General features: G+C 57.3%; 88 protein-coding genes, 1 tRNA gene, 3 rRNA genes and 1 pseudogene (2 of these 93 cut by a window edge). 12 read left to right on the top strand and 81 right to left on the bottom strand.

Going from position 1 to position 115,343, the window contains the following annotated elements; all coding sequences use genetic code 11:
* From recN to uvrA, 27 genes are all read right to left on the bottom strand, one after another.
* Positions 1-944, bottom strand: partial view of a DNA repair protein RecN gene (gene recN, locus IY73_RS07870; RefSeq protein ID WP_053962592.1) — the 5' portion only. It extends 859 nt beyond the left edge of the window; 944 of the gene's 1,803 nt are visible here — the first part of the coding sequence; its start codon is at positions 942-944; its stop codon lies beyond the left edge, outside the window.
* Positions 945-953: 9 nt separating this feature from the next.
* Positions 954-1,916 (bottom strand): NAD kinase, encoded by a 963-nt coding sequence (locus IY73_RS07865; RefSeq protein ID WP_053962591.1) that lies wholly within the window; start codon positions 1,914-1,916, stop codon positions 954-956.
* Positions 1,916-2,809, bottom strand: coding sequence for a TlyA family RNA methyltransferase (locus IY73_RS07860; RefSeq protein WP_053962590.1), 894 nt, complete (start codon positions 2,807-2,809; stop codon positions 1,916-1,918). Before IY73_RS07860 ends, IY73_RS07865 begins: the two co-directional genes overlap by 1 nt.
* Before the next feature lie 30 nt (positions 2,810-2,839).
* Positions 2,840-3,058 (bottom strand): hypothetical protein, encoded by a 219-nt coding sequence (locus IY73_RS07855; protein ID WP_053962589.1) that lies wholly within the window; start codon positions 3,056-3,058, stop codon positions 2,840-2,842.
* Positions 3,043-4,059, bottom strand: coding sequence for an HAD-IIA family hydrolase (locus tag IY73_RS07850; protein WP_053962588.1), 1,017 nt, complete (start codon positions 4,057-4,059; stop codon positions 3,043-3,045). The genes IY73_RS07855 and IY73_RS07850 overlap by 16 nt, the downstream gene beginning before the upstream one ends.
* Positions 4,060-4,071: 12 nt before the next feature.
* Positions 4,072-5,118 (bottom strand): hypothetical protein, encoded by a 1,047-nt coding sequence (locus IY73_RS08235; protein ID WP_053962587.1) that lies wholly within the window; start codon positions 5,116-5,118, stop codon positions 4,072-4,074.
* 99 nt (positions 5,119-5,217) lie between these two features.
* Positions 5,218-5,334, bottom strand: a 5S ribosomal RNA gene (rrf, locus tag IY73_RS07840).
* 85 nt (positions 5,335-5,419) lie between these two features.
* Positions 5,420-8,498, bottom strand: a 23S ribosomal RNA gene (locus IY73_RS07835).
* 284 nt (positions 8,499-8,782) lie between these two features.
* Positions 8,783-10,304 (bottom strand): 16S ribosomal RNA (locus IY73_RS07830).
* The 16S, 23S and 5S rRNA genes sit together here, the layout of an rRNA operon.
* Before the next feature lie 733 nt (positions 10,305-11,037).
* Positions 11,038-12,306 (bottom strand): tyrosine--tRNA ligase, encoded by a 1,269-nt coding sequence (tyrS, locus tag IY73_RS07825; RefSeq protein ID WP_053979167.1) that lies wholly within the window; start codon positions 12,304-12,306, stop codon positions 11,038-11,040.
* A 58-nt stretch (positions 12,307-12,364) separates the two neighbouring features.
* The gene (locus IY73_RS07820) at positions 12,365-12,586 is read right to left on the bottom strand and encodes a Trm112 family protein (RefSeq protein WP_053962585.1); all 222 of its coding nucleotides are present in this window, start codon (positions 12,584-12,586) and stop codon (positions 12,365-12,367) included.
* 38 nt (positions 12,587-12,624) lie between these two features.
* Complete coding sequence (argH, locus tag IY73_RS07815; RefSeq protein WP_053962584.1) at positions 12,625-14,073, bottom strand: argininosuccinate lyase; 1,449 nt, start codon at positions 14,071-14,073, stop codon at positions 12,625-12,627.
* 39 nt (positions 14,074-14,112) lie between these two features.
* Positions 14,113-15,318, bottom strand: a complete 1,206-nt coding sequence (locus IY73_RS07810; RefSeq protein WP_053962583.1) for an argininosuccinate synthase — start codon at positions 15,316-15,318, stop codon at positions 14,113-14,115.
* Between the two features lie 95 nt (positions 15,319-15,413).
* Complete coding sequence (locus IY73_RS07805) at positions 15,414-15,938, bottom strand: arginine repressor (protein ID WP_053962582.1); 525 nt, start codon at positions 15,936-15,938, stop codon at positions 15,414-15,416.
* A complete protein-coding gene (gene argF / locus IY73_RS07800) occupies positions 15,931-16,860 on the bottom strand; it encodes an ornithine carbamoyltransferase (protein WP_053962581.1) in 930 nt (309 codons plus the stop codon). Before argF ends, IY73_RS07805 begins: the two co-directional genes overlap by 8 nt.
* 56 nt (positions 16,861-16,916) lie before the next feature.
* The gene (locus IY73_RS07795; RefSeq protein WP_053962580.1) at positions 16,917-18,128 is read right to left on the bottom strand and encodes an acetylornithine transaminase; all 1,212 of its coding nucleotides are present in this window, start codon (positions 18,126-18,128) and stop codon (positions 16,917-16,919) included.
* A complete protein-coding gene (gene argB, locus IY73_RS07790; RefSeq protein WP_082345544.1) occupies positions 18,125-19,102 on the bottom strand; it encodes an acetylglutamate kinase in 978 nt (325 codons plus the stop codon). Before argB ends, IY73_RS07795 begins: the two co-directional genes overlap by 4 nt.
* A gap of 62 nt (positions 19,103-19,164) precedes the next feature.
* Entirely contained in the window at positions 19,165-20,358 is a 1,194-nt protein-coding gene (argJ, locus tag IY73_RS07785; protein WP_053962579.1) for a bifunctional glutamate N-acetyltransferase/amino-acid acetyltransferase ArgJ, read from the bottom strand.
* A gap of 27 nt (positions 20,359-20,385) precedes the next feature.
* Positions 20,386-21,447, bottom strand: a complete 1,062-nt coding sequence (gene argC / locus IY73_RS07780; RefSeq protein WP_053979166.1) for an N-acetyl-gamma-glutamyl-phosphate reductase — start codon at positions 21,445-21,447, stop codon at positions 20,386-20,388.
* A gap of 116 nt (positions 21,448-21,563) precedes the next feature.
* Positions 21,564-22,409 (bottom strand): bifunctional hydroxymethylpyrimidine kinase/phosphomethylpyrimidine kinase, encoded by an 846-nt coding sequence (gene thiD, locus IY73_RS07775; RefSeq protein WP_053962577.1) that lies wholly within the window; start codon positions 22,407-22,409, stop codon positions 21,564-21,566.
* Between the two features lie 62 nt (positions 22,410-22,471).
* On the bottom strand, positions 22,472-24,964 hold the full coding sequence (pheT, locus tag IY73_RS07770; RefSeq protein ID WP_053962576.1) for a phenylalanine--tRNA ligase subunit beta: 2,493 nt from the start codon (positions 24,962-24,964) through the stop codon (positions 22,472-22,474).
* Between the two features lie 60 nt (positions 24,965-25,024).
* On the bottom strand, positions 25,025-26,074 hold the full coding sequence (pheS, locus tag IY73_RS07765) for a phenylalanine--tRNA ligase subunit alpha (RefSeq protein ID WP_053962575.1): 1,050 nt from the start codon (positions 26,072-26,074) through the stop codon (positions 25,025-25,027).
* A 60-nt stretch (positions 26,075-26,134) separates the two neighbouring features.
* Positions 26,135-26,935, bottom strand: coding sequence for a TrmH family RNA methyltransferase (locus tag IY73_RS07760; protein ID WP_053962574.1), 801 nt, complete (start codon positions 26,933-26,935; stop codon positions 26,135-26,137).
* A 44-nt stretch (positions 26,936-26,979) separates the two neighbouring features.
* On the bottom strand, positions 26,980-27,363 hold the full coding sequence (gene rplT, locus IY73_RS07755; protein WP_053962573.1) for a 50S ribosomal protein L20: 384 nt from the start codon (positions 27,361-27,363) through the stop codon (positions 26,980-26,982).
* Between the two features lie 56 nt (positions 27,364-27,419).
* Entirely contained in the window at positions 27,420-27,611 is a 192-nt protein-coding gene (gene rpmI, locus IY73_RS07750) for a 50S ribosomal protein L35 (RefSeq protein WP_053962572.1), read from the bottom strand.
* Between the two features lie 67 nt (positions 27,612-27,678).
* Positions 27,679-28,224, bottom strand: a complete 546-nt coding sequence (infC, locus tag IY73_RS07745; RefSeq protein WP_082345543.1) for a translation initiation factor IF-3 — start codon at positions 28,222-28,224, stop codon at positions 27,679-27,681.
* 309 nt (positions 28,225-28,533) lie between these two features.
* Entirely contained in the window at positions 28,534-31,395 is a 2,862-nt protein-coding gene (gene uvrA / locus IY73_RS07740; protein WP_053979165.1) for an excinuclease ABC subunit UvrA, read from the bottom strand.
* Between the two features lie 223 nt (positions 31,396-31,618).
* On the opposite strand from uvrA, the gene IY73_RS07735 reads away from it, so the two are divergent.
* Positions 31,619-33,970 carry a HelD family protein gene (locus IY73_RS07735; RefSeq protein ID WP_082346618.1) on the top strand — a complete coding sequence of 784 codons (2,352 nt, stop codon included), beginning with the start codon at positions 31,619-31,621 and terminating at the stop codon, positions 33,968-33,970.
* A gap of 54 nt (positions 33,971-34,024) precedes the next feature.
* Here the strand turns inward: IY73_RS07735 and uvrB are convergent, their stop codons facing one another.
* From uvrB to IY73_RS07720, 3 genes are all read right to left on the bottom strand, one after another.
* Positions 34,025-36,223 carry an excinuclease ABC subunit UvrB gene (uvrB, locus tag IY73_RS07730; protein WP_053962568.1) on the bottom strand — a complete coding sequence of 733 codons (2,199 nt, stop codon included), beginning with the start codon at positions 36,221-36,223 and terminating at the stop codon, positions 34,025-34,027.
* A gap of 54 nt (positions 36,224-36,277) precedes the next feature.
* The gene (locus tag IY73_RS07725; RefSeq protein WP_053979163.1) at positions 36,278-38,092 is read right to left on the bottom strand and encodes an AMP-dependent synthetase/ligase; all 1,815 of its coding nucleotides are present in this window, start codon (positions 38,090-38,092) and stop codon (positions 36,278-36,280) included.
* An 81-nt stretch (positions 38,093-38,173) separates the two neighbouring features.
* Complete coding sequence (locus IY73_RS07720; protein WP_053962566.1) at positions 38,174-39,631, bottom strand: hypothetical protein; 1,458 nt, start codon at positions 39,629-39,631, stop codon at positions 38,174-38,176.
* A 460-nt stretch (positions 39,632-40,091) separates the two neighbouring features.
* Between IY73_RS07720 and malQ the strand changes: the two genes are divergently transcribed.
* From malQ to IY73_RS07700, 3 genes are all read left to right on the top strand, one after another.
* Complete coding sequence (malQ, locus tag IY73_RS07710) at positions 40,092-42,167, top strand: 4-alpha-glucanotransferase (protein WP_053962564.1); 2,076 nt, start codon at positions 40,092-40,094, stop codon at positions 42,165-42,167.
* Between the two features lie 165 nt (positions 42,168-42,332).
* Entirely contained in the window at positions 42,333-43,361 is a 1,029-nt protein-coding gene (locus tag IY73_RS07705) for a LacI family DNA-binding transcriptional regulator (protein ID WP_053962563.1), read from the top strand.
* A gap of 88 nt (positions 43,362-43,449) precedes the next feature.
* Positions 43,450-43,980, top strand: coding sequence for a low molecular weight protein-tyrosine-phosphatase (locus IY73_RS07700; protein ID WP_053979162.1), 531 nt, complete (start codon positions 43,450-43,452; stop codon positions 43,978-43,980).
* Here the strand turns inward: IY73_RS07700 and coaE are convergent.
* From coaE to polA, 3 genes are all read right to left on the bottom strand, one after another.
* Positions 43,953-44,546, bottom strand: coding sequence for a dephospho-CoA kinase (coaE, locus tag IY73_RS07695; protein ID WP_053962561.1), 594 nt, complete (start codon positions 44,544-44,546; stop codon positions 43,953-43,955). The genes IY73_RS07700 and coaE overlap by 28 nt on opposite strands.
* A 150-nt stretch (positions 44,547-44,696) precedes the next feature.
* The gene (gene rpsA / locus IY73_RS07690) at positions 44,697-46,139 is read right to left on the bottom strand and encodes a 30S ribosomal protein S1 (RefSeq protein WP_053962560.1); all 1,443 of its coding nucleotides are present in this window, start codon (positions 46,137-46,139) and stop codon (positions 44,697-44,699) included.
* A gap of 174 nt (positions 46,140-46,313) precedes the next feature.
* On the bottom strand, positions 46,314-49,019 hold the full coding sequence (gene polA / locus IY73_RS07685) for a DNA polymerase I (protein ID WP_053962559.1): 2,706 nt from the start codon (positions 49,017-49,019) through the stop codon (positions 46,314-46,316).
* 191 nt (positions 49,020-49,210) lie between these two features.
* Between polA and IY73_RS07680 the strand changes: the two genes are divergently transcribed.
* Positions 49,211-49,284 (top strand) — tRNA-Leu (locus tag IY73_RS07680).
* Positions 49,285-49,789: 505 nt separating this feature from the next.
* Here the strand turns inward: IY73_RS07680 and IY73_RS07675 are convergent.
* From IY73_RS07675 to nadA, 18 genes are all read right to left on the bottom strand, one after another.
* The gene (locus IY73_RS07675; RefSeq protein WP_148565071.1) at positions 49,790-50,173 is read right to left on the bottom strand and encodes a hypothetical protein; all 384 of its coding nucleotides are present in this window, start codon (positions 50,171-50,173) and stop codon (positions 49,790-49,792) included.
* Between the two features lie 13 nt (positions 50,174-50,186).
* The gene (locus IY73_RS07670) at positions 50,187-51,311 is read right to left on the bottom strand and encodes a VG15 protein (RefSeq protein WP_148565070.1); all 1,125 of its coding nucleotides are present in this window, start codon (positions 51,309-51,311) and stop codon (positions 50,187-50,189) included.
* 88 nt (positions 51,312-51,399) lie between these two features.
* On the bottom strand, positions 51,400-51,693 hold the full coding sequence (locus IY73_RS07665; protein WP_148417830.1) for a hypothetical protein: 294 nt from the start codon (positions 51,691-51,693) through the stop codon (positions 51,400-51,402).
* 362 nt (positions 51,694-52,055) lie between these two features.
* Positions 52,056-53,378, bottom strand: coding sequence for an ROK family protein (locus tag IY73_RS07660; protein ID WP_053979159.1), 1,323 nt, complete (start codon positions 53,376-53,378; stop codon positions 52,056-52,058).
* Between the two features lie 522 nt (positions 53,379-53,900).
* On the bottom strand, positions 53,901-56,498 hold the full coding sequence (gene glgP / locus IY73_RS07655; protein WP_053979226.1) for an alpha-glucan family phosphorylase: 2,598 nt from the start codon (positions 56,496-56,498) through the stop codon (positions 53,901-53,903).
* Between the two features lie 138 nt (positions 56,499-56,636).
* A complete protein-coding gene (gene pyk / locus IY73_RS07650) occupies positions 56,637-58,055 on the bottom strand; it encodes a pyruvate kinase (RefSeq protein WP_053962554.1) in 1,419 nt (472 codons plus the stop codon).
* A 103-nt stretch (positions 58,056-58,158) separates the two neighbouring features.
* Positions 58,159-59,061 carry a prolipoprotein diacylglyceryl transferase gene (lgt, locus tag IY73_RS07645; RefSeq protein ID WP_053962553.1) on the bottom strand — a complete coding sequence of 301 codons (903 nt, stop codon included), beginning with the start codon at positions 59,059-59,061 and terminating at the stop codon, positions 58,159-58,161.
* A gap of 36 nt (positions 59,062-59,097) precedes the next feature.
* Entirely contained in the window at positions 59,098-59,907 is an 810-nt protein-coding gene (trpC, locus tag IY73_RS07640; protein WP_053962552.1) for an indole-3-glycerol phosphate synthase TrpC, read from the bottom strand.
* Positions 59,908-60,057: 150 nt separating this feature from the next.
* Positions 60,058-60,462 (bottom strand): phosphoribosyl-AMP cyclohydrolase, encoded by a 405-nt coding sequence (hisI, locus tag IY73_RS07635; RefSeq protein ID WP_053962551.1) that lies wholly within the window; start codon positions 60,460-60,462, stop codon positions 60,058-60,060.
* A complete protein-coding gene (hisF, locus tag IY73_RS07630; protein ID WP_172621890.1) occupies positions 60,459-61,247 on the bottom strand; it encodes an imidazole glycerol phosphate synthase subunit HisF in 789 nt (262 codons plus the stop codon). Before hisF ends, hisI begins: the two co-directional genes overlap by 4 nt.
* A 46-nt stretch (positions 61,248-61,293) precedes the next feature.
* Positions 61,294-62,034, bottom strand: coding sequence for a bifunctional 1-(5-phosphoribosyl)-5-((5-phosphoribosylamino)methylideneamino)imidazole-4-carboxamide isomerase/phosphoribosylanthranilate isomerase PriA (priA, locus tag IY73_RS07625; RefSeq protein WP_053962550.1), 741 nt, complete (start codon positions 62,032-62,034; stop codon positions 61,294-61,296).
* 84 nt (positions 62,035-62,118) lie between these two features.
* Positions 62,119-62,796: an imidazole glycerol phosphate synthase subunit HisH gene (hisH, locus tag IY73_RS07620; RefSeq protein ID WP_053962549.1), complete on the bottom strand. Its 678-nt coding sequence runs from the start codon at positions 62,794-62,796 to the stop codon at positions 62,119-62,121.
* Positions 62,797-62,857: 61 nt separating this feature from the next.
* A complete protein-coding gene (gene hisB, locus IY73_RS07615) occupies positions 62,858-63,472 on the bottom strand; it encodes an imidazoleglycerol-phosphate dehydratase HisB (protein WP_053962548.1) in 615 nt (204 codons plus the stop codon).
* A 73-nt stretch (positions 63,473-63,545) separates the two neighbouring features.
* Positions 63,546-64,652 (bottom strand): histidinol-phosphate transaminase, encoded by a 1,107-nt coding sequence (locus tag IY73_RS07610; protein ID WP_053962547.1) that lies wholly within the window; start codon positions 64,650-64,652, stop codon positions 63,546-63,548.
* A gap of 61 nt (positions 64,653-64,713) precedes the next feature.
* Entirely contained in the window at positions 64,714-66,054 is a 1,341-nt protein-coding gene (hisD, locus tag IY73_RS07605; protein WP_053962546.1) for a histidinol dehydrogenase, read from the bottom strand.
* 124 nt (positions 66,055-66,178) lie between these two features.
* The gene (gene nadC / locus IY73_RS07600; RefSeq protein WP_053962765.1) at positions 66,179-67,006 is read right to left on the bottom strand and encodes a carboxylating nicotinate-nucleotide diphosphorylase; all 828 of its coding nucleotides are present in this window, start codon (positions 67,004-67,006) and stop codon (positions 66,179-66,181) included.
* Positions 67,007-67,153: 147 nt separating this feature from the next.
* The gene (nadB, locus tag IY73_RS07595) at positions 67,154-68,809 is read right to left on the bottom strand and encodes an L-aspartate oxidase (RefSeq protein ID WP_053962545.1); all 1,656 of its coding nucleotides are present in this window, start codon (positions 68,807-68,809) and stop codon (positions 67,154-67,156) included.
* A 24-nt stretch (positions 68,810-68,833) separates the two neighbouring features.
* Entirely contained in the window at positions 68,834-69,895 is a 1,062-nt protein-coding gene (nadA, locus tag IY73_RS07590) for a quinolinate synthase NadA (protein WP_053962544.1), read from the bottom strand.
* Positions 69,896-69,955: 60 nt separating this feature from the next.
* Between nadA and IY73_RS07585 the strand changes: the two genes are divergently transcribed.
* Positions 69,956-70,699: an NUDIX hydrolase gene (locus tag IY73_RS07585; RefSeq protein ID WP_053962543.1), complete on the top strand. Its 744-nt coding sequence runs from the start codon at positions 69,956-69,958 to the stop codon at positions 70,697-70,699.
* A gap of 33 nt (positions 70,700-70,732) precedes the next feature.
* Here IY73_RS07585 and bsaP read toward each other — a convergent pair whose 3' ends face one another.
* Positions 70,733-70,984, bottom strand: coding sequence for a biotin synthase auxiliary protein BsaP (gene bsaP / locus IY73_RS08230; protein WP_082345538.1), 252 nt, complete (start codon positions 70,982-70,984; stop codon positions 70,733-70,735).
* The gene (gene bioB / locus IY73_RS07580; RefSeq protein ID WP_082345537.1) at positions 70,984-72,078 is read right to left on the bottom strand and encodes a biotin synthase BioB; all 1,095 of its coding nucleotides are present in this window, start codon (positions 72,076-72,078) and stop codon (positions 70,984-70,986) included. Before bioB ends, bsaP begins: the two co-directional genes overlap by 1 nt.
* Positions 72,079-72,134: 56 nt before the next feature.
* Between bioB and IY73_RS07575 the strand changes: the two genes are divergently transcribed.
* Positions 72,135-72,704, top strand: a complete 570-nt coding sequence (locus tag IY73_RS07575) for a TetR/AcrR family transcriptional regulator (protein WP_053962541.1) — start codon at positions 72,135-72,137, stop codon at positions 72,702-72,704.
* On the opposite strand, the gene bioD is transcribed toward IY73_RS07575, so the two are convergent.
* The gene (bioD, locus tag IY73_RS07570; RefSeq protein WP_053962540.1) at positions 72,694-73,500 is read right to left on the bottom strand and encodes an ATP-dependent dethiobiotin synthetase BioD; all 807 of its coding nucleotides are present in this window, start codon (positions 73,498-73,500) and stop codon (positions 72,694-72,696) included. The genes IY73_RS07575 and bioD overlap by 11 nt on opposite strands.
* A gap of 53 nt (positions 73,501-73,553) precedes the next feature.
* On the bottom strand, positions 73,554-74,918 hold the full coding sequence (locus IY73_RS07565) for an adenosylmethionine--8-amino-7-oxononanoate transaminase (protein WP_053962539.1): 1,365 nt from the start codon (positions 74,916-74,918) through the stop codon (positions 73,554-73,556).
* A gap of 210 nt (positions 74,919-75,128) precedes the next feature.
* Here IY73_RS07565 and IY73_RS07560 point away from each other — a divergent pair, with 210 nt between their 5' ends.
* The 3 genes from IY73_RS07560 (at position 75,129) to IY73_RS07550 (ending at position 81,347) form a co-directional block, all read left to right on the top strand.
* Positions 75,129-77,498: an acyltransferase family protein gene (locus tag IY73_RS07560; protein WP_053962538.1), complete on the top strand. Its 2,370-nt coding sequence runs from the start codon at positions 75,129-75,131 to the stop codon at positions 77,496-77,498.
* 56 nt (positions 77,499-77,554) lie between these two features.
* On the top strand, positions 77,555-79,960 hold the full coding sequence (glgX, locus tag IY73_RS07555; protein ID WP_082346616.1) for a glycogen debranching protein GlgX: 2,406 nt from the start codon (positions 77,555-77,557) through the stop codon (positions 79,958-79,960).
* A gap of 301 nt (positions 79,961-80,261) precedes the next feature.
* Entirely contained in the window at positions 80,262-81,347 is a 1,086-nt protein-coding gene (locus IY73_RS07550; protein ID WP_053979158.1) for an esterase/lipase family protein, read from the top strand.
* Positions 81,348-81,428: 81 nt separating this feature from the next.
* Here the strand turns inward: IY73_RS07550 and IY73_RS07545 are convergent, their stop codons facing one another.
* The 6 genes from IY73_RS07545 to IY73_RS07520 form a co-directional block, all read right to left on the bottom strand.
* Complete coding sequence (locus IY73_RS07545; protein ID WP_082346615.1) at positions 81,429-82,142, bottom strand: YigZ family protein; 714 nt, start codon at positions 82,140-82,142, stop codon at positions 81,429-81,431.
* A gap of 19 nt (positions 82,143-82,161) precedes the next feature.
* Entirely contained in the window at positions 82,162-83,448 is a 1,287-nt protein-coding gene (ilvA, locus tag IY73_RS07540) for a threonine ammonia-lyase IlvA (RefSeq protein ID WP_053962536.1), read from the bottom strand.
* A 15-nt stretch (positions 83,449-83,463) separates the two neighbouring features.
* On the bottom strand, positions 83,464-87,012 hold the full coding sequence (dnaE, locus tag IY73_RS07535) for a DNA polymerase III subunit alpha (protein WP_053962535.1): 3,549 nt from the start codon (positions 87,010-87,012) through the stop codon (positions 83,464-83,466).
* Between the two features lie 184 nt (positions 87,013-87,196).
* Positions 87,197-88,123, bottom strand: coding sequence for an RluA family pseudouridine synthase (locus tag IY73_RS07530; RefSeq protein WP_053962534.1), 927 nt, complete (start codon positions 88,121-88,123; stop codon positions 87,197-87,199).
* Positions 88,116-88,703: a signal peptidase II gene (gene lspA / locus IY73_RS07525; protein ID WP_053962533.1), complete on the bottom strand. Its 588-nt coding sequence runs from the start codon at positions 88,701-88,703 to the stop codon at positions 88,116-88,118. The genes IY73_RS07530 and lspA overlap by 8 nt, the downstream gene beginning before the upstream one ends.
* Before the next feature lie 47 nt (positions 88,704-88,750).
* Complete coding sequence (locus IY73_RS07520) at positions 88,751-89,248, bottom strand: hypothetical protein (RefSeq protein WP_053962532.1); 498 nt, start codon at positions 89,246-89,248, stop codon at positions 88,751-88,753.
* A gap of 137 nt (positions 89,249-89,385) precedes the next feature.
* Here IY73_RS07520 and IY73_RS07515 point away from each other — a divergent pair, with 137 nt between their 5' ends.
* Positions 89,386-90,450, top strand: a complete 1,065-nt coding sequence (locus IY73_RS07515; RefSeq protein WP_082345532.1) for an asparaginase — start codon at positions 89,386-89,388, stop codon at positions 90,448-90,450.
* Here IY73_RS07515 and IY73_RS07510 read toward each other — a convergent pair.
* Positions 90,429-91,811 (bottom strand): annotated as a pseudogene (locus IY73_RS07510) (DNA polymerase IV). The gene IY73_RS07515 and the pseudogene IY73_RS07510 sit on opposite strands and share 22 nt — an antisense overlap.
* Positions 91,812-92,032: 221 nt before the next feature.
* Between IY73_RS07510 and IY73_RS07505 the strand changes: the two are divergent.
* Entirely contained in the window at positions 92,033-92,608 is a 576-nt protein-coding gene (locus IY73_RS07505) for an HdeD family acid-resistance protein (RefSeq protein WP_053962530.1), read from the top strand.
* A 109-nt stretch (positions 92,609-92,717) separates the two neighbouring features.
* Here IY73_RS07505 and ileS read toward each other — a convergent pair whose 3' ends face one another.
* From ileS to rsmH, 19 genes are all read right to left on the bottom strand, one after another.
* Positions 92,718-95,936, bottom strand: coding sequence for an isoleucine--tRNA ligase (gene ileS / locus IY73_RS07500; protein ID WP_053962529.1), 3,219 nt, complete (start codon positions 95,934-95,936; stop codon positions 92,718-92,720).
* A gap of 353 nt (positions 95,937-96,289) precedes the next feature.
* On the bottom strand, positions 96,290-96,556 hold the full coding sequence (locus IY73_RS07495) for a hypothetical protein (RefSeq protein ID WP_053962528.1): 267 nt from the start codon (positions 96,554-96,556) through the stop codon (positions 96,290-96,292).
* 215 nt (positions 96,557-96,771) lie between these two features.
* A complete protein-coding gene (locus IY73_RS07490; RefSeq protein ID WP_053962527.1) occupies positions 96,772-97,497 on the bottom strand; it encodes a DivIVA domain-containing protein in 726 nt (241 codons plus the stop codon).
* A gap of 181 nt (positions 97,498-97,678) precedes the next feature.
* The gene (locus IY73_RS07485) at positions 97,679-97,999 is read right to left on the bottom strand and encodes a YggT family protein (protein WP_053962526.1); all 321 of its coding nucleotides are present in this window, start codon (positions 97,997-97,999) and stop codon (positions 97,679-97,681) included.
* Between the two features lie 104 nt (positions 98,000-98,103).
* Positions 98,104-98,592 carry a cell division protein SepF gene (locus IY73_RS07480; RefSeq protein WP_418000766.1) on the bottom strand — a complete coding sequence of 163 codons (489 nt, stop codon included), beginning with the start codon at positions 98,590-98,592 and terminating at the stop codon, positions 98,104-98,106.
* Between the two features lie 102 nt (positions 98,593-98,694).
* Positions 98,695-99,432, bottom strand: a complete 738-nt coding sequence (locus IY73_RS07475) for a YggS family pyridoxal phosphate-dependent enzyme (RefSeq protein WP_053962524.1) — start codon at positions 99,430-99,432, stop codon at positions 98,695-98,697.
* The gene (locus IY73_RS07470) at positions 99,425-100,207 is read right to left on the bottom strand and encodes a polyphenol oxidase family protein (protein WP_053962523.1); all 783 of its coding nucleotides are present in this window, start codon (positions 100,205-100,207) and stop codon (positions 99,425-99,427) included. The genes IY73_RS07475 and IY73_RS07470 overlap by 8 nt, the downstream gene beginning before the upstream one ends.
* 31 nt (positions 100,208-100,238) lie before the next feature.
* A complete protein-coding gene (gene ftsZ / locus IY73_RS07465) occupies positions 100,239-101,336 on the bottom strand; it encodes a cell division protein FtsZ (protein ID WP_053962522.1) in 1,098 nt (365 codons plus the stop codon).
* Positions 101,337-101,479: 143 nt separating this feature from the next.
* A complete protein-coding gene (locus IY73_RS07460; protein ID WP_053979157.1) occupies positions 101,480-102,175 on the bottom strand; it encodes a cell division protein FtsQ/DivIB in 696 nt (231 codons plus the stop codon).
* A gap of 2 nt (positions 102,176-102,177) precedes the next feature.
* Positions 102,178-103,635 carry a UDP-N-acetylmuramate--L-alanine ligase gene (murC, locus tag IY73_RS07455; protein ID WP_053962520.1) on the bottom strand — a complete coding sequence of 486 codons (1,458 nt, stop codon included), beginning with the start codon at positions 103,633-103,635 and terminating at the stop codon, positions 102,178-102,180.
* A gap of 14 nt (positions 103,636-103,649) precedes the next feature.
* A complete protein-coding gene (locus IY73_RS07450; protein ID WP_053962519.1) occupies positions 103,650-104,837 on the bottom strand; it encodes a UDP-N-acetylglucosamine--N-acetylmuramyl-(pentapeptide) pyrophosphoryl-undecaprenol N-acetylglucosamine transferase in 1,188 nt (395 codons plus the stop codon).
* A gap of 39 nt (positions 104,838-104,876) precedes the next feature.
* Positions 104,877-106,670, bottom strand: coding sequence for an FtsW/RodA/SpoVE family cell cycle protein (locus IY73_RS07445; RefSeq protein ID WP_053962518.1), 1,794 nt, complete (start codon positions 106,668-106,670; stop codon positions 104,877-104,879).
* Positions 106,671-106,711: 41 nt separating this feature from the next.
* Complete coding sequence (gene murD, locus IY73_RS07440) at positions 106,712-108,136, bottom strand: UDP-N-acetylmuramoyl-L-alanine--D-glutamate ligase (RefSeq protein WP_096334775.1); 1,425 nt, start codon at positions 108,134-108,136, stop codon at positions 106,712-106,714.
* Positions 108,137-109,228, bottom strand: a complete 1,092-nt coding sequence (gene mraY / locus IY73_RS07435) for a phospho-N-acetylmuramoyl-pentapeptide-transferase (RefSeq protein ID WP_053962517.1) — start codon at positions 109,226-109,228, stop codon at positions 108,137-108,139.
* A 12-nt stretch (positions 109,229-109,240) separates the two neighbouring features.
* A complete protein-coding gene (locus IY73_RS07430) occupies positions 109,241-110,731 on the bottom strand; it encodes a UDP-N-acetylmuramoyl-tripeptide--D-alanyl-D-alanine ligase (protein WP_053962516.1) in 1,491 nt (496 codons plus the stop codon).
* Positions 110,728-112,308 carry a UDP-N-acetylmuramoyl-L-alanyl-D-glutamate--2,6-diaminopimelate ligase gene (locus IY73_RS07425; protein ID WP_063665792.1) on the bottom strand — a complete coding sequence of 527 codons (1,581 nt, stop codon included), beginning with the start codon at positions 112,306-112,308 and terminating at the stop codon, positions 110,728-110,730. The genes IY73_RS07430 and IY73_RS07425 overlap by 4 nt, the downstream gene beginning before the upstream one ends.
* A 57-nt stretch (positions 112,309-112,365) precedes the next feature.
* Complete coding sequence (locus IY73_RS07420) at positions 112,366-114,312, bottom strand: peptidoglycan D,D-transpeptidase FtsI family protein (protein WP_082345529.1); 1,947 nt, start codon at positions 114,310-114,312, stop codon at positions 112,366-112,368.
* A 74-nt stretch (positions 114,313-114,386) separates the two neighbouring features.
* The gene (locus IY73_RS07415; RefSeq protein WP_053962515.1) at positions 114,387-115,085 is read right to left on the bottom strand and encodes a hypothetical protein; all 699 of its coding nucleotides are present in this window, start codon (positions 115,083-115,085) and stop codon (positions 114,387-114,389) included.
* On the bottom strand, positions 115,082-115,343 hold the 3' portion of the coding sequence (gene rsmH / locus IY73_RS07410; protein ID WP_053962514.1) for a 16S rRNA (cytosine(1402)-N(4))-methyltransferase RsmH. The gene runs 725 nt beyond the window's last position; only the last 262 of its 987 coding nucleotides appear in the window; the start codon falls outside the window, past its right edge — the gene reads right to left on this strand; the stop codon is at positions 115,082-115,084. Before rsmH ends, IY73_RS07415 begins: the two co-directional genes overlap by 4 nt.

Below are 115,343 nucleotides of genomic sequence, written 5' to 3'. Positions count from 1 at the left end.
AAGTAAGCATGAAGATCTGAGGAAACATCCTCAATAATAGAAAGTGCTTCATCAAGTCGTTCAGACCAGTCATGCAGTGTCGAATCACTACTATTGTGCAGTGCATCGCGCGTCTGACCTACTGCGTCAATCGCTGCCGGTGGGTTCTCTACGCCACACCCTGGCTGCTGGTCAGCCACCGCCAGAAATGCGGCATCTCCACTGAGAAGATAATTCGCACGGCTCGCTGTTTCTCGCAGCTCGTCTGCGTCCATCAGCCGTCGAATATCTTCTTGTAATTGGTAGTCTTCGCCTGCACAGAGTGCTGCCTTCTCAATCTCATCAACAGCCTGTGTCAGCTGTGCGAACTCACGCGCACGCTGTTGACCTTGCGTTTGCCGTTCGTGTAACTCGCGGCTACGTTCACGCCAGTGATGCCACACGGTACGATACGACGACAGCAGGTCACGAACCTCGTCTCCCCCAAAACGGTCGAGAGCCTCCCGCTGTTGGCGTGAATTTAGCAGCCGAAGCTGGTCATGTTGACCATGAATGGCAAGGAGGGGCTGCGCAAAACTCGCTAATGTACCGGCAGGTACACTACGTCCTCCGAGGTGCGCGCGGGACCGTCCATCAGATCGCACGGTGCGCAGTACAATAACAGATCCATCATCATCCGCTTGTGCCCCGCATTCCGTGACCACACTACGCGTCTGGTCAGCTACCCCGGAGGGAAGAGCAGCGGCCTCGAAACGGCCCTCCACGCGTGCCTCGCTGGTCTCCCCGGGGGCTGTATGCCGCACCTTTGAAGAATCAGCACGCTGCCCAGTGAGAAGCTGGAGGGAGGAGACTAGCATTGTCTTGCCTGCGCCAGTTTCGCCAGTGATAACAGTGAGACCATTATGTAGTTCGACGTCTGTCTCCGCGATGACGCCAAGGTTGGTGATCCGTAGTTCGCTTAACACAACGCTAGGTTAACCGATGGGATCATTTTTGTGGGGGGCTGTATGGCGTAAAACATCGCGCCATCCCTTTACCGGAAGATGAAACTTCCGCACAAGTTTGTCCGCAAATGGGCTGGTGTCGAGGCGAATCATACGAACTGGGCGGGATCCTTTGCGGGCGAGAATCCGTTCCCCATGTTCCACTCGTATTCCGCGGTAACCGTCGAGATAAGCCATCGCTAGACCGCGGCCACAGTTTACATCAATGGTCACCAGAGAGTCGGGAGAAACAACGAGGGGACGGGTGAAGAGACCATGTGCGTTATTCGGCATAACAAGCATTGCATCCATCTGAGGCCACACTACTGGGGCCCCTGCGGAGAAGGCGTAGGCGGTCGAGCCAGTTGGGGTGGATACGAACATTCCATCACAGGCATAGCTCGATACCGGCCGATTATCTATAGCCAAGGTTGCCTCGAGAATGCCTCGGTGGCTCGCCTTTTCCAAACTGAGTTCGTTAATAGCCCAGCTTCCTGTACGCACTCGATCACCGGAAATAACATCCACGTCTATGGTCATCCGGTCTTCGATGGTGAAGTTCCCTTCGACAAGTCTGTCAAGAGCATCCCAAATATGATCGGCTTCCAACTCTGCTAAGAAGCCAACGTGCCCCATATTGATACCGATCAGCGGGATGTCCGCTCCATGCGCCAAATCGGTACCGCGCAAGAAACTTCCGTCGCCTCCTAACACAATAATGAGATCACTTGAGGCGGCAATAGTGCGTGCACCATCGATAATGGATGCTGAGTAAGCACCCGGCGGCTCATTCCAGGGGTCTTTGTCGAGAATGCTGCTGCTAATACCTTTGCTGCGCAAATAGTCAGCGACCTCAGTGGCGATCTGGGGGGCATCATAGGAGTATCCGACGATGAGCACACGGTTGGGAACAAAACCTGTATGGCTGCGCGTAGGGGGCTGTGACTCCGACATTACTGGGGTCCCTTTTCTACTGCACTAGCTGCAAGGGCAGCTAACTCGGATAGTGCTTTCTCATTCGTACCCAGGATACACAATGGCATCTTACCCTGCTGCTGATCAGGCTCTTTACCAGGCCCGATCGAGGTGGTTGGAGAAGGGTGCGCGTCAATCCACAGGAAGTACTCGACATTCCCAGATGGTCCTGGAAGTGGAGACGCGGCAATGTCCCGAATACCCATTCCAAGTTCGAGAGCTCGCTGTGCAACCTGGCATATCGCAGCGTGGCGCTGTGCGGGATCGCGCACTACTCCCCCCGCTCCAACGTTGTGTTTTCCAACTTCAAACTGCGGTTTCACCATCAGCATCATCTGGGTACCCTGCGTACAGCAGGCCAATAAAGCCTCAAGGACCAATGTTAAGGAGATAAAGGAAAGGTCCGACACTACGAGGTCTACCGGCCCCCCAAGGACATCAGCGTTAATAGAGCGGACATTGGTACGATCGAGCACTGTGACCCGTGGATCGCTTTGTAGCCTCCACACCATTTGTCCGTACCCAACATCAACTCCGATAACATGTGCGGCATCATGTGCAAGCAGCACATCGGTGAATCCCCCTGTTGAGGCACCCGCGTCAAGGCAGCGTTTCCCCGCTACAGTTAAGCCTTGCGGCCCGAATGCGTCCAGCGCACCAAGCAGTTTATGTGCGCCACGACTAGCCCATTTGTATTCTTCCAACTCTTCGACGAGGAGGGCCGCATTAGGGTCGACGATACTGGCAGGTTTTTTCACCGGGAGACCGTTGCACGTCACTCGACCCGTCTTGATCAGCTCTGCGGCGTGCTCGCGGGAGCGGGCAAGTTTGCGGCGCACTAATTCTGCGTCGGCGCGGAGACGAGGCGCCATATACTTTCCTTCTTCCTTGAGTACGCGAGACTAGTCCAGTTCGTCTTCGACGGCATCGAGAGCATTCGTCAACACATCGTGCGCAGCTCCGAAAATCTCTACAACACTTGCGATGTCGTCAGCATTCTCAACAGTTGCGGACAAATAGTCCGCCACTTCCTGGCGTACCGTATCCGGGGTCATTCCAGAGAAACCATGTACATGAGCTGCCACTGTTGCTGGGGTCGGTGGAGTCACAGATTCTTCCATGTGCGGATCTCCTTCATATCGTCCGCGGTTGCCCCGACGATGGTGTACACATAGTGGTTATTGTGCCATGCCTGGTGGATGAGAGCGGCAAGCTTGTCTCGCGATGTCGCCGCATGGTCGGGAAAGTGCACGATGGCTTTCCCCTGCGTGTCGATCTCCAATTCAACAAGAGAGGAGGAATATGAGGTAGGCATAGTGTCGAGACGCAGCCGAGTATCCACTGTCAGAATTTCTGCAATGAAGCTGAGATTGGGTAGTACAAATGTGGGGCGCTGCGACAGCGCTGCGTTACAGATATCGGGGACGGTGATGACTCCGGTCAGGACGCAAAGCGTGTCATATCCTGCGTTGACCCCGCCCTCAATATCGGTATCCAGCCGATCGCCAATGACTAGAGCGTGCTGTCCACCGACGAGATGAGCAGCCTGTTGCATACTTCTGGGGGACGGCTTCCCTGCAGTCGTGGCTCGTACACCGGTGGAAATCTCGACGGCGCCCACCATTGCGCCATTACCAACGTTCAAACCACGCTCACTGGGAAGACTCGTATCGCGGTTTGTCGCAAAATAACGTGCGCCTTGTCGAATAGCACGGGCTGCCGAGGAGAGCTCCCGCCATCCAGTGTCGTCACAATGTCCTTGTACGACGGCTCCAGTGACTGGAGTTTCGTCTCGCACTGTCACGAATCCGGATTGACGAATAAGTTCTTCGAGGTAGGGAGCTCCCAGAACAAGAACTTCCGTGCCGGGGGCGAGCTCTTCGCGAAGCAATTGACATGCTAATTGTGCACTCGTGAGGATGTGCCGAGGGTCGGTACGGTATCCGATGCGAGTAAGACGTTGTGCCACTGTTTCGGGGGAACGGGAGGCATTGTTGGTCACAAAGACGACACGATCCCCTAGCGCATTAAGTGCTGTGACGGCATGCGGGATGGGAAGGTCGCCAACGTTCGCAGTGCCGTCCAGGTCAACGAGATAGCAGTCGTAGTTGGACGTTATCACTAAGGATCGGTCCTAGCTCTCAAGTTCCTCGAGGCGCTCCATCGCATCGGTTACTGCTTCCTCATCAATTGAGGCCGCATTCCGGAACCACGGGATAGCTTCATCACGGCGCCCCGCGGCCAAAAGCGCGTCAGCATAGGCGTAGAAGTAACGTGCGGCGGTTTCGCCCGTCTGCGTGGGATCAAGATTACCTTGTTCTAACACAACAATGGCGGCATCATGCTGCCCCAGATCAGCCCGAGCACCGGCTACGACGATAAGAAGCTCAGCGCGCCCATCTGCGTCAAGGTAGGCGGTGTATTCGCTGTTGAGTATGTCAATTGCGCGTTCGGGACGCCCAAGCCCACGCTCGCAATCTGCCATAATGCTGAGAAGGCCCGGGCCTCCTCCAATGCGACGGGCAGTGCGCAGCTCTCCAAGAGCCTCCTGCCAATGTCCGGTGAGGTAGGCGATGATGCCAGCATGCTCCCGTACGACGGCGATACGACCAGCATGGTCGCGGGCAGCATAGGCGTGAGCAAGGGCGGCATCAGGATCGTCGTCGATGAGCCCATAGGAGGCAATCATATGGGACGCAACCCGATCGGCATTCTCCTTGGACAGCATGTGTAACTCACGACGAATATCGCCGGGAAGTGCACTTGGGTCAACCCATTCGGGAATCTGAGGCCCTTTAACTGGCCGGTTACGGGGACTGCCGTGGGCGTGGCGGTCACGGTCCTTTCCTCCCCGAGGTGCGTGCGAGCTGCGCGTATTGTACTGACGGGTATCGCGCAGACCGCGATTTCCGCCACGACGATCCTGGTGACGTTTGTCGTCAAAACGACTATTATTGCGTTTCTCGTTATGCCCAGTGCGATTACTGTCCCAGCTTTCGTCGTGCGAGGTACGGTATCGATCGTTAGAGCGACGAGAGCGTTCGTTAGAGGGACGCCCCGACCAGTCCGAGCGATTGTTGCTGTAACGGTTGGCGGACCGCCCCTTATATGAGCGCCCAGAGGAGTTTGTTCCGGAGCGATTCTCGCGGCGCCGTCCCTGGTGATTGTTGTTCTCTGCCATTGCTCATCCTTGGTGAAGATACCGTGTGTAGCTTTATTTTAAGCCCATATAACAAAAACTACGGGGAGTCTCGCAGAGACTCCCCGTAGTCGAAGTTAAGTTCGGCGGCGACCTACTCTCCCACACCCTCCCGAGTGCAGTACCATCGGCGCGTATGAGCTTAGCTTCCGGGTTCGGAATGGGACCGGGCGTCTCCTCATAGCTATGACCACCGAAACACTATTCAGACGGCAAACCCCCAAAACAGGGAATCAGCGTGCCATCTCAGACACCATACAGTGAACGCGAAACACAAACTTAAAATGTTAAGCCCTCGGCCCATTAGTACCGGTCACCTCCACACATTACTGTGCTTCCAGATCCGGCCTATCAACCCAATCGTCTATTGGGGGCCTTACCCACGCAAAGGTGGTGAGAAACCTCATCTTGGAACAGACTTCCCGCTTAGATGCTTTCAGCGGTTATTCCTTCCGAACGTAGCCAACCAGCCATGCTCCTGGCGGAACAACTGGCACACCAGAGGTTCGTCCACCCCGGTCCTCTCGTACTAGGGGCAGCCTTCCACAAGTTTCTTACGCGCACGGCGGATAGAGACCGAACTGTCTCACGACGTTCTGAACCCAGCTCGCGTGCCGCTTTAATGGGCGAACAGCCCAACCCTTGGGACCGACTCCAGCCCCAGGATGCGACGAGCCGACATCGAGGTGCCAAACCATCCCGTCGATATGGACTCTTGGGGAAGATCAGCCTGTTATCCCCGGGGTACCTTTTATCCGTTGAGCGACACCGCTTCCACAAGCCGGTGCCGGATCACTAGTCCCGACTTTCGTCCCTGCTCGACCTGTCAGTCTCACAGTCAAGCTCCCTTGTGCACTTACACTCAACACCTGATTGCCAACCAGGCTGAGGGAACCTTTGGGCGCCTCCGTTACTCTTTGGGAGGCAACCGCCCCAGTTAAACTACCCACCAGGCACTGTCCCTAAACCAGATCATGGTCCGAGGTTAGAGGTCCAATTTCATCAGAGTGGTATTTCAACAACGACTCCGCCCAAACTGGCGTCTGAGCTTCACAGTCTCCCACCTATCCTACACAAACAAAACCGAACACCAATGCCAAGCTATAGTGAAGGTCCCGGGGTCTTTTCGTCCTGCCGCGCGTAACGAGCATCTTTACTCGTAATGCAATTTCGCCGAGTCTGTGGTTGAGACAGTAGAGAAGTCGTTACGCCATTCGTGCAGGTCGGAACTTACCCGACAAGGAATTTCGCTACCTTAGGATGGTTATAGTTACCACCGCCGTTTACTGGGGCTTAAATTCTCAGCTTCGCAGCCACAAAGGCCACTAACCAGTCCTCTTAACCTTCCAGCACCGGGCAGGCGTCAGTCCGTATACATCGACTTACGTCTTCGCACGGACCTGTGTTTTTGGTAAACAGTCGCTTCTCTCTGGTCTCTGCGACCGACATCAGCTCACACCGAAAAAGTGATCACCAACACCGGTCCCCCTTCTTCCAAAGTTACGGGGGCATTTTGCCGAATTCCTTAACCACAGTTCTCTCGAACTCCTTAGTATTCTCTACCTGACCACCTGTGTCGGTTTGGGGTACGGGCCGTATAAGAACTCACTAGAGGCTTTTCTCGGCAGCATAGGATCACTGACTTCACCACAATGGCTACGCATCACGTCTCAGGTACACAACAGGCGGATTTGCCAACCTGTCACCCTACACGCTTACACCAGGCAATCCACTACCTGGCACAGCTACCTTCCTGCGTCACCCCATCGCTTGGCTACTACCAGATCAGGTCCCGTGCATCCACCACCACCACCCCAAAAAGAGGAAGCAGCAGCTTCTGGACAGTTAGTATCACTGATTCACCATGGGCGCGCTTATACGGGTACGGGAATATCAACCCGTTATCCATCGACTACGCCTGTCGGCCTCGCCTTAGGACCCGACTCACCCTGGGAGGATTAGCCTAGCCCAGGAACCCTTGGTCATCCGGAGGACATGTTTCTCACATGTCATTCGCTACTCATGCCTGCATTCTCACTCGCATACCCTCCACCACTAGATCACTCTGCAGCTTCAACGGATACACGACGCTCCCCTACCCATCCCAAAAACTGGAATGCCGCGGCTTCGGCGGTGTACTTGAGCCCCACTACATTGTCGGCGCAGGACCACTTGACCAGTGAGCTATTACGCACTCTTTCAAGGGTGGCTGCTTCTGAGCCAACCTCCTGGTTGTCTAAGCGATCCCACATCCTTTTCCACTTAGTACACGCTTAGGGGCCTTAGCCGGCGATCTGGGCTGTTTCCCTCTCGACTATGAAGCTTATCCCCCACAGTCTCACTGCCGTGCTCTCACATCCTGGCATTTGGAGTTTGGCTGATGTCGGTAAGCGGATAAGCCCCCTCGACCATCCAGTAGCTCTACCTCCAAGATGAAACACACGACGCTGCACCTAAATGCATTTCGGGGAGAACCAGCTATCACGGAGTTTGATTGGCCTTTCACCCCTACCCACAGCTCATCCCCTCAGTTTTCAACCTAAGTGGGTTCGCGCCTCCACGACGTCTTACCGTCGCTTCACACTGGCCATGGGTAGATCACCCCGCTTCGGGTCTAGAGCATGCCACTCAACGCCCTCTTCGGACTCGCTTTCGCTCCGGCTACCCCACACGGGTTAACCTCGCGACATACCACTAACTCGCAGGCTCATTCTTCAAAAGGCACGCCATCAGCCCGAAAGCCTCTGACGGATTGTAAGCACACGGTTTCAGGTACTATTTCACTCCCCTCCCGGGGTACTTTTCACCTTTCCCTCACGGTACTGGTCCGCTATCGGTCATCAAGAAGTATTTAGGCTTATCGGGTGGTCCCGACAGATTCACACCAGATTTCACGGGCCCGGTGCTACTCGGGAAACAAGAACCATCAATAATTGCCACTTTCACGTACGGGACTCTCACCCACTACGGTGCGCCGTTCCAAACGACTTCCGCTAACGACAACATCAACAGCGTGCGACGGCAGCCACACACACTTGCTCCCACAACACCACACACGCAACGCCTGCCGGCTTGACACGCATATGGTTTAGCCTCATCCGCTTTCGCTCGCCACTACTCACGGAATCACGGTTGTTTTCTCTTCCTACGGGTACTGAGATGTTTCACTTCCCCGCGTTCCCTCCACACGCCCTATATATTCAGGCGCAGGTAACCACACATCACTGTGGCTAGGTTTCCCCATTCGGACATCCTAGGATCACCGCTCGGTTGACAACTCCCCTAGGCTTAACGCAGTCTCCCACGTCCTTCATCGGCTCTTGATGCCAAGGCATCCACCGTGTGCTCTTACACACTTAACAAAAAAGCATGAATTCGAAAATGTTCACAAAGAACAAAGAATAAGATGCTCGCGTCCACTGTATAGTTCTCAAACAACACGCCCCAGCAGCACCAACACCCACAAACAGGCATCGACACCACCAGCGCCAAAGAGGACACATTGCCTCAGACACCCAACAATGTACCAACCATCACCCCCACCCCGGGGAATGATCACACCAAACAAACGGTGCGCTATCGAATGATCCACCCAAAAGACACCCACACACACTCGGCGTGAGGCCTTCAAAAAACAAATCCTTAGAAAGGAGGTGATCCAGCCGCACCTTCCGGTACGGCTACCTTGTTACGACTTCGTCCCAATCGCCAATCCCACCTTCGACGGCTCCCTCCAAAAAGGTTAGGCCACCGGCTTCGGGTGTTACCGACTTTCATGACGTGACGGGCGGTGTGTACAAGGCCCGGGAACGTATTCACCGCAGCATTGCTGATCTGCGATTACTAGCGACTCCGACTTCATGGGGTCGAGTTGCAGACCCCAATCCGAACTGAGACCGGCTTTAAGAGATTCGCTCCGCTTTACAGCATCGCAGCCCTCTGTACCGGCCATTGTAGCATGTGTGAAGCCCTGGACATAAGGGGCATGATGATTTGACGTCATCCCCACCTTCCTCCGAGTTGACCCCGGCAGTCTCTCACGAGTCCCCACCATAACGTGCTGGCAACATAAGACAAGGGTTGCGCTCGTTGCGGGACTTAACCCAACATCTCACGACACGAGCTGACGACAACCATGCACCACCTGTATAGAAGCCACAAGGGAAACCACATCTCTGCAGCGATCCTCTATATGTCAAGCCCAGGTAAGGTTCTTCGCGTTGCATCGAATTAATCCACATGCTCCGCCGCTTGTGCGGGCCCCCGTCAATTTCTTTGAGTTTTAGCCTTGCGGCCGTACTCCCCAGGCGGGGCGCTTAATGCGTTAGCTACGGCACGGAGTCCGTGGAATGAACCCCACACCTAGCGCCCACCGTTTACGGCATGGACTACCAGGGTATCTAATCCTGTTCGCTACCCATGCTTTCGCTCCTCAGCGTCAGTTACTACCCAGAGACCTGCCTTCGCCATCGGTGTTCTTCCTGATATCTGTGCATTCCACCGCTACACCAGAAATTCCAGTCTCCCCTGTAGTACTCAAGTCAGCCCGTATCGCCTGCACGTCCAGGGTTAAGCCCTAGGATTTCACAGACGACGTGACAAACCGCCTACGAGCTCTTTACGCCCAGTAATTCCGGACAACGCTCGCACCCTACGTATTACCGCGGCTGCTGGCACGTAGTTAGCCGGTGCTTCTTCTGCAGGTACCGTCACTTACGCTTCGTCCCTACTGAAAGAGGTTTACAACCCGAAGGCCGTCATCCCTCACGCGGCGTCGCTGCATCAGGCTTCCGCCCATTGTGCAATATTCCCCACTGCTGCCTCCCGTAGGAGTCTGGGCCGTATCTCAGTCCCAATGTGGCCGATCACCCTCTCAGGCCGGCTACCCGTCGTCGCCTTGGTAGGCCATTACCCCACCAACAAGCTGATAGGCCGCGGGCTCATCCTGCACCGAAAAACTTTCCACCAAACCCCATGAGGAGAAAGGTCCTATCCAGTATTAGACCCAGTTTCCCAGGCTTATCCCAGAGTGCAGGGCAGATTGCCCACGTGTTACTCACCCGTTCGCCACTCGAGTACTCCAGCAAGCTGGAGCCTTTCCGTTCGACTTGCATGTGTTAAGCACGCCGCCAGCGTTCGTCCTGAGCCAGAATCAAACTCTCCATAAAAGATCACAATCACAACCACAAAGGCCGCAATCAGAACAAAAAAGAAAGATCCAAGCAAAAAACTCGAAAACAAACATCCACACCCAACGGGGGTTGAGCGCAGACAAAAAATTGGCATTCAATAAAATCAGTACACTGTTGAGTTCTCAAACAACATATCCACTCACCGCATACAGGCGTTAGCCCCCTTGCGGAAAGCGCTTCTCTAAGTTACCCCTCAGCGGAATCAGTGTCAAATCCTGATCCGCAATTTTCGTATCTCACCGTGGAGGTGATTCGTACGAGACGGAAAGGTAATCCGTAAGAATCAGCTTCGCGTCCAGCCTCGTTCACCATTCCGATTACCTCGGCGGGTCGGTGTCCGCGTCTCGCTGACCTGTTAAAGATTACGCACCGTTCCAGGGTTTAGCAAATCGGCTGTTCAAACCTGGTTTCCGAACAATGTGATGGTTTTATACGGATTCTCAACAGATTCACTGCTTCGTAATACATATTCCCGATATACGTTTTCTATAACTACCGAATATGTTAATAATTCCTATTTTAAATAATCTACCATCATAATTTAGAGAGTTCCTCCAAAATTAATAGATGAAGATTGTTATTAACTGACATTTTCACTAGCCAAACCTGGTTAATAGTTATTCAGATACAAAGGCCCCACCCGATGTAGTCGGATGGGGCCTTTGTCCATTCATAGACACTAGCTCAGCAGCACTTCATATCGCTGCAGCTACCTGATGTGAACACCGCGCACATTCTTCTTGCCGCGCCGTACCAAGAGCCAATTCCCCGGCAGTAAGTCTGCCCCTGCAGGAATCCATGACTCGTCATTGATCCGTTCATTGTTCACAGAGCACCCACCCTCTTTAAGGGTGCGGCGAGCCTCTCCCTTTGAGGAGCACAAGCCTGTCTCGATCAGTAGATCAACAATTGTGACACCCATATCCTTATCGATGTCGATTGCTCCCGCTTCTTGCAGGGCAGCTCCCAGCGTTGCACCATCCAGTGCACGCAGGTCTCCCTTTCCGAAGAGCGCCGCACTCGCTGCTTTCACGGCCTCAGTCGCAACTTTCCCATGGACCAACGTCGTCATCTCGTCAGCCAGACACCGCTGTGCCTTGCGCGCACCGGGATTCGCCTCAACTTCGGTAGCTAACTCGTCTAGCTCCTCCTTCGTCAGGAAGGTAAACCAGCGCAAGTACTTGATGACGTCCGCATCATTGGTGTTGAGGAAGTACTGGTACCACTTGTAGGGACTCGTCATCTCTGGATCAAGCCAGAGTGAGCCGCCACCAGTGGACTTACCAAACTTCTTACCGTCCGAGCTCGTCACCAATGGCACCGTAATACCGTGCACTTTGGCATTATTGACACGACGGTTAAGGTCAATACCGGCGACAATATTGCCCCACTGATCCGAGCCACCCACCTGCAGCACACACCCGTAGCGACGGTTAAGCTCAACAAAGTCATTCGCCTGCAAGATCATGTAAGAGAATTCGGTGTAGGAAATGCCATCAGTCTCGAGACGCCGCTTGACGGTTTCGCGCGACAGCATCGTGTTCAGCGAAAAGCTCTTTCCCAAACCACGCAGGAAGTCAATAGCCGACATCTCCCCCACCCAATGCATATTATTTTCAACAATCGCACCGGTTTCGGAATCATCGAACGTGACAAAACGCTCAAGCTGGTTCTTGATACGCTCTGCCCAGTCGGCAACCGTATCCTCTGAATTCATAACGCGCTCGCCCACGTCACGCGGATCACCAATAAGACCAGTAGCCCCACCCGCCATCACAATCGGCCGATGTCCTGCCTTCTGGAAGCGGCGCAGAAGAAGCAGCGGGATCAGGTGACCAGCATGCAAGCTAGGACCCGTGGGGTCGAAACCACAATATAGGGTAATCGGTCCATCGTTGATAGCATCGCGCAACTCGTCGATATCGGTGGACTGTTGAATCAGCCCGCGCCACGTCAGTTCATCAATGATATTATCCATGACCAGTAACTCCTAGTAGTGGTGGACGTACGTAAAACTTCTTGTGCTGATGGGTCATTTAGGCCCTTGGATCAATGGCGACACCCATAAGCCGCTCATGCTCGGCATCAGAAACCTGGCGGGCCTCGTTCATCAGCATGACGGGAATACCATCACGGATGGGATAAGCCTTGTGGAGACGCGGGTTGTAGATACACTCGCCCGCAACATACAGCACGCTCCCCTTGTCCTCTGGGCACGCCAAAATCTTGAGTAATGCAGGATCAATCTCAGTAGACATGACACTTCCTTCTCTTCTGCAGAGCTTTCTAGAGAACGCTATTCGGCAGGAACGGTGGGTGATTCAACGAAAGCAACATCAGCAGCAATAGCCGCTCGCACACGCTCGAGCTGCTCGCGCACACGCGGCTCAGCGGTTCCGCCACGGGTCTTACGAGACGCCACCGAACCTTCAATGGTAAGAACGGAGCGAACCTCGGGCGTAAGAGCGGGGTCAACGGAGGCAAACTCTGCATCCGTCAGGTCTGCCAGTTCTACCCCTCGCTGTTCTGCCACCTGGACACATCCGCCCGCGGCCTCATGCGCCTGACGGAACGGGACACCCTGCTTCACCATCCACTCCGCGATGTCAGTAGCCAGAGTGAATCCGCGGGGGGCAAGCTCACGCATCCGATCCTCATGGAAGACCAGCGTGCGCACCAAACCGGCCATCGCTGGAAGAGTCATTTCCAGTTGTGCGACAGAGTCAAACACCGGCTCTTTGTCTTCCTGCAAATCGCGATCATAGGCAAGCGGCAATGCTTTAAAGGTTGCCAGCAAGCCGGAAAGGTTACCGATCAAGCGTCCGGCCTTGCCACGAGCAAGTTCCGCAACATCGGGGTTCTTCTTCTGCGGCATGATGGAGCTTCCCGTGGACCACGCATCTGCCAGTGTCACGTAGCTGAATTCGGGTGTCGACCAGGCAATAATCTCTTCCGCTAGACGGGACACGTCCACAGCGATCTGCGCCAGCACATACGCAAATTCAGAAACGAAATCTCGAGATGCCGTTCCATCTAAGGAGTTGTCCGAGGCATCCGCGAAGCCCAGCTCTGCGGCAATGGCTTCAGGGTCGAGATCGAGAGTGGAACCGGCCAGCGCACCGCCGCCGTACGGGGAGACGGCGGTGCGGCGGTCAAGATCCTTGAGTCGGTCGATATCACGCAGCAAGGGGTGCACGTGTGCGAGCAGCTGGTGGGAAAGGAGCACCGGCTGCGCCGCCTGGAAGTGGGTCTTTCCTGGCATGATGACACCCATATGGGCATCAGCCTGGGCGACAAGCGCATCAGCCAAACCCAAAACCTCTACTCCGACGCGTCGGAGCGCATCTCGCACCCACATGCGGAAAAGCGTGGCGACCTGGTCGTTACGGGAGCGTCCCGCACGGAGCCGCCCACCGACTTGCAGCCCTACTCGCTCGATAAGGCCACGCTCTAGCGCACCATGCACATCCTCGTCATCATCAGCTGGCTGGAATGTTCCCGAAGCTACATCCGCAGCGAGCTGATCAAGCCCTGCCAGCATAGTGGCAAGATCCTCGTCCGAGAGCAGCTGAGCCCGGTTGAGCACACGCGCATGTGCTTTCGACGCGCGGATGTCATAGGGTGCCAGTACCCAGTCGAACTGGGTGGACTTGGAGAGGAGAGCCATCGCCTGTGCAGGTTCATCGGCGAAGCGTCCTCCCCACAGTGATCCCTTATTAGTCTCGTGACGAGGGGAAGAACTCATGGGGGTCCTTATCGAATGAAAGTGAGTAGAGTGACGTGCTTAGTTAGCCAGACGCTGATCACGCTGCGCGTTGATCTTGCTGGACAGGCCGTGCAGCTGTACGAAGCCCTTGGCGAGGGTCTGATCGAAGGAGTCACCCTCGTCGTAGGTAGCCAGGTTGAAGTCGTAGAGAGACTCGTCCGAACGACGACCGTTCACATTGATGTTGCCTCCGTGCATCACCAGGCGGATATCGCCGGTGACGTGCTTCTGAGACTCGCCGATGAAAGCATCGAGGGAATCCTTCAGAGGGCTGTACCAGAGGCCGTCGTAGACCAGCTCAGTCCAGCGGTCTTCGATGCGGTTCTTGAAACGGGTAAGTTCGCGCTCCATGCAAACGTTTTCCATCTCGCGGTGAGCCCGGATGAGGGTAACGGCGCCGGGAGCTTCGTAGATCTCGCGGGACTTAATACCAACGAGACGGTCCTCCACCATGTCGATGCGACCAATACCCTGGGCGCCAGCGCGACGGTTGAGTTCTTGAATGATTTCGAGAAGGCTCATCTGGCGGCCATCGAGAGCGACCGGCTTGCCTTCCTTGAAGGAGATGATGACCTCATCGGGAGCAGCCCAGTTCACGCTGGGATCCTCGGTGTAGCAGTAGACGTCCTTGGTCGGGGCGTTCCACAGGTCTTCCAAGTAGCCGGTCTCCACGGCACGACCGAAAACGTTCTGGTCGATGGAGAACGGGGACTTCTTGGTGACATTAATGGGGAGGTCGTGCTCCTCTGCAAAAGCAATAGCTTTCTCACGGGTCCAGGCGTAGTCACGCACCGGGGCAATAACTTCAGCGTTGGGAACGAGGGCGTTGAAGCCCACCTCGAAACGCACCTGGTCGTTACCCTTACCAGTACAGCCGTGAGCAATAGCGTCTGCACCGAATTCCTTGGCCGCAGCCGCGAGGTGTTTCACGATGAGAGGACGGGACAGCGCAGATACCAGCGGGTACTGGTTCTGGTACATGGCGTTGGCCTTGATAGCCGGCAGGCAGAAGTCATCAGCGAATTCATCGCGAGCGTCGACGACCACCGCTTCCACCGCGCCACAGCCGAGGGCACGCTGGCGGATGGACTCCATGTCCTCGCCCCCCTGACCGAGGTCAATAGAGACCGCGACCACGTCGGCACCAGTTTCGTGGCCGATCCAGCTGATAGCAACGGAGGTGTCCAGGCCACCGGAGTAGGCCAGTACAACACGCTTTGGCATGAATGTTTCCTTTCCTTGGAGAGCGTCGGACGCGCTCGCTTTCCATTATCGACTAAAACGTCGATGATCTGTAGTTGTGACGGGAGGGAGACACCCTACTGTGGGTGTTTTCCGATGAGCTTCGCAAAGTTAGCCGCTACTTCGGCCCCTTTATACGGCTCTCTAGTCTGGACAAAGATGGTGTCATCACCGGCGATGCATCCGGCAACTGCCGGAAGATTCGCCCGATCAAGGGCAGATGCGAGGTAATGTGCCGCCCCTGGTGGAGTCCGCAACACCACCAGGGCCTGGCATGCTTCCGCAGATACCAACAGTTCGCTGAGCAGTTTCGCGAGACGAGCAGTACCACCCTCGACCCCCTTAACCGGACTGCCATCTTCCGGAATCACGTAGGTGCCTTGGCCGCCATCAACTGCACGGAGCTTCACTGCACCGAGCTCGTCCAGATCCCGCGAGAGAGTCGCCTGGGTAACGGCAATACCTTCTGCAGCGAGCAGCTCCAACAGTTGTGGCTGGCTATGCACCCGATGCTCAATAAGTAAGCCGATAATTCGGGCCTGCCGTCCTGCTCGAGTGCTCGCCATAGTGTTCTTGACGGGAACGCCTACCGTCTTAGGCATTGAACTTCTCCAGCAGCCATACCATGATGGCCTTCTGCGCGTGAAGACGATTCTCTGCTTCATCGAACACACGGGACTGGGGCCCTTCGATGACAGAGTTGGTGACTTCCTTATCCCGATAAGCCGGCAAGCAGTGGAGGAAGATAGCGTCCTTAGCAGCATGCGCCATCAGATCATCATTAACCTGGAACGGGCGGAAGGGGCCTTCTCGGTCAAGGCCATCGCTTTCCTGCCCCATCGACACCCAGGTATCGGTGTAGACAACATTGGTTCCCTGTACCGCTTCGACTGGGTCGTGAGTGATGAGGAATTCTGTCCCCGTTAGCTCTGCCCGCTGTCGAGCCGCCTCCAGGATGTCGGCCCGCGGGGTAAACCCGTCCGGGGCACCGATACGAACGTTCATACCTGCAGTAAGACCACCCACCAGGAGCGAATTCGCCATGTTGTTGGCACCGTCACCCAAGTAGGTGAGGGTGAGGCCTTCCGTCTTACCAAAGTTCTCCCGGATCGTTTGGAGATCCGCCAGAATCTGACAGGGATGCCAGTCATCAGTGAGTGCGTTGATGACAGGAACAGTAGCCGCCGCAGCCATATCCTCAACGCGATCCTGCCCATAGGTTCGCCAAATAATGATAGAGACAAAACGGGAGAAGACACGGGCGGTGTCTTCAATAGTTTCGCCCTTGCCGATCTGGGTCACTCCGGATTCCACCACGATGGGGTTACCTCCCAGCTGTGCCACGCCGGTATCAAAAGAAAAGCGTGTGCGGGTGGAGGTCTTGTCGAAGAGAATGGCAGCAGACTGCGGCCCTTCCAAAGATCGGCTCGAGTAGGGAGCCTTCTTTAACGCATCAGCAAGCTCGAGAACTTCGAGTTGCTCGGCGGGGGTCAGATCGTCGTCACGGAGGAAGTGGCGCAACATACGGGGATTCTCCTTGGCTAGTCGGTCAAAGGTGAGGGGTTAGAACAACTGGTCGTTTAGGACTGTGCAGCCGCGGCATGGAATGCGGCATCGAGAATGCCGGGGAAGGCAGCGACTGCTTGATCAATCTGTTCACCGCTGATGATGAGCGGTGGTGCAATACGGAGCACGTTAGGCCGGGCGGCATTGATAATGAACCCTGCATCGCGGGCTGCTTGTTCGACGAAGGGGCCGATAGCTTCCGCTAATTCAACGCCGATTAATAGGCCACGTCCACGAATCTCCGCCACCAGGGGAAGGTGCAGAGCCGCAAGGGATGACATAAACCGCTCCCCCATCTCACGCACATGGTCACTCAGCTTCTCCGCTTCAATCGTGTCCAGCACCGCATTACCGGCAGCACACGAATAGGGATTACCGCCGAAGGTCGTGCCGTGAGAACCCGGCTGGAAGAAGCCTGCTGCGGGACCGGTAGCAAGGACTGCTCCGATGGGGAAACCACCCGCCAGGCCTTTTGCAAGCGTCACGACATCGGGGACAACACCCTGTGCCCGTGAACAGAACATGTCTCCGGTACGGTAGACACCCGTCTGCACTTCGTCGCAAATCATGAGGATGCCGTAATGGCTGGTGAGATCACGAATCTTCTGGAGATAGTCGTCATCGGGAACCATGACGCCCGCTTCACCCATAATGGGCTCAATGATGACGGCAGCAGTATTCTCCGGGTCCTTTTCCACCAGCGCCTGCAAAGCAGCAAAATCGTTGAAGGGGAAGTATTCAACTCCAGCTGGCATGGGCTCGAAGGGGGCACGTTTCTTCTCTTGGCCAGTGAGGGCAAGCGACCCCATAGTGCGCCCATGGAACCCATCAAGGTGCGTGAAGATACGGCGGCGGCCTGTCAGCCGAGAAAGCTTAAAAGCGATTTCATTAGCTTCCGCCCCGGAATTACAGAAGAAGACGCGGGTGGGTTGGTCGCTTCCGAATGCCGTGACTAGACGCTCTGCCAGATGCGCCTCTGGCGGATGCACAAAAAAGTTTGAGGTGTGCCCAAGAGTATGCAGCTGATCGGTGACCGCCTCAATAATGGCAGGATGCTGATGGCCGAGACAGTTGACGGCAATCCCCGAGAGGAGGTCTAGGTATTCTTTACCGCTTTCGTCCTCAACAATGCAGCCTTTGCCGCGCACCAGCCCGAGGGCAGGCGTACCGTAGGCATTCATCATGGTGTTCGTCCAGCTCTGCTGGAGGGGAGAGGCAGATGTCATGAGAGATTGTCCTCACGAGGATGAGTGGAGTGATTATGGGTGGTAGGGCTAGAAGTTGGGGGCACCACCATGGTACCGATACCGCCTTCCGTGAAAAGTTCAAGTAAGACTGAATGCCCGACGCGACCGTCAATCACATGGGCTGCAGGTACTCCCCCCTCAACGGCGCGCAGACATGCTTCCATCTTGGGAACCATGCCAGCTTCCAGGGAAGGTAGCAGACCTCGCAAAGTATCGGTATCGATACGGGTAACAAGGCTTTCTCTATTCGGCCAGTCTGTGTAGAAGCCGTCCACATCTGTCAGCATAACGAGCTTCTCTGCTCCCAAAGCAACTGCCAAAGCAGCTGAAGCGGTGTCCGCGTTGACGTTGAAGACTTGCCCATCCGGGTCAGGGGCAATCGTCGTTACGACGGGGATACGGCCTGCGTTGATAAGGTCATGCACCGCATCGGGATTCACTTCCGTGATATCGCCGACCAAGCCAATATCAGTGGGTACACCCTCCACGAGAACGGTACGTTTCCGAGCGGTGAGCAGTTGCGCATCCTCTCCGGAAATACCCACGGCATAGGCTCCGAAGTTGTTGATGAGGCCCACGAGTTCACGGCCAACCTTGCCGAAGAGCACCATGCGGACAACGTCCAATACCTCATCTGTGGTGACACGGAATCCACCCCGGAACTCACCTTCAATGCCCAAACGGGACAGCATGGAGTTAATCTGCGGCCCCCCACCATGGACGACAACCGGGTGAGCTCCGCACGCGCGTAGCATCACCATGTCCTTGGCGAAAGCTGCTTTAAGCCGGTCATCCACCATGGCGTTTCCGCCATATTTGACGACGATGATCTTGCCGGCGAATTGTTGAATCCACGGCAAGGCCTCGGTATAGACAGCGGCACGCTGTTGGGGGGCGAGTTCGGGAATATGGAGCGATTGTTCAATCGCGTCCTGGTCGGTCTCACTATTCATGATGACCTCAGAACCTCTTTATCGTGTAATGGTGTGATAGGTGAATAGGGGTAGTACCCACATTAGGTGGTGTATGCCGAGTTGATCTCAACATAGGCATGCGAAAGATCAGTAGTGCGAATACTGGCGGATTCCTCGCCTACCCCAAGATTGATCTCGACATGGATACGATCGCCCGTCATATCGATGGAGCGAGCATCAGGTAGCCCGCCACCATTGGCGAACACTTCCTTGCCATTGAACGCTACCGTCACCTTGAGAACGTCCATCGTTACCGGAGCAACACCCAAAGTGGCGAGCACACGACCCCAGTTCGGGTCTTGTCCAAAGAGTGCAGTCTTCACCAGGTTGTCGCGCGCAACCACGCGAGCAGCGGTGAGCGCATCAGCTTCGGTCTCTGCTCCCATGACGGTAATGATGCAGCACTTCGTCACTCCCTCTGCATCACTCATCATCTGGTCAGCGAGGTCATCGCAGACTGCAAAAATAGCTTCAGTGAGTTCTGCCTGGTTCGCGACAACTCCGCTCGCCCCGTTTGCCATCACCAGCACAGTGTCATTCGTGGAGGTAGAGCCATCAACATCGAGACGATCAAAGCTATAGGTAGCGGAGAAACGGAGAGCAGCTTCGAGATCCGCCTGGTTGGCGATAGCGTCAGTGGTGATGACGCAGAGCATGGTGGCTAGGCTAGGCGCGATCATGCCAGCTCCCTTGACCATGCCTCCCACTTTCCATCCCGCAGCAGAGGTGTATTCACTCTGCTTGGCGACGGTGTCAGTGGTCATAATGGCGGTTGCGGCTTCCAGCCCTTTCTCTGGGGTATTTCCTAAGAGGCCCGGAAGAGCCTCGATTCCTCCCAAAATAGCTGGCATGGGGAGTCGATCGCCGATGACACCGGTCGAGCAGATCGCAACCTGTCCAGCGTTAGTGGGGATGCCTGCATCCGTCAGCTGCAGTGCGAGATGAATTGCTTCTTCTTTAGCGTCTTCCAGCCCTACTGCACCAGTACACGCATTGGCTCCGCCCGAGTTCAGGACGACAGCACGCAGTTCTCCATCAGTAAGGATTTCTCGCGACCAGAGGACAGGAGCGGCTTGGAAACGATTGGAGGTGAACACGCCGGCTGCAGTGAGCTGCGGCCCCTCGTTAACAACGAGGGCCATATCTAGGCCACCGTGTTTTTTCACGCCGGCAGCGACCCCCGCTGCACGAAAACCTTGTGCAGCGGTCACACCAGCGGTGCGGGTGATAGTCATGATGGTTTTCCTCTTCTTTGGAAGACGTTAGGGAGCCAAACCTACGGTGTAGAGACCGGTGGTTTCCGGCCATCCCAGCATAAGGTTCATGCACTGCACTGCAGCGCCGGCGGTACCCTTCACAAGATTATCGATGACTGCGGTAATGACGAGTCGGTGTGCAGCAGTATCGACGTCGACAGCAATTTGTACGTTGTTGGATCCCACGACAGACTTCGACTGTGGTTGCTGCCCATAGGGAAGCAACTGGATGAAAGGCTCATCACGATAGGCCTCTTCGTAGAGACGCTGCACCTCTTCTAGGGTGGCGTGGGTTGTCGCAAAAGCGGTGGTAAGGATACCGCGTGTCATGGGGGCAAGTACTGGGGTAAAACTCACCGTAAGTTCTTGTTCGGTGAGCTCTTGCATGTTCTGCAAGATCTCCGGAGTATGACGGTGCCGACCGGCGACGTTATAGGCTTTCGCCGAACCACTCACCTCGGCATGGAGGTTGGCGACCTTGGCTCCCTTTCCAGCGCCAGAGGTACCGGAAAAAGAGACCACGGAAAGATTCCCATCGGTAATGCCTGCCTGGACCGCGGGGTACAGAGCGAGGGAAGCACCGGTGGGGAAACAGCCGGGTACTGCAACGGTGCGCGCAGCACGCACTGCGTCACGATGCCCGGGGAGTTCCGGTAGGCCGTAGGCCCAGGATCCTTGGTACTCGCACTGGTACCACTTCTCCCAGGCCTGTGCATCACGAAGACGAAAGTCTGCTGCACAGTCGATAACGAGCGGGGCGTCGTGTCCGGAAGCGGCGGCCACAGTAGTCAGGGAGTGGGCGAGTGCGCCAGAGTGGCCATGCGGCAGCGCCATAAAGACGACGTCGTGTCCCTGCAGCGTCTCGAGAGAGGTTTCGACAAAGGTTCGATCGGCGAGCGGAGCCAAATGAGGATGAAACTCGCCTACCTTTTGGCCGGCGTTGCTATTGGCGCACAGGGCGCCAAGAGTGAGCTCGCCATTCTGATAGGCGGGATGGGTAAGCAGGAGACGAAGAATCTCGGATCCTGCGTATCCGGTGGCTCCAGCAACTGCGACTGATATACTCATTCTTTGATTATTCACCATTTTGCAATATTATTCAAAACCTTTGGGGTGTCTCTACCACCCGTTCTCCACCCGACATATGGCTTGAAAAAGAGGCATTACCAGCCAACACAGGATAACTACTGACAGCTGGGATCCGTCTCCCAGCCATGGAATACCGGCCCATGCCCTTTACCAACCTCTAAAAGATCGGAATGGAAAATGGCACCATACAACCAATCAGTCGTCAACTGAGTCGCCCGCACCACGTCGCCCGATTGTGCAATGCGAGTCGCCAAACCAGACGACAACGAACAACCCGTCCCATGCGTATTGGATGTTGCCACATGGGGATGTGTAAACGTGGCAGCATCAGCGTCCCGCTGGAGCAACGTATCAGTCATTGTTTCCGACTCCAGATGACCACCCTTAACAAGGACAGCGGCCTGCGTCGTCGCCAGCACACGTTCACCTTGCACTAACGCCTCCCCCAAACTCTCGGCACGATCCTGCCCCACCAACACCGCAAGTTCTGGAACATTAGGTGTCACAACAGCAAGGTCAGCAACGTCACCAACAGTCGCGACCAAGCCACGCATTGCCTCCTCAGCCTCGGCAGTCAAAAGCCGATCCCCACTAGTGGCCACCATAACCGGGTCGAGAACAACCACCGGCGGCTTAACTTGCTGCAACCATTCGCCAATTAACTGGGTAATGGCCGTATCTCCCAGCATGCCAATCTTCACCGCATCGATAACAACATCATCAGTGACGGCATCAAGCTGCTCCTGCAAAAAGCTCAAAGGAGGAGTGTGGACGGAACGAACGCCGCAAGTATTCTGAGCCACCAACGCCGTCACCACAGCCATACCGTAGCCGCCTGCTGCCGCAATAGACTTCAGGTCTGCCTGTAGACCCGCACCGCCAGTGGGGTCAGTGCCAGCAATAGACAAGACGCGTGGAACTTCTCGTGAAATAAAGGTCATGCACACATCATTCCACTAAAATTCGTTGTCGTCGCCTTGTTCCCCAGCCGTGCCGAAAGTCTTTATATAGCCCGCAGCTCCGCGCCGAAACGTTCGGCAGCAACCGTCACGGCCGCATCACGGGCCGCGGAAGCATCTTCTTCCGTCAACGTCCGCTCTGTAGACCGGAAGCTCAACGCAAAGGCCAAGGACCGCTTGTCCGCTCCCAGCTGCTCCGACTCATAAATATCGAATAGCTTGACGCTTTCCAGAAGTTCTCCCCCACCCTCGTAGAGGGCGGCCGCGATATCCGCCTGCGGTACATCCTTCTCCACCACCAATGCAACGTCCTGGTAGACCGGCGGGTAGGGGGAGACGACTGGAGACTGTCCATGATATGCCTCAGGAAGAGCCGACACATTGAGCTCCATAGCGCACATACGAGCGGGCAATCCACACTTTTCAAGCACCTGCGGGTGGACTTCACCGGCGTAGCCCACTAGCTCATCGCCGAGATAAACAGCAGCACAGCGGCCGGGATGCCACGGCAGCAGATCGGCCTTCTCGAAGTGGAATTCGGCACCTACAGCCCGACCGACCTGACGTGCGGCTTCAATAATGTCCCACACATCGGCAGCACGTCCCTCACCCCACGGACCGGCTTGATCACGCAGACCGGTAAGCACCGCAGCCACATGCAGAGGCTGCTGCGGGAGAGCGGCCATCAAAGCGGTAATCTCATCATCAGAGGGGCGCTTATTGGTAGGCAGCATGGGCATGGGGCGAGTGGACTCATCCGGAAGACATACTTCTTCCACACCATAGAGACCAAGATCGCGCTGGCCTCGGGAGACGTTCCGCTTCACCACATCAAACATCGAGGGGAGCAAGGTCGTCGCCAAGCATGCGTAGTCCGAATCGAGAGGATTGAGCACAGTGGTGACAGTCCGCCGCGGATCATCCTCTGCCAATCCCCACTCGTCAAACACCTTGTTCGACATGAAGGGGGTGGGGAGAATCTCCACGTAACCGGCATATGCCAATGCCTTGTTCACAATCCGGCGACGGCGCTGCTCCGGGGTCAGACCACGACCAGACGGTGCGTGCGGGAGCCTTACTGGAATCTGTTCCAGCCCTTCCAAACGCAGCACTTCTTCCACCAGATCGGCGCGCATCTGCAGATCAGGGCGCCACGTCGGCGGAGTGACAGTCAGCATGCCGGGCTCCCCGGGAGTGTCCTCGACCGTGCAACCCACCTCTTCCAGACGACGCCGAGTGGTACCAGCAGGATAATCCACACCAGCCACAACGCTAGGCCGATTGTCGGGGAAGACAATCGGCGCCGCCAGGGAAATATCGCCGACATCGGTCAGCAGCGGCTCTACGGTGCCGCCGGCGATCTCCATCAAGAGGGTAGCAGCACGGTCAGCAGCAGCACGACACACGACTGGGTCGACCTTGCGCTCGAAACGACGAGAGGATTCCGAGCTGAGCTTATGGCGGCGTCCAGTGCGGAAAACATGAAGAGAATCGAAGTGTGCGGCTTCGAAGAGAATGTCCGTGGTGTCCTCACCTACCTCGGTGGAAGCACCGCCCATCACACCAGCCAAACCGATGGCACCAGAATCATCGGCGATAATGACATCTTCCACAGACAGCTCTCGTTCCACATCATCGAGAGTGACGAGCTTCTCGCCAGCCTGAGCGCACCGCACGGTTATACCGCCCTGCAATTTCGACACATCGTAAGCGTGCATCGGCTGCCCGAGCTCCAGCATGACATAGTTCGTCACGTCCACCGCCGGGCTGATGGGACGTACTCCGGAGAGCAGCAAACGCCGCTGCATCCACCAGGGAGTGACGGCCTGCGGATCAATACCTGTGACGCGACGCGCAATAAAACGATCTGCACCAGTCTCCGGATCAATAGTAACGGGCCACGCCTCTCCTTCATTTCCAAGCTCTTGTGCAACCGCAATATCGTCGTAGGTGAGGCCAAAGGAAGTCGCAATCTCGCGGGCCAACCCACGTACCGACAGTGCATAACCGCGGTCCGGGGTGATGTTCACTTCAAAGACAGCATCATCAAGCTGGAGCAGTTCGTAGGCGTCGCTACCCGGGTCGGCAGTTCCCGGCCGGAGGGTAATAATGCCGGAGTGGTCCTGCCCAATACCCAGCTCGGTAGCTGAGCACATCATGCCGCGGGACATGTGGCCATACGTTTTGCGTTCGCTGATCTCAAAACCGCCAGGGAGGACAGTCCCGGGAAGTGCAACGATGACCAGGTCGTGGAGCTTGAAGTTGCGCGCACCGCAGATAATCTCCTGTAGCTCCCCATTATCGTTTCCGACCTCCACATGGCAGAAACGGATAGGCTTCTTGAAGCCTTCTAGTTCTTCAATCTCCATCACCTGGCCCACCACCAGTGGTCCGGTAATAGTAGGGAGAGGCTGCGGAACACCCTCGATTTCGAAACCAACCTTCACGAAGCCAGCGTCGAGGTCTGCGGTACTGACAGACCAGCCCGGGTTGCACTTGTCGAGGGTCTCAGTGAGCCAACTTTGGGGAACGAACACGGTACATCCTTGTAAGCGGGAAAGCGAGTGGAATAGATGTCTGAGGGATATGTGCTGGGTTTAGGAGCGTATACCGAAGGGGAGAGTGAAACGAATGTCGCCTTCCACCATGTCGCGCATATCGGAGATGCCATTACGGAACTGCAAAGTGCGCTCCAAGCCCATGCCGAAGGCGAAGCCGGAGTACTCTTCGGGATCAATACCAGCGGAGAGCAGAACATTGGGGTTCACCATGCCACAGCCGCCCCATTCAACCCAACCAGCTCCGCCCTTCTTATCGGGGAACCAGACATCGACTTCTGCGCTGGGTTCCGTAAAGGGGAAATAGTTAGCGCGCATACGCGTCTTCGTCTCCGGACCAAAAAGCGCTTTGGCGAGGTGGTCAAGCACGCCGCGCAGATCTGCCATGGTGAGGCCTTTGTCGACAGCCAAACCTTCGATCTGGTGGAACACCGGGGTGTGGGTGGCATCCAGTTCGTCGGTGCGGAACGTACGACCAGGACAGCCGATGTAGATAGGCAGTTCCCGGGAAAGTAGAGTGCGTACTTGCACGGGTGAGGTGTGGGTGCGGAGAACAACGCGGGAATCTTCTGGCGCAATATGGAAGGTGTCCTGCATCGTGCGAGCGGGGTGGTCCGGCAGGAAGTTCAACATGTCAAAATTGAACTGTTCGGTCTCCACCTCAGGGCCGTCAGCAATTTCCCATCCCATACCGATGAGAATGTCGGAGATCTGGTCGGCAATCATCGTGATCGGATGCTGTGCCCCCACAGGTTGACGGGTGGAGGGTTGCGATACATCGATCGACTCAGCGATCAGCAGGTTCGCCGCATGTTCTTGTTCCAGGGCAGCCTTCCGCTCGCCGAATGCGCGTTCAGCAACGCCACGCGCCACGTTCACAGCACGGCCAGCGTCCTTTCGGGCTTCTTTTGCGATGGAGCCAAGGGTGCGACGTGCTAGCGCAAGCGGGGATTTATCACCGAGGTGGTGGGTACGTGCGGCCGCAAGCTCCTCGAGATTGGTGGCGGCGGTAAACGCAGCCGCAGCGGCTTCAGCGTGACTGTTAAGTGTCTCTTCACTTAGGTCTGCGGGCTGGTTTTCCTGCGTCATGATTCTCCTTGGAATAAACGTCTTTCAAGCCTCTAGCCTAGTGCATGACCCGGCCGGGCTTCACGCCTGCTGTGCTGTTGCGGAAGTGTAGAGGCAGATCGAGGCGGCGGTGGCGAGGTTCAGACTCTCCGCCCGACCTCGGATAGGGATAGTGACAGTGTGGTCAGCTTGAGCGGCAACAGCCGGGTCGAGACCGTGTGCTTCACTGCCCATCAGCCACGCGGTGGGACGGCTCAGCAGCTGCTCTGCCTGGTCCAGACGCACTTCTCCGTCCATTGTTGTCGCCAGCAGTTGGATGCCGCAGCTCTGCAACGCGGTGAGGGCGGCTTCTGTATCGCTCTCCCGGCATACTGGCAGGTGGTAGATGCTGCCCGCGGATGAGCGCACACACTTTGTGTTCTCGGGATCGACTGAATGACCAGCAAAAACCACGAGATCCGCACCAAAGGCGTCGGCGAGTCGGACCATTGTCCCCGCATTGCCAGGATCATTAGTGTCAACGCCTACCAGCACCAGCTGTGGGTGAGGCTGTTGGTCGAGAGCTGTCGCCAGATCAGTCACTGTCGACTGGCAGACAGCGTAAATGCCAGGCGGCGTGACAGTGTCGGTGAGGAGCTTGTCTGCTTTCGGGCTGATGTAGTGAACATGCAAGCGACGATCGCGGGCGCTCACCACCGTACTGGCAAAGCGTGCAGCGGCGTCCTCAGTGACGTAGACATCAATGACATCACCGTAACGAATGGCCTCGGAGACGGCATTCCACCCTTCTGCGAGAAACTGCCCAGTTTTACGTCGCTGCGCTGGGCGGTGAAGTTTAGCCGCGGAAACGACCCGCGGAGTTCGTTCGGTGAAGATCTCCACGGGTCGTTCAGAAGTATGGTGTACCACAGGCGTGCGCTTTACTGCTACTCAGCAGCGGGGGCGTTGACGTCCTCCGGCAGTGCCTTGCGAGCGGCATCCACCAGCGCAGTGAAGGCAGCGGCGTCAGAGACAGCGATTTCCGCGAGAACCTTACGATCCAGATCGATGCCGGCAAGACGCAGACCCTGCATGAAGCGGTTGTAGGTCATGTCGTTCTGGCGAGCGGCAGCGTTAATCCGTGCGATCCACAGTTTGCGGAAGTCTCCCTTACGGGCACGGCGGTCCCGGTAGGAGTAAGTCATTGAGTGGAGGGTCTGCTCCTTAGCCTTGCGGTAGAGGCGGGAACGCTGACCGCGGTAGCCGGAGGCACCTTCCAGTATGGTGCGACGCTTCTTCTGGGCATTCACTGCCCGCTTTACTCGTGCCACGATGTCATCCTGTCGATTGTTAGGGGATAAAAAAGTCTTGGTGTGCTGGCTAAGTGTTAGCCGAGGAGGCGCTTAATGCGCTTCACGTCAGCGGTGGCAACGTCAGTGGTGCCGGAAATGCGACGGGTGCGACGGGAGGACTTGTGCTCCAGGAGGTGGCGCTTGTTGGCCATCTCGCGGGAGAGTTTGCCGCTACCGGTCTTCTTGAAGCGCTTAGCGGTTCCCTTGTGGGTCTTCTGCTTAGGCATTATTCCTCAGTTCTTCTCGTGATCAGGGGCTGATCGGGGGATCCATGGGGCGGAGAGCCAACCGAAGTTAGTCTTCTCCAGCCTGCTGACGAGTCTTCTTCCCGCGGTGGGGAGCAATAACCATCGTCATATTGCGGCCATCTTGTTTCGGGCGAGCCTCGACAAAGCCGTACTCTTCGACGTCATTGGCAAGACGTTCGAGAAGGCGGTAGCCCAGTTCAGGACGAGATTGCTCACGTCCGCGGAACATGATGGTCACCTTGACCTTGGAGCCTTTATTGAGGAAACGAACAACGTTTCCCTTCTTGGTCTCGTAGTCGTGGTCGTCGATCTTGGGACGAAGCTTCTGCTCCTTGATCACGGTCTGCTGCTGGTTCTTGCGGGCTTCGCGAGCTTTCTGCGCAGCCTCGTACTTGAACTTGCCGTAGTCCATAATCTTGCACACGGGCGGGTGAGCATTGGGAGCAACCTCGACCAGGTCGAGGTCAGCCTCGTACGCCAGCTTGAGAGCCTGCTCCACACCTACAATGCCCACCTGTTCCCCGTTGGGACCTACCAGGCGGACTTCGGGAACACGGATTCGCTCATTAATGCGGGCGTCTTGATTGCTGATGGGGACTCCTCAATAGTTCGGATTCTGGTGACCGAAGTGTATCCCATAGCATCCACGAAAAAAGCCCTGCGGCAGTCTTGCTACCGGCAGGGCCCATCGACCGTTACTATCCTCACCACCCGACGCATACGGGGAAGGGACCTAACGGACCAGGAAACAATCGGAGCTACGCTCCTGACGTCGACTGGTGGGATGGGACTCCACTTGCTTCTGAAGCATACTTCAGACGGTCTTAGTGACTAGTTTACCGAAAAAGCCCGGGAATACCAATTCGGCGCTACTCGCCGTAGCACGCGAATAGTCTCTCTTCTACGACGAGGTAAACATCTCTGCCAAAAACTGCCCAGTGAAGGACTCCGGAACCTGCGCGATTTCTTCGGGCGTTCCCGCTGCCACAATGCGACCGCCGCCGGATCCGCCTTCGGGCCCGAGATCAATGACCCAATCTGCAGACTTAATGACGTCAAGATTATGCTCAATGACAATAACCGTATTGCCCTTATCAACCAGACCGTTGATGACGTCGAGCAACTTACGGATGTCTTCAAAGTGCAGACCGGTAGTCGGTTCGTCAAGAATATATACCGTGCTCCCAGTTGAGCGCTTTTGCAGTTCAGCAGCCAACTTCACACGTTGCGCTTCACCCCCAGACAGTGAGGTGGCAGGCTGCCCTAACCGCACATATCCCAAGCCCACATCCACCAGTGTGCTGAGATAACGGTGGATACTCGTGATGGGCTTAAAGAACTCAGCAGCCTCAACAATGGGCATATCCAACACCTCAGAGATGTTCTTGCCCTTGTAGCACACCTCCAGCGTCTCCCGGTTATAGCGATGACCATGGCAGACTTCACACGGAACGTAGACATCCGGGAGGAAGTTCATCTCGATTTTGATCGTGCCATCACCATGACAGGCTTCACACCGTCCTCCCTTCACATTGAAGGAGAAGCGACCGGGTTTGTAGCCCCGCATTTTGGCATCAGGAGTAGCGGCAAAAAGCCCACGTATCTTGTCAAAGACTCCGGTATAGGTTGCCGGGTTGGACCGTGGAGTACGCCCAATAGGCGACTGATCGACCTGTACCAATTTGTCCAGGTGCTCCAGACCTTCAATCCGCTTATGAGAGCCCGGCACCTGCCGGGCATGGTTAAGCTCATTCGCTAAGGCGGTGGCAAGAATGTCGTTCACCAAGGTCGACTTACCAGAGCCAGAGACACCGGTGACGCAGGTCAGCACGCCCAGCGGGAACTGCACATCAATATGCTGCAAGTTATTCTCACGCGCATCCACAACAGTAAGCATCCGATCTGTATCTATTGGACGCCGAACAGCAGGTACTGGAATAGTGCGCCGTCCCGACAAATAGGCACCAGTCAGCGAATTCTCTGCCTTCAGAAGATCCTCATAGGACCCTGAATGGACAATCTCTCCGCCAAATTCGCCTGCTCCTGGGCCAATGTCAACAACCCAATCGGCTTCCTGCATAGTCTCCTCGTCGTGCTCCACGACAATGAGGGTGTTTCCGAGATCGCGGAGGCGTTTAAGAGTAGCAATAAGCTTGCGATTATCCCGTTGATGCAGCCCAATTGACGGCTCATCGAGTACATACAGAACGCCCGCCAGCCCTGATCCAATCTGGGTGGCAAGCCGGATACGCTGCGCTTCCCCTCCAGACAGACTGGCTGCGGCACGGGACAGTGTCAGGTAGTTAAGCCCCACATCCAGCAGGAACTGGAGGCGAGCACGAACTTCCTTGATAATACTGTGTGCAATCGCAGCTTCCCGACTCCCGAGCTGAAGATGATTGATGACCTCCAGACACTCGTCAATCGAAAGATCAGTCATATCCGCAATATTGAGTTCACGACCATCATCCGTAGCAAGAATAACCGCCAAAATCTCGGGACGCAGGCGCTTCCCCTGGCAAGACTCACACGGCACCGGCCGCATAAATGACTGGTAGCGATCTTTCAGACTTTCCGAATCGGTGTACTCGAGCTTACGGTTGATATAAGGAATGACACCCTCGAAGGGGGCGTTATAACTGCGGCGCCGACCGAACCGATTCTTATAACTCACATGCACTTCGTGAGACGATCCGTACAACACTGCCTTGCGTTGTGCAGCGGTGAGCTCATCCCAGGGAGTGTCCATAGAAAAGCCCATGGCCTCCGCAAGGCCACCCAACAGCTTTTGGAAGTAGCTTTGGTTAGCACCATACGCCCACGGCAAAACCGCCCCCTCTGACAGGCTCTTGTCCCCATCCTGCACAATGAGTGCAGGATCGAGCTTCATGTGCGATCCCAACCCATCACAGTCTGGACAGGCGCCATACGGGGAGTTAAAGGAAAACGAGCGGGGCTCCAGTTCGTCAAGGTCGAGACGGTGACCATTCGGACACGCCATTCGCTCCGAGAAACGCATCATGCGGTCCGGATCATCCTCAGCTTTGTCAACGCATTCGATGACGACAATGCCGTTCGCCAGATTTAACGCTGTTTCAATGGAATCAGTCAGACGCTGCTTTGCTGATGCCTTCACCATCATGCGGTCAACAACGACGTCGATATCGTGCTTCTCTTGCTTTTTTAAAACAGGAGGCTCACTCAGTGAATAGATGCGCCCATCTACTCGAACCCGCGCGAAACCTTCGCTTTGAAGACGGCTAAAGAGATCGTGAAACTCACCTTTTCGGGTACGCGCCACCGGAGCTAGAATCTGGAATTTCTCCCGTTCTGGTAGTTCCAGCACTTGGTCGACAATCTGCTGGGGAGTCTGCCGGGAAATAACTGCACCACACTCTGGGCAGTGTGCAGTACCGGCACGCGCATAGAGCAGTCGTAGATAATCGTAGATTTCGGTGATGGTGCCCACTGTCGAGCGGGGATTACGATTGGTCGCCTTTTGATCGATAGATACTGCCGGGGACAACCCCTCGATGATCTCAACGTCAGGCTTGTCCATCTGCCCTAGGAACTGCCGCGCATAGGCAGAAAGGGACTCCACGTAACGGCGTTGTCCCTCCGCAAAGATGGTGTCGAAAGCGAGGGAGGACTTGCCGGAACCCGAAAGACCGGTGAAGCAGATGAACGCATCGCGGGGCAGGTCGAGGTCAACACCTTTCAAGTTATGTTCGCGCGCACCCCTCACGACCAGGCGTTCCGCCATCTGTCCTCCTTCTGTGAGCTTCTCCCTTTCATGGTAACGACCTCGTCAAACAACCTCTCAGCATGTTCGCTAGTAGCCAGCAGTCCGGTGTCAGAAACGTACACTGTGGGTGTAGTAGTGATCCGCCGGTAGGGATCTGGAATAATGGATTGTCTTGTTGTGTGGCGTTACCCGCTGCTCTGCAGATGACGTGACTACAGCTATTTGTGTAAGGAGTGTGTTCGTGCCGACTCCCCTCCCTCTGCCCGACTCTTGGGATGCCGAAGAGCAGTATTTGGCGGCCATCTACCAGTTAGCAGAGGAAGAACGTGCAGCTACTGTGGCCAAACTGCAGGCTGTGCTAGCCCAATCTGGGGGTACTCCGCAAGCACGCAGTGAACGAGAATCGTACAACGCGCTCTATACGTCCCAGATTCGTGCCATTGACGAGTCGCAGGCCGGGCTCTGCTTCGGGCGAGTTGACATCGTTCCTGACGCAATTGACGACTCTCATATAGAGGCAGAGGCGACTCGCTATATCGGCCGCATGGGTCTGCTGGACAATGACCAAGACTGTCGCCCCATGTTAGTAGATTGGCGGGCCCCCTTAGCACGCCCCTACTATCTGGCAACTACCGCGCGCCCTGAGGGGGTGTGGCGCCGGCGCACTATCCATTCGTTGGGTCGTAAACTCACGTCCCTTTCGGACGAGTTTTTGATGCATGGCGATACCCCCACTGGTTATCCCAATCCACAGGACATGGCGGACGGTGTCGCTTCTGAGTCCGCACTATTAAAGGCGCTTAACGCGCCCCGTACCGGCCATATGACAGATATTGTGGCGACGATCCAGCGGGAACAGGACGAAATTATTCGCTGCGAGCATCGCGGCGTTGTCGTGGTGGAGGGTGGCCCAGGTACCGGTAAAACTGCTGTTGCGCTGCATCGTGCCGCATATTTGCTGTACACCTTCCGCTCTGTCCTAGAGCGCTCTGGTGTACTCATCATCGGACCTAACGACACCTTCCTGCGCTACATCAACCATGTGCTCCCCTCACTGGGCGAGACAGGCGTAGTGCTTATGACCCTGGGAGATATGTTCCCTGGCGTGACTGCACGAGCTGAAGATAGCCTAGCTACGCAAGAAGTCAAGGGGTCGTTGCTCATGGTCGATGTCCTCAAGCAGGCCATTCGAGCGTGGCAGACAGTGCTAGAAGAACCCATCACCATCCATGTTGATGGCACACCATTCTCTGTTACCCCCCGCATGACTCGGCGGGCACGCGGGCGGGCACGCTCCAGTCGGCGGCCCCATAATCGAGCACGGCAGTTGTTCCATGACACGCTGGTTGAGGAGATCGTGGAGGCTTATGCGGCGGAGATTGGCACCGACCCCGAACGTCCGGACCACCCCGGTATGCTGCTGTCCCGCTCCGATATTGCGGATTTAACGGAGGACCTGCTGCACTCCCCCGAAGTACAATCTCTGGTCACTGAACACTGGCCCATCTTGACTGCCAAGCACGTGGTGGAGCGGCTGCTCACGGAAAGAGAACATGCAGAAGAAGCCTGCACGGGTATTCTCCCCACTGGCGATGTTGACTTTCTGTTACGGCCAACGGGAAACCCGTTCACTGTAGCAGACGTACCGCTCCTCGATGAGGCGGCAGAACAGTTGGGATGCCCACCGCGTGCCCGGGCAACTGCTGCCTCTGGTGATAATTGGCGGCAGATGGTGGAGGATGCACAGGATGCCCTCGACATTCTCAAGGCGTCTGCATCTCTCGAATTCGAGGATGAATCCGATAGCGAAATTCTCGCTGCCTATGACATTATCGACGCTCGCCGGCTGGCTGATCGCCACACGCATCACTCCTTTCTCACTACTGCAGAGCGTGCCGCCCAGGACCGCGAATGGGCCTTTGGGCATGTCATTATCGATGAGGCACAGGAACTCTCTCCGCTCGCATGGCGCATGGTGATGCGTCGTTCACCAAACCGGTGGATGACGATTGTTGGCGATACGGCACAGACGTCCAACCCAGCTGGAGTGGAACACTGGGAAGACGCGCTCTCCCCCTATGTGAAAAACCGCTGGTGTTCGTTCACACTGTCGGTCAATTACCGAACGACCCGGCAGATTATGGAAGCGAGTCAGGGCGTATTGGCGGAAATCAATCCAACGGCACGCCTACCTCGTTCCATCCGCAGCTCGCAGCATGAGGTGGAGCTCGTTGATCGTGGTGACGAGCGCTGGAGTACGGTGCTGCAGCGCACCGTACAGGAACTCGCACACCTCTTCGCAGAAGAGCGCCGTAGCTGCGGCATACTGGTATCCCCTACTGTGATGAGTGCGCTGATGGAGGAATCTTCAGGGCAAGCGCTTGAAACACTTGTGGGAGCACCAGTATCCCTAGTGCAGGAAGCGAAGGGACTAGAGTACGACTACGTTATTGTCACTGATCCAGTCGGAATAGTGGAGGCGTCTCCACAAGGTCTCAACGATCTTTTTGTGGCGATGACGCGTGCTACCCAAGCGCTTGCCGTGGTCCATGAGGGGGAACTCCCCTACTGCCTGTCTGCGCTGGTGGAGTAGTTCACTGCCGCAGTGCAGTGAGAGACCGGCGGTATGCTGAACTAGCAGCGGCGGTTACTCGATTCCGGCTTCTTCCATGTGGTGCACTTCCCGTTTGAGATCCGCAATCTCGTCCCGGAGGCGGGCAGCGATCTCAAACTGGAGATCACGCGCTGCTGTCGCCATCTGGTCTGTAAGTTCAGCGATAAGAGCTTCCATGCGCTTTCGCGGCATATGTGCAGTGTCCAGGTTTTCCAGTCCCGGCACCGCACTATCCCCACCAGTACCGCGCTTCCCCGCGGAATCGAGTTTGCCGCGCTGCGCATGTTGTTGGGTGCGAGCCGCTAACCGAGAGCCCTTTTTCATCTCATGAGCAGAAGTTTCAGTGGAGTCATCGAGGTCGTCATAGAGCTCATCGAGGATATCCGTAATCTGTTTGCGAAGCGGCTGCGGATCGATCCCGTGCTCCTCGTTATACGCAATCTGTTTGGCCCGACGCCGCTCTGTCTCGTCAATAGCGTCCCGCATCGAGTCGGTGATGGAGTCCGCATACATGTGCACTTCACCACTGACGTTTCGGGCGGCACGACCAATTGTCTGGATCAGGGAGGTGCGGGATCGGAGGAATCCTTCCTTATCGGCGTCGAGAATCGCCACGAGAGAAACTTCCGGAAGGTCGAGACCTTCCCTGAGCAAGTTAATACCGACCAGTACGTCATAGGAACCAAGTCGTAACTGGCGGAGCAGTTCGACGCGCCGCAGTGTATCGATGTCAGAATGGAGATAGCGTACACGTATTCCCCTCTCCAGGAGATAGTCGGTGAGGTCTTCCGCCATCTTTTTCGTCAGTGTGGTGACGAGAATACGCTCGTCTCGGGCGGTTCGTTCCCGGATTTCTCCGAGGAGGTCATCGATCTGTCCCTTGGTGGGTTTCACGACTACTTTGGGGTCGACGAGTCCGGTGGGGCGAATAACCTGTTCGACTACCTCCCCATGGGATGCCTCAAGTTCGAAGGGGCCGGGGGTCGCGGACATGTAGACGGTCTGTCCAACGCGTGCTTCGAATTCGTCGAAGGTGAGCGGTCGGTTGTCGAGTGCAGAGGGCAGCCGGAACCCGTACTCGACCAGGTTGCGTTTGCGGCTCATGTCGCCTTCGAACATGCCACCGATTTGGGGAACGGTAACGTGTGACTCGTCAATGATGGTGAGGAAGTCGTCCGGGAAATAGTCGAGCAATGTGGCAGGCGGGGTTCCAGGGCCACGTCCGTCGATATGCCGAGAGTAGTTTTCGATACCAGAGCAGAAGCCCATCTGCTCCATCATTTCGATGTCGTAGGTGGTGCGCATGCGGAGGCGTTGTGCTTCCAGCAGTTTGCCGGTGGACTCCAACTGTTGCAGGCGACTATCGAGTTCTTGCTGAATTCCCTCGATGGCTTCTTTCATCCGTTCCGGACCGGCCACGTAGTGGGTGGCCGGGAAAATGTGGAGGTCGTCCACCGGGCGGACGATGTCACCGGTGAGTGGGTTGAGATAGTAGAGGCCGTCAATCTCGTCTCCGAAAAACTCAATGCGTACGGCGAGCTCTTCATAGGCAGGGATGATGTCGATAGTGTCGCCTTTGACTCGGAAAACGCCACGGCTAAAAGCGATGTCGTTACGGTCGTACTGGATCTCCACGAGTAGTTTGATGAATTCATCACGGTCGAGTTCGTCGCCGACACGCAGCAGAATAGACCGGTCAAGGTAGGACTGGGGAGTGCCTAAGCCGTAAATGCAGGAGACGGATGCGACAACGACGACGTCTCGACGAGATAGCAAACTCATGGTGGCCGAGTGACGGAGCCGTTCCACATCTTCGTTGATGGAGGAGTCTTTTTCGATATACGTGTCAGTTTGCGCGATATACGCTTCGGGTTGGTAGTAGTCGTAGTAGGAGACGAAGTACTCAACTGCGTTATTCGGCAGGAGGGTGCGTAGTTCGTTGGCGAGCTGTGCTGCCAGCGTCTTATTTGGGGCCATGACCAAGGTGGGGCGCTGAACCTGTTCGATGAGCCAGGCCGCGGTGGCCGATTTTCCGGTACCCGTGGCGCCCATCAGCACAGTGTCCCTGTCTCCACGGTTGATTCGGTAGGCGAGCTCTGCGATTGCGGTCGGTTGGTCGCCGGCGGGTTGGAAGGGGCTTTTGACGTGGAAGGGCTGGGAGGTACGGAGGATCTCGCCGACCGGCCGGTAACCGGATTCGGGGAGGTCAGGGTGTTCGGTCGCGAAGGCCACGCCGTATCCTTCCATGCCTAGGGATGGGGTCTCCTCCATGCTACCGCGCGCTATCTAGCGTCGCTTACCCCGGTAAATCTGCTCAATTTCATCTTGGAAATGCAGGTTGATGGCGTGGCGCTTGAGCTTCAGGGTGGCTGTCAGTTCGCCATCTTCTTCGGTGAGGTCACGTGGCAGAATCCTGAACCGCTTGATGGACTCCGCTCTCGACACTTGTTGGTTAGCTCGATCGATGGCATCTTGGAGAATGCGACGCACGTCGGGGTCGCGCTGTAGTTTGTCGATGGGAAGGTCGGGGTCGCGGCCGTTACTCTGCAGCCATTCTCGCACTGCTTCTCTATCGAGGGCGATGAGACAGCTGATGTATTTCCGTCGATCACCGATGACGACTGCATAGCTAACGAGGGGGCAGCGGTCGATCACCGTCTCCAGCCTGGTTGGGGACACATTTTTCCCCCCGGCAGTGACGATAATTTCTTTCTTCCGCCCGGTGATATAGACGTAACCTTCGCGATCGAGTGATCCGAGGTCTCCACTGTGCAACCAGCCGTTATCGAAGGCGGCGGTGGTGGCATCGTCATTATGCCAGTAGCCACTCGTGACCATACCGCCTTTGAGGAGAACCTCCCCGTCGTCGGCAATACGTACGGAGCAGCCGGGAAGAGGACGGCCGATGGAGCCGATCTGCCACTCCCCTGGACTATTGACAGTAATTGCGGCCGATGTTTCGGTAAGCCCATAACCTTCATAGACGTTCACTCCCGCCCCGTGTAGGAAGTGCGCGAGCTCACTGCTGAGGGAGCCACCACCGGATACAACCCACTGCAGTTCGCCACCCAGAGTATCGCGAAGTGAGCGGTAAATGAGACGATCATAAAACTGGTGGCGTACTCGCATGGATATCGAAATCCGCGTTTTGCTAGCGATCCGCGAGTAGTTGATGGCACTGTGGTAGGAGTGGTTGAAGAGCCATTCACCCAGCGGGCCGGCGATCCGTGACTTGCGGCGCATCGCCTCCGCGATTTTCTCGTAAACCCGTGGTACACCCACGAACAGGTGTGGTTTGAACCGCATGAACTGTTCGAGCACTGTGCTGAAGTCAGACCAGTAGGTTTGGGTGACGCCGCGATCGATGCACATGAGTGAAATTGCCAACTGGAAGACGTGGGCGAGCGGGAGAAAATTGAGAACCCGTTTTCCCGGTTGCAAAGGATCCTGTGCAACCGGCCGGCCGCCTAATGCCCGGATCTCGTGGAGGAGATTTCCGTGGGAGATCTGTACCCCCTTGGGGTTACCAGTTGTCCCGGAGGTGAAGATGATGCAGGCAAGAGTTTCCACATTGAGGGAGCGGATACGCCGGTCAAGTTCGAAATTGCATCCCACTGCGCCACGCCCGGCTGCGATGATGAGATCGGTGGCGGACTTATCGATGACGTAGATATCCCGCAGCGTTGCGGGCTTGTCCTTGTGCAGGACAGTTCCCAAGTGCTGGGGGTTTTCTACGACAAGGAATTGTGCTCCAGAGTCCTCTAAAATGTGATGGACCTGTTCTGCGGAGGATGAGGGGTAGATAGGGACAAGAACTGCTCCGCAGCTCCATACAGAGTAGGCGAAGAGCATCCACTCGTAGCGGGTCTGTGACAGTAAAGCGATGCGGTCACCCGGCCTGATTCCAAGGCTAATCCAGCCTCGGGAGAGCGCACGAACTTCTGCTGCGAAGTGGCGAGCGGAAACGTCAACCCAGTCGGAGAGGACAGGCCGCTGGAAGAGCACACGATCAGGTGCTTCTTCGGACTGCCGGTAGAGCGAATCGACGATCGACTCGTCGGGCTCCACACGGTAGACCAGTGGCGCGGTGTATTCTCGCAATCCGCATACTCCTCCCGGCAATCCCCTGTATCGGAGGATTTCCCTTCAGTTTAAGAAGAGGAGCGAACCAACGCCACTGTGCTAGCTGTGTGTTCCCCGACCGAGTACTCCAATTTCCTGTTCGATGACGGAACGGGCGACAGCCATAACCCTGCCCGACTCGGCAATATCCTGGCGCACAGAGTGGTCCATCTGGTTGGAGGTGGTGCGGAATCCGGAGCGTGCGACGAGGTTATCGATACGGTCATCCAAGTCATCCACGGAGCGGTAGTCACTCCAGCGCACCAACTCGGTATCGACAATGTCGACCGCATCAGCCAAGGCGACAAGTGCAACCACACGGTCAACAAGTTCGGTCCAGACTTCTCCGAGTTCCCGGAGGCGATTGCGGTGGGTAACGCCGTGCTGGAGACCACGCTTCCGCAGTGCCGCAGAAACGTCTCGCAGCTCCACAATATCACTGGCTACTTCCATCACTTCGGCGGTGATGTCAATGCTCGAGGCTTGGGTAGCGAGTGCGTCACCGTGCCACGCAGGTGATCGATCGAGGCGGTCCATCACGATACCCAGAATGTAGAGGGCAGCATCGTAGGAGTCGGCGAAGGAGAAGGTGGCAGCCTGTACTCGGAGGAGCTGTTCGCGGCTGGAGGTCCAGGACTCGTCTTCCACGGGACGCCCGGCGATGACACGGGAAATGCCGGAGACTGCATCGTTGACAATCTTGCGCATTGAACTGATATCACCCCGCAGGGCATCAGGCACACGATCAAGAACTGTGTCCAATGCGCTCGCTGAGCGAGTCGGTGCAGCTCCAGAACTCTGCATGCCATGCCCATCAGCACTAGTGACGGCTCTGCGGGATGCGGACGGGGAGCTACTTTGCGTCGGGTCCTCTGGGTTCTCCACTAACGCTTGTTGCTCAGCGTTAAATGCCCAGAGGGGAAGGTCCGTGCGGTTAAAGGTCCGGAGTCGGTAGCGGTCCGTGGAGGGGCCCACTTTCTCGGCGTAGTCCACCTTGCTCGGAACGGCGCAGCGGCAGAGCGCATCAAAGATGGTGTTGCGTTGGTTCGTACTGAGGAAAATGCCGTTGCGTTTTTCTTCCCGCAGTCCCATCCACGACTTGGCGAATGCTGGATCAGAGACAAAGGCGCGACGATAGCCACCCAGCGACCCCATGTATTTACGGTACCGTCGATGTGCCAGTGCCGACCGCACATCATTCGCCATGAGTTTGCCGTCGTCCGTGATGAACTTGTCATTGCGGAGTGCAGTGGTGGGGTCACCGTTGGCGACATCGTGCCATTCGTGGGCAGTAGCGGCGATGCGGCTTAGCTCTTCCACGCCTCCGGTCCTCGGAGTCGTGGACCCTTTCTGTAAGCGCGCGTGCAGAATCCCCCGCATATTCTGGTCCAAATAGCCGGCACTCAATGCCAGAGCAGCTTTATCTGAGAGACGATAGGCAGCGCTCGTGACGGGAATGGCAGCGTCGCGCAGCCATTCTTCAACAGCTACTTTGACCTGTTTTCCTTGGTTGGGCATTATCAGTATTCACCTCATCGGGGCAGTCACTTTGACTGTACTGGTTGAAGAGTCTGCTGTGCGGGAGTCCACCGAAACTTTCTGTTTCTGCCAAAGTTCCCCAGGGAATGCCATCTGTTCTGCACTTGGCAAAGCAGTGAGAATCCCAGGATAGGTCGCCAAAATGGCGCGTGCTGCGCGCACAGCGGAATTGAAGCGCTTTCCGGCGAGCTCCCCTTCCAATACTTCACAGCGCTCGGTACGTGGATCGATGGCGACGGACAGAGTTTCCGGCCCTAAAAATGTGTATTTTCCCCACCCGGGCAATGGGTTAGCCACCCTTCCACCACTTCCTTTCCTACGTAACGAGGGAATTCATCTCTCTGGACGGAATCCTTTACTCCACTCTAAAACGGATAACCAGGCTTGTCAGTTCCCATCGCAGGAGTCATTTTCTCCTCCGGTCGGTAGCATCAAAGACATGACGCACCAGCACGCCGCCTCCCAGAAGTGGGGCCTCACCGCCGGCTACCGCGGGGCTGACCACACATGGCACCCCTACTCTGCGGTTTCGCTCAAGGCAGTGGAGACTGCGCTCGGGACCCATCTTCCTGCGTCATCTCAACAACGATTTGCGGGCCTCCCCGCCACCGCTGTGGTGGAAGAGGAGAAACTGCACTACCTGACCCTCGCGGCAGCACAGACGGAGTGGGATCTGCTGCAATTGGCCGACTGGGAAGTACATTTGGAGGACAGTTCGCGGATCCCGCTGCGCCTCGTCACTATTGAACTTCCAGAGAAGATCGATCCGGTGTTGGCTGTCGAACTGCCAGCTGCTCTCCCCCAGGGTTACCACCGGCTGGTGGTAACTTCAGCTGATGTCACCTATCGGGCCACCCACATTATCGTGACCCCTGCTCATCTCCACGTTCTTCCGGATCAGCAGAACGTATGGGGGTTGACAGCCCAAATTTACGCGCTTCGCGGTGACCAGTCCTGGTCCATGGGAGATAGCCACGACCTCAAAGAGCTGTGCCAATGGGCCGCCCAGCAAGGTGCCGACTTTGTCAGCATCAACCCCATCCACGCGGGTTCCCCAGTCACCCCCGTAGAAAACTCTCCCTATTTACCCCGATCCCGCCGCTACCTGTCTGTTCTTATGCTGTCGATCGAGGATCTGCCGGAATACCACTCGGCATCGGCAGAGTGTCGTGCTGCCATTGATACGCTCGCAGCGCCCCTGAAAGCTCGCAACCACTCCCCGGAACTACTTGATCGCAGTGCCGTCCACACTGCGAAGATAGCCGCACTAGAACTCTTGTTCGGTGACAGCATGTACACTCTCCGCCTCGATCTTTTCGAGGAGTTCTGCCAGCGGGAGGGAAGCCAGCTGCGGGACTACGCGTTGTGGTGTGCGCTGGTCGAAGAGTATGGGGAGGACCATCCGATTCTCTGGGAGGGCGACCATGGGCCCTCTTCTGCATGGGCAGTAGAGAAATCTGTGGAGCATGCCAAACGGCTGAAATTCCACCAGTGGGTACAGTTCCTTCTTACGGAACAGCTACGGGATGTGCAACGGGCAGCTAAGGCTGCGGGGATGAGTATCGGCATCGTACACGATCTGGCCGTCGGAGTGGGGCTCCACTCTGCCGACGTCTGGTCCCTCTCCTCCCTGATGGTGCCGGAGGTAACCGTTGGTGCTCCACCAGACGCCTACAATCAGTTGGGGCAGAACTGGAATCAGCCACCATGGCATCCGCAGTCGCTGCAGGAAGCGGGATATGCTCCCTTTGTTCAGATGATTCGCAAACTCTGCGAAACGGGTGGTGGGGTACGAATTGACCACATTTTGGGTCTTTTCCGTTTGTGGTGGATTCCCCGCGGAATGCCTCCCACTGCTGGTGTTTATGTTCCCTTCCCTTATGATGACCTGCTGCGCATCGTCATCCTCGAAGCGAATCGGCACGGCTGTGTCATTATCGGCGAGGATCTCGGAACTGTTGAAGATTATGTGCGAGAAGCACTATCCCACTACGGCATTTGGGGAACATCTGTACTCTGGTACGAGTACGACGACAACGGCCAACTACGTGTTCCCGATACCATCCGTCGCGACTGCATGATGACGGTGAGTACGCATGACATGCCGCCTGTCTCCGCTTACCTTGCGGGAAAGCAGGTAGACCTGCGGGACAGCTTGGGTATCTTGGGACAATCCCGAGAGGCTGAGTGGCAGGATTATCTCCGTAACCGTGCTGACATTGTAGAAATGGGGACTCGCATGGGAGTATGGCCCAGCGACACATTCCCTGGCAGCGACGCAGAAGTTCTGGCGATTCATCAGCTGATGTGGCTCGCCCCTGCCACTGCTAAAGCTATTGCCCTCGTCGACATCGTGGCGGATCAGCGTTCTGAAAACGTGCCGGGTACCGATACGGAATACCCCAACTGGTTGGTTCCCCTCTGTGATCGCGACGGCCATGCCGTTAGTCTGCAGCAGGTACAGGAGTCGCCATTGTGGACCGCTTTGAAGCGTGATGTTATGGACAATATCTAAATACTCCTTGACTTTTGTGCCGATTTTTGCAGTCAAAAATGATTACTCTTTTGGCGCGAAAGTGAGGCCAAAATCTCGAAAAATACTTTTCATCTTTTGAAGAACCGCAGGTGAAAGGCTAAGACCAGTTTGGCAAGCTACGGCAACTAAACTACACTTATCCGCGTGAGCAGTAAGAGTAAGTCTTCCAGTGATGCCAAGCGCGTCACCATCTATGACGTAGCCCGTGAAGCCGGAGTGGCACCCTCCACAGTGTCCCGCACCTTCTCCCGCCCCGGACGTGTCAATGCCGAAACCGCAGCCCGAGTTCGCAAAGTTGCGGAGAAAATAGGCTACCGGGCGGCAACTGTCAGCTTCACTTCTGCACAGTCCACTCAACTCATTGCCGTTGCGGTTCCCGATATTGCCAACCCGACATACGCAGAAACTATTAAAGGCATCCGCCGTGAGGCACTTGCTGCTGGATACTCGACCATTCTGCTTGATGCTACCGAGATCGACGACCAGAACAGCGAAACCCTCGAACGTTCCATGGGACTCGCCGAAGGTCTCATCCTGGTCTCCCCGCGTCTCCCCGATGCCGCCATCCAGGCAATGGCCAAGCAGCGCCCAGTCGTCACTCTGAACCGTGAGGTTCCCGGCGTCCCCGCCGTCATTAGCGATGCCCGCCAAGGCGTCCAAGAAATGGTCGCCCATCTGTACGATCTCGGCCACCGCTCCCTCACCTTCCTCCCGGGCCCCGTCCATTCCTACGATGACGCCCAGCGGTGGCAGGCACTCCTCGAACAGTGCTCCCGCCGCAAGATGGCCATCCGTCGTACACCCCCGCGCCGCCCCACCGTCGCCGGTGGCGCCGCTGCCGCCCGCGAATGGATGCAACGCCGTACCTCCGCTGTCATTGCCCACAACGACCTCATGGCCATGGGCTTCATGATTGCCGTAAAGTCTGTGGGCATTGACGTCCCCCGCGATGTATCCGTGGTGGGCACCGATAATATCTTCATGAGCGCACTGGTAACCCCCGCTCTCACCACCGTTACCGCATCTCGGCGTACTCAAGGCTCACTGGCCTTCAGCCAGCTGCTAGAACAGCTCCGGCACCAGCATCGCGATATCGGCCACCTCACCACTACCGTACAAATGAAGCTGGTCGAGCGCGAATCTACCGACCGCGTTCATAGCCTGCGTCGTTAACGACACTCCCCACGAGCCGCCGCATTTTCTTCCTCCTCCCGAGAGAAAGAGATGCGGCGTTCGTTTATCGCCCAAAGGAGACTGCACCATGCCCACTCCCTACCGAATTCTCATGATCTGCACCGGTAATATCTGCCGGTCGATCATGGCTGAGATTATCGTTCGAGAAGAAGCTGCAGCACGTGGTCTCGACCCCTCCACTATTGAGATCCGCTCAGCGGGAGTAAGCAAAGAAGAAACCGGCAACGGTATCGACTATCGTGCACAAGGAGAGTTGGCACGTGCGGGCTATCCGACCCCAGTACACCGGGCGCACCAGGCCACTCGTGCAGAGCTCTCGCAGGCTGACCTCATCCTGGCAATGACGACCGGCCATGTATGGGGTCTGGAGCGACTCTGTCAGCGTTTCGGGCTCCATAATCTCCCAGTCTTGCTCTTCCGCACCTTTGACGACGTCTGTAACCCCCAGCGCATCATCACTACAGAGGTTGCGGACCAGATTCTCGATGTAGAAGACCCTTGGTATGGAGGTCCACAAGATTTTGTGACAACACGGGAAACACTAGAGCGGTGTGCTCCCGCAATTGTCGACTACGTGGAACAGCAGCTTTCTAGGTAACGCCACACACTGCTGGCTCGTTCTCTCAATTCGTCCACTGTGCCATCATTGTCGATAATGATGTCGGCGATTTCCCGTCGTTGGGCATCAGTGGCCTGTTGTGCCATGCGTGCTCGAGCATCGTCAGTAGCCAAACCACGCTGGTGGACGAGTCTCTCTAGACGCTGCTCCGCTGGCGATAACACCATGACAATATGCTCGAACATGCCAGCCATGTCATGTTCGACGAGAAGCGGGACATCATAAACAGCCAGCTGTGGACAAGGAGCCACAGCAAGAAGTTCTGCTGAGCGTGCAGCGATAGCAGGCTGAAGAATGCTGTTGAGCCGCTCGGTGTGCACGGAATCCACAAATGCACGCTGCGCCAAGAGCGCCCGGTTTAGTGTTCCGTCTGGCTGAATTAGGTCGTCTCCAAACTCTGCGGCTAAGGCTGCTAGCCCTGGTGTTCCTGGCGCAACGACTTCCCGCGCCACGTGATCGGCATCGACTACAGTGGCGCCCAGTTCTCGCCATACTGCGGCCACCGTAGATTTTCCCGATCCAATTCCTCCAGACAGGCCAATCACATGCGTTCCTCTCCTTGTAGTGAGCCGTCTGACTTTGCCGAACCCAGTCTAGTAAATGAAGATAAAAACTGCGGAGGAAGCAAGATGCTTCCTCCGCAGTTTTAACGTGTAGTGAGACAGTACCGGGGTACGTGTCCGCGCTAGTAACGACTAGTTGCCGGCAAGCTTCTCACGCAGGGCGTTGAGCTGCTCGTCAGAGGCAAGGGAGCCGTGGGCTTCGTCAGCAGCCGGAGCCTGTGCGGTGTAGTCGCCCTCGGGGGCAGCTTCGCCAGCTTCAGCGGCAGCGATACGGTTAGCTTCCACCTGCTTGGTGTGGAGCTGGTGGCGACGCTCGGCTTCTGCGTAGCGGTCCTCCCACTCTTCACGCTGCTTCTCGTAGCCTTCGATCCATTCGTTAGTTTCAGGGTCGAAGCCTTCGGGGAAGATGTAGTTGCCCTGCTCGTCGTAGGAGTCGGACATACCATACTTGGCGGGATCGAACTCTTCGGTGTAGTCGATGTCAGCTTGTTTGAGGGACAGGGAGATACGACGACGCTCGAGGTCGATGTCGATAACCTTAACCATGACCTCCTGGCCGACGGTGACGACCTGATCCGGAACATCCACGTGGCGCTCGGCCAGTTCGGAGATGTGGACGAGACCCTCGATACCCTCTTCGACACGCACAAAGGCACCGAACGGAACGAGCTTGGTGACCTTGCCGGGCACAATCTGGCCGATAGCGTGGGTGCGGGCGAACTGGCGCCAGGGATCTTCCTGGGTAGCCTTGAGGGACAGGGAAACACGCTCGCGGTCCATGTCGACATCGAGAACCTCGACAGTGACTTCCTGACCGACCTCGACAACCTCGGACGGGTGATCGATGTGCTTCCAGGACAGCTCGGAGACGTGGACGAGTCCGTCTACGCCGCCCAGATCCACGAAGGCACCAAAGTTGACGATAGAGGACACGACACCCTTGCGGATCTGGCCCTTCTGCAGCTGGTTGAGGAACTCAGAGCGAACCTCAGACTGGGTCTGCTCGAGGAATGCGCGACGGGACAGCACAACGTTGTTGCGGTTCTTGTCGAGCTCGATGATCTTGGCTTCAAGTTCCTTGCCAACATAAGGCTGCAAATCGCGGACGCGACGCATTTCCACGAGGGAGGCAGGCAGGAAGCCGCGCAGTCCGATATCCATGATGAGGCCGCCCTTGACGACCTCGATAACGGTGCCCTTGACTGGCTCGTCCTTTTCTTTGAGTTCTTCGATGGCACCCCAAGCACGCTCGTACTGAGCACGCTTCTTGGACAGCATCAGACGGCCTTCTTTGTCCTCTTTAGTGAGAACAAGGGCTTCAATGGTGTCGCCAACTTCGACGATTTCGCTGGGGTCGACATCGTGCTTGATGGAAAGCTCACGAGAAAGGATGACGCCTTCGGTCTTGTAGCCGATATCGAGGAGAACCTCGTCGTGGTCGATCTTGACGACAGTGCCTTCGACAATGTCACCGTCGTTGAAGTACTTGATGGTGGCGTCGACAGCGGCGAGGAAGTCCTCAGCAGTGCCGATATCGTTGACGGCTACCTGCTGAGTATTGTTAGTAGTGGTCATAGGGTTGGTAACTCCGGACTACGGAATGTATCAGGTGTTCATGGAACGGTCATTGCCTGCGTCCGCACCCCGGAAAGGAACACAGCAGCCCGGACGGAACACACGCAGTTACCAATACTACCGCTCACTACAGCGTGAGACAAGCTACATTAACGCTGGTAATCCACTGTTCACTTAATGCGCGGCAGCATTCCATGTAGCCCCAAAACCAACCGAAACTTCCAGCGGGACTGCCAACTCGACAGCAGAGTCCATACACTCCGACACCAAAGCTTGCAACGCCTCCCGCTCGCCTGGCGCAACCTCACACACCAGCTCGTCATGTACCTGCAGAAGAACACGAGAGCGCAGGTCAGAGTCGTGTAGGGCGGAATCCACCCGCAGCATCGCCAATTTGATGATGTCTGCGGCGGTGCCTTGAATAGGCGCGTTAAGAGCAGCTCGCTCGGCGTTTTCCCGCACAACCCGATTGCTGGAGGTCAGTTCGGGAAGATACCGGCGCCGGCCGAACATAGTTTCCGTGTATCCAGTCTTCCGAGCTTCTTCCACCACATTGTGCAGATAGTCGCGTACCCCTCCGAAGCGTTCGAAGTAGTTCTCCATGAAGCTCTTAGCTTCGGCGACGGGAATATCAAGCTGTCGTGCCAGCCCGTAGGGCGATAGTCCGTAGGCGAGGCCATAGCTCATCGCTTTGGTCCGCCGGCGCAGTTCTGGAGTAACTCCATCTAGCGGTACATCAAACGCCACAGAGCCGACGTAGGAGTGTAAATCCTCACCCCGCTGGAACGCCTCAATGAGCCCTTCGTCCTTCGACAGGTGGGCCATGACGCGCATCTCGATTTGCGAGTAGTCGGCGGTGAGAAGTCCTTCGTAGCCTTCTCCAGCGACGAAGATCTCGCGTATGCGTTTACCTTCATCCGTCCGGACCGGAATGTTTTGGAGATTCGGGTCTGTTGAAGAGAGACGGCCGGTGGTGGTGATTGTCTGATTAAACGTGGTGTGGATGCGCTCGTCGTCACTCACCGAGTTGATGAGGCCGGTCACTGTGGTTTTAAGCTTGGTGGCTGCACGGTGCCCCAGCAGCGCAGCGAGGAAGGGGTGGCCCGTCTTCGCATACAGCATTTCGAGGGATTCTGCGTTAGTCGAATAGCCGGTTTTTGTTTTCTTGGTCTTTGGCATTCCCAATTGATCAAACAGTACCGCTTGCAGCTGCTTCGGCGATCCAAGGTTGACAGTGTCATCACCAATAGCTACATAGGCCTCTCGCTCGAGCAGTGCGGCCTGGGCAGAGAAGTCATCTTCGAGCTCGTGGAGGGCTCGGCTAGAGACAGCGATACCATCATGCTCCATCCGCTGGAGCACCATCACGAGGGGCATCTCCATCTCGTGGAAGAGGCGGGTTTCCCCATATCCATCCAATTCCTCAGTCAGTTGTGCGACGAGAGCCAGCAGGTGGGCTGCCCGCACTGCAAGATTCTCACGGAACTGGTCGTTGTCGTCAGCCATCTCGAGGAGACTAAGTTGCCCATCCTCCGGGGGTACCAATTCTGCTCCAGTATGGCGTCGTACAACATCGTCAAAACTAGTAGCGCGTTGGCCGGGCCGGACCAAGTAGGATGCCACCAACGTGTCGAAGTACACACCGTTGAGGCGCCACCCGCGACCGGCAAGGCAATGTATACACCGCTTCGCGTCGTGGAAAGCCTTCTTCACAGCAGGATCGGCCATCCACTCCCCTAGTGCGGCCTCATCGGCTGGACTCAGGGATGCTGCCGTGCATACCAACTGCTGACCGGTGGGGCTAGCGATAGCGAGGGCATCAACATCCCCCGCCACAATGCTGGCGGGACCCGTCACCACCACCCCATAGACTCCCTCGCCTTGTCCATGTTCAGCCAGCCAGTCTGCCACCCCGTCGAGCTCAGCAAAGGTGACTGCGAGAGAAACCTCAGTGCTCGGTACTTCGTCGGCGTCAGGAGAAAGACTGAACGCTGCGAATACGCGTTCGCGGAGGCGGGAGCCGAACTCTAGTTTGTCGAAAACCTCGTTGATGGGCACCTCGTCGACTGGGGTGCGGGCTGCATCTGCAAGATCGAGCTCCATATCAACATCCCTCACCATTGCGGTGAGGTAGGAGTTCCGCTTCACATCCTCAAGGTGAGCGCGAAGATTCTCCCCTACCTTGCCTTTGATCTCATCGGCGTGAGCAATGATCTCCTCCAGAGATCCGTAGAGATTGAGCCACTTCGCTGCGGTCTTCTCCCCAACCTTGGGAACACCCGGGAGGTTATCTGAGGGATCCCCCCGCAAGGCCGCCATATCAGGGTATTGCTGCGGGGTGACGTCATAACGCTCTTTCACCTGTGCTGGCGTATAGCGCACCAGCGTCGACACCCCCTTCGTGGGGTAGAGGACCGTTGTATAGTCGTCAATGAGCTGGAACGAGTCTCGGTCACCGGTGCAGATCAGGGATTGTTTCCCGGATTCCTCGGCGACGCGCGATAACGTGGCGATAAGGTCATCCGCCTCATATTCGGCACTAGAAACAGTGGGGATGCCGAGTGCCTGCAGTACTTCCCGGATAAGCTCTACCTGCCCAATGAACTCGGCAGGGGTCTCAGATCGTTGCGCCTTGTACTCGGGATAGGCACGGTTGCGGAAGGTAGCACGCCCCTCATCGAACGCAGCCACAATGTAGTCTGGCTGCTCCTCAGAGACGAGATTAGTGAGCATAGACAGGAACCCATAAACTGCATTGGTATGCTGTCCTGCGCTCGTACTGAAGCCTTCCGGAGGTAACGCGAAAAACGCACGGAAAGCAATGGAATGCCCATCGAGGAGCAAAACGACAGGACGCGTGGGGGTTGTTTCTGCAGTCACCCCTTCAGCTTAGACAATCTCCCCACTCTCCGGGAGACACTCTCCCCACTGCACGGAGGTCCTATGAGGCCGCATGGATTACATTTCAGCGCAAAGAACCAACAGGGTCTGCATCGAGTTCGGCGGAGAGTTTTTCTCTCGTCGGGGTTCTCTATTAGACTTAGCCGCAGGCACTGAGCGCCTCGCGCTTTGCCCTCGTAGCCCAATTGGCAGAGGCAACGGATTCAAAACCCGTCCAGTGTGGGTTCGAGTCCCACCGAGGGCACTTTTCAAAGCCCCTGGTAGATCGGTAGAAATGCTGGTTCACCAGGGGTTTCACTATATTTACGGTAGGCGCTTAAGGGGGCACGAAAGGGCACAAAAAGGCTCTAAAATGCACCAGATGTAGCCAAAATGTAGCCACAAAAACGCACGAAAAAAGCGAGGAAGCCCAGCAACAACATAAAACCACCTCACTCTCCCTGCGAGGCAGACGGGGTAAATTCTCCCCCTCCGACCACTCCTCTTGCATATTGTCTGGGGTCTGCTCACCAGCAGCCATCTGAGCCACATCATTCGGTGTCACATAATCCGGCATGATTTCTTCTCCTCAAACATGAACCCCACATCACACGCACCGTGGGTCAACTGCCCAACCACAACAACCCCCGGCTGAAAAGGGTGCTCAATACACCACACCGCCCGGCGCGGTCACGCGTCTACGGGCGGTGGGTAAAGGAAAACCCCGCCACCCTTTGCAGGTGCGGGGTTCTATTCAAATAACGAAAACGCTACGCTTTTAGCTCTTCATAGGAGTAGACACCATTAACACGCTCACGGAGAAACATAGGGTCTAATGAGTTCTGCACCATGTAAACATCGTTGGGGAGAGCATCGGTGAGGCACTCGAAGATCTGGTTAGCCCACCAATGGAAATCCCCAAGGGAAAACACCGTGCAGACGTCCACTCCGCGCTCTCCATATGCTGTCCCGTAGGTAATAAAAGACTCCATATAGTTGCCGTCATCACCGTGGAGAGTCAGCTCCCACTCACTATCTTCATAGCCCGGCTCAATCTCCACCTCGGCATTAAACCGCTTCACGAGGGCATCGCAAACTTCCTCCATCGTTGCCCCATAAACGAAGCAATCGAAGCTGCTACTGTTGTAATTCATACTCTCCACCTCCCTACGGCCATACTAACTCGTACTCTCTGCCATCATATTGCCCCAGTATGACAAATTCCGACGGCACCTTGTCTTCTTGCATTCTATCTTCTAGGAGCCGCGCTAACTCTTCTTTTTCTACAGGGTATTCCCTAGCATCAATAATAGCTACAGACGCTTGGTACCTAGACTGTTCTAGATCTTTAAGTATTTTTTCGTCTATAGTTTTCCCTCGTAGCCTTTTTAGTGTTTTAAGGTCTGCGGTGGCGTCTCCGATGATGTAGTCCGGTGTGCGCTGTTTCCCGCCGGTGATCTCTAGCACGTGTTTCTTGCGGTCATCGTCTCGCATTTGCCCGATGATCTCTACTGCCTGCACCTTGGCCGTATTTCGCGTTTGTAGCCTTCCTACGAGTGCGCGTTCTTCTTTGAGCCAACTTCCTCCATCGTTGACGACCCCTGCTTTGCGAAGAGTCTCCGCACTAATCGCTTTCCGATGAAGCACAGTAGTGGACTTCTTACCCCTCTTATAAAGATGCATCTGCCCGGGCGCCTGCAACACACTGGGGGTAGGGCGCACAGTCATAACGTTTTTCATGGTGTGTCCGGCGCGGACTTGGTAGGGGCGGGAGGAGTGCAGGTAGTGTGTCCAGGCGCGTTGTTGGTCTTTTTCGCCGGTGGTGACGTGTCCGGCGGTGTTGTTCCACTCTTGTTCTAGTTCGTGGATGGAGGAGGGGACGTCGTCTTGGGTGAGGCATTCTATGGCCACACAGTGGCAGCTGTCGTGGAACCTGCCACCGTTGGTTTTCGAAGTAGCGGATTTCTCTGTGAGGTAGACGGCGCCCCGGGAGGCCAGCATCAGACAAAACGGGCAGGCATAAGGCCCAGGGATACGGGCATAGCGGGTACCGGAGCGTTGGGTGTTGTGGAAGACAGTTTTCCTGGCCTGCTGGAGAATGTTTCGCTCGAAACTCCCCGACGCTCCCAGGAACTGGGCAAGAGCCAGCGCATCCCACCCGTTAATCTTCCGCACTCCCCAGGTGACAGTGCGCTCCAGCTGCTCTAGCGGTGTCTCCTGCCAGGCGCTCTCTGGTCGTGGGAGTGTCTCCATAACCCCTGCGGAGATACGGGAAAGCTCGAAGGCTCGCACAGCGCAAATATGCAGACACAGGCGGCGGGTAAAGGAAAACCCCGCACCCAATAGGGGGTGACGGGGTTCTATTCGGGTAATGAAAGCGTTAGGAGGTCTTTGTTAGCTCTTCATAGGAGTAGATGCCATTAATACGCTTACGCAGGAACATAGGGTCCATCGAGTCCTGCTCCATGTAGAGATTCATGGGGATGGCACCTGAGAGGCACTCAAAGAGTTGATCAGCCCACCAGCGGAAATCATCGATGATAAACAATGATCTGACGTCTGCCCCAGGAGTTCCACTCGTTGCCTTATAAGCGATAGCTGCCTCCATGTAGTTGTCGTCATCGCCGGGGAGGGTCAGCTCCCGTTCGTCCTCATGTCCTGGCTTAATATCCACCTCGGCAGTGAATTGTGCCAGTGCATCCCGAACTTCTTTCAAAGCTCGCCCCATTGACGAAGCAATTGAAACTACTCTTGTTGTAGCCCATTCTTTCCACCTCCTCTTACTGCTATACAGGGAAAGGGTGACGTCTAAAGAGGCGCAACCGAGCTAACTGGATTCGCTACCCAAAATGCTCATTCAGGGAACGAGATAGACGGTCTCCTGCAAGATCTGAGGCGAAGAGAGTAAGGGGGCTAGAAGGTCTGTGGCAAAGGCTTGAGGTTCACCCTCCCCCGTTTCGTTATCCTTCTTGGTGATTTCCCCATCCTTGGGGGTGATCATGAGGCCTGACGCAACGAACGTAGATGTTGTTCCTGCTACTTCTGCTTCTTGTTTATGACCTGCAAAGGATCATTGGCCACTGCCGTAATGGCGACTGCCGCCGCCGCCTGCTGTTGGACCCTGCCGCGAGCTGCCGTGACACGAATGTCAAGCCCTTTGGCGTTCTGCCGCGCGATGGAAGCAACGAGGCTTAGAGTTTCGGGGGAGTCTGTGAACGCTTGTCCACCAAGCACCACACGGGTGGGGTTGAGAAGGCTCACCAAGGACGAGATAGCTTCGCCGAGGACAACGGCACGCTCTCGTAGGATTGTCTTCGCATCGCTATTGCCGTCTTCTGCTAGCGCGACCAACTCAGCAACAGTCTCGACAGGTAGGCCAGCGGCTTGGGCTGCCGCTACGACTGCGGAGTCTTTCACTGCACTGCCAACCGTGCCTTCACCCTGCGGGTCGAGCAAGGTGGTGGGGCCGGCAACCAGGTGGCCGAAGGTACCCGAGCTGGCCACACTATGGTGTACCTGGCCGTTATAGACCTGGCCGATACCGAGGGTTTCGCGGGCATACACGTAGAGGGTAGATGCAGCCACATCATGGGAGGACGTGTTCCACAGTTCGGCTGCGCTCATTGCTTCGACGTGGGGAGCAAGTGAGACGGGGAGACCAAGACCAGTGGCAAAGTACTGCCCAACGGCCACATCGTTCCAGCCCGCTGCGCTATCGGTGACGATGCCCTCTGCGGTGACGGATGCCTCAACGGCTACGCCAGTCCACAGCACTGTGCGCTGGTTACGGTAGCCCAGGACGTAAAGTGCAGCCTCTTCCAGTGCGGTAAGGAGCGCCCCGGGGGCGGTACCCGTCACCAAACCCTGCCGCAAATGCTTACCGCCGAGGATTCTGCCGCGCAGGTCATGAAGTGTGACGGAGGCGGTCCAGCGGCCAATGTAGATACCGAGGACAGCGTACTTGTCAGTGCGAACAGTAACAGGCAATGCAGGGCGGCCGATGGCACCCAGTTCAGTCAAATCTTCGCGTTCTTCCAACAGCTCGGCTTCCAGCAGCGAGATGACGTTGCGGTTGACGGTTGCGCGGCTTACTCCCGTGAGTTCTGCTGCACGATCTCGCTGCAGCGGTTCCTCAGTATGGGCGAGGTGGAAAATGCGGGCGGCGGCACCCTCTCCAAGGTGAAGCTGTGGGGCCACCACATAGCCGGCACCTGTGCTCACCCACGGCTGCGGAATGATGGAGGCGCTGCGTCGTCGCACTGCACGGCTAACCGGAGTGGGAGATGCCGGAGCGGAAGCTGTGGAAGCATGGATAGCGGAGGAATTGGTGTTGGGAGTGGTGATAGTGGCGTAAGACATTGTGTAAGGCTTTCGTGTGTGAGTCTGCAGCGGAGCAGTTCTATAGGGGGCAAGCGTTTGTGAAGGAAACGCGGAGGAAAATGGCTACCGGTGTGTGCGGATGCTAAGGAGCAGGGCTCAGAAACTTAGCGGCAACACATTCGAGACTGGCAGCCAGCCATACACATACACATGCAGATGCCACGGAGCGCCTTGACGGCGGTGCGTGCGGGGGTGGCATCTGCGGTGATCATGCGTTCAGCCTAACAAATGCATGTGGTGTGTGCCACGCACCCTATCTACATGCGTGGGGAAAAACTGCCTTCTAAGCACCGCAAAGAAAACTCTCACCTGTGCGTTCTCTGACAGCGAGAAACACTCTCACCCCGTGCTCAACTCTTCCCCACTGCCAATAAAGCGCTGATGCGGTGAGACACGCCGCTTCTCCCCCCCCCCATGACAAATGAAGTGCTGCCGCCTCGCCGGTAATAACGAGACGACAGCACCACACAGCTTTGCAGGCGTTCCGCGCTTAAGTAATTGCTAGGCCCAAGTGCACAAGCCCATCTCTGCCGGGCTCACAAGCAGCGGATGCTTGGGTACAACTCGCACCGTCACACCCACGTTGCCAGGATTCACCATCGGGATTTCCGCGTGGAAATCCCCATTGGCGGCCGGCTTCATGGTCACCATCCGGACATCATGTAGTTCGTCGTTTGTATCAACAGCACCGCAGACAGCCTGCACACACACATGGTCGGGGGAAAGTTTGCCCAGTTTCACTGAACACGTCATCGAGAGGGTGTTTCCAGCTGCCACAGACTGGCACTGCGCAATGTCCTTCTCTGCTGCTAGCGCATCCTGATCATTGCAGGACAGCGCAGTCACTGCTACCTTATCCCATTCAGCACGCAGCTTCTGCTGCCACTGTACGAAGTGCGCAGAGGCCTGCGGGTCGTCCACCATCTGCAGATACGTACCCTGGGCCGGACGGTAGTATTCCGTCACGTAGTCTCGCACCATGCGGGTTGCGGACACCTTCGGTGCCAACACGGAGAGGGATTTACGCATCCGCTCCACCCAGCCGCCAGGCACACCATCGTCATTGCGCTCATAGAACAACGGGGCCGCCTGGCGTTCTAGCAGGTCGTAGAGAGCGAGAGACTCAAGACGGTCCCGGGTGGAAGCGTCAGCGTTCTCGACGGAGGGGATAGTCCATCCCAGCTCATCGTCAGCCATCTCGTCCCACCAACCGTCGGAAACGGAGAGGGTGAGGCAACCGTTCATAACAGCCTTCATGCCGGAGGTGCCAGAGGCTTCCTGCGGCCGGATCGGGTTATTGAGCCAGATGTCGCAGCCTGCCACCATCATCTGGGCCAGACCGATGTCATAGTCGGGCAGGAAGACAATTCGATCGCGCACACCTGCCTGGTCAGCAAACTGCACCAGTTGCTGGAGTAGGTACTTGCCGCCGCCATCCGCAGGGTGAGCCTTACCAGCGATAATGAACTGAACCGGGCGTTCCTCGTTGGTGAGAATCTCGCGCAGGCGGTCGGCATCCTGCAGCATCAGCGTGAGACGCTTATAAGTGGAGACGCGGCGGGCAAAACCAACAGTGAGGACGTTGGGGTTAAGGATGTCATCGGTCCACCCCAGTTCAGCCTCAGAAGCACCGCGGTCGAGCCACGACTGGCGGACGGCCTTACGCGCCGCCTGCACCAGGCAGGCACGCTGGACATTCCGGCTCTTCCACAGTTCCTCATCCGAAATCCGGTCAATATGATCCCAGGAATCCGCAGTGGCGAGGTTTCCTTCACCCACAATGCGCTTCACAATAGGACGCATCGTTTGGGAGATCCAGGTGGGCATATGCACACCGTTGGTGACGGAGCCAATGGGAGACTCCTCATCCGGAAAACCCGGGTAGAGAGACGAGAACATCGAGCGGGAGACCACGCCGTGAAGTTTGGCCACGCCATTGGACCGCTGCGCTAGGCGCAACCCCATATGTGCCATGTTGAAGCGACCGGGATCACCTTCCGCACCGAGTGCTAGAACTCGTTCCACCGGCACACCTGGCACCAGCTTTGAGGCACCATCGTCGTCGGGGTTCAAGTAGCGCCGCACCATGGACATGTCGAAACGGTCGATGCCGGCGGGGACGGGGGTATGGGTAGTGAAGATACTGCTCGAGCGTACCTCTGCGAGCGCCTCATCGAAGTTGAGACCATTGTCCATGCGCCCGCGGATACGTTCGATCCCTAGGAATCCCGCATGGCCCTCGTTCAAGTGGGCAACCTGCGGGCGCGGCAGACCGGCGTTATCGCAGTAGGCGCACACGGCGCGGACACCGCCAATACCCAGGACAATCTCCTGGCGGATGCGGTGTTCTTCGTCGCCACCGTACAGACGGTCCGTGAGCTCGCGGAGGTCCTTAGCGTTTTCGGGAAGGTTTGTATCCAGCAGCAGGAGGGTGACTCGTCCCACCTGTGCGGTCCACATGGCGATGCTGAGGAAGCGTTTGCCCGGGAAACGTACAGACACTTCAAGTTGCTTGCCCGCTGCGTCGAGCACCGGCTTGATGGGAAGGTTGGCGGCGTCGTGATCCGAGTAGTTTTCGACCTGCAGCCCCTCGCGGGAGAGAGTCTGGGTGAAGTAGCCATTGTGGTAGAGCAGGCCTACACCAATCAGCGGAACGCCAAGGTCAGAGGCAGACTTTAGATGGTCACCGGCGAGTACCCCCAGGCCACCAGAGTAGATGGGCAGGCAGGGAGTGATACCGAATTCCATGGAGAAGTAGGCAGTGAGGGGATCGCGGCTGGCGCGCCCAGTCGCGTCCGGGTCATGAGTCTCTTGGAACCATGAATCGGCAGCCATGTAGGCTTCCAAGTTGCGGCATTCGCGCTCATAGTCATCGAGGAAACGATCATTAGCGAGGAGCTCTTCCCAACGGGTGGAGGAGGTTTCGCGAATCACCTGCAGAGGATCGCCACAGGCATCCCACTTAGCGGGGTCGATGATACGGAAGAGTTGGCGGGTTTCACTGCGCCATACCCAACGAAGGTTATAAGCAAGGTCATAAAGACATTGCAGTTCGTCGGGCAGGACTGGGGTTACTTTGACAATTCCAGATGCTCTCACCAGGTAAAGGGTATGGGTATAAGCCCCAATTGTCCATTCAGCACGGTCGATAAAAAAGTGAATCTTGTCCAAACAGTTGAGGCGCACAATAAAGGGCCCCTGCAGGGGCCCTTTACGACACGTGAAGGAGCGCTAGTGTTAGCGGTCTTCTTCGCCTAAACGGTGCACATGCACCATGTTGGTGGAGCCAGAGCGTCCCGGAGGAGCACCGGCCACAATAACTACCTGATCGCCGTACTCGTAGCCTGGCATGTCCAGCAGCTTACGGTCAGCAACACGCACCATGCTATCGGTATCGGAGAGGGTCTCCACGCGGAAGGAATCCGCGCCCCAGGCGAGCGCCAGTTGATTCTTCACCGCCTCGGAGTTGGTGAAGGCAATCAGTGGAATAGTCGGGTGGAGGCGTGCCACACGACGTACCGTGTCACCGGACGAAGTGAAGGAGACGATGGCCTTAACGTTAAGACGCTCGGCAATATCGACGGCTGCTTGGCAGATGACGCCACGGCGAGTACGAGGACGATGCTTCAACAGCGGAACCGCTTCCGGGTCCCGTTCTACAGCGCGCACAATGCGGCTCATCGTCTTCACCGTCTCGAAGGGGTAGGCACCCACTGAGGTTTCCCCGGACAGCATGACGGCATCGGTGCCATCGAGCACGGCGTTCGCCACGTCGGAGGCTTCTGCTCGGGTGGGGCGAGAGTTCTCGATCATCGAATCGAGCATCTGGGTTGCGACGATCACCGGGCGGGCGTTCTCGCGGGCAATCTGGATGGCGCGCTTCTGCATCATCGGTACATCTTCCAACGGAAGCTCCACACCCAGGTCGCCACGGGCAACCATGATGGCGTCGAAGGCAAGAACGACGGCTTCAAGATTGTCAATGGCTTCCGGCTTCTCCAGCTTGGCGATGACGGGGACACGCCTGCCCACCTCATCCATCACCTCGTGAACAAGCTCGACATCAGAGGGGGAACGGACGAAGGACAGGGCAATGAAGTCGACACCGAGTTCCAGGGCAAACCGAAGGTCGCTGATGTCCTTTTCCGACAATGCCGGGACAGACACATCCATACCGGGCAAAGAGACGCCCTTGTTATTGGAGACCGGGCCACCTTCCGTCACCAGGCAGACCACATCAGGCCCATCCACATGGTCAACGACCAGGCCAACTTTGCCGTCATCCACAAGGAGACGGTCGCCAGGCTTGGCATCGGAGGAGAGCTCCTTGTAGGTGGTGGAGACACGGTCGTGGGTGCCTTCGCAGTCTTCCACTGTGATGGTGACGGTTTCGCCGGTGGCCCAGACGGTGCGGTTGTCCTTGAACCGGCCCAGACGAATTTTGGGGCCTTGCAGGTCCGCAAGCACGCCTACGGCTTTGCCGCTAGCCTCGGAGGCTTCCCGCACCCACTGGTAGTTCTGGGCGTGGCCGGCATGATCGCCGTGGGACATGTTCATGCGGGCGACATTCATACCGGCATCTACAAGTTTGCGGATAGCTTCGGCAGAGGCGACAGCAGGACCTAGAGTACAAACGATTTTAGTTCGACGCTTCACAGTTTCAATCCTAGCTGGTTCCGTGGCAGAAACTCTATTACTCTCCTCTCCACACGGGAATTCACAGGCTTAATTGCGATTCCTATTCGCCCTGTTCATCTGTTCAATGGGTGGATGACGACGAGTCTCTGCCCTGCTCATCACCCATCTGACGTGCCGACAATGCGGCTATCTCGGCAACGCTACGCCGACCCCGTTTCGCTATGAGCACATAAACCAGCCCGGCACAGAAGAGAACCCCCGACACCCAGGTATTTACCCGCAGGCCGAGAATATGGGAAGCAGGATCGTTACGCATGAGCTCTACCCAGAAACGTCCCAGGCAGTAGAGCGTCACATAGCTGGCGAAGAGCCTCCCATAACCTATGACAAACTTCTTATCCACCACCAGCAGGAGGATCACGACAAGGAAGTCCCACAGCATTTCGTAGAGGAAGGTGGGATGGTAGGTACCGATGAGCTGTCCGGTGGAGACCCCGTGTGAACGCTCGTAGATCTCCAGTGCCCATGGCACAGTCGTGGGGCGTCCATAAAGCTCTTGGTTGAACCAGTTTCCGAGGCGACCAATGCCTTGCGCGAGGATAAGCCCGGGGGCCGCAGCATCCGCCAAAGCAGTCAGCGGCAGATGGTGTCTATGACAGTAGATGCCCGCCCCCAGCGCTCCGAATAGTACACCGCCCCAAATACCCAGGCCTCCTTCCCAAATCTTCAGGGAGTCGATGGGTTCATGTAGGGCTGTGGCCCCAAAGTAGAGATGCCAGTCCGTGATGACGTGGTAAAGACGTGCCCCAATAATCCCCAACGGAATAGCCCATAGGAGGGCATCGTAGACGTCGTTACGGTCACCCCCGCGGGCCTCCCAGCGACGTGCCGCAAGGATCGAACCAGTTACTGCTCCGACGATAATGCAGAGGGCATAGAAGTGAATATCAAGGGGTCCAAGTGAGAAATAACCACGCGGCGGGCTAGGAATGAACGCCAGCAGCTGGCTGGAATGTTGAGGCATGGCTCTCCTTGGACGTCGGGCTCTACCCCAGCGTACCTATTCGCGGCCAGGACAAGCCGGATGTGCACCGGTAATCACCAAATCACTAATGATGGAAGCTGGGTCGTCCGCCGTTACGACACTGCCCCCAACCAGCACTGCATCAATACCTGCCCCGGCGTAAGAGAGAAGATCGCGAGGCCCCCGCACGCCTGCTTCACCAATACGGAGAACCTCCGCCGGCAGTCCAGTTGCAATCTCGCCGAAAAGGGTCCGATCAATATAGTTCGTGCCTAGGTGACGGGCATTGATGGCGATGACTTTAGCACCGGCTTCCAGCGCGCGACTTGCCTCTGCGGGGCAATGCACTTCCAACACTGCATGCATCCCCAAGGATTCGACGCGATCGAGAAGCGCTTCCAGCTGGTCTTGTTGAAGGAGCTCAACGTTGAGCTGGACGAGATCGGCGCCGTGCGACCGCAACTCGTGAATCTGATATGGGGCGACGACGAAATCTTTGACCAGAATGGGAACATCGACTGCCCGCCGAACAAGGTCGAGATCAAGCAGCGAGCCTCGGTAGTAATGGCGCTCAGTCTGAACCGAGACAATTCGCGCCCCTGCTTTCACGAAGAGCTGGGCTAGCCCTGCCGGATCAGGAATATCTGCCAGGGGGCCACGTGCGGGACATGCCCGGATGATCTCGGCGATCACAGAAACCCCCGGCTGGTGCAGCGCACCTAACCCATCGCGGGGTGCCGGAGCCTCCGCCGCCATTCTCTTGATGGTGGCGTAGTCGAGGCATTCTTCTCGCTGTGCCAGGTCCTCTTTCACAAGGTCTATCAGATCGGAGGGGTAACCCGGCATCGTCCCTCCCTTTACTGCTGTGAATCTGACAGAATCAGCGTAGCGATGCACCTTTGCAAACTGAAAACCGGATTTCCACGTTCCCCCAGCGCCTCATCACTCAGCACTCCATCAACCTGGGACAATAGCACCACAAGCGGTGTTTCGCCGCTAGCGTTCCTTTGTGCCGTACAGCAGATCCTGCCGTAATGGGTAGTTCTCTTCAGCTGCGAGTAAAGGACGAGCAGTAAAGCACGTCTTGGTATTGGTATGGCAGGCCGCACCAGTCTGTTCCACCACATAGAGCACTGTGTCAGCGTCACAATCGTGGAATACCGCAACAACATGCTGAACATGCCCTGACGTGAGTCCCTTGGTCCACACTTCAGAGCGGGAACGAGACCAGTAGGTCGCCTGACGGGTATCCAGAGTGTACTGCAGCGCGGCTTCGTTGGCCCACGCCATCATCAGCACTTCACCCGTCTCATTATCCTGCACCACGACAGGAAGAAGCCCCTGATCATTCCATCGGAGATCAGCCAAACTCGTGACGATAGGGTCGGGACCACTGCTCATCGGACGGTAATTCCTTCAGCCCGCATAGCGTCCTTCACCTCAGCAATAGTCACTTCACCGAAGTGGAAGATACTGGCAGCCAGTACCGCATCTGCACCGGCCTGTACAGCAGGGGCAAAGTCGCTGGCTTTACCCGCTCCCCCCGAGGCAATGACGGGGATGGAGACCGCTGCCCGCACGGCCTTAATCATCTCCAGATCGAAACCATCTTTAGTGCCGTCCGCATCCATGGAGTTCAGGAGAATCTCCCCTGCCCCGAGTTCCTCGCCACGACGTGCCCACTCAACGGCATCGATACCGGTACCACGGGAGCCTCCATGGGTGGTGACCTCCCAACCTGACGAAGTGGGTGTCTCCCCTGCCGGGACAGTGCGAGCATCTACCGACAGCACGATGCACTGGGCCCCAAAAGTGCGAGCCCCATCAGTGAGCAGCTGCGGATTAGCGATAGCTGCTGTGTTGATGGAGACTTTGTCGGCACCGGCACGGAGCATCCGGTCAATATCCTCCACAGCTCGGATTCCCCCACCCACAGTAAGTGGAATAAACACTTCCTCAGCGGTCGCGCGCACTACATCAACCATGGTGGCACGTCCTGCAGAGGATGCTGTGACATCGAGGAAAGTAAGCTCGTCGGCGCCGGAGGCATTGTAGGCACGGGCTAGCTCCACCGGGTCTCCCGCATCCCGGAGGTTGAGGAAGTTGACGCCTTTCACCACTCGTCCGTTGTCAACGTCGAGGCACGGGATCACGCGGGTTGCGAGGGTCACAGTCTTTCCTTCCATTTCGGTGTCGACGACTGCCGTCACCGTACCGGGCTCTATATGAATGTTAAGCGAGGGCGCCCACTGCAGCGAGTGCCTCAGGAAGTGTGAATTTTCCTGCGTAAAGGGCTTTTCCAGTGATAGCTGAGTCTACTCCGCGAGCTTCCAATCCGGCAATAGCTACCAAATCCGCCACGCTGGAGACTCCGCCAGAGGCAACAATCTTTGCGTCAGTGGCATCGGCAACGGCACCGAGCATCTCGAGGTTCGGACCGGACAGCATTCCATCCTTGGAGACGTCGGTGACGACATAGCGCGTACAACCGTCCTTGTTGAGGCGCTCCAGCACCTCCCACAGATTGCCCCCATCGGACACCCAGCCACGACCCCGGAGCCGCGGTTCACCGTCAATAACGCGAACATCGAGACCAATAGCGACACGGTCTCCGTTGTCCGCCAACACGCGGGCACACCAGGCAGGATTTTCCAATGCCGCAGTGCCAATATTGACGCGCCGGCAGCCTGTTGAGAGGGCTCGCTGCAGGGACTCATCATCCCGAATACCACCAGACAGCTCCACGTTGACGTCGAGTTCTCCGACTACCTCACGCAGCATGTCGTAGTTAGAACCACGGCCAAAAGCCGCATCGAGGTCAACAAGGTGAATCCACTCGGCCCCATCTTCCTGCCACTTTAGTGCGGCTTCACGGGGTGCGCCATAAACGGTCTCGGAACCGGCCTCACCTTGCACGAGGCGGACTGCTTTGCCGTCAGCAACGTCAACGGCGGGGAGGAGAGTAAAACTCACGATTGTCTTCCTTATTCGGCTCTACAGTTACGGATTTCCGGCTGCCTCAGGGTGATTTATACACGCCCTGGGGGCGAAGGAAAGTTAGGAAAGGCAACTCAACCAGTTCTTAAGAAGCTCAGAACCAGCATCACCGGACTTTTCTGGGTGGAACTGTGTGGCCGATAATGGCCCATTCTCCACCGCTGCAATGAAACGGCACTGCTCATGTTGGGACCAGCTCACCCGCGCGGGGGTGAGAAGGCCCGTTGGATCTTGCTCCATCTCCCAGTCCAATGCGGCGTAGGAGTGTACGAAGTAGAACCGGGTGTCGGGATCGATACCCCGGAACAACAGCGACCCTTGTGCCGCCTCAATGGTGTTCCACCCCATATGCGGGAGCACATGCGCATCGAGTTTCTTCACGACACCGGGCCACTCCCCCATACCGTCAGTGCGGTGCAGTCCATCGGCCTCATTGTCCTCTGACGTGAAGGGGAATTCTTCACCGGCCTCGAACATAAGCTGCATACCAATGCAGATACCCAGCACCGGGCGGGAGCCGGCGAGCCGCTGTCCCACTACCCGATCACCTTTGACGCGCTGCAAACCTTGCCAGCAGGAACCGAAGGCACCGACGCCCGGGACAACCAGACCATCAGCGTTGAGGGCGATGGTGGGGTCGCTGGTGACACAAGTATCAGCACCCACATAGGCGAGAGCTTTTTCAGCAGAGCGGAGGTTTCCGGACCCGATGTCCAGGACAGCGACGCGTGGTTTCATAGGCTTTAGTGTACTTGGTCAGTCGGCTGAGCCGAATCGTGGGAGCTGTCGGGAAACCCTGCTAGAGGGCACCCTTGGTAGAGGGAATGCCGGTGATCCGTGGATCCCGTTCGGTGGCTTCCCGCAGTGCGCGGGCCAACGCTTTAAACTCCGCCTCCGTAATATGGTGGGGGTCCCGCCCATCCAGGACGCGAATGTGCAGGCAGATTCCTGCGTTCATGGCGAAACTATCGAACACGTGGCGGTTCATCACCGTGTCATAGCTCGCCCCACCGTGGGAGGAGATCAAGGTGTGGCGCATAATGGCCGGCTCACCACGGTGCACACAGTAGGCACGGCCGGAAACATCAACCACTACTCGGGCAAGGCTCTCGTCCAGTGGAATGCAGGCTTCTCCGAATCGCCGAATACCGGCTTTATCGCCAAGCGCTTGGCGGAGCGCTTGGCCGAGGCAGATGGCGGTATCTTCCACCGTATGGTGGGCATCCACGTCAACATCGCCCTGTGCATGGACAGTGAGGTCAAAAGCACCGTGCTTGCCGAGTGCCGTCAGCATATGGTCGTAAAACGGCACACCCGTGGTGATATCGGTCTTCCCGGTACCGTCCAGGTTGATCTCAACAGTGATGGTGGATTCGCTGGTGACGCGCTCCACCCGTCCAATACGTGCAGTCATATCTCTACTTTGTCATGTTTGTACTGGAAGTGGAACTCATTTGTGGGGAACAAAGGCAGCTCCCCCAGTGCCTTTAAGCGCCTAATACAGCCTCGGTTGCGCGCAAGAAGTGATCATTCTCTTCCTGCAACCCGATGGTGACACGCAGATAGCGAGGGATGCCGACGTCACGGATGAGCACCCCCTGGTCCAAGTACTGCTGCCAGATACCTGCCGCATCCTTAAACTCGCCAAAGAGAAGGAAGTTCGAGGCGCTGGGGATCACCGTCAGTCCGTGGGCGGTAAGCTCAGCGGCAACCCGCTCACGTTCTGCCACCAATTCGGCGACGGAAGCCAACGTCTCATCCGCGTGGCGCAACGCGGCCAGAGCAGCAGCTTGGCTGAGGGTGGAGAGATGGTACGGGAGGCGCACCAGCATGACCGCCCCAATGAACGCAGGTGCTGCCACAAAGTATCCCAGGCGGCCGCCAGCAAAGGCGAAGGCCTTACTCATCGTGCGAGACACCACCAGCTTCTCGGGATAGTCAGCGAGAAGCTCACAGGCGCTAGGGGCAGCAGAGAACTCGCCGTAGGCTTCATCCAGAATGATGAGGCTGTTGGTAGCGTCGAGAATGCGGCGGAGGTCCTCGTTGGGAAGATTCTGACCGGTGGGGTTATTGGGGCTCGTCAGAAAGACAATATCCGGGTTTTCCGCCTGGATTGCGGCAATTGCAGCATCCACATCAAGCGAGAAATCTGCGCGGCGGGGTTGTGGCAGCCATTCTGTGGTGGTGCCGGTGACCAGAATGGGATGCATCGAGTAGGAGGGCACAAATCCCATCGCCCGTCGACCGGGTCCACCGAACGCCTGCAACAACTGCTGAAGAATTTCGTTGGAACCGTTCGCCACCCAGAGATTGTCCACGCCAACCTCAACTCCTGTTTGACGGGTGACATAGGCGGCAAGCTCGGTTCGCAGCTCGACCGCATCACGGTCGGGGTAGCGATTGAGCGTGCGGGCAGCTTCTGCCACTGCTGCCGTCACATCAGCAACGAGGGTACCACTGGGAGGATGCGGGTTCTCGTTGGTGTTGAGCTGGGAGGGAACAGTGAGCTGCGGGGCTCCATAGGGGGATTTGTCCCGGAGGGCATCCCGCAGGGGAAGGTCGGACAACTGAACGTTGGCGCCAATAGAGCTCATCGAGATTGGTCTTTCCAGTAGGTGGGCAGAAGTGTGGAATTGTGCTGGCGGCACCGAAGCTCTATGGCTGCTGCCGTGCTGCCGCGGCTTGCTTGCGGACTTCCAGGCTTGTTCCGTGTGCGGGGAGGACTTCTTCGCTAGCCAGGGTTTGGATGGCATCCGCGATTCCCAGCAGGGCCTCTTCGTTGTAATCGATGAGGTGGACAGGCTTAAGGAAGGTGTAGGTCGAGAGACCCGCGTTGTACCGAGCAGATCCACAGGTAGGCAGCACATGGTTGGAACCCGCGGCGTAGTCGCCTAGCGGAACGGGGCTATAGGATCCGACGAAAATGGCACCTGCGGACTGTACCCGGTCGGCCAGGGTTGCTGCATCAGCGGTGTGGATTTCGAGGTGTTCAGCGGCATAAGCATTGACCACCTGCAGTCCCTGCTCCATGTCGTCAACCAGGATGATGCCGGATTGGGGACCTGCTAGCGCCGTATTGATACGTTCTGCAGTGACATCTTTACCGGCTTCTGTGTCGATATACATGTCAACGGCGTCAGCCAGTTCTTCGCTATCGGTGATAAGGACAGAAGCGGCCAGCGGATCATGTTCTGCTTGGCTCACCATATCGGCAGCGACGAAAGTGGGGTTAGCGGTCTGGTCTGCCAACACTGCAATTTCCGACGGACCGGCCTCTGCGTCAATACCGACAACACCACGTACAAGGCGTTTTGCGGCGGTGACGAAGACGTTACCGGGACCAGTGACCAAATCGACAGGTTCGAGCACCGTTGCGTCATCCGTGTCGACGCCTCCGTAGGCCAGCAGGGCAACGGCTTGCGCCCCTCCCACAGCCCATACCTCCTCCACACCTAACAGTGCGCAGGCGGCCAGGATCGTGGGATGCGGCCAACCATCATTGTCTGTTTGGGGCGGCGAGGCAACGACCAGGCTCTGGACGCCTGCTTCCTGTGCAGGAACCACGTTCATGACGACAGAGGACGGGTAAACCGCCTTACCGCCGGGCACATAAAGGCCTACGCGTCCCACCGGAATCCACTTTTCGGTGACCGTACCGCCCGGTACCACTGTCACGGTGTGACGGTCGGGACGCTGTGCGGCGTGCACCATGCGAATACGGCGAATAGCCTCGTTCAGAGCGTCTTTCACCGCGTCGTCGGTGGAGTCGAGGGCAGCGTCAATAACTGCTGCGGGGACGCGAACCGAGGTGGGGCGAATACCATCGAACTTCTCGCCGTAGGAGAGTGCTGCGGAGGCTCCATGCTTATGGATGTCCTGGACAAGTGCAGCTACCTTATCCATTACCGCGCTCGGGTCGGAGCCACCACGTGGCATTGCAGCTCGTAGTTGAGCAGTGGTAAGGGTGCGTCCGCGCAGGTCAGTGCGTACCAGCATGAGCGTCCTTCCAAAGGGGGTGATTCACCATAATTGGGTCGCTACCAGTATAGACCGCACCTGACACGAGAACGAATATATATTAGGGTAGCCTAATATGAATGATGAGCGCATAGCTTCCGCGTTACATATCGAGACCGAGATCGAGAACCTTCACTGAGTGCGTTAGCCCTCCCACCGCCACGTAGTCAACGCCTGTCAGCGCATAGAGATTTGCATCTGACAACGTAAGGCCACCCGACGATTCCAATTTGGTGCGGGGGGCACCCATATTACGGCGCTGCACCGCCATACTAGTGGTAGGAAGATCCATATTATCCAGTAGGACCAGGTCAACGCCTTCCTTCAGGACAGCATCCAACTGTTCGAGTGAGTCTACTTCCACCTCTGTGGGGATGGTGGGGTACTGCTCCTTAATGGCGCGCAGAGCCTCCACAACTCCCCCTGCCGCTACTACGTGGTTGTCTTTGATCAGCGCCGCATCGCCAAGCGCCATACGGTGGTTCACGCCTCCGCCCACGCGCACGGCATACTTTTCCAGGTCACGCAATCCGGGCAGTGTCTTACGAGTATCACGCACCTGACAACGGGTACCGATCATTGCATCCACCCAACGACGGGTAATAGTGGAAATTCCAGATAGGTGCGTGACGATGTTGAGTAGAGTGCGCTCCGCCGTCAATAGTTCACGAGTGGGTGCAGTAATGGTGAGCACAGTATCTCCGGGCTCGATGATGTCACCATCACAGAAAAACGCTTCCATAGTGTAGTTGCCCTCACCCACGACTTTGTCGAGAACGACCTTCACTACCGGAATACCGCAGATAACACCTTGCTCGCGGGTCTGCACATGGGCCACTGCCCGTGAGTCCACCGGCACTGTGGCCAGTGTCGTGACATCTGGTCCAAGCCGCAGATCCTCTTCCAAAGCGATATCCACAACCCGCTCCATATCCGCTGGATTGGGGGGAGCTACCGGGCCACGCGACACGGGAAAAGCTGTCTGCGGAGTAAAGGGGAAGACGGGGTATTCAGCATCAAAGCTCATAGTCATGAAAAGTCCTTACATTCGGTTCGAGAAGGCGTGCAGAGGTTAGCACTATGGACGCGGATTGATGCACGTCTCGTGTTCAATATGTCCATCCGGGCTAAGCCGGAAGACACGACTGGCGCACTGTGCTGAATCCTGCGTCGGGTAGTCCAAACGAGTATGGCCACCGCGCGTTTCGGTGCGCAGTAGTGCCGCCTCAGTAATAATGCGGCAGAGCTGAACGGTGTCATGCATGCGCCGCGACAGGGTGGCATACATAGAATCAAGCTGGTCTGCGGCTTGTGTGAGCAATACGGCATCCCGAGTTACACCCACATATGCGCTCATGAGCTGCTGCAAAGCGCGGCGCTCTCGCCGGCGTTGAACAGGCGTGTCTCCCAGTGGGAAGTCATGCTGATGTACCTCGGTATCGGCACGCCAGGCTTTTTCAATAGTGTGGGAGCTGATGGCGCCTCGCTCGGCACAGCGTGCTGCCGCTAAAACGGGGACACGTCCACCTACCACAAGGCCTTCCAACAAACTGTTGGAGGCAAGCCGGTTGGCACCGTGCAGGCCGGTACGGGCACACTCCCCGGCAGCATAGAGCCCAGGTACATCGGTACGTCCTGCAGCGTCGGTGACAATGCCGCCGCTTTGATAGTGAGCCGCAGGAGCGATAGGAATGCGCTGAATCTGCGGGTCAATGTTGGCTTTTTGGCAGCCCGCGGTGACTGTGGGGAAGCGTTCATGGAAGTGGTCAATATGGGTGGCATCCAACCACGCGCACTCCTCCCCCGTTTCTCGCATATGCAAGGCGATAGAACGCGCAACAATATCGCGGGGTGCCAGCTCCAGGCGTGGGTCAATGCCTACCATGAAGCGAGTTCCAGCCGCGTCATAGAGCAATGCGCCTTCCCCACGAACAGCTTCGGAGATGAGTGGGCGCCGACCGGTCCGTTGCGAATCGAAGAGCACAGTGGGATGGAATTGGGTGAATTCCATATCTGCCACGCGTGCGCCGGCTCGTAGAGCGAGGGACAATCCTTCCCCACGGACGCCTTCTGGGCTAGTCGTGACGTTAAACAGTTGTCCATTGCCACCGGTTGCGAGCAGCACACATGGGGCAGCAATATAGCCTGCTCCACGCGGGTCGCGTACACCGACACCCACAACTCCGTCAGCGTCGGTAAAAATACTGGTAACACGGGCGTTCTGGAGGCACGGTGTACCGGCGGAGGCAACTTCAAGGGACCGCTGCACTTCCGCCCCAGTTGCATCTCCGCCTGCGTGAATGATGCGACGGACAGAGTGGCCGCCTTCCCGAGTCCGCTTCAGTGGCCCCTCTGCGGTGGCATCAAAGTGTCCCCCCAGATCGATGAGTTTCTGTACTGCCGCGGCCCCGCCTTCGATGATGGAGGTCACGGCTTCCTCATCGCAGAGCCCGGCACCCGCATCGAGTGTGTCTGCCACGTGGAGTGCGAGCGCATCGTCAAGATTGGTATCCAGCTCGGTATCGTGGAGACCGGTGACGGCCACGCCGCCTTGTGCAATCTTGGTGGCTGCGTTGGGGTAGCGTGGGATCGTTCGGGCACCCTCATGCCATTGGCCTTTGTCGACGATAACAGCATGTAACCCCTGCTCGTGGGCGGCAACAGCAGCGGAGAGACCCGCTACCCCCGCACCAACGATGACGAGGTCACACTGCATAGTCCATGGTGTATCCATAGGAGGAATGTCTTTCCGTGAGTGCTAACGGGCGGCCGGGCTGTTTCCGATAGAGATCATCCGGTCGACGGGACGGTAGGCTGCGGCAATGGTATCTGGGTCGAGATCGATCTCGTCTTTTCCGAGGGCCAAGCACCGGAGTAGTGCGGCAGGGGTGATCATCTTCATGAATGGACAGGCTGCATGGGGGTTAATGGGGGTAAAGGTGACATTGGGGGCGACAGCTTTCAGCTGGTGCAGCATTCCCACTTCGGTAGCGACAAGCACCTCTCCATGGTCACCGCATGCACCTGCTTCTTCTGCTTCTTCCAGCATGCCGCCCGTAGATAGGATCTTCACCTGTTCCTGCGGCACTACTCCTTCTTGTGCTAGGTAGAGAGCTGAGGTCGTGCATCCACACTCGGGGTGGATGTAGAGGTCTGAGTCGGGGTGCTGGCAGGCTGTTTCGGCGAGGACGTCACCGTTGATGTCTGCATGAATGTGGCACTCCCCCATCCAAATGTGAATGTTGTTGCGTCCGGTTTTCCGCTTGACGTGAGCTCCTAGGAACTGGTCGGGGCAGAACAGTACTTCTTGGTCCGCGGGGATGGATTGCACGACATCCACAGCGTTGCTAGAGGTACAGCAGATATCTGTCATGGCTTTTACCTCAGCGGTGGTATTGACATAGCTCACTACCGTCGCGTCGGGGTATTCAGCTTTCCAGGCGGCGAGTTCTGCGGCGGTAATGGAGCTTGCAAGAGAACATCCGGCACGCGCATCGGGAATAAGGACGCGCTTTTCTGGGGAGAGAATCTTCGCGGTTTCCGCCATGAAGTGTACCCCGCAGAAGACGATGGTGGAGTGTGGATCGTTGGCAGCGACTCGCGACAAAGCTAGTGAGTCACCTGTGTAATCCGCGATGTCTTGAATTTCCGGGAGCTCGTAGTTATGGGCAAGGAGGACGGCGTCGCGGGCGTCAGCCAGTCGTCGTACTTCTGCTGCCCAGGTGGCGTCTCCGACGATTCCGGTATAAGTGCCAGCTGCGTTGGTGGTGATCTGAGACAAGAGAGGCGAGTCTAGATGGTCGAGTGTGTGGGCAGTCATGGTGCGCTCCCAGGTTGAAGAGAGTGTTCTCGAGGGGTTTTCGACTTATAATCGAAAACTATGTGGAATGTTACCAGCAGAATGGAAGTACGAGTAGCTATCTTCCAGGTGAGGCGCCGCAGTGTCGATGACGCCTGGGAGCTCTGCGTCCTCCTCTGGCAACAGGCACGTGCACTCGTAGACCCCCACTCCCCCAACGGTCATGTCCCAGTCTGGTCGCTCCCTGGTGGCTGGCTCCGTGATGACGAAACCATTACCGAATCCATGAGCCGGCAACTCTCGGAGAAAGTCGACGTCCACACCCTTTCTCACCTTGAGCAGCTGAGCGTCTTTTCCGATCCGGGACGGCGGCGGGACGGCCGCGTCATTGCCGCCACTTTCCTGGGGCTCATCCCCACCACTGCTTGTCCACAACTACCCGCTGACACAGCATGGATCCCGGTCTCCCAACTGCCGCACACCACCGCCGACCATGCGGACATCATCGCTGCCGCGCAACATCGACTTGTCAGCAAATTGGGCTACACCAATCTGGGGTTCGCACTATCCCCACCAGAGTTCACGATCTCCGAACTCCGTGCCATTTATGAAGCTGCTCTACACTACCGGGTTGATGCCACTAACCTGCAACGCACCCTCCAGCGTCGACATGTTATTGAACCCACGGGGGACACAACAACACCCGGCGCCGAAGGAGGCCGTCCGGCGCGCCTCTACCGGTTTGCCCATACACACTGTGAAGTGACGGATGCAAGTGCCATACTGCGTCCACCTGCCACCAAGCCAGAAGACCCCTCACAGTAAAGATCAACAGAGCTGTTGTAGGAAATCGCTCTACTAGTGTTCAAACAGGTAGGACGATATCTCGCCGTGGCGTGAACACCGCGCTGTCCAACCGTTGGGAAGAACTTGAGTCACCATTCGACGGCCACACAGTGGGCAGTAGCGGAAGGGTTCAAGGCCCAGTTTCGCGGCTTTAAAGGGTCGTGGCACCCCTTGAGCAAGATCAGTTCCGCGGTAGGGATCAAACGCATAGGGTTTGCCGCGCAGCAGGTGGTCCCGCAATTCGGTGCTGGTTACTGCGCGCATTAGGGCACATCTTTCTTTTCCCGAATGGGAATGTGAAGTTCGGAGAGCATGTCGAGGTCACTTTCCGCACTGCAGCCGAGCGTGGTGAGGTAGTTCCCGGCAATAAAGCCATTAATACCGCCCGTTAGACCATCACGCATACCTTCCTCCCCCAAGGTAATTTCACGTCCGCCGGCGAACCGGATAGTGGCCTTCGGGAGTGCGAATCGGAAGGCTGTAATAGTGCGAAGAGCATCTTCCATGCTGACGAGGGGATGGTTTTCGAAAGGTGTTCCAGGACGGGGGTTGAGGAAGTTAATGGGAACTTCGGTGGGGCCGAGCTCGGCAAGCTGGGTGGCGAATTCAGCACGCTGTTCGATACTCTCCCCCAAGCCGATAATGCCGCCGCAGCACAGTTTGATACCGCGGTCGCGAACTCGTTCCAGCGTTTGGCGTCGAACCTCCCAGCTGTGGGAAGTGACGACATTGGGGAAGTAGGAACGGGCAGTTTCAAGATTGTGGTTATACCGGTGGATACCCATCGCAGCCAGTTCGTCTGCTTGCTCGTCAGTCAGCATTCCTAATGAGCAGGCGATGTGAATGTCCACTTCGGCCCGGATAGCTTCCACTGCTGCTTTGAGCTGACTCATCAGCTTTTTATCGGGACCACGGACGGCGGCGACAAGACAGAACTCGGCTGCACCGGTCTTTGCCGTGTGTTTGGCAGATTCAACTACAGCTGGGATATCAATCCAGGCGCTGCGTACGGGGGACTCAAAGAGCCCAGATTGTGCGCAGAAATGGCAGTCCTCGGGGCAACCACCAGTTTTGAGGCTGACAATTCCTTCGAGTTCAACTTCGCGGCCGCACCACTTCTCGCGGACTTCTTGAGCGAGGTCAAGGGCTTCTCGGATCCGGTCAATCGGCAAGGTAAGAACGTGCACGAGGTCAGGTTCAGGAAGTGCGACACCAAGGTCTAAAGCGTAGATGCGGGCTCTTTCTAACACATCCTCAGGAAGCTCTGCAGGGGCGGGGAGCACTGTAGTCTGTGTTGTATTCGCTGCTGCAACATCGGCGAGAGGTGGCACTGCTGCCGTAGAATTACAGTATGACATAGCTCTCATTGAACACCGTTTAAGCGTCAATTTCTACTTCCTATGAAGGACATGCCATGTCGCAGCTTTCTCGTGACCTCATCGTGCATGCTGCTATTGATATCCTGCAGACCTATGGCCTACAGGATCTCTCAATTCGCAAGGTTGCTCGCCAACTAGGAGTTCAGCCTGGGGCACTCTACTGGTACTTCCCCAACAAACAAGCACTCCTCGGTGCAGTGTGCTCCTACATACTCTCCTGCGATAGTCCTTCCCTCGAGCCTCCCTTACCCGCCATTCACCTCACCACCAGCTCCGCCTGGGCTCAACACGTGGCGACAGTGGCGGAGGATCTCCGTACCCGCGCTCTTTCCTTCCGGGACGGTAGCGAATTATTGAGTGCCGCGCTCGCTGCCCAGACTGCGCATTTCCCACAGTTAGATCTCCTGACTAGCTACGTCAGCGAGGTCAGTTCAACTCCACAGGTACATGCCCGGGCACTGCTGCTCTTCATTCTTGGAGCACTCGTCGATGAGCAAACCCGCCGACAACTCGCAGAACTAGCAGATACAGACACGTCCACCGACGCATCAGCAGATATTCTGTCAGCTGGTCTCAGCGCAATTACGGCTGGGCTCACTGTCTAGAAGCTTCCCCGGAATCACACCACGGAAGCTGACTCCACCACTGGTCACCTGCTGCTGCCACACTGCCCGACTGCTGCGGCTGGAACTTCCCTACCCCACATGGGATTCTACCGATAACTGGCACCCCCGTCAGTCGGAGTACTTCGTCCGCATTAAGCCGCATCGGAAGATCAGGATTTTCTGACCACGTCCCAAAGACAATTCCAGCTAATGACAATCCTGCGCGCTGTAGTTCGCGCCAGGTGAGAACGCACTGGTTCAGCATTCCTAAATGAGGTTGAGAGACGAGCAGTATGAGCACCTCATGTGCGGTGTTTCGACGCGCCGTTTCCTGTGCTATCTCCACGAGCGTAGTCGGTGCACCGCACGACTCCTCTCCCAACCCAACCAGTAGACCACCGGCCCCTTCAACAAACAACACATCGACGTCTCGGGCTGCCTCCTCAATAACATCGGCAAAGTGGGCCGCATCCCACAACTCCATTCCAGCGCGACGCGCGGCCATATCCGGGGCTAGTGGTTCGGGGTACCGTATCCCCTCCCACACCGGGAGGGGCGCCGGTGTCTCCGCAGTTTCTCCCAACAGGGCACGCACAACAGCAACATCCCCGCAGTCTCCGCACTCGGTATAGCCGAGAGAGTTTTTCTCGACGGCCACTTCCCCCGTCTGCGCCGGTTTGATAAGGCCTACCTGAAGATGGGGGGCCCGTACACGGGTAGCTGCAATTGCACTCGCGGTGGTGATGGTCTTTCCAACATCAGTGTTGGTTCCCGTCACGACAACAATCTTCGTCATTCTTCTCCTCGTTTCCGAGACTCTCTGCAAGGCACAAGATGCGTCTGCGCTGTTTACACCGTGGCAGTTTGTGCAGCCGCAACCATCCCACGACATATGGTGGCGATCTGCTCATCGCTGCAAATAAAAGGCGGCATGCAGTAGATGAGATCCCGGAATGGGCGCAGCCAGACACCCTCCCGCAGCGCGGCTGCCGTTGCCGCATCACAATTGAGAGCAGCTGGACTTACCAATTGGATAACCCCAATTGCCCCTTTTACACGCACATCTGCGACTCCTGGAAGATCACATGCTGCCGCAAGGCCACGCCGTAGCTCTCGTTCAATCCGCGCTGCCTGGCCCTCCTCGACAGCTGTCACAGCTAGCGAGCAAGCGGCTTGACCGATTGCGCAGGCAAGCGGGTTGGCCATAAAGGTTGGCCCATGCATGAGTGCACCGGTACCAGTAGAGATTGTCTCCGCAATGTCGCGGGTGGCAAGTACCGCGGCAGCTGTGAGATAACCACCCGTCAAGGCTTTGCCAACGCACATAATATCGGGGGTGCACCGGCACGCATCAGCGGCGAACAGCGTGCCAGTCCGTCCAAAACCCGTAGCAATCTCGTCAAAGATGACAAGAACCTGGTGACGGCGACACAGCTCAGTAAGTCCTCGCACGAGTTCTGGTTGATGGAAGCGCATACCTCCTGCACCTTGCACTACCGGTTCGATAATGCAAGCCGCAAGCGTGCCGGCACGTTGTGAGAGGACCCGTTCCGCCTCCGCGAGGTACTCTCCGATGGAGCTCTCCAATGGACCGGGCCGGAGGCTAGTCTCCTGGTCCGCGGGTGGCACCGGGAGGAACACCTGAGGCTGCACAATGCCTTGCCATAGTGTATGCATCCCACCCTCTGGATCGCACACACTCATCGGGGTGAAAGTATCTCCATGGTAACCACCGCGCCACGTTAAGAGTTGTGTTTTCCGATGCAGGGACGTGTCGGTGTGGGAGCGCCAATACTGCAGCGCCATCTTGACGGCGACTTCTACCGACACAGAACCAGAATCACAGAAGAAGACACTGTGTAGCCCAGCAGGAGCCAGGGTGAGGAGTGTATGTGCGAGGGTCGTTGCCGGCTCATGCGTGAGACCACCGAACATGACGTGACTGAACGTGTCGATTTGATGGTGCGCAGCCGCATCAAGGGTGGGGTTCCGATACCCGTACGCAGCTGCCCACCATGAACTCATTCCGTCTAAAACGTGGCAGTCGACCCGGGCATTCTGAGTTTCTTCTTGAAGAAAACCGGAATCAATATTGAGAGTGAGATAGGGGCCTTCTGCAGCAGTGACAATGTGCTGGGGTGGGCCGGGAACTGGGCTATAGGGGTGCCAGACATGGTCGCGATCAGTTGTCACGATGGCGTCTACAGAAGTCATAGTCCGTCAACCTTCCATACAGAATTGAACACTGTTCTATTATGCTCCGCTCGTTTTACTCCCCCTTAACTTCCTTGTCAATCGACCCCGCCCCAAATCCAATGCAGGTTTTAACCGCCTGTAACGGTAGGATGTGATAAGCGACTGCGTTTTTGCAACGCCTTCCGCAAAAGCATATTGAGCAGGCGCGACTCCGTTAGGAGAGCGCACATGACCCTGAAGAATCTGATTACGACAGACATGGCACGAAACGACAGCACTTCTTCCCCACAACCATCTAGCCCTGCGGCGCGCCCCCCAATCCCCCAGCATCGACATGCCTACCGCTATGACCTCGACGGTCTCCGCGGACTCGCGATCGCGCTGGTGGTCATCTTCCACATTTGGTTCGGTCGAGTCTCTGGTGGTGTGGACGTCTTCCTGACGCTCTCCGGCTTCTTCTTCATCGGCTCCCAGATGCGCAACGTCGACCGCTACGGCAGCCTCAACCCGCTCCGTGCCATCTGGAAGACCGCACGACGCCTCCTCCCCACCATGGTGGTGGTCCTCGCTGCCGTCGGTATCGGCGTTATCTTCATTTTCCCCCGGACCCGCTGGGCGAACGTAAACGACCAGGTCCTCGCCTCCCTCTTCTACTTCCAGAACTGGAAACTCGCCGAACAATCCGAAGACTATGCGCAGGCAGGCGCCGCTGTCAGCCCCCTGCAGCACCTCTGGTCCATGTCGGTACAAGGCCAGTTCTACGTCATTATCATCCTGCTCTGCTGTGGCCTCGGATGGCTGCTCCACCGCTTCTGGCCCGGCAAATCAATCTTTACCCCGATGGCAGTCATTCTCGGCATCGGTACTGTGCTGAGCTTCATCTACGCTCTCTACTTGCACCGCGAAGACCAGATGCTCAACTACTACGACACCTGGTCCCGTATGTGGGAACTCTTCCTCGGTGGTCTCCTCGCCACCGTCATGCACAAAATCCAGATACGTAACCACTGGGTACGCTGGTTCCTTACCGTCATCGGACTTTTCGCCATCTTTACCTGTGGTCTCATCTTTAATGGCGTCAATGAATTCCCTGGCCCCTGGACGCTCTACGTCTTGATCGCCACCGTCTTCCTCATCATCGCCGGACAAGCGCCCGAAGGAGAAGAGCTCACCTGGCGCAACGCCCCCTTCACGGCCTTCCTTGCCTCCAAGCCGCTGCGCGAACTCGGCCGCCTCGCTTACTCCCTCTACATGTGGCACTGGCCAATCCTCATCCTGCTGTGCACCCAGCTAAAACGCCAGCACCCCTCGAACAAGATCGGCATCTTCGTCGTCGTTGTCAGCCTCGTACTGGCGTGGTTCACGCATCACTACATCGAAGAACCGCTGCGTATGAAGAAAAAGCACCCGGTCGTCGCTCAAGATACTAACGTCGAGAAACCCTCCTGGAATGCTCGGCTGGGAGCTGCCCTCCGCCCCAAGCGCAGCTGGTTGAGCTGGAAAGCTATCGCCGGCACCATGGTCGTCATCCTCACCTTCTGCCTGGTGGGCTTCCACATCACCTGGAAGCGTTACATAACCAGCCTCGATGGACAGATGACTCTCGTTCTCACCGCAGACTACCCAGGCGCCCGCGCTATTACCGAGAAAATGCCGGTACCCAAGGGCGTGGCATACGAACCTCGCCCCATCGATGCGGACCGTACCCTCCCTCTCTCATCCTTTGATGGATGCATCTCCAACTTTGAAGATTCTGAAATCCACACTGTCAAACTATGGAGGCAGAACAAAGGACGCCCGTGCGTCTACGGCGACGTCAACGCAGAACGCTCTATCGCTCTCGTCGGAGGCTCCCACGCAGAACACTGGCTCACTGCCCTCGATATCCTAGGCCAGCGCGAGCACTTCCGTGTCGATGTCTACTTCAAGATGGGCTGCCCGCTTATGATCAGTGGCATGATCGATCTTCCCACCAACGGCAAACCCTACTACAGCTGTCTTGAGTGGGGGAAAAAGGTCTACAAGCGTATCCTCGAGAAGAAGTACGACTACGTCTTCAGTACCGCCACCCGCCCCACTACCCTCACCGGTGTGGGACCAGACATGGTTCCGGACTACTACGTTGACCTGTGGCGCGCCCTTGGTAACGACGGCATCGAAATGATTGCCGTTCGCGATACCCCCTGGTCAACTCGCGACGATCAACCAGCCAACGTCCCCGACTGCCTTGAATCCGGTGGTAATGCCTACAGTTGTGGCATCCCCCGTGATCTCGCTATGGCGCCGGTGAACCCGGCAATTGCGGCATCCCGCGGGCTCGACAATGTTCACCTGATGGACTTCACCGACGATCTCTGTCCGGGCAACCTCTGTCCCGCCATTATCGGCAACGTCATGGTTTACCACGACATGCACCACATGACGCACTCCTTTGTGCAGTCCCTCGTTCCCGTATTTGCCCGCCAGCTCAACAAGATCACCGGATGGGGTCCCGTCACCCAACCCGGCAAAGATCTCAACACCACCCCGTACCCCGGCACCGCTATCCTGCCCACCCCTAGCAGTAGCAGCGCAGAAAGTAGCCGCCGTTCCCGCTAGTACGGTCTCACACCTTTGAGACCCCGCCCCGGAGTAACTCTCACAAGGAGACATCTATGAGCGCACCCACTACTGGCTCTCTGAAACCCGGAAAGCCCGCCCCTCTTGGATCCTTCTACGACGGGTCAGGAACCAACTTCGCACTGTACAGTGCGGCAGCACACAGTGTGACCCTCTGTCTCATTGATGACGACGGCACAGAGCACCAGATTCCGATCACCACTACCGATGGGTATGTCTGGCACATCTACGTCTCTGGAATCGCGCCCGGCCAACGCTACGGATACCGCGTCGACGGGGACTGGGACCCCCACCACGGAGCACTGTGCAATCCCAGCAAGTTTCTCGTCGATCCCTACGCCAAGGCTTTCGACGGTGACTATCAACCCCACGACGCTCTCCTGAGCTACCAGGTTGGCACACCCGACGTCCGCAACGAGGAAGATTCTCTCCCCTACTCCATGACCTCCGTGGTAGTTGCTGACTTCTTTAACTGGGGGGATGACCATCGCCTTCGACACCACATGGCCGACACCGTCATCTACGAAGCGCACGTCCGAGGCCTCACCGAACGCAACCCCGACGTACCCGAAGAAATCCGTGGCACTTACGCCGGCTTGGTCCACCCCAGCGTGCTCGAATACCTCACCGACCTTGGTGTCACCGCCATCGAGCTACTCCCCGTACACCAGTTCCTGCACGATCGACGCCTCCTCGAGATGGGACTGTGCAACTACTGGGGGTACAACAGCTTCGGCTTCTTCGCACCACACCGGGACTACAGTTCGCTCAAGAACCCCGGCGGTCAGGTAGCTGAGTTCAAGAATATGGTGAAAACCTTCCACAAAGCCGGCATCGAGGTCATTCTCGACGTGGTGTACAACCACACCGCGGAAGGCTCTGTTGAAGGCCCCACACTCAGCTTCAAAGGCATCGATAACCTTGCCTACTATCACGTCAGCAAGGACAACCCCAGCTCCTACGTCGACTTCACCGGCTGCGGTAATAGCGTCAACATGCGCCATCCCTACACGCTGCAGCTCGTCCTCGACTCCCTCCGCTACTGGATCGAAGAGATGCACGTTGACGGCTTCCGATTTGACCTTGCCGTCACTCTTGCCCGCGGCGATGAGGCGGTGAACATGTGGGGCAACTTCATCTCCGCTGTCCAGCAAGACCCCGTACTCTCGCAGGTTAAGCTCATCGCAGAACCCTGGGATCTGGGCTACGGCGGCTACCAGGTGGGCGGCTTCCCCTACCCTTGGAGTGAATGGAACGGTAAATTCCGTGACACGATGCGCGAGTTCTGGTGCGGTAACCCGGATGTTCTCGGCGAATTCGCCGGGCGTCTCACTGGCTCCGCGGATTTATACGCTCACAACAACCGCCGCCCCTTCAACTCCGTCAACTTCATTACCGCCCACGACGGCTTCACCATGCGCGATCTGGTGACCTACAACCAGAAGAACAATGGCGCCAACGGCGAGGATAACCGTGACGGAGAGTCACACAACCGCAACTGGAACTGTGGAGTGGAGGGCCCCAGCGACGAACCTAAGATCCAGGCCTTACGTCTCCGGCAGCAGCGCAACATGCTTGCTACGCTCTTCCTCTCCCAAGGCACTCCCATGCTGCTCCATGGTGACGAAGTGGGTCGCACACAAGGCGGCAATAATAACGTCTACTGCCAGGACAACGAGATTTCCTGGGTGGACTGGGAGGCTGCACAAGACCCCCAGTGGGCAGGATTGCACAGCTTCACGCAGGCTCTCATTGAGCTCCGTCACAAGCACCCCATCTTCCGCCAGAGCAACTTCTTTACGGGTGAGAGCGTCCCCGCAGACTCCCCCACAGAAAGCCATCTTAACGACACCAGCCAGGGGCTACCAGACGTTATCTGGATGACGCCCAACGGTAAAGAAATGGAGCCGGCGGATTGGGATAACGCCTTCGCTGCTAGCATCATGGTGTTCCTTAATGGCCACGCCAATGCCACTCCCAACCCCTTAGGTGGTCTCCACGGCGATTCCTCCTTCCTCATGCTGTTCAACGCCTCACACGATCCATGCACGTTCCATATCCCCGATGAGCTGTGCGAGGCAGACGGCAACGATTGGCACTTCGTTCTGAATACGGCAGAAGAAGTACCGGAGCACCCAACTGGTGAGATGCCTGCCGAATCAATGGGGAGCACCTGGCCCAATGGTGAAAAGCCGGAAGACGCTGGTGCTGGTGACACTTCTGCCGCCACAGGAGTAGAAGGTGATGTCTCAGGCGCAGAATCTACCGCAGCGCCAGAGCTACCAGCTGGCAGCAGTGATCCGGACACTTTCCCCGTGTCCATTCCCCTGGCCGCCGATGACGTTGCTGATGGCTTGGTGACGGGCAAAGTGGGCACCGAAGAGACGAACCTGCTGGTTCTCCCCCCGCACACCTTCGTACTTCTCGAGCAGGAACCCTAATCACTCGTCGTGCTCTGCGGCGCTACTGGTTGACAACGTACCAGTAGCGCCGCACTTATTTCGCGCACAAAAAGCACCTGACAACTGGTCAAATGACTACGCAGAGCGGAGAAATGGTCTTCCAACTCGGCAAAGAGCAATCTGACAAGAAGGCGTACAGAGTGGCTGCCAGATGAAAAGGCAACCATGTTGCAGTACCTTGTGGGCCGGCCTAGATTGACTCTCAGAGTCGGTTTAGCATTCTGCTAAACAACGCTAAACCCTCTCTTCTCTCCCGAAATAACCGTACATAGGACTTCCCATGACCTCTCTCAGCCATCGCTTTACTGCTGCCCTCTGCGCTTCCGCAATGACACTCAGCATCTCGCCGGCCTTTGCGTACGCCAGCACCACTGCAGCATCTGATGATTCTGCTACTTCCTCGAACAGTATCCCCGGTTACCCCCGTGACGAATTCGGCGGCCTTCGCAACAAGACCTCCGACAAGTGGGGCATGCCGAACCAGGGTATTGGCCCCATCCAGACTAACTTCCCCGCCGCATCCAAATACTCCAAGGAGCACAATGGCACTGCCCCCAAAGGCGTGAACGACTTCTCCTGCAAGCCTAGGTACAAGGATGCTCTCCCCATCATCCTCATCCCCGGCACCAATGAAGATGCCTACGCCACCTGGGCCTACTACGGTCCGATGCTGGCCAAGGCCGGTCTGTGCGCCTACACCTTTAACTACAACCCAGGCCCCGCCATGCCGGGTGCCTTCGTCGATCCCAACAAGATTGACGAAGCTCTTCCCTTCAACGGCGATATCAAGGCTTCCGCACAGTTCCTCGGCGTTTTCGTCAACTACGTCATGAAGCGCACTGGTGCCAAGAAGGTTGACTTCGTTGGCCACTCCCAGGGCGGCGGAGCGCTCCCCAACGCCTATATCAAGTGGTACGGCGGCGACAAGACCGTACGCCACACCATTGGTCTGGTTGCTTCCAACCACGGTTCCTCCCTCTACGGCATTGGTCGTACTATTGACACAGCCGGTCTGAACGACCAGTGGCAGAAGCTCTTTGACAAGGTCAATCTATCCGCTGACGGTCAGCAGACTATGGGCTCTGGCTTCGTCAAGGAACTCGAAAAGGGTGGTATCACCATGCCCGATGTGAAGTACACCGTCATCACCACCTACTTCGACGACGTTGTGACCCCCTACACCCATGACCTCATCAAGGAACCGGGCGTCACCAACATCGTCATCCAGGACCTCTGCCCCATCGACTTTACCGACCACTTCGGCATGACCTACGACCCGGTTACCTACCAGGTTGTGGAAAACATGCTCACCGGTCGTAACTACAAGCAGATCACGTGCACCTTCGTGCCGCCTTACCTGCAGTAGGACAGACTACCTGGTGATAGCGACGAGTCGTCTCTCCTCCTCGCTATCTGCCACCTAGAGAAAAGAAGCGAGCTCCCCGCTTTACTGTTGGCACTCGCGCATTTTCCGCCCTGTCCGGTACGGTTCCCGAGAACCGGCCGACAGGGCGGAAATGTATTCCTGAAGAAGTTCTGCCTCGCCGCGCTGCGCTACTGCCGCCACAAGAACCGTGGCCAATGGGTCTGTACGGCGCGAGACCTCTCCTGTTTCTGGGCACACAACATCCAGCCCCACCCCATAGATCACGTCCACTAGGTCGATGCCTCTGCCCCGTAAATCAGCCTCCCACCGACCCACGTCAGCAATAGGCGCCTCTACTGACCACAGTTCCACGGATCTCCGAGACACTATACGTTTGGTTTGCTGGGCAGCTGCCAGCCCCGCAACAACTGCATCGGTGTACGCCCGTACAAGGCCACCGGTGCCCAGCAATACCCCACCAAAATAGCGAACGACAACGGCACAGACATTGACTAGCCCCTCGCCCCGCAGTACCGCGAGCATCGGGCTACCCGCGGTACCGGAAGGTTCCCCGTCATCACTGGAGCGTTCCCGCACCTCCCCTGTTCCTTCTCCAATACGGAAAGCAGTACAGTGATGACGGGCAGTGGGATGCAGGTGACGGATTTCCGCGATGAACTCCCGGGCGTCGTGCTCAGTTTCAGTCCGCTGTAGATAGCAGAGAAACCGCGACCGCTTTATCTCCAGCTCCGCCGTAATGGTAGCTCCAGAGCTCACCCCATACGACAGGTCCATCGCTGCCACCAGCCCGCCGCTAGGTCAGGTATTCGTAGGCAGGAGTTCCCGGCAGGAGGCGTTCACAGTCAATGCCACTCTCCTCCATCCGGTGCAACAGTGCGTGCAGGCCGGTGGCTGTCCCCAGTTGAATACCCACCAGCGCAGCACCAGTTTCTCGGTTGTTCCGCTTCACATACTCAAAGAGGGTGATGTCATCATCCGGCCCTAGGACACTGTCGAGGAACTTCCGCAACTGGCCCGGCTTCTGGGTGAAGTTCACCAGGAAGTAGTGTTTGAGACCTTGGTCCACGAGAGAACGTTCGATGATCTCGCTGTAGCGAGAAACATCGTTGTTACCACCCGAAATGATGCAGACGACCGAGCTTCCGGGAATGAAGCGCAAATGGTGCAGGGCCGTGACGGAGAGCGCCCCTGCCGGCTCTGCGATAATGCCCTCATTCTGGTAAAGCTCCAGCATTTCAGTACAGACCGAGCCTTCTGCCACATTGATGAGATCAATCATCTTCCGATGCCCATCGAGCACCGCATAGGTAACGTCGCCACATCGCTTCACCGCAGCACCATCAACAAAAGGATCAGTATCCCCGAGCGTAACGGGGCCACCCATATCCAGAGCGGCCGCGACACAGGCAGCACCGGCGGGCTCAACGCCCACAACTTCCGTCTTGGGGTTCTTTCCGGAGAGGTAAGTGACGACACCAGAGAAGAGTCCGCCGCCGCCCACTGGCACGACAAACATGCTGGGCTCTTCACCGATCTCCGCAAGCTGTTCCACCACCTCACGGGCAATGGTTCCCTGCCCAGCAATGGTGCCAAGATCGTCAAACGGGGCGACCCACGTGGCACCGGACTCTTGTGCATCCTGCCAGGCGGCAGCAGCTGCATCATCAAAAGAGTTACCAGTGACGACCAGCTCGACGGCGTCACCACCGTGGTACATAATGCGGTCGCGCTTTTGCTTCGGTGTATTGGAAGGAACAAAGATGCGGCCCTTTACACCGAGAGTCCGGCACGCGTATGCCACGCCCTGAGCGTGATTACCAGCAGATGCGGCAACCACACCAGCCTGGCGCTGTTCCTCGTTGAGCTGAGCAATGACGTTGTAGGCTCCACGAATCTTGTAGGAGCGAACGCCTTGAAGGTCCTCTCGCTTCAGGTAAATCTTGGCGCCGGTAATCTCGGAAAGCCTCGGCGAGTACTGCAGCGGAGTGCGTTCTACGACTCCACCAATTGTCTTAGCAGCCTTCTCTACATCAGCAGCAGTAGGTAGGACAACCTGGGGGTTTGAGAGTTCTTCGTTCACCACCCCATTATCGCACTAAACGCAGTGACTGCCGAAAACCGCCTTCAAATCGGAGATGAGTTCACTACTGCTCTGGACCTGCAATGCGTCCGACAGGGCCAACCGCTGAACCCTCCCCTCGGCTTCCAATGTCACCATCACCGGAGACGGTCCCGGGTGGTGAGTCAGGATGTCCTTCAACTGCGCGAGCAGTTCAGGAGTGCACATCTGGGTTGTCAGACGCAGATTAAACACCGGCGCCACACCTTCTCCACCCAAGTCGGGGACGGTGAGATCATCGCCGAAAAGACTCATCCGGTCTTCCCGAATGCTCACATGGGCGGTAACAATCACCACCGCGTCTTCCACAATGTCCATCCCGATCTTTTGGTACAGACGCGGGAAGAAGAGCACTTCTACACCACCCTGCAGATCTTCAATGCGGATGATGGCCCACGGCTCGCCCTTCTTGTTCACACGCCGGTCCACCGACGCGATGATGCCACCGATCACCACAGATTTACCGTTCGGCAGCTCACCTTCCAAGATGGTCGCGATTGAAGTGTCCGTCCGCTCGTGCAGGGCAAGCTCTAGACCATCCAGCGGATGGCCGGACACATAAAGGCCCAGCATTTCTCGTTCGAGTGCGAGTCGATGCTTCTTATCCCATTCATCATCGGGGACGTGCACTTCAAACGCACTCGTAGCGGCATCGCCAGCATCGGCTCCAAATCCGGCAAAGAGATCAAACTGGCCGGCTGCGGCAGCCTTCTTCGTCCCTACCACTGAGTCAATGGCATCGGAGTGCACAAGGTAGAGGCCCTTGCGGGAATGCCCGAGCGAATCGAAGGCTCCCGCCTTGATGAGGGACTCCGTCACTTTCTTCGTACAGGCTGTTTGGCCAATCTTGTCGAGATAATCAGTAAAGTTGGTGAATTCCCCCCGCTCCTGGCGGGCCTCCACAATCTCTTCGACTGCCTGCTCGCCAACGTTACGAACGGCTCCTAGGCCAAAACGAATATCCTGGCCTACCGGGGCGAAGTTCCAGATCGACTCGTTCACATCGGGTTGTAGTACGCGAATGCCCATGCGCCGGCAATCAGACAGATAGAGTGCAGTCTTATCCTTGTCATCGCCAACAGAGGTCAAGAGCGCGGCCATGTACTCAGCTGGGTAGTTGGCTTTCAGGTATGCCGTCCAGTAGCTCACTAGCCCGTAACCGGCTGCGTGGGACTTATTAAACGCATATCCGGCGAACGGAAGAATGGTCTCCCAGAGCACCTTGATGGCCTCATCGGAGTACTTCCGCTCCCGCATGCCAGCCTGGAAATTATCAAATTCTTTCGCCAGCACTTCCGGCTTCTTTTTACCCATGGCGCGTCGAAGAAGATCTGCTTGGCCAAGGGAGTAGCCTGCCACCTTCTGAGCGATCTGCATGATCTGCTCTTGGTAGACGATGAGACCGTAGGTTTCCGCCAGAATATCTTTCAGAGGCTCATCAAGTTCGGGGGAGATAGGCTCAACTGGGGTACGCCCATTCTTGCGATCTGCGTAAGCCCAGTGGGCACCTACGCCCATAGGGCCAGGGCGATAGAGAGCCAACGAAGCCACAATGTCATTGAACCCGGTGGGCTCCATCTTTTTGAGCAGTTCCCGCATGCCCCCACCGTCAAGCTGGAAGACCCCAAGGGTGTCGCCACGGCGGAGCAGCTCATAGGATTTGTCGTCAGTTAGTTCGAGTCGATCGAGATCGACCTCTTCCCCGTTGCGATTCCGCTTAATATTCTCAAGGGCATCCCCAATGACGGTAAGGTTGCGGAGCCCGAGGAAATCCATCTTCAACAGCCCAATGGCTTCACACGATGGGTAATCCCATCCGGTGATGAGAGCGCCATCCTGTGCTCGCTTCCACATCGGGATACACTCCAGGAGCGGCTCACTGGACATAATAACGGCACACGCATGCACACCTGCCTGCCGTACCATTCCTTCCAGTCCGCGGGCGGTCTCGTAGATGCGGCGAACGTCAGGGTCCGTTTCGATGAGGCTACGGATCTCCGCAGCTTCCCCGTAGCGAGGGTGCTCCGGATCCATAATGCCGGAGAGCGGAATATCTTTCGCTCCTTGTGCCGGTGGCAGGGCCTTCGTCATCCGATCGGCGATAGCATATCCGGGCTGCCCGAACTGCACACGGGCGGAGTCTTTAATGGCAGCCTTCGTTTTAATGGTGCCGAAGGTGATAACTTGAGCAACTTTGTCTGCCCCCCACCGGTCAGAAGCGTAGCGAATCATCTCGCCGCGCCGCCGGTCATCGAAGTCCATATCAATATCGGGTGCGGACGGACGTTCGGGGTTGAGGAAGCGTTCGAAGAGCAGACCGTGCTCGACTGGGTCAATGTTGGTAATACCCAGGGCGTAGGCGATCAGTGCACCAGCTGCTGAGCCACGGCCTGGCCCCACTTTAATCCCGAGTTCACGGGCATGAGTGACGAGGTCTGCCACTACCAGAAAGTATGTGGGGTAACCCTTCTGGACAATGACGTCAATCTCGTAATTAGCACGTTCGATGTACTCTTGGGCAACTCCGTTGGGGAAACGCCACTCGAGACCCCTATGTACTTCGTGGCGGAGCCAGGACTCCGCGTCATGTCCTGTCGGCGTATCAAAGCTCGGCATACGGTTGTGGTATTTCCACACGTTCGAGTAGTCCTCGACACGGTCGGCGATCCACAGAGTGGTGTCGCAGGCCCCCGGCACTTCTTTATCCCAGCGTGCCCGAATCTCTTCCGGCGGAATGAGGTAATAACCGTCCCCATCGAATTTGAAGCGGGTGGGGTCCGACAGCGTCTTCCCCGTCTGTACACAGAGCATGGCTTCGTGTGCCCGGGCTTGGTCTTGGGTGACGTAATGGCAGTCGTTGGTGATGACGGGCCGCATGCCCATGTCCTGGCCCAGTTTCAGGAGGTCTTCACGGATCCGTCGCTCAATGTCGATACCGTGATCCATTAATTCGAGAAGGAAATTCTCCTTCCCGAAGATACTCTGCCATTTTTCTGCTGACTCATAGGCTTCCTTCACCTGGCCCAGCCGCAGACGAGTTTGGATTTCCCCAGAAGGGCAGCCGGAGGAGGCGATAACGCCACTCGCGTATTGGGCAATAAGTTCCGCGTCCATACGGGGCCATTTGCCGAGTTGGCCTTCATAGGAAGCGAGGGACGAGAGACGGAAGAGGTTCCGCAGGCCTTCCTCATTTTCTGCCCACAACGTCATGTGGGTGTACGCGCCCGAGCCCGAAACATCGTCACCGCGTTGGGAGGGATCGCCCCATCGTTGGCGGGTCTTGTCAAAGCGGGAGCCGGGTGCGATATAGGCTTCAATACCAATAATGGGTTTCACGCCTGCGGCGGTGGCGGCTTTGTAGAAGTCGGAGGCACCGTACATATTGCCGTGGTCAGTCATCCCCACTGCGGGCATACCGAGACGATTGCACTCCTCCATGAGCGTATCGATCTTGGCCATTCCGTCGAGCATGGAGAACTCGGTGTGGTTATGGAGATGGACGAATGACGAGTTGCCCACTGCCATCTCCTCTCCTACCTAGATATCATCGGTTTAGTAATCTGTCCTGCGTATATATTGAACAGCGCAGCTGTTTTCTGGGACTGCTTAACGACGTTAGACGTGATTCGGACGTGCTGCTGTGAACGTCCGTAGCTCAGTCTAGTAGACTGTCGCAGCATCATCAGCGCCCAGCAGGCCACGTCGGCAGTTAGCTCTCGGCGCGCAGCGATTCGAGTGCGATGGCAAGATCCTCGGGGTAGTCGCTCTCAAACTCGACCCATCGGCCATCCGCCGGATGGGTAAACCCCAATTTCTTGGCATGCAACCATTGTCGCTCTAGACCGAGTTTTGCGGAGAGCGTGGGGTCGGCCCCATAAGTAGGGTCACCCACACAGGGGTGGTGAAGTGCCGAGAAGTGGACGCGGATTTGGTGGGTACGTCCCGTTTCCAAATGGATGTCAAGGAGGGTCGCCCGGCGGAACACTTCCAGCGTGTCATAGTGCGTAATGGATGGTTTGCCGTCTGCCCGTACACAGAAACGCCAATCGTTTCCGCTGTGTCGACCGATGGGAGCATCGATAGTACCAGAGAGCGGATCCGGGTAGCCTTGCACGATGGCATGGTAGGCCTTTTCAACCGTGCGGTCGCGAAAGGCCTGTTTGAGAACGGTGTAGGCGTGCTCTGAGGTCGCAACTACCATAGCGCCGGAGGTACCGGCATCAAGGCGATGGACGATCCCTTTTCGCTCCGGCGGGCCGGAGGCCGTTACGCGGTAGCCAGCTGCCGCCAAACCACCAATGACGGTCGGCCCACTCCACCCGACGGAGGGGTGTGCAGCGACACCAGCAGGTTTGTCCACAACGACAATATCGTCGTCGGCATACAGCACATGCATACCGGGGACAGGCTCCGCGACGACAGTGAGAGGTTGAGGGGGATCCGGCAGAGTGACTTCGAGGAAGCCTTCCACCATTTTGAAAGACTTTCCGATTGTGCTCCCGTCGAGGGTGACGTTCCCTTCTTCAGCGAGTGTAGCGGCCGCACTGCGCGAGACACCCAAGAGACGAGAAAGTGCGACATCAGCACGTATCCCTACGAGGCCGTTAGGTACTGGCATTGCACGATAGTCACTCATGCCCGGACACCTGTGCGTTATCGGTTGTAGAGCCATCCTGACGGGGCACACCGGTGAGTTTCTTCCCCCCGATAATGCAGATAACGACAATGATGACGCCAATGGTGACAGCACTGTCGGCAATGTTGAAGACGGGGAACTTACCAACAGAAATAAAATCCACAACATGCCCAGAGAAGGGTGCGGGTGGGCGGAAAAGTCGATCGTAGAGGTTGCCGAATGCCCCTCCCAGAATAAGAGCAAGTCCGGTTGCCCATGCAGCGTTGGTAGCGCGCCAGAGAGCAGAGGCTACCGCAGAGATAATCATCATGCTGATGATCGTGATAGCCACAGTGAATTTCTCCCCGAGACTGAAAGCGGCACCAGAGTTGAGAACATGAGTGATGTGCAGGATACCCCACGAGGTGTGGGTTTCTCCCACCGGAATGGTCGCAACCACCCATGCTTTCGTCAGGTAGTCGGCCACGAGGATAATGCCGGCGAGGGCGAAGAAGAGACTGCGCCGCTTAGCTGCAGCCCGGCGCGCGGTGACATCAGCAGGCAGGTGTGGGAGCGGCTGCTTCTTCTGTGAGGTGGGCACTCTTGGCACGTTCTCCTGAGGTGAGAGTGGTGGTGGGGGTAATGGGGCTACGTCGAGCACACTGCGGGAACACTATCCGGCATAAGGAGCGAGATGGTGTTGCAGACGTAGGACTTGGAGACCTTCCACTTCTTCTTGTTGTAGACGAACTTTACCTCGCTGCCCTGGGCAGGTTGACCGGGGATGGCCATTTCCACATGTACAGTGCGGGTAGTGGGGTCGACTGGGATGATCTGGCCAGACAACGTAATGGTCGCCTTCGATTCTTGCTTGGCCTGGGTGATCTTTTTGAAAAGCTCCGGAGATTTTTCTGCACCTTGTACCGTGTCGAGTTTCTTGTCAACAGGGACCTTGGGGTCGAGTGCCCGGTCCAGGAGAGCCTGCAGCTGTTTGAGGGTGGGTTCGGGGATAGCGGGACGTTTGAGGGAGCTCATCGCGGCGCTACGGCTCGCTTGTACCTCGGGCGGTACGGAGGTGGTGCACGCGGTTAACGACACCGCCGCGGTAACGGCGATGAGGGCCGCGCCGATGCGTCGTGCAGTCATGAGGCTCCCACTGTGATCCAAAGTAACGTTCTACAGTCACATTACTCGTTTTTCGACGATCTCTCCGCTTAGCTCCATTTTTCCTTGTCTGGCAGGTCGCTATTGACCTTTCTGCGTAAAACCCACACTCTTAAAGAGTGAGTACTCCACGCATTGTGGTGTTAACGACGGGTGGCACCATCTCTAGTACAGCATCTACCCCTCTCCCTACTGGTACGTCCAGTGGGATTCGACCTGCCTTAAGAGGCCACGATCTGCTACGTGCGTTGCCCGCCGATCACCCCGTTGTCCACGCACTTAGCGATGCCGTGATAGAAGTAGTAGATATCTACCAGAAAGATTCCTCACAGTTGCAGCCTGCTGATGTCGATGCGGTGACGGCTGCTGTGGTAGCGGCTTTGCGTAACGGTGCTAGCGGTATTGTGGTGGTGCATGGAACCGACACCCTGGAGTCAATGGCGCTGTGGTTGCAGATGGTCTGTCCACTTGGCGACTACCGATGTCCACTCGCTGTGACGGGGGCGTCATTCCCCGCCGATAGCGTCAACCCGGACGGGCCACAGAACCTGGCAGATGCGCTCCACTTTGTGTTGCGAGACGATAGTGCAGCTGCAGTACATGTTGTCTTTGCTGGCCGCGTGTTGCCCGCATGGGGTGTTGTGAAGATCGCCACCGACCAGCAGGAGGCATTTGCCAGCGTTAGCCCCGAGATTGGCCTGCAAATGCCAGTTCTGCCCACTGTGACGCTGCCACTCCGCCCCACACCTCTTTTAGCTGCCGACACTCCGCTGGTACGAATTGTGACTAGTGATTTTGGGGATGACGGTTCTCTGTTGCGATTTGCGGCTACTCCATCACCAGATAATCCTGTGCGGGCGGTCGTCGTGGAAGCGTTGGGCAGCGGTAATCTGCCGGTCGCTGCGGCCCGGACGTTATGCCAGCTGCGGGCTGCCCATCCTGAGGTGGCAGTGGTGGTGACGACACGTGTTCCGTTGGGGAAAGTGGAGGCTGTGTATGGCTGCCCTGGCGGGGGTGCCGATCTAGCTGCCGCTCAGATTCCCCTTTGCCCTTACTTGCGGGCGCCACAGTGCCGAATGGTGGTGCTTGCACTACTGCAGGCAGGCTATGCGGCTGCGGAGATTGAGCAGGTGTTCCGTGCGGCAGCACAGTGTGCGAATGTTCACTCTTCGGTACGCCGGTAGAGTTCCTCCTCTGGCCAGTCGAGGCACAGGAGTGGGTCAGCAGGGGTGAGGTCGACGGTTTCTTCCGCGAACGTACGGGCGCGGCCTGGACCGGTGGTGCGCGTCTCAAATCGGACCGTCACTTTTCCTCGCCCAGCCCCCTGTACCCATCCGAACCCGTATTCAGGGTGGAGAACATCCATTCCGGCAGACCAACGGGGACGGGCTGGCATATGGAGAAGGGTGCGCTCTGACCCATACACGCCTTGCCCCGTGGAACCAGGGAGGAAAGCGGAGGAGGCTAGTGCGCCGTCATCCCGTTCTTCCTCGATCCGAACTTCCCAGTCAAGTTCGGGAAACAGGGATTCCTGTTGAATGCTGGTGAGCCCAGAAAGGCTGACCCCTACCAATCGGCAAGCCCCCACCTGCTGTGGGTCTAGGGCAAGGCGGTGGGCGAGTGTTAGGAGAGTTCGCAGATCGGTGGTGGCGTAGGGCAAGGTGGCGGAGCGGGAGACAATGGTCATGTTGACGAGTTTTTGTTTGACGGTCACGGTTCGTGCGGCCCGTCCATCGTGGAGGAGACGGCGGTGGGCATCATCCCCGTTATCGTCAATTGCTGCCATAATCCCGGCTTTGTCTGTGATGTCGGTGCGGTAAGTGGATTCTGAACTGATTTGCTTGGCGATCGCACGCTCGTGGACGGGGCGGTTGTCGAACCCGCGCGCTAATGCCTGTAGTTGGCGCCCTACTGCTGAACCGAGGAGAGCAGTGGCATCCCGTTCCGGGAGGTCAGCAAGATCCCCGATAGTGAGGATGTCCTCGTGTCGGAGCTTCGCTTCACTGACAGGTCCCACTCCCCATAACGCACGGACGGAGAGGGGACGGAGGATCTGGTGCATGCGAGATGCGGGGATGAGCTGAACACCATCTGGTTTGGCCATCCCAGATCCGATTTTTGCGTACTGCTTCCCCACCCCTGCGCCAAATGAGAGGCTCAGTCCGATCTCTTCGCGCACGATCTTCTGGAGCATCTCGCAATACTCCAGCACCTCGTAGCCCGTACAATCGCGTAGCTCTGCCGGTTCGAGAAAGGCCTCGTCGACGGACAGCTGCTCAATCACTGGCACGTAGTTTTGCAGGAGTCGGAAGATGCGGTGGCTAACGGTGCGGTACACCACACCACGCGTGGGGACGACGACGCCCCGCGGTTCGATCAGCCGGGCCGCCTAGTGCATGGGCATTGCAGAATGACAACCTAGAGCTCGTGCTTCATAGGAGGCTCCCGCGACGACACCTCGCTCCGACCGTCCCCCGACCAACACGGGGCGTCCTCGCAGCGTCGGGCGGGTGAGCTGCTCGACAGAGCTGAAGAAGGCATCCATATCACAGTGCAGTACCCACCGATACTGGCGGTTGGCCAGATCATGGTCGGTCAAAGGATATGCGCTGCTCACGCTGCCAGTCTAAGGCATTGGCAGCTGTCAGAGAGAAGCGGAGGTCGCCCCAGGCATTTCCGGAAATTACACCAACCTGCCGTTATGCTGGAAAGTGAAGATAGTGGGCGCTCTTTCTATCCCCTCAGTCGCCCTAGCTTGGAGAAAAAATGGAATTCATTGAAAAGGCGGCCCGTGCTCTCTGGCGTGCATGGCTCGTTGTGGGCGTGCTTGCCCTCCTTATCGGTATTGTCGCCGTGGCGTGGCCGGGTGGCACCGTGAAGGTGGTCACCATCACCTGTGCCGTCGGCATTATCATCGGCGCGCTCGCTATTATCGCCTTGTCCTTCGCAACGAAGGGAGTGTCCCCCGTCTGGGGTGTTGGCGTGTTCTTTGGCGTAGTTGGCCTTGCCATCGGTATCGCTGCAGCGGTGAACCCCGACACGTTCAGCGTGGTACTGGCTCTCATCTTTGGTCTGGTCGCACTAATTTCTGGCATTGGCAACATTGGTGCTGGCAGCATCTCTGCCGTCGCTGGTGTGGGCTGGCCGGTGATTGTCAGCGGTATTGCCCAGATCATCATCGGTCTGCTGCTCCTCATCTCGCCCTTCACGTCCCTCATCGGCATTGCCTGGGCCCTGGGAGTACTGGCAATTGCGCTGGGCATCACCATGCTGGTGTCTGCTCTGGTCATTCGCCAAACGCTGGCTAAGAATGGCGAAAACGTGTCTCTGATAGGCCGTTAGTGTCAACCACCCAGGTTTCACCTGGCTAGTGATGGGACACAAAGGGCCCCTCCCCTGCTCATGGAGCGCCGGGAGGGGCCCTTTGATATGTCGACGGAGGGACTTCTGGCTAGTCGGCGACCTTGTGCAGAGCACCAGTCACGCCATCACCCAGGTCGAGTTCTCCACCCTTGTCCGGGCTGGTGAGCATCAGCTCTGTGGCGAGTACTTCACCGGCGATGAGGTCACGGTGTCGCTCTGCCCATGCTTGTAGTTTACTGGGGACTCCCAGAGTCAAGCTGATGCGGTCAGAGATGTCGAGGCCAGCGGCACGTCGACCATCCTGGATCTCACGGATTCGGTCCTTGGCCCAGCCTTCGGACTCGAGGTCATCATTGAGTGTCATATCGAGGATGACGAGTCCTGCACCACCGGGCAGGGCTGCCGTAGACTCGGGATCCTGTGCGACGAGACGTTGGGTGTACTCGGTGTCAAAGAGTTCGATGCCGCCAACAGTAGCGGTGCCGTCAGCGTGCACCTGGTAATCCCCAGTTTTCGCCGCTTTAATGGCTTTCTGTACATCTCCACGCAGTCGCGGTGCAGCCACTTTTGCATTGACCTGCAGCTGGAATCCGCCATAGGCGGCGACATCCTCACTAAGTTTCACCTCACGCAGGTTCATTTCCTCGGCAATGATGTCTGTGAACGGGGCTAGCGCGTCCACATGCGGGATCGCCACGGTGGCAGACAGCAGCGGGAGGCGCACACGGAGTTTATGGGCCTTACGGATAGAGGAAATCGTTGAGCACACCAGACGCACACGATCCATGGCGTCCACCAGCTCTGTATCGTGCGGTAGTAGATCTGCCTTCGGCCAGTCGGTGAGGTGCACTGACTCGCCACCGGTGAGACCACGCCACATGACTTCCGTAGCAAACGGCAGCAGCGGTGCAGCCAGACGGCACGTTACCTCGAGCACAGTGTAGAGAGTATCGAACGCGTGCTTGGCATCCTGGCTAGACTGTTCCCCCTCCCAGAAGCGAGTGCGGGAACGACGCACATACCAGTTGGTGAGTGCATCAATGAAGAGGCGAAGGGTCTCGCACGCGTTGGCGATGTCCGTATTCATCATCTGCTCAGTGAGGGTGTCCCGGGTCTCCGCCAGCTTCGCAAGAATGTAGCGGTCCAGCACATTGCTGCTGTCAGTACGGAAAGTAGCCTCTTCGGAAGCATACATCTGGAAGAAACTATAGGCGTTCCACAGCGGGAGCAGCGCCTGCCGAACCCCGTCACGAATGCCTTGCTCGGTCACTATGAGGTTGCCACCACGCAGAATTGGGGAGGACATAAGGAACCAGCGCATAGCGTCAGACCCATCGCGGTCGAACACTTCGTTAACGTTCGGGTAGTTCCCCTTCGACTTGGACATTTTGAGGCCGTCATTGCCGAGAACGATGCCATGGGCGACCACAGTCTTGAACGAGGGATTGTCAAAGAGAGCGGTAGCGAGAACATGCAGCGTGTAGAACCAGCCACGCGTCTGACCAATGTACTCGACGATGAAATCGCCCGGGTAGTGGGACTCGAACCACTCTTTGTTCTCGAAGGGGTAGTGTACCTGTGCGTACGGCATGGAACCGGATTCAAACCAGCAGTCGAGAACCTCAGGAACGCGACGCATCATGGATTGACCAGTGGGGTCATCCGGGTTGGGGCGAACCAGCTGGTCGATTTCGGGGCGGTGGAGGTTGGTGGGGCGGACACCAAAGTCCCGCTCGATCTCGTCGAGAGAGCCATAGACATCCGTACGAGGATAGCGAGGGTCATCTGATTCCCACACAGGGATTGGTGCACCCCAGTAGCGGTTACGGCTGATGTTCCAGTCGCGGGCATTGGAGAGCCACTTACCGAACTGCCCGTCACGAATATGGCTGGGGATCCAGTTGATCTCCGCATGGTTAAGTTCAACCATGCGCTCCCGGAACTTGGTAACGGCAACGAACCAGCTGGGTAGTGCCATGTAGATGAGAGGTTCACCTGAGCGCCACGAGTGTGGATAGGAATGGTCGATGGTTTCCTGCCGGAATAGCCGGCCAGCAGCTTTCAGATCCTTGATGACCCGCGGGTTAGCATCGAAGACCAGCAGCCCTTCATAGTCCGGCACGTCAGCAGTGAACTTACCGTCCATATCAACGGGTATCACCGGGGAGATGCCGAAAGCGTTGCAGGTAGCCATATCGTCTTCACCAAAGGCGGGAGCTTGGTGAACGACACCCGTACCGGAATCCATGGTCACATAGTCAGCCGGGAGGATCTGGAACGAATTCTCGTTGTCGGCAAAGTAGTCGAAGGCAGGAGTGTAGTGCAGACCGGCAAGCTCGCGGCCTGTCACCCGTGCCAGCACCTCCGGCTTTTTGCCGAGTTCGCGGGCGTAGGCAGACAGCCGAGCTTCGGCGAGGACGACGCGCATCCCAACTAGAGCCGCGGGGGCCTTCTCCCCCGCTACCTCTACCACTACATAGGATTCGTTGGGGTGCACAGCAATTGCGAGGTTTGAGGGCAGGGTCCAGGGAGTGGTGGTCCAAATGATGGCTGCCGCACCGTTAAAGGGGGTTCCGGCGAGTTCATGGTCCGCTGGGACACACAGCGGCATGGTGATCGTGATAGCCGGATCTTGACGCATCTTGTAGGCGTCATCCAGGTGGGTTTCCTGGTTGGATAGCGGAGTGTGCTCTGCCCATGAGTAGGGCAGCACTCGGAAGCCCTTGTAAATGAGTCCCTTATCGTAGAGGGTCTTGAATGCCCACAGGACGGACTCCATGTAGCCGAGGTCGAGGGTCTTATAGTCGTTCTCAAAATCGACCCAGCGCCCTTGGCGTGTGACGTAGTCTTTCCATTCTTGGGTGTATTGCAGAACGGACTTCTTGCAGTAGGCGTTGAACTCGGCAAGCCCCATGTCGTCGATCTCGGCGCGATTCTTGATTCCCAGCTGCTTTTCCGCTTCCAGCTCGGCAGGCAGCCCATGGGTGTCCCAGCCGAAACGACGGTCCACTTTGTAGCCAGCCATGGTGCGGAAACGGGGCACGATGTCTTTTACGTAGCCGGTGAGGAGATGGCCGTAGTGCGGAAGGCCGTTAGCGAAGGGAGGACCATCGTAGAAGACATATTCTTCGGCGCCTTCACGCTGTGCGATGGAGGTTTTGAAGGTGTTGTTGTCTTCCCAGTACTTCAGAACCTGCTGCTCGAGTTCCGGGAAGGAGGGGCTGGAGGTGCCTCGACCCTGGGTCATATCGACCTTGGGATAGGTGGCGCCTACGCCGGTCGTGGTTTTCTGAGAATCAGTGCTCATCGACGGAGCTACTCCTCGTGTCTAGCTACATGTGTCCGGGACACGGGGACGAGGCTGTAAGCTCCGCGGTACCACCCCGCTTGGTTGTAGCTCATCCACAACCCGCTTCGTTGGAGCTATGTCGGGCTCTCCCGTCCGGTTCTACTGGGCTAGACGCTGTTCTTCCGGAGACTCCCCGGTGATAGCCGGATCACTGCCAGGCCTTCATTCTACGTTTTCCCGCGCAAAAGTCCCAATAAGTGCTGCACGAAACCTCCTACCCGTCGGATGAACAATGGATAACTCGTTCACACACAAAACCCCGCACAATGCGTGCGGGGTTGCGAAAAGGCTATAGGCCGTACGACTAACACCTATCTATCTGTAGGGACCTCAACGACATCGGGGGCAGGTACATCTGTTTCGACAGCATGTTCAACTGCTGGTACTCCATCGACGAGCACCGCGGCTTCGTCGTCTGCCTTCTTCTTCCGATTCTTCACGATGTCCACAATAAGGAAGATGAAGCCAAGAATACAGACACCGATACAGGCCCAGGCGAGGGGGAGAATACCGGTAGTAAGAGCAGCTACCAGTAGCGCGAGTCCAATGACGGTGCAAACGAGAGCGAGGATGAGCATGGCATTCCTTGGGATGTGACCGACGTGTCGACATCTCGATCATACCCCAGGCAGTTATATGTGGGGCGGCTAAATGGAGGAAGTAGGCGGGTTCTCCCTAGCAGCGAACCCCGCCATAGGAGGCGGGGTTCAGAAATGCAGCAACAGCAGGGCGGTGCTTCTGCCGCCCTGCTGTCACCCAATGTGTGACTCGGTTTCTCGAAGTGAGAGAAAATTTAGTTGTTGGAGAAGCTGTCTCCAATGTTGGATCCGCGCAGATCTGCCAGCTGGCCTTCGAGGAGGTCCTGCAGGCGGGCGCGGTACTGGCGTTCGAAGGTACGCAGCTGGTCAATACGACCTTCCAAGACAGAGCGCTGCTGGTTGATGGTGGCCATCACTTCGGTGTGCTTGCGTTCGGCCTCGGCCTCCATGTGGGCAATGGCAGCTTCGGTCTCGTTCATCCGGCGGTCAGCGGTGTCGTTGGCCTCCGTGACCATACGATCCGCTTCGGAACGTGCGGAGGAGAGCATCTCGTCGGCTTCGCGGTGGGCATCGCCAGTAAGACGGTCTGCCATTTCCTGGGCCATACCGAGGATATGGGCGGCCTTGAGGTTGGTTTCCACGTCACCCGGCGTGGAGGAGGCGGCAGGGGCGGGAGCAGGGGCGGCAGGGGAAGCAGCCACGGAGGCCTTAGCAGCGGCAGCGCGAGCGGCCTCTGCGTCACTACGGGCAGCATCAACTTCCTGCTGTGCGGCTGCGACGGAATTCTGCGCCTCATCAAGCTCGGTGGTCAGTTCAGAAACGCGCTGCTGCAGGTCCGAGTTCTCTTCGATGAGCCGGCTCAGTTCAACCTCGATAAGGTCGAGGAACTGATCGACTTCCTCCTCGTTGTAGCCGCGCTTGCCGATGGGCGGACGACTAAACCCGACATTGTGGACGTCTGCTGGAGTCAGCGTAGGCATGGGAACTCTCCCTCTCTTTTTCTCACGAGTCACATGAGTTTACACACATAATACTGCCATAACGACAGCGTTCTTTATGAAAAAACTGCAGTTCATTGAAAAGCCTAGCGGACTTTTCCTTTTGACTCCTAGTTCTGAAACGACTATCTCACCTAGGAATCTGCAGGAAAGCCCAGTTCAGTTACGAAAATAGGCTCCCCAGAGTTACTGGTGTTGCACCCAAGTTGACAGTGAGAGGCACCAAAACACTGACAACGAGGAACACGATAAGAGGAGAGAGATCCAGCCCTACTCCCCCAATTCCCACCGGACGTAACACCTTCCGGATGGGGACGAGGCACCAATCGGTGGCACGAAAAACAACCTCCAAGACGGCTGCCAGTTTCGGCCCAGGCGACCACGATCGCCCGAAGGAGTGGATCATCTCGACCGTGATGCGCACAATGAGCAATAGCCACAGAATACGCAGCAGGTAGTACACCACAGTTGCAAAGACAGTCACAGATTCACCTTACCGAGATACTTCCTCTTTCGCCGACGTCAGCGCTGGATAGGAGCATGCTATAAGCCGCATCAAACCGCTGGACTGTCGGAATCCGAGGTGCGTTATGCTTCGTAATCCCGTTCTAGACGGAGCCGTTCTCCGTCATTGACGACAGTTTCTGCCGGGGACAGCAGGAAAACCTTCTTAGCAATGCGTTCTACCGAACCATTAAGTGCAAACACTAGGCCCGAGGCGAAATCAACGAGCCGCTGACCAAGGTCACTATCCAGCTTCGACAGGTCCATCACCACTGGGTTACCGTCTCGGAAGCGCTGGCCAATAAGCTCGGCTTCTGCGTAACTCTTAGGGCTTACTGTGGTGATCTGTGCGGAGTGGCGGGCAGGTGGGTAGGGGCGGGCGTCAGCCTGCCGCGGTCCACCATAGCGACTGCGGTCCAGTGGAGGAAGCGGGGTGCTGCCTGCACGCGTCGGGGCCGCGTAGTCGTCCTGGTAGGAGTCGCCGTAACCGAAGCCGTCACCGTACTTGTCGCCGTAGTCATCAGACTCAACATAGTCTTCGACATAGTCGGGTTGTTCGGCGGGCGATGCCATGCCGAAGAATTCCTTCGCGTTTTGAATAAAGCCCATGGGTGCCTCCGTATCTTGGGTTATGGATGATGGGTCTCTGTACGCTTGCCAATAAGGCAAGCAGGATTAGTGGGTGGGGCGCGGTCCGAGGATGGCGGTTCCGACTCGAATGCAGGTAGAACCGTGGGCGATAGCCTCCTCCATATCCCCCGTCATACCAGCAGAAATCTCGGTGGCATACGGATGGTTGGTGCGTAGCTGCTGGCTGAGATCGTAGAGGTGTGCAAAGGCAACACTGGGGTCTGCATCCAACGGCGGTACGGACATCAGTCCGCGCAGAACAAGATGGTCAGAGTCGTCGACGAGATCGGCAAGTTCTGCGATGTCACTCTCCAGTGCTCCACCGCGCGCAGTATCCCCGTCCAGACTGACTTGGAGATACACGCCCAGTTGCGGGTTCTCCCGGGAGCCATCGTCGAGAGCCCGCTGCATCCCCCTCTCAAGACCGTTGACCAGGGACACGGAATCGACAGAATGGACACTATGCGCCCACCGGGCCACTGCATTGCACTTATTGCGTTGCAGTTGCCCAATCATGGACCATTCAGCGGGGATTCCAGCGAGCACATGCTCAGCTGCATCACGCTCAAGCAAGTCGTATGCTTTTTGCCGAGCCTCTTGTTCGCGATTTTCGCCAAAGGTTCGCACGCCCAGACGAACCAGTTCGAGGACCTCGTCGAGCGGATGGAACTTGGTGACGACCATGAGGGTGATATCCTCACGGGATCGTCCCACACGCTGGCAGGCCTGTGCGATGCGGTCGAGCGTCGCCTGATAGCGGGATGCAATGGTGTTGTCAGTCATTGGTACTGCTCCTCCAAATGACGCCGGCCTGGCACCCCGTCTTCTTTTCCCGGTAGGTACTGAAGAAGGCGAGGTCTTCAATAGTGCAGCGGGGATCCACAGTGACACCTGCGAGCCCCGCTGAAACGAGCTGGTAGGCTACGCCGCGACGCAAGTCGAGAGATGGCTGCCCGGTAGCTGTCCGGGCGCGAGTATGTGGAACGTGAGCTTCCACATCTGCCGCCATTGCCTCTGAGACCACCATCTTGCGACCGGTGGCGGAGGGGCCAAGTAGTGCATGCATTCGGTGTGGGTCCGCCCCCAACTCACGCATGACGTCCAGGGTGGCGGAAACAAGCCCGGCTCGAACTCCTAATGCCGAACCATTGAGGGCAGCGATAACGCCCGCTTCATCGTCTCCTAACAGCACGGGGACGGCATCTGAAGTAAGTACGACGAGAGCAAGGTCAGCTGCGGTAGTGACGAGCGCGTCGGTGGCCGGGATCGGATCGGGATAACGACTGTCCGCGGTTGCTTCGACAACGCTGACATGGGGGCTTTGGAGTTGTTCCATGTAGACGAAACGGTCTGGTGGAAGCTGAAGTTTTTCAGCGAGCCTTTCCCTGTTGCGGGTGACGGTGACGGGGTTATCTCCCACATCCAGGGAAAGGTTCAATCCGTGGTAGCGGCCGGTGGAATATCCGCCAGCCCGGGTGGTGATGACACGCCTCACCCGCAGACGGCCTGGCTGTGGTAGCCCGTTGGCAGTCTGTGTGAGAGTGGGGGGCGTAGTCATGACGTGTTCACCTCAACAGCAGAGCTGTCCGTTACCGCATGAAGGGCGGGATATCGATGTCGTCTTCGTCAGAGACACGGGTGGCGCGCTGGCGGATGCTCATTCCGGAGCTCTTGTCAGCAACCTCCTCAAAGTTTTCCTCGTCCTTTGCGGCTTCATTATCGAAGACACGGGCAGGAGGTTCCCCACCTTCGAATCCAGCTGCAACAACGGTGACGCGTACTTCGTCCCCCAGTGAGTCGTCGATGACAGTACCGAAGATGATGTTGGCATCCGGGTGAGCTTTTTCGCGGACAATGCTGGCAGCTTCATTTGCTTCGAAGAGACCCAGGTCAGAACCGCCGGCAATGGAGAGCAGGACACCTTTGGCGCCTTCCATGCTGTATTCCAACAGCGGCGAGTTGATAGCGGCATCAGTGGCCTTACTGGCGCGATCATTGCCGGATGCGCGGCCGATGCCCATGAGTGCTGCCCCGGAGTCTGCCAGAACCGATTTCACGTCAGCAAAGTCGACATTGATGAGACCCGGCGTGGAAATCAGGTCGGTAATGCCCTGCACACCATTAAAGAGCACCTCATCCGCCTTGGAGAAGGCGTCATTGATAGAGATGGTCTTGTCTTCTTGCTGAAGCAGTCGATCATTAGGGATGGTGATGAGAGTGTCGCAGGCATCCCGCAGCTTCTCGATACCATTAGCGGCATTTTCCGCACGCCGCTTCCCTTCGAACGAGAAGGGTTTAGTCACCACAGCAACGGTCAGCGCGCCGAGGTCGCGGGCAATGCTAGCGACGATGGGGGCACCGCCGGTACCGGTGCCTCCGCCTTCGCCAGCGGTCACGAAGACCATGTCGGCACCCGTCAGGACATCTTCAATATCCTGCGAATTATCGCGGGCAGCGCGCTCTCCCACCGCGGGGTCGGCGCCAGCACCGAGGCCACGTGTGGTGGATTGCCCAATGTCGAGTTTGGTGGGGGCATCGCAATCAAGGAGGTCTTGCTCATCGGTGTTCAGAGCGATGAAATCGACGCCGGTCATGCCTTCGCCGATCATGCGCTTGATGGCGTTGGTTCCGCCGCCACCGATGCCGACCACTTTGATGACGGCCAGATTGTGTTGTGGCGTAGTCATTGGAATAGCTTCTCCCGTCTAAAGCTGAGGTTGAAGGTTAGAGGAGTCCTCCAGTGCGGGTAAAGGATAAGGATCCTCGGAAGTGGTCCAAAGAAGACACACCGGGAGAAACGTAATTAATTAGCTGCCAACAATCTTCCCGCTTAACGGCGAGTGGGAAGCTCTGGGTTGGAGACATTCCAGGTGGTCCCCGACTGGGTCAGAACAATCCGCATGGACTGCACTTTCTCCTCTAGACGAGTGGGTGAACCCAGCTCAACTGTCCGCCCATCACGCAGCCGTAACACCACCATGGCCGCAGAGGTGACATCAATCGTACGGACGCGACGCACAATGTCCTGCGGTAATTCTTGTGCGGTTTTCAGAGCAGCTTCCCGCTGCAGGGTATTGTGCAGTGGATCGGGCACCACGATTTCCGGGATACGGAGGGTAGGGCGTCTTACCGCCATGGCGACACCCGCCGCGTCCATCTCGTAGAGTTTGCCTCCTGCTGCAAAGCACGCCACCGGCACGCGTTCCGTAATCGCAATTGTCACCAGGTGGGGGTAGCTTTTTTCCACCCGTACGCGTTTTACCCGCGGCAACGCTGCCACACGTAGCGCTACGTCATGGGTGCTCAGCTCTGCCATGCGTGTTTCCATGGGTACCTGTGCCTGCCGGAGAACCTGTTGCTGAGACAACACGCGTAAGCCTGTCACCGACGTTTCCGTCACCAGGAAAAGAGGCGTTGTAAAGAGCACAATTGCGACGGCCATAGTGACAGCGAGGACGAGCCCCAATACAGTCTGGAGGACTGTGCGGAGTGCGTGCGAGAGAGCTGCACGACGTTCCTCGGACACAGTTAGCCTTTCAGGAGAGCGATAATAGCGTCAGCTTCCATGGTAACGTTGCCCGCTCCCATAGTGAGGACGATGTCTCCAGGTTCTGCGATCGCGGCGACGTCGTAGGGAACCTTGGAGAAGTCCGGCTGATACTTGTGCGGGATAGTGAGCTGGCGAGTAATCAACTCACTGGTGACGCCCGGCATTGGGTTTTCTCGGGCACCGTAAATATCAAGCACAATCGCGTAGTCGGCCAGATTGAGGGCCTGCGCAAATTCGGTGGCGAACTGCTCAGTACGTGAATACAGATGCGGCTGGAAGCAGACAATGACACGCCCAGGATGCCCCAGACCCTGTGCGTCCGCATCGGCAACTTCGCGGGCGGCAGTAAGTACTGCACGTGCCTCAGTCGGATGGTGGGCGTAATCGTCATACACGCGGATACCGCCAACTTGTCCGTGGTACTGGAAGCGACGGTTCACTCCACCGAAGTGCGTCAGTGCTTCGAGTGCAGCCCGCACGTCTCCCCCATACTCGCGGACAGCAACGAGCGTGGACAGTGCGTTGAGAGCCATGTGTTCACCAGGAACGGGTAACACCAGCTCACGTGAGCTGTCATCCCCGGCCAGATGAATCCGGGCAGCCAAGCCATCGAGAGTGGGCTCCCAGGCTTCTAGCACACCACACATGGGGATGCCGTCGCGTTGCGCTTGAGCTGCTTCCGTCGCAGTCCCATAGCCCAACACCCGAATGCCGCGCTGGGCTGCGTACAGTGCCAGAGTACGAGACCCCGGATCATCCACGCAGACAATTAGTGCCCCTCCGGGCTCAATGCAGTCAAGGAAATCGGCGAAAACCTGGCAGTATGCCTCAGCTGTGCCAAAAAAGTTCAGATGATCAGGTTCAACATTGGTGACAATGGCGATACTCGCCCGGTACTGCAGTAGGGAGGCATCCGATTCATCGGCTTCTGCAATGAAAAGGTCACCGGAGCCATGGTGCGCGTTAGTACCGGTTTCGTGTAAGGCGCCGCCCACCGCGAAGGATGGATCGCATCCGAATCCTTGGAAGGAAACGATGGCCATGGAGGTGGTGGAAGTCTTCCCGTGGGTTCCTGCCACCAACAGGGTGCGATAGCCCTTCATGAGTTGGGCAAGCACCTGCGAGCGGGTGCGAATGGGGATTCCCAGACGTCGTGCTTCCCGCAGCTCCGGATTGGTGTCGGGAATCGCTGCATAGGAAACAATGACACACGAGGGACGTTCCGAAAGAAGGTTGAGGTTGACGACGTCATGCCCAACGGCGACTTTAGCGCCCCGCGCACTCAACGAGACCAATGCACGTGAGTCGCGTACATCGGATCCGCTGACTTCTCCGCCACGGGCCAGCAGGATACGGGCCACGCCCGACATGCCTGCGCCACCAATGCCGATCATGTGGACGTGTTGAAGTTCCGGAGGAAGGGTAGCCGTCAACATTATGGTCTCTCCTGCTAGTGTCCGGTAGGAAGGGGGTAGTCGACGAGCTCGCAGGCTGCCCGCGCAACCGCATCAGCCGCATTGCGGGAACCGGCACTAAAAGCACCCGCTACCGCCGCCTGATACTTGTCGGGGGTGGTGAGGAGTTCGTCCGCCCATTCAATAACCTGTTGGGGTGTTAGATCGTGGTCTCCAATGAGGATGCCGCCACCGGCTTCCACGACCGGTTGCGCGTTGAGGGCTTGCTCACCGTTACCAATAGGCAACGGCACATAGAGAGCGGGAAGTCCCACCGCCGAGATTTCCGCAACGGTCATCGCCCCAGAACGACAGATGACGAGATTGGCAGCCGCATAAGCAAGGTTCATGGCAGAGATGTAGGGTACTTGCACTTGTGCGGGGGCTCCAGTTGGAGCAACGTTACGGGCGATAATGCCAGCTGGAAGCAAAAGATCCTCTGCGCCATCCGGGGCACCTCCCAGCGCCGGATCAGCGCAACTGTAGTTTTTCGGCCCCACGGCTTGGAGAACGCCAATATTCTTCTCGGCAAGGCCCGGCAGGGCCTCGTGCATGACACGGTTGAGTGACTGGGCCCCCTGTGAACCACCAAATTCGAGGAGGACGGGGGCATCCTGGTCAAGTCCGAAAAACTCGCGGGCTTCCTGGCGGAGTGCCACCCGATCAAGCTGAGTAATGGCGGGGCGAACAGGAATTCCCACTACCTCAATAGGGAATCCACAGCCCGAAACTGCCCCTAGTATCCGATTTGCGTGGCGGGCCCCAATTTTATTGGCGATACCCGCTCGTGCATTCGCCTCATGAACCACGTAAGGGATGTGGCGACGTCCCTTGCGGGCGGCCAGGTAAGCGGACATCGAGACGTAGCCGCCAAAGCCGATGAGCACATCCGCTTCCACCTCATCCATGATGGCGCGGGCCTGCTTCACAGACCGGGTAAGCCGACCCGGCACGCGGAAGAGTTCTGCTGTGACACGACGTGGCAGAGGAACTGCCTCAATCATCCGCAGATCGTAGCCGCGTGCGGGGACGAGGTCCTTTTCCAAACCGCGTTCTGTTCCCAGAGCGGTAATGCGAATGCTGGGGTCGAGTGCAGTGAGGGCGTCAGCGACCGCCATAGCAGGTTCGATGTGGCCGGCAGTTCCACCGCCAGCTACTACTACGGAGAGGGGCTTCGTCGTCATCCTGTGTCCTATCGTCTCATGTTGTCCAGTGCGGTGAGCTTAGCGCTGAGCCGGGGGTGGCCCACCGTATCGGGAGCCACCGTCACTTCCTCGCGAGGGCGGATTCCAGCGCCTACCGTGCGGACGCTCCAGCGGCGGTAGCGTACGTGGCCCATCTGGCCGGCTTTCCCACGGGGGCAGGGGGGCGTCAGAAGTGCAGCGGCGGGAGGAGCGCGCTGGGTCTCCCCCGCTCATGCGAGGACGGGCTGCTCCCGAGCGTGGATCAGCGGATGGGCTCTCATTTCCCCGTGGCCGCGGACTGCCATGCGGCGCTACTTGGTTACGGGATGGTTGCCGGCTGGCCGAAGAACCACGGGGAGAATCCGGAGTCGCAGACGGGGTTGGCGCGCGGGGAGGGCCGGGGCGTGGGCGCGACCGCCGAGGGTCAGTACTTCGTGACGCTGTGTCAACAGTAGAGCGTTTTCCCACCATCCAGGCGGCGAGGTTGCTAAAGCGGCCGAAGTCGGGCGTGTCATCCACAGAGTGAACGGGGGGTACCGGCAGCCGCAATGCCCGCCCAAACTTGCCACTACCCGTACTAATCGCGGCTATGGCAGCGCGTTCATGCCGGGCGGTGCTGGTGATGAGACCTAGTAAGAAGAGAGTTGTTACTGTGGCGGAACCACCAGCCGAGATGAGCGGAAGCTGGAGACCCGTCACAGGGAAAAGCCCGACCACATATCCCATGTTGATAAAGGCCTGCACAACCACCGAGGTGGTGCCCACACAGGCAATAAGTCGCAACGATGGGTCCAACACCCGCCGAGCAATGCGTAGACCGACAAAACCGAGAGCGCTGTAGAGAACAGCCACCACAAAGGCGCCAATGAGCCCAAGTTCCTCACCAATAATGGCGAAGATAAAGTCATTCGGAGCCTCGGGGAGATAGAAGTATTTGGCTCGCGATTGTCCTAGCCCCACGCCGGTGAAGCCACCGTCGGCGAGCGCCAGCTGTGCTTGACGCGCCTGGTAGCCCACGCCTTGGGCGTCGTAGCTCCCGCCGATGAGTTGGTGCCAGTAGGTAATCAGACGGTCGGTTCGGAAACCGGTGGTGAGCGTCAGAATGAGGAAGAGGACGGCGGCACCGCCTGCCGTGATCCAGATAATTGAACCGGGGAGACGACCGAAGAAGAGAAAGGCCAACAGCACCACGCCAAAGGTGACGGCCATACCCAAGTCTTTTTGTAGAATGACCAGCACAATGACGGGGATGAAGAGCCCAATCGGACGTAGCGTGTCACCAATTTTCGACATGGGGGTGAGCTGCCCTAAATAGAGGGCAACAACCATAATGATGATGGCTTTGGCGAGTTCAGAAGGTTGGAAAGCGACTGGTCCGAAATCGAACCAGGAGCGTGCACCATTGCGCTCCTGGCCGATACCAGGAATCGCTACCAGGATGAGCAGCACTATGGAGAGGAGATAAAGGGGGAACGCGATCTTTCGTAGCAGAGAGAACGACACTCTTAGTGCTACATAAAAGCCCACCCAACCTATGACCATGAAGATGCATTGACGGATGAAGACGGAGTAGTAGTTACCGTAGTCGCGTAGTGAGGCGGGGCCGGAGGCGTCGAGCACCATCACGACGCCTAGGATGGAGAGGATAATGCACAACGTCACCATCAGGTGGGCATCTGCCAATGGCCCGGTGTAGTAGTTTCGGAATCCGGCAGCCAACCGCTGGAGGCTTGTCTTGATTGACCCATCTGCCGCCCGCGGTGATGTTCCTTCGGAGTCTGTACTGCGCGCAGACACGGCCGTGCCGGAACGCTGAGTGGACTCAGTCGCCATGATGTCCTCCCTTCTCCGGTCGCTAAGTGGCAAGTGCTGCCTTAGTGTTTGAGAACCTCCGCGGCGAACAGCTCGCCACGTTGTCCATAGCCAGTAAACATGTCGTAACTGGCAGCTGCGGGGGCCAGCAGCACGATATCGCCGGGCTGTGCCATGGTACGCGCGGCGGCGACGGCCTCCGCCATCGCTTGCTCCGTCTCTGCGGGGGGAGGCGGCGTATCTGTGCCGTCATCTCCCGTGGTAACCCGCACTACAGGTAACTGCGGTAGCTGACGGTGGAGCGCCTCGACTATAAGGTCGCCGTCTTTCCCCAGAATAACGGCACCCCGCAGCCGCTCCCCCACTTCGCTGATGAGGGGCGCGATATCTGCACCTTTCAATTGGCCGCCGGCGACCCACACAATGGAGGGGTACCCCAGCATAGAGCTGCGTGCTGCGTGTGGATTTGTTGCTTTGGAATCGTCGACGTAGGTTACGCCATCAACCGTCCCCACCACCGCATTACGGTGGGGAGCCACCTCGAAGCTCTGCAAGGCAGTGTTCACATCCTGCGGCATCGCTCCTGCTGCCAAGGCGAGGGCAGCAGCAGCGCCAGCATCAAGAATCCCGGCGGGACCAGACGGGTGAATATCGGCGCACTCGATAAGGAAGCGGGCTTCCTCATTTGGGCCAAAGGCATTATCGAAAAGACCGTTTTCGTGTACACCTACCTGGCCGCGCAGCGGTTCTCCGGTTCGGAAGCCCACCACAAACTGTGCCGGGCATTCCTCTCCGGCTGCGGCCGCACGTGCGTCATCGACTCCCACGATCCCGTAGAGGCCGGTAAGCACCTGTGCTTTCGCGGCGGCGTAAGCGTCAACTGAGCCGTGCCAGTCCAAATGGTCTTCGTCAATGTTGAGGAGTGCTCCAGCAAGTGGTGTCACGCTGGGAGCCCAATGGAGTTGGAAGCTCGAGAGCTCACACACCAACACATTGGGATGGCTGGGATCGAGTAGCGCGTCCTCAATAGGGTATCCGATATTGCCGCAGGCCACCGCAGACATTCCAGCCTGCTGGCAGATAGCTGTAGTCATTCCCACTGTGGTGGTTTTCCCATTGGTGCCAGTGACGGCGAGCCATACCCGGGAAGGGCCACAAAGGTTGGCTTTATCGACGTGCCAGCACAATTCAACATCACCCCAGACGGGAACGCCGGCTGCCTGCGCGACGGCGAAAAACGGGTGGTGAGGAGGGATACCTGGACTGGTAACGACCAATGCTACCTCTGCCAGTGACGCTTCGGCTTCCGCCATGGTGAAGATGTCCACCGCTAGTTCTGCAGCGGCTGCACGTGCAGCCTCATTGTCGTCGACCAGTACGGCAGTGGCGTCAATATGCTGAAGTAGTCGCACGGCGGCGCGGCCAGAGACACCTGCGCCGAGGACAAGCACACGCCGGTGGGTGAGATCGAGGGGCATCGCTGGCATTTACACCGCCACCTTAGAGAGCCAATCGGCGTAGAACACAGCAAGACCCAGACCTGCGGAGAGACCAGCAATGAGCCAGAACCGGACAATGACAGTTGTTTCTTTCCAACCGCCCAGTTCGAAGTGGTGGTGGAAGGGTGCCATCCGCAGAATGCGTCTGCCAGTAGCTTTGTAGAAGCCCACTTGGAGCACCACGGAGAAAATTTCGATAACAAAGAGGGCACCGATGACGACCATAAGCAGTTCTGTGCGGGTGACAATCGACACACCTGCCACCAGGCCGCCCAGAGCAAGAGAGCCCGTATCTCCCATGAAGATCTTGGCGGGGTTGCAGTTCCACCACAAGAATCCAATGCAGGCGCCAAGGGCGGCGGCACACAGCATGGAGACATCCAGCGGATCTCGCACTTGGTAGCAGCCAATGGCGTTGCCGGTGGTGGAGCACGCATTGCGGAACTGCCAGAAGGTGATGATAGTGTAGGCACCCATCACCAATGCCATTGAACCTGCTGCTAGCCCATCTAGGCCATCCGTGATGTTGACGGCATTCGACCAGGCGGTAATGACAAAGTAGGCAAAAAAAATAAAGATGATGCCACCGCCGGCAGCCATGCTGAGGACTGGAATATCCCGGGTGATGGAGAAGAACTTAGAGGCGGGGGTAAGCCCGTGTTCATTGGGGAAGAAAATGGCCAGGGTGGCGAAGAGAATAGCAGAGACGAACTGGCCAAAGAATTTGGCTTTGGGGCTCAACCCAAGATTGCGATTTTTGAACACTTTGATGCCGTCGTCGGCAAAACCAACCAGACCGAGACAAGTCGTAAGCATTAGCACGAGCAAACCAGATGCTGCTGGACCACCGCGACCCGTCACCGCGCCAACAATGACACCGGAGAAATAACCAGCCCAGATGCCGATCAGAATAGCCAAGCCGCCCATTGTTGGGGTGCCGGCCTTCACGAGGTGACTTTGTGGCCCATCTTCCCGAATCTCTTGGCGAATGCCGCCTTGCCGAAACTTTTTGATGAGCACTGGGGTCAGCAAAATGGAGACCAAGATTGACACGCACAGCGCAACAATAATTTGAGCCACTAGTTCGATCCTTTACTCAGCTGCTCCATTGGCGGCAGCGCTTACCGCGTCCGCAATGGTCCAGAGTCCAACGGCCTGCGATGCCTTCACCAAGATCACGTCACCTGGGTGGCGATGCTCGGCAAGGTAGGAGACCGCGTCCTCTTTATTATCTACGCTCACTACGGAAACTCCTATATCCTGGGCTGCGTCACATAGGGAATCCATCTCTGGGCAGCGCCCCACCAACACCACATGGTCGATGCCGCAGGCACCGAGCGTCTCAGCGAGGGCAGTATGTTGTGCGACAGACTCCTCCCCTAGTTCTCCCATCATTCCCAGCACCGCCCAGCTGCTCCGATGGGTATCCGGAGCGGGGTGTGCCATCACACTAAGTGCGGTAAAGGCGGCTCGCATGGAGTCGGGGTTCGCGTTGTAAGAGTCGTTGATAACAATGGTGCCATCAGCGAGCTCGCGTACTTCCATACGGCGGCCCGAGGTAATGGTGGCAGAACGCAAGGCCTTGATCGCTCGTTTCATGGGAATAGTGCAGGCGTGCGCCACAATTAGTGCAGCGAGGGAATTCAGTACGTTGTGTTGACCAGAAACTGTTAGCTCGACCGGATATTCCTGCCCCATGGTGACGAGGGTGTAGCTGGCTCGGGAGAGCTCATCGAGGTGGATATTTTCGGCAGTGAAGTCCGCGCTGGGGTGCGTACCGTAAGTGATAACACGTGCTGAAGTGCGTTGGGCCATCTGGGACACACGTTCGTCGTCAGCGTTGAGGACGGCGAAACCACCATAGGCAGCAGCAGGGAGCGCTTCGACGAGCTCACCTTTCGCTTGGGCGATGGCCTCCTGCGATCCGAATTCGCCAAGATGGGCGTGTCCGACGTTGAGGACCACACCGATGCTAGGGGCCACGATGTCGGCCAATTCACGGATATGCCCAATCCCTCGAGCTGACATTTCGAGAACGAGAAAGCGGGTGTCTCGGTCGGCCCGCAGTGCGGTCCAGGGAAATCCCAACTCGTTGTTGAAGGAGCCGGGAGGGGCAACGACAGGTCCTCCCGTGGTAAGCACCTGGCTGATGAGGTCTTTCGTGGTTGTTTTTCCGGAGGAACCGGTAATACCCACTACTGTCAGTGTTTCTTCCGCGACAAGGGTCTTCACGACATGGCGTGCGAGCTTCCCTAACGCCTGCAGGACAGCGGCAGCGGAGCCGTCCTCGTCATTTTCCAAGGCGGTAGCGTTGGTGTCGATCTTTCCGAGTGGCTGCACCATAATGGCTGGTACATCCACGGGTCGACTGGCGAGCACTGCTACAGCTCCTGCTGCGATTGCGGTAGCTGCATAGTCGTGACCATCGACGCGCGCCCCAGGGATGCAGAGGAAGAGTCCACCGGGGGTTACTTTCCGGCTATCGAATTCAACAGTACCGTCCACGACTGCCTGGGGGTCGGCTGCCTCATTGAGGGTGCCGCCAACGATAGTGGCTATCTGTGCAAGGGAGAGGGGGATCACGCGTTTCCTTCTTCTACCTGGGGGGTGTCTGTACTGGTGCAGCTAGGGTTGGCCGCATTGAGTATGCCTGCCTGGCGTTCCTGTAGGGCAGCCTGGACTTCTTCCCGGTCGTCGAAGTGGTGGACAACTCCGTTCACTTCCTGTCCGGTCTCGTGGCCTTTACCGGCGACCAGGATAGCATCGCCAGGCTGTGCCCAGGCGATAGCAGCACGAATGGCAGCGGCACGGTCTCCGATGGTGCGAATCTCTCCGCGTTCGGTGGAAGGCACGTCCAGTGCACCAGCTTCAACGGCGGCGCGAATGGTGGCAGGGTCTTCTGAGCGTGGATTGTCGTCGGTGATGATGAGAAGGTCAGAACCTCGGGCAGCTTCTCGCCCCATGATGGCGCGTTTGCTGGAGTCGCGGTCACCTCCTGCCCCGAGGACAACGGCCAGGCGTCCTTTAATCTCGCTACGGAGGGTGGCGATGACGGCAGCGACGGCAGCTGGTTTGTGGGCGTAGTCGACGACGGCAAGGAAGTCTTGTCCTTCGTCGATGCGCTGGAGCCGGCCGGGAACCACCACGGACGCGATGCCGGTGAGGGCGTCCTCAATGGTCAACCCGGCTTGTTCTGCCACCGCCAGTGCGACGAGCGCATTGGCGACGTTGAAACGTCCCGGCATGGGCAGAGTGAGTGTGTGGTCGTGCCCACGTGGGTCGGTAAGTGTGCAGTGTTGCGTGCCATCGTCAGCAACTGTCGAGGGTCCGGCGGTATAGTCGGCGGGGCCGGTGGTCGATACTGTGAGAGGGGCACATCCGGACTTCGCAGCGATGTCTCGCATGCGGACTCCCCACTCGTCGTCAATACAGATGACGGCTCGGTCGCAGCATGCACCTGAATCGCGGGTGAAAAGGCGGGCTTTCGCCTGGAAGTAGGCTTCCATAGTGGGGTGGAAGTCGAGGTGGTCTTGAGACAGGTTGAGGAAGGCGCCGATGCGGAACCGGGTTCCGGCAACACGGCCAAGCAGCAACGAGTGGCTGGAGACTTCCATTGCTATACGGTGGACTCCCGCATCTCGCATGGTGGCAAAGAGACGCTGGAGGTCCGGGGCTTCTGGGGTGGTGAGGGAACTTGGAACGCGGGTGCCATTGATACGGGATCCCGTGGTACCGATCATGCCGACGGAATGTCCGGCGGTTCGAAAAGCGGACTCGATGAAGTAGGCAGTGGTGGTTTTTCCCGAGGTGCCAGTGATGCCAATGACTGGAACGGTATCTGACGGATGGTCATAGATCGCTGCGCTGACGGTACCAAGGACGGCCCGCACATCGTCAACGACTAGGAGTGCCGGACTATCGGTACCCGCTGCCGTAATAATGTCGGCACCCTCCGGATCTGTGAGAATGGCGTACGCACCGCGGGCTGCGGCGTCGGCAGCGAAACGGGCACCGTGAACGTGTAGGCCGGGGAGAGCCGCGAACATGTCGCCAGGTTCTACTGTGGAGGACGTTAGGGTGATTCCAGAGATAGGGGTGTCGCTATCCCCATGTGCCAGAGTGGTGTCACAGAGCGTGGCGAGGGCCTTGAGGGTATGCATAATCGTTCTTTCCGACGGGCGTGCTGCGCAGTTTCTGTGCTCTTAAGACTACCGGTTTTACCCCGCTTGCAGGATTAGGCGCGGGGCGGGTGGCGAGAGTGGCACATTATCCCGGGTGAGAAGCCACTGGGCGATGTCGTGGAAGAGCGGTGCGGCGGACTGGCCGCCTTCGCCGTGCACTCCGCGGACCGGGTTGTCGAGCATGATCGCGATGACGTAGCGGGGATTGTCGGCAGGGGCGATTCCCGCGAAGGTAATCCAGTACATACTGTTGGAGTAGCAGTTGCAGCGTGGATCAACTTGCTGGGCGGTGCCAGTTTTGCCGGAAATCTGATAGCCCTCTACGGAGGCTTGTGGTCCAGTGCCTTGTTGGTAGCCGGTGTCACTCTGGACGACAGCTCGGAACATATTGCGGACAGTGCGGGCGGTTTCTGCGGAGACGACACGGATGCCGGCAGGCGAGCCCTGGTGAACCACTTGCCCGTTGGGTTTAGTGATGGAGGCAATGATGCGGGGTGGGATACGTAGGCCATCGTTGGCGATGGCCTGATAAATAGATGCCATTTGTAGCAGGGTGATGGAGAGGCCCTGGCCAATAGGGAGGTTGGCGAAGCTACCTCCCTGCCATTGTCGTAAGGCGGGGACGACGCCGGCACTCTCTCCTGCTAGCTCGATGCCGGTGGTGTGGCCGAGCCCGAATTTGCGCAGCATTTCGGCGAAACGGGTTTTTCCGACGCGTTGGGAGATCATCAGTGTGCCCACGTTGGAGGACTTACCGAAGATACCCGTCATTGTGTAGGGAACGACACCATGCACCCAGGCGTCACGTACCGTTACGGAGTCCATCTGAATTTGTCCGGGAACGTGAAACACTTCGGTGGGTTTTGCCACGTTGTATTGGATGGCGGCGGAGGCCGCAACGATTTTGTTGACGGAGCCCGGTTCGAAGGGGCTGGTGATGGACGGATTTCCCATATCGAAATCAGCTTGTCGCAACAGGTTTGCGCCGGGGTTAAAGGTGGTGTCGTTTGCCATCGCCACCACATGCCCAGTTTTTGCGTCGAGGACAACGACTCCTGCGTTGCGTGCCCCGGAGTTAATCTTGGCGGACTCTACTGCCGCTTGTACGAAATACTGGACGTCTGCATCCAAGGTAAGAGTGATAGTGCTGCCGGAAACAGGGGCGATGTCATTACGCTCTGACCCAGGAATGAAGGCGCCATCGGTTGCTTGGTCGTAGGTCCGCTCCCCATCCCTCCCAGCTAACAGGGTATTTTCGGAGGATTCGAGACCGAGAATGCCGTTATTGTCGACGCCCACTGCACCAATGACATTGGCTCCCAGGCTCCCTCCGGGGTATTCGCGAATTTGTTGATATTCCTGCCCGACCTGAGGGTATTTGTCAATGACGCGGGTGGCGACGACGGGATCGACGTTTTTCGCCAGATAGGTGAATGACTCGTTTGAGGACATACGGGTCATCATGTCTTCTGCATCCACACCGGGGATCTCGGATGCCAACATATTCGCAATTCCGGTGATGTACTCGGTGAAGGATGAGGCACTTGGGTCAGCTTCTCGTGCGGACTGCATCTGCTGCCGCACGATTGAGGGCTGGAAGGTGAGATTTCGTGCGTCTCGCGAGTAGGCCAGACGGGTACCATGGATATCCAGAATCTCGCCACGGGGTGAGTGCAGAATCTGGGTAACGGTGCGCTGGTTCTGGACCTCTTTCAGGAGACGTGGGCGCTCGAAAACTTGCACGCGGGTGAGCTGTGCGAAGAAGAAGAAGAGGAGCACGACCAGCACAATGCCGCCGCCGCGCAGCCTTTTTCCCATAGAAACGCTAGAAAGCCGCTGGTTGAGAATGGGGAAGGTACCGCGCAAGCTTTTCTGTGCGGCGGGGCCTGTCCGGTAGTTGTGATGCGGAGAACGACCCACTGGCCCGGGCTGCGTGTAGTGCGGGCCAGACGAGCGCCGGGGGGCAGGTCGTCCTCCTTGCATTGCCGCTCCTTTGGGTAGTCCTCATACGCCGCTCGTTTTCACGAGTGGCCTAAATTCACAGTGTAATGAGAGCGCTAACGGCTGGCTGCGACGCGCTCCGTAGGGGCAGTTGGGCGACGTTTCTCGAACTTCACCTTTTCGATGGGGGGTTCGCTAGCTTCTTCTACCTTGAGTTCTACTCGCTGCGGCAGCGGTGGGTTGATATTGTGCATGCTTTGCCCCGTTGCCGCTTTGGGGGTGCCCAGCACCTGTACGTTATTCCGAACCTTGTGTAGCGTAGCAACATCTCCACTGGGCACCATTCCCATAGCAGCAGCTTTCTCTGCTAGCTGCGCTGCGGACATAGATTCCTGCAGTTGTTTGGTCAGTTGTGCGTCCCGTTCCTTCAGTTCTTTGTTCGTGTGCTGCAACGCAACCACTGATTCAGATTGGCTGGCCACATAACTGGAGAGGACGAGGGAGACGCCCACTCCGATGAACAGCACGATAAGCACGGCTGCCACAAAAGAGAGCTTGCTGATGCGCAAGCGGCGCACAGTACTGTGCTGGTTCATGGAGACTTGAATCGAAGCGCGACTGCGTCCCCGGGTTGCGGAAGATGCGACGCTGTTAGCTCCACCATTGCGGACGGCCGCACCAGTGGAGACTTGCATAGTACGGGCAAGGCGTCGGTTGCGACGATCAATTGCCCGCTGGGCAGATGCGGTACGGTGCCGTGGGTGGGAATCGATGCGCTGCGTACGGCTACGGGGCCGAGCGGAGGTCTCGATCATGCTGCGTCCCTCTCTAGGCGTTCAATGACCCGCACCCGCACGGAAGCGGAACGGGGGTTGTGGTCAATTTCGTTTTCATCGGCTTTTTCTGCACGACGGTTCACTAGGGCGTACTGGGGTCGGGTACCGGGTAACTCAATGGGGAGATCTACCGGGGTGCGGGAGGCACAGGCGGCTGCGAATTCTCTTTTGACGAGTTTGTCTTCATGGCTTTGGTAGGACATGAAGACTGCCCGTCCTCCCACAGCAAGGAGATCG

This window comes from Lawsonella clevelandensis, assembly GCF_001293125.1.
GTDB classification, from domain to species: Bacteria; Actinomycetota; Actinomycetes; order Mycobacteriales; family Mycobacteriaceae; genus Lawsonella; species Lawsonella clevelandensis.
The sequence above is the reverse complement of the archived record's forward strand: the minus strand, read 5'-3'. Positions and strand labels throughout refer to the sequence as shown.

What these genes read in the sequence shown, in the direction of transcription:
- ileS (WP_053962529.1), bottom strand. Translation starts at nt 95,936, where the DNA reads ATGAGCACTGATTCTCAGAAAACCACGACCGGCGTAGGCGCCACCTAT.
- hisB (WP_053962548.1), bottom strand. Translation starts at nt 63,472, where the DNA reads ATGACTGCACGTATTGGACGGGTGGAGCGCGTCACCAGCGAATCCACC.
- IY73_RS07545 (WP_082346615.1), bottom strand. Translation starts at nt 82,142, where the DNA reads ATGGACCTGTCGTATGGGGTGAGCTCTGGAGCTACCATTACGGCGGAG.
- IY73_RS07415 (WP_053962515.1), bottom strand. Translation starts at nt 115,085, where the DNA reads ATGATCGAGACCTCCGCTCGGCCCCGTAGCCGTACGCAGCGCATCGAT.
- nadA (WP_053962544.1), bottom strand. Translation starts at nt 69,895, where the DNA reads ATGACTGCCCACACACTCGACCATCTAGACTCGCCTCTCTTGTCTCAG.
- IY73_RS07855 (WP_053962589.1), bottom strand. Translation starts at nt 3,058, where the DNA reads ATGGAAGAATCTGTGACTCCACCGACCCCAGCAACAGTGGCAGCTCAT.
- IY73_RS08235 (WP_053962587.1), bottom strand. Translation starts at nt 5,118, where the DNA reads ATGGCAGAGAACAACAATCACCAGGGACGGCGCCGCGAGAATCGCTCC.
- IY73_RS07445 (WP_053962518.1), bottom strand. Translation starts at nt 106,670, where the DNA reads ATGGCGACTGAGTCCACTCAGCGTTCCGGCACGGCCGTGTCTGCGCGC.
- IY73_RS07530 (WP_053962534.1), bottom strand. Translation starts at nt 88,123, where the DNA reads ATGAGTGACTATCGTGCAATGCCAGTACCTAACGGCCTCGTAGGGATA.
- IY73_RS07470 (WP_053962523.1), bottom strand. Translation starts at nt 100,207, where the DNA reads ATGACTACGCCCCCCACTCTCACACAGACTGCCAACGGGCTACCACAG.
- argH (WP_053962584.1), bottom strand. Translation starts at nt 14,073, where the DNA reads ATGAGTTCTTCCCCTCGTCACGAGACTAATAAGGGATCACTGTGGGGA.
- nadC (WP_053962765.1), bottom strand. Translation starts at nt 67,006, where the DNA reads ATGGAGCGGGTTGTGGATATCGCTTTGGAAGAGGATCTGCGGCTTGGA.
- hisI (WP_053962551.1), bottom strand. Translation starts at nt 60,462, where the DNA reads ATGAGCAGTGGTCCCGACCCTATCGTCACGAGTTTGGCTGATCTCCGA.
- IY73_RS07560 (WP_053962538.1), top strand. Translation starts at nt 75,129, where the DNA reads ATGACCCTGAAGAATCTGATTACGACAGACATGGCACGAAACGACAGC.
- IY73_RS07610 (WP_053962547.1), bottom strand. Translation starts at nt 64,652, where the DNA reads ATGAGCTCTATTGGCGCCAACGTTCAGTTGTCCGACCTTCCCCTGCGG.
- argF (WP_053962581.1), bottom strand. Translation starts at nt 16,860, where the DNA reads ATGTTGCGCCACTTCCTCCGTGACGACGATCTGACCCCCGCCGAGCAA.
- glgX (WP_082346616.1), top strand. Translation starts at nt 77,555, where the DNA reads ATGAGCGCACCCACTACTGGCTCTCTGAAACCCGGAAAGCCCGCCCCT.
- IY73_RS07805 (WP_053962582.1), bottom strand. Translation starts at nt 15,938, where the DNA reads ATGCCTAAGACGGTAGGCGTTCCCGTCAAGAACACTATGGCGAGCACT.
- IY73_RS07425 (WP_063665792.1), bottom strand. Translation starts at nt 112,308, where the DNA reads ATGCATACCCTCAAGGCCCTCGCCACGCTCTGTGACACCACTCTGGCA.
- IY73_RS07495 (WP_053962528.1), bottom strand. Translation starts at nt 96,556, where the DNA reads ATGCTCATCCTCGCTCTCGTTTGCACCGTCATTGGACTCGCGCTACTG.
- hisF (WP_172621890.1), bottom strand. Translation starts at nt 61,247, where the DNA reads ATGGAAGGAAAGACTGTGACCCTCGCAACCCGCGTGATCCCGTGCCTC.
- rpsA (WP_053962560.1), bottom strand. Translation starts at nt 46,139, where the DNA reads ATGACCACTACTAACAATACTCAGCAGGTAGCCGTCAACGATATCGGC.
- bsaP (WP_082345538.1), bottom strand. Translation starts at nt 70,984, where the DNA reads ATGCGCGCAGTAACCAGCACCGAATTGCGGGACCACCTGCTGCGCGGC.
- IY73_RS07505 (WP_053962530.1), top strand. Translation starts at nt 92,033, where the DNA reads ATGGAATTCATTGAAAAGGCGGCCCGTGCTCTCTGGCGTGCATGGCTC.
- IY73_RS07490 (WP_053962527.1), bottom strand. Translation starts at nt 97,497, where the DNA reads ATGCCTACGCTGACTCCAGCAGACGTCCACAATGTCGGGTTTAGTCGT.
- IY73_RS07520 (WP_053962532.1), bottom strand. Translation starts at nt 89,248, where the DNA reads ATGACTGCACGACGCATCGGCGCGGCCCTCATCGCCGTTACCGCGGCG.
- IY73_RS07565 (WP_053962539.1), bottom strand. Translation starts at nt 74,918, where the DNA reads ATGACTTCTGTAGACGCCATCGTGACAACTGATCGCGACCATGTCTGG.
- argC (WP_053979166.1), bottom strand. Translation starts at nt 21,447, where the DNA reads ATGAGTATATCAGTCGCAGTTGCTGGAGCCACCGGATACGCAGGATCC.
- lgt (WP_053962553.1), bottom strand. Translation starts at nt 59,061, where the DNA reads ATGCCTCAACATTCCAGCCAGCTGCTGGCGTTCATTCCTAGCCCGCCG.
- IY73_RS07675 (WP_148565071.1), bottom strand. Translation starts at nt 50,173, where the DNA reads ATGAATTACAACAGTAGCAGCTTCGATTGCTTCGTTTATGGGGCAACG.
- trpC (WP_053962552.1), bottom strand. Translation starts at nt 59,907, where the DNA reads ATGCCGGGTTACCCCTCCGATCTGATAGACCTTGTGAAAGAGGACCTG.
- IY73_RS07660 (WP_053979159.1), bottom strand. Translation starts at nt 53,378, where the DNA reads ATGTCTTACGCCACTATCACCACTCCCAACACCAATTCCTCCGCTATC.
- bioD (WP_053962540.1), bottom strand. Translation starts at nt 73,500, where the DNA reads ATGACGAAGATTGTTGTCGTGACGGGAACCAACACTGATGTTGGAAAG.
- ftsZ (WP_053962522.1), bottom strand. Translation starts at nt 101,336, where the DNA reads ATGACTACGCCACAACACAATCTGGCCGTCATCAAAGTGGTCGGCATC.
- thiD (WP_053962577.1), bottom strand. Translation starts at nt 22,409, where the DNA reads ATGACCTTTATTTCACGAGAAGTTCCACGCGTCTTGTCTATTGCTGGC.
- tyrS (WP_053979167.1), bottom strand. Translation starts at nt 12,306, where the DNA reads ATGGATAATATCATTGATGAACTGACGTGGCGCGGGCTGATTCAACAG.
- IY73_RS07810 (WP_053962583.1), bottom strand. Translation starts at nt 15,318, where the DNA reads ATGCCAAAGCGTGTTGTACTGGCCTACTCCGGTGGCCTGGACACCTCC.
- IY73_RS07865 (WP_053962591.1), bottom strand. Translation starts at nt 1,916, where the DNA reads ATGTCGGAGTCACAGCCCCCTACGCGCAGCCATACAGGTTTTGTTCCC.
- hisD (WP_053962546.1), bottom strand. Translation starts at nt 66,054, where the DNA reads ATGCTGGTACGCACTGACCTGCGCGGACGCACCCTTACCACTGCTCAA.
- murC (WP_053962520.1), bottom strand. Translation starts at nt 103,635, where the DNA reads ATGTTGACGGCTACCCTTCCTCCGGAACTTCAACACGTCCACATGATC.
- bioB (WP_082345537.1), bottom strand. Translation starts at nt 72,078, where the DNA reads ATGTCATACTGTAATTCTACGGCAGCAGTGCCACCTCTCGCCGATGTT.
- IY73_RS07480 (WP_418000766.1), bottom strand. Translation starts at nt 98,592, where the DNA reads ATGGCATCGCCCGCCGAACAACCCGACTATGTCGAAGACTATGTTGAG.
- IY73_RS07820 (WP_053962585.1), bottom strand. Translation starts at nt 12,586, where the DNA reads ATGTCTACTGAGATTGATCCTGCATTACTCAAGATTTTGGCGTGCCCA.
- IY73_RS07575 (WP_053962541.1), top strand. Translation starts at nt 72,135, where the DNA reads ATGTCGCAGCTTTCTCGTGACCTCATCGTGCATGCTGCTATTGATATC.
- IY73_RS07795 (WP_053962580.1), bottom strand. Translation starts at nt 18,128, where the DNA reads ATGACATCTGCCTCTCCCCTCCAGCAGAGCTGGACGAACACCATGATG.
- dnaE (WP_053962535.1), bottom strand. Translation starts at nt 87,012, where the DNA reads ATGGCAGTGGGCAACTCGTCATTCGTCCATCTCCATAACCACACCGAG.
- IY73_RS07585 (WP_053962543.1), top strand. Translation starts at nt 69,956, where the DNA reads ATGTGGAATGTTACCAGCAGAATGGAAGTACGAGTAGCTATCTTCCAG.
- argB (WP_082345544.1), bottom strand. Translation starts at nt 19,102, where the DNA reads ATGAATAGTGAGACCGACCAGGACGCGATTGAACAATCGCTCCATATT.
- pheS (WP_053962575.1), bottom strand. Translation starts at nt 26,074, where the DNA reads ATGACGCAGGAAAACCAGCCCGCAGACCTAAGTGAAGAGACACTTAAC.
- IY73_RS07475 (WP_053962524.1), bottom strand. Translation starts at nt 99,432, where the DNA reads ATGACTGACAACACCATTGCATCCCGCTATCAGGCGACGCTCGACCGC.
- murD (WP_096334775.1), bottom strand. Translation starts at nt 108,136, where the DNA reads ATGCCAGCGATGCCCCTCGATCTCACCCACCGGCGTGTGCTTGTCCTC.
- IY73_RS07860 (WP_053962590.1), bottom strand. Translation starts at nt 2,809, where the DNA reads ATGGCGCCTCGTCTCCGCGCCGACGCAGAATTAGTGCGCCGCAAACTT.
- IY73_RS07720 (WP_053962566.1), bottom strand. Translation starts at nt 39,631, where the DNA reads ATGCCCAACCAAGGAAAACAGGTCAAAGTAGCTGTTGAAGAATGGCTG.
- IY73_RS07450 (WP_053962519.1), bottom strand. Translation starts at nt 104,837, where the DNA reads ATGACGACGAAGCCCCTCTCCGTAGTAGTAGCTGGCGGTGGAACTGCC.
- rpmI (WP_053962572.1), bottom strand. Translation starts at nt 27,611, where the DNA reads ATGCCTAAGCAGAAGACCCACAAGGGAACCGCTAAGCGCTTCAAGAAG.
- IY73_RS07420 (WP_082345529.1), bottom strand. Translation starts at nt 114,312, where the DNA reads ATGCAAGGAGGACGACCTGCCCCCCGGCGCTCGTCTGGCCCGCACTAC.
- IY73_RS07550 (WP_053979158.1), top strand. Translation starts at nt 80,262, where the DNA reads ATGACCTCTCTCAGCCATCGCTTTACTGCTGCCCTCTGCGCTTCCGCA.
- nadB (WP_053962545.1), bottom strand. Translation starts at nt 68,809, where the DNA reads ATGGATACACCATGGACTATGCAGTGTGACCTCGTCATCGTTGGTGCG.
- hisH (WP_053962549.1), bottom strand. Translation starts at nt 62,796, where the DNA reads ATGAAACCACGCGTCGCTGTCCTGGACATCGGGTCCGGAAACCTCCGC.
- IY73_RS07700 (WP_053979162.1), top strand. Translation starts at nt 43,450, where the DNA reads ATGCCCACTCCCTACCGAATTCTCATGATCTGCACCGGTAATATCTGC.
- argJ (WP_053962579.1), bottom strand. Translation starts at nt 20,358, where the DNA reads ATGACTATCACCCGCACCGCTGGTGTGACCGCTGCACAAGGTTTTCGT.
- malQ (WP_053962564.1), top strand. Translation starts at nt 40,092, where the DNA reads ATGACGCACCAGCACGCCGCCTCCCAGAAGTGGGGCCTCACCGCCGGC.
- uvrA (WP_053979165.1), bottom strand. Translation starts at nt 31,395, where the DNA reads ATGGCGGAACGCCTGGTCGTGAGGGGTGCGCGCGAACATAACTTGAAA.